The following is a 115,343-nucleotide window of genomic DNA, read 5'->3' as shown; positions in this document are numbered from 1 at the left end:
TGAGCAAGATCGTGAAGCGGTAACGGGCAAGGCAGGTACGGTACGTTCTGCCAGCCCTGGTTACTGCCAATCATGCCCGCCATGATGACCGGGGGCGACGAAGTCTGCCAGCCATCGGTAATGGCATTCAGGATCTCGCGCGGATGCCGCCCCGCCAGACGCGTGATCCCGGCCTCCTGCTGACGGCTATCGACGCAGATACCCTGACTCAAATGCCAGGCGCGTAGCTGCGTCGATCCCCAGTCAATCGCAATAAAATTCTCTGTCATGAGTGCTGACTGCTCCTGATAAAAGGCGTTTCGCGCAGGCAAAAGTAGCGAAACGCCTTTCGGATTTACGGTTTAAAAAACGCCAGCGCGTCGCGGTTGATGTCGATCCCTAATCCTGGCGCAGTCGGAATTTGCACTACGCCGCGATGATGGGTTATCGGGCTTTGTAAAATGGCCTGACGAATTGGGTGCTCGGTCTGGTCAAATTCGAGCAGTGGCTGTGCCGGGGTAAGGGAGACCGGCGTGTGGGTCGGCACCAGCGCCATCCACTGAAGAGAAGCCGCAATCCCGACGCCGCTGCCCCAGACGTGTGGATTGGTGCGAATGCCAAACGCCTGCGCCATGTCAGCGATCTTTTTACATTCGCTCAGTCCGCCAGCGGCGCAAATATCAGGCTGGAGAATATCCATCGCCTGTGCGCTAATTACATTTTTAAACCCGTAGCGGGTAAATTCGCACTCCCCACCGGCGATGGGAATCGAGGTTGCCGCTTTGACTCTGCGATAGCCATCGAGATCTTCCGGCGGCACCGGCTCCTCAAACCACGCAATATCCAGCGGCTCGATTTTGCGCGCCAGAGCGATGGCGGCAACCGCATCGTAGGCGTGATTAGCATCGACCATCAGCGCCACATCATCACCGATAGTCTCGCGAATCAGGCGGGTGATGCGATAATCTTCCTCCACGCCAAAGCCCACCTTCAGCTTCATCGCCCGGAAACCCTGTTCTACGTAGCTGGCCGCCTCTTCAGCAAGATAGTCCGCCGCGTTACCGCCGTCGCGACGGTAAAGGCCGGTTGCATACGCCTGCACTTCGCTACGCAGTTGCCCGCCTAATAAGGTATACGCCGGAACATCAAAATATTTGCCGCGAATATCCCACAGAGCGATATCAATGCCGCTGAGTCCTTCGATGAGCAATCCTTTTTGCCCATGATCGCGCAGGCGGGCATAGAGATCCTGCCAGATAAACTCGCTGTTCAGCGGATCGCTGCCAATAATCATACTGCCCAGCTCATCAACCACCGCTTTGGTGATCCGCGCCGGACCGTAGCATTCTCCCCAACCGCAAATCCCCTCGTCGGTTTCAATTTCGACCAGCATGGCAGTGCGCGTGTCGTATCGGGCGCGTGAGTAAGAAAAGGGTTCCTTTAATTTTGCTGACAGCAGATGTGTCTTTACCGCGGTAATTTTCATGGTGTCCTCATACGCCTGAGTTTGGTGACAAAATCATATCGTGCATGACGCGCCCATCCAGGGTGTCCAGCGGTAAGCCGAGCAGACAGGCAATGGTCGCCGCCGGGGCGGTCATGGTGTGTGGCCCCAGCGTTTTACGGTTGCGGTAATAGCCTTCACGCACGCCTGCGCCGTACATCAGCAGCGCGCCATAATTGTTGGAGAGCGTCGTTTCGGCGGTCGGTTTTTGCGGCCCGTGGTTGGCCCCCGGTACCTCAACCGGACAAATATCTTCTTTGCTCTGGCTGACACCCCAGACAAAGCCGCTGTTATAGGCGAAGACGATATCGCCCGCGCACTCGCCCCAGAAACCAATCCCCACCGCATCGTCTTTCAGCAGCGCCAGGCTCACGGCATTACGCGTGACGCCTTTGTCGTCAACCTGCCAGTTGCCCAGCGCCAGCAAGGTGCGGGCGCATACTGCGTCGTAGTCCTGTTCGCTGACGATGCCTGACGCTTCTCGTCCGGCGAGGTTAACGAAGATCTCCAGACCGCCACGTTCATCTTTCAGATAGACCTGACTTTGCGCCATGTCCGGCAGGCCATGCTCGTTGAGCGTCACCAGCTGATGTTTTTCCAGATAGCGGTAGATGTCACACATATAGCTGTTGGGGACCGCGCCGTGATCGGAGGCCAGCATCAGCACGGTGTCGTCATCCATCTCCTGCATCAGTTTGCCGATCGAGCGGTCCAGCACCTGATAGCATTGACGCATCACGTCATCATAGCTCTCTGCCTGAGCGGGATCGTAGAACGGCGAGGCCGGATCGCACTGACCGAGGCAGTTGTGATGGGATTCATCCACCAGACGGTGAACGGTCGCCCACAGGAAGTAATTCTGCCGCTGGGTCAGCTCCAGCGCACTGTTGACCAGCCACAGCGATTGCTCTTCCGCCTCCTGAAGCGTGGCCTGCAAATACGCCTCCTGCGGCGATGCCTTCACCACCCATTTACTGTAAAACGGCGCAGGGGTATTCAAGAGATCGCCAGCCTGCGAATTTGCCAACAGTCGCTGACGGTGCGTCACCTGGCTTTGCAGGATTTCGACATCATCATTTGCCGGATCGAACGCGCCGATATAAAACCGCACCTGACTGGCCGTACCTGCCGCGTCGAAGGTGATCCATTCACTCCAGGTCTGCGGTTCCAGTGCCAGGGTACGTCCGGCCAGTTGCAGCAACGGTTTGCTATCCTGTGCGGTTAGCGTGGCCGTCAGCGACTCGCCCTGATTACCACTCATCGTAAACTGATAGCCTTCCGCCGTTTTACTCAGCGGTTGCCACGCACCTTTATCGTGATAGGCCAGCGCGGAGTTAGGCGGCCAGCCGAGTTTTTGCTGTTTTACCTGCTTATCGCCGGTGCGTGCCGCGTAATGGGTGGTGTAGCCCATAGGTTTAAAGATTTCCGCCGGCCAGGCTTCACTGCGGCCCCAGTAGGGCGCATAGCTGAAATGCGCTTTATCGGCGTTGACGCTTTCCGGAAAATGCACCAGCGCCGCGCGGAGATCCCGTTTGCTCATCTGATCCAGCAAATTCCCGGTGCGCGCGTTGTCCTGCGGCATCCCCTGCCCGATCCATGAGGTGCCCACAGCCTGCCCGCTCAGAAAGGTCACGAAGTTGATGTCGCCCCAGGCGGAGATAAACGGCAGCAGTTCGGTCGCTGCGCCCTGTTTCAGCATGCGTGCAATATGCGGTAAAGCACCTTCCCCGGCATAACGTTGCAGCAGGGGCATCGATAACCCGTCTACACCGAAAAGAATAACTTTTTTCATTACTGACTCCTTCGTCGTTTTCGCTGTTATTTCAACTGACCTGGCCGTGACTGGTTTATTGCCTTTTGATAGTCAATTTTGTTTTCAATCAAACTCTGTAACAGGCTTTCCAGGCTGCTACGGATATGCTTGCGCATGACATTTTCTGCCAGTTCGCCATCGCGGGCTTTTAGTGCAAAAAATATCTCCCGGTGTTCAATCCACGACTGGTATTTTCGGCCCGGCAGACTGCTGGTGATTAAATGGAACATTTGCAGTCGTTCAAGGTGAATACACATCACTTCATTAATTAAATCATTACCGGAAAATCGGAATATCAGGTTATGAATAGAATCCCCCGGATCGTCGACCGACTCTTCATCTTCCTCCAGCAGGACCTGCAATGAATCAAGGTACTGCTCCATTTTAACCAGTTCGTCGTCGCTAATTCGCTCTGCCGCATGGCGTGCGGAGATCCCCTCCAGCGCTTCACGGATCACATACAGTTCTTTGATATCCGTGAGTTTTATGTCGCTCACAAACCAGCCTTTACGCGGTGCCAGTTCAACAAAATGCTCCTGCTGGAGTCGATACAATGCTTCCCGGATCGGCGTCCTGCTCATTTGTAGCCGCTCAATAAGCCACATTTCTGTAATCGACGCGCCGGGCTTCAGATGCAGATTGAGGATCATCGTTTTAATTTCGTCATACGCGACCAGACTCAACGATCTTTTAGTATCAGGTGTATCTGCTATTACCATAATGGACATCCACCTTTATGCTACCGGGTTTATTTGAGAACCAGACGCTGAATTTTTCCTACCATAAATAAATAGAAGAAAATAACCATCACAGCATGAGAAATGACAAACCAGAGCACCGCATGGAACGATCCGGTGATATCCAGGATGTAGCCAGTAATGATTGGCGTGGTAATACTTGAGGCATTACTAAAGGTATTTAGCATGCTGCCAGATAAGCCAGCGATTTCACGCGGCGCGGTATCGGTATTAATCGTCCAGCCCATACCGCCGATGCCTTTTCCAAGGAAGGACATCGCCATAATCGCGATCACCGCCGTTTCTGAATCGGTGTAATTACACAGCACCATCACACAGCACAGCATCATCCCGCTAATAATGGGGATCTTACGTGCCACGGAAACAGAAACGCCTTTTTTGATCAGAAAATCGGAGAAGAAACCGCCGAGCAATCCCCCCAGGAACCCGCATATCGCCGGAATGGCCGCCACCATGCCCGCCTTCATGATGGACATGTTTTTTTCCTGCACCAGATAGATGGGGAACCAGGTGATAAAGAAGAAGCCAATGGCGTTGAGGCAATACTGCGCCAGGTAGGTCCCGAGCATCATGCGGCTGCTGAGAAGCTGTTTAAGATAGCGTAACTTTGGCCCTTCCGGCGCTTGCTGTGCAGCCTTATTTTCATCCAGCGAAATGAGCGCACCGCCGGCAGAAATATACTCAATTTCCGCGTCGTTCACCTGAGGATGCTCTTTCGGGCTTTTCACGATTTTACGGAACAGCGGCAGGAAGGCGATCCCCAGTAAACCGAGCACCGTAAAGACCGAATGCCAGCCCCAGGTATGGGCCAGCCAGCCCATTAACGGCGCAAAGAACACCGTCGAGCCATACTGCGCCGAGTTAAAAATCGCCGCCGCCGTACCGCGCTCGGAGGCCGGGAACCACGAGGCGACGATGCGACTGTTGGCCGGGAAGGAGGGTGCTTCCGAGGTACCGACCATGAAACGCATGGCGAAAATAAACGCTACCGCCGTCGCGCCAGTCACAAAACCTGCCAGACCGGTCATTAAGGTAAACAGCGACCAGAAGAAAATGCTCAGGCTATAAATAAGTCGCGAGCCGAATTTATCCAGCAGCCAGCCGCCTGGCAACTGGAACATAACGTACGCCCAGCCGAAAGCGGAGAAGATAATACCCATATCCACCGGGCTAAGGCCAAGATCTTTGGCCATTTGCGGACCGGCCAACGAAATGGACGAACGGTCGGCATAGTTGATGAGCGTCATAAAAAACAGCATGGCGACCACCAGCCAGCGCACATTTGTTCTTTTGGTGCGGGTTTCGCTTTGTACAGCAATAGGTTTTGAATTTTCCAGTTGCATTGCAGCTGACCTCGTTAATTATCAGTATAAAGACCATGTTTTTTATATGTATTTACAACGTGATAGATCGGTAATGTGAAACAGTGTTGGCGACTCAAAAAATACACTTACTTTTACAACGTGAATCGGAAAAATAGCTAAAAACGAATTGTATACAATACATATACAATAGGAGGAAATATCCGCAGGCGTCTATCGCGATAAAATGGTTTTATGAGACTGGTCACATTACAGGATTTAAAACAAAATAAGATACCTGCAAATTTAATGCATAACCTTTTGTTTTATATGAAAAGTTAAATTATCATATACAATATGCTTACTTTCTTAAGCAATACCAAAATAATGATTTACCTGTTTTAAGATAAATACCAATTGTTCTGAATTAAGAACAATTCATTCGGCAATAAAGAATATTATTTCAGGATCGTGGCCAACGTTTTTCGACTACTTCTACCTTTAAGTATGTTGTAACTAATTGGGATATTAAAGGCGAAACGACAGACAAGGAAATCGGAGGGAAGAACAGGAATATATTACTCGGGCCATCACGGTAGCGTGATAACCCGAGGACGCGTAACGCCCTTTAATCGCGCAGAACGGATTCGACCAGCACGAACGTTTCGAAGATTAATTCCATCTCTTCGCTGAACGTTCCTTCCCGCGTAAAAAATTCCTGATGTTCTTTGCGCCAGTATTGCAGGCTCTTATCACCCTCGCCTTCTGCGGCGGCATCTTGCGCGGTGACCTCGTTAAAGCGGATCAGTTTCAGGCTGGTGGTTCTGATCACACAGGCCGGATTTTCATTTCCATCCAGCACGATATGATAGTCTCCCGGTGAGACCGTCTCATCTCCCTGCTGCCAGGCGGCTAACGAACCACAGCTGGCTTTTTTGTCGCCGGAAATCACTAATTGTGCCAGTTCGTCCGCCATCTCAGCGGAATCACCAAACGACCAGACGTGCGCGTTTGGGTAGCGGGATTTTAATTTATCAAGCGCTGAAAGCATGGTTTAGCCGTTAATGTCGATATAGAGGTAATGACCTTATCACAGCTTTTCAGCAAGATAATGGCGCTTTGCCTGCCAAATATAGTGGGCATTGATAGCCGGAACTGGCGATATCATCTTAAAAAAATGGGCTTTATTAGTAGTCCCCTCAGGAGAACCTATGATCGCGTTAAGGCCAATCCATAAGGATGAGTTTTCTGCTTTTCTCGACTATTTTATTCAGGATTACGCCGCTGAAATCACGGTAAATTATCGCCTGTCTGAACAGGATGCGCTGGCGCAGGCCAGCCGTGATGCGGAACAGAGTTTCCCGCAGGCCGAACAGACGCCGGACCAGATTGTCCTGTGTATCACCCTTCAGCAGGATGCTACACAACAGCATATTGGTTATTTCTGGTATAAGGCAGACACCGTGCTGAAGTCGGCGTATATCAATGACTTTTGTATTTTTGAGCGCTTCAGACGCCAGGGCTACGGTAGCGCGGCGATGAAAGCACTTGAGCAAAAACTGCGTGAGGAAGGGTTTATCCAGTTGAAACTGCGGGTTGCGGAGGGGAATCAGCAGGCGAGACAGTTGTATACGTCTAGTGGATTTTGCGTTACGGGGATAAATATGAACAAGCTTTTATAAGTGCCTGCCGTTGCGGCTTCAGGGTGCGCTTTCGGGCAAGCTGGGGTATTTTTTTGAGACGAAAGATCAGGAGAAATGGTACGCCCTACAGGATTCGAACCTGTGACCCACAGCTTAGAAGGCTGTTGCTCTATCCAACTGAGCTAAGGGCGCACTGAGAAGCGGGATAGCTTCGCGGTGGGTGAAACGCGTGGAATTATACGGTCAATGCCTGCTGAGTCAATGGCTTTACAACTGGATGCTCGGTAAATAAGCGCCCCGGCTGGCCTCCCACCGCTGAAAAGTGACGAATATCAAAAACGAAGACTGACAGCACGCCGCGCTTCTGACAAAATATAACCATCCCACTTATGTATTGTGACAGATGGAATCCTCTCTCTGATGGCAGCAACGATTATTGATGGTAAAACGATTGCGCAGCAGGTGCGCTCTGAGGTTGCGGAAAAAGTGAAGGCCCGCATCGCAGCCGGAAAACGCGCGCCGGGGCTGGCCGTGGTGCTGGTCGGCAGCAACCCGGCGTCGCAGATTTACGTCGGCAGTAAACGCAAAGCGTGTGAAGAAGTGGGCTTTATCTCCCGCTCATACGATCTTCCTGCGACCACCAGCGAAGCCGAGCTGCTTGAGCTGATCGATAAGCTGAACGACGATACCGCGATTGACGGTATTCTGGTGCAGCTTCCGCTGCCTGCCGGTATCGACAATGTGAAGGTACTGGAACGCATTCGTCCGGATAAAGACGTCGATGGTTTTCACCCTTATAACGTTGGCCGCCTGTGCCAGCGCGCGCCGCGTCTGCGTCCCTGCACGCCGCGCGGGATTGTAACGCTGCTGGAGCGCTATAACATTGATACCTACGGTCTGAACGCGGTGGTCATTGGTGCGTCCAATATCGTCGGCCGCCCGATGAGTATGGAGCTGCTGCTGGCTGGCTGCACCACCACGGTGACCCACCGTTTCACCCGCAATCTGCGTCATCACGTTGAACATGCCGATCTGCTGATCGTGGCCGTCGGCAAACCCGGTTTTATTCCCGGTGAGTGGATCAAAAAAGGCGCTATCGTGATTGATGTCGGTATCAACCGTCTGGAAAACGGCAAAGTGGTCGGCGATGTGGTGTTTGAAGACGCCGTCGAACGCGCCTCATTTATCACGCCAGTTCCGGGCGGCGTGGGTCCGATGACCGTGGCGACATTAATTGAAAATACATTACAGGCTTGCGAAGAGTATCACGACGTGGAGGTCGCGTAAGATGGCTACATTCTCCCTGGGGAAACACCCGCACGTTGAACTGTGCGATCTGCTGAAGTTGGAAGGCTGGAGCGAAAGCGGCGCACAGGCGAAAATTGTCATCGCTGAGGGTCAGGTGACCGTTGATGGCGCGGTTGAAACACGCAAGCGCTGCAAAATAGTGGCCGGTCAGACCGTCGCCTTTGACGGACAAAAAGTGACCGTTACCGCATAAGCCTTTCCTTAAAAGCCCTTAGTCATAAGGGCTTTTTATTCGATCCACTTCAAAGAATTACGATTTCCTCTGACTGGCGGTGAAATTTCTGTTGCCAGTTCTCAATCGATCTCACACGATAAGTAGAACGTTCTACTAAAACGTTATACTCACATAATAAAAGATCGGGCGCGTAAGGTGCCAACACCGGGGGAAGTCAGCATGAGTCTGATATCAGGGTTTGTAAAATCGCTTTCAAAGCTCTCTATGATTGGTCGCGCATTAATGCTGCCAATTTCACTGTTGCCAGCGGCCGGCTTATTGCTGGCGTTCGGAGACAAGTTCCATCTGCCGCTGATGATGAACGCGGGCGGGGTCATTTTTGACAACCTGCCCATGCTGTTCGCTATTGGTTCGGCTGTGGGTCTGGCGTCGGAATCGGGTATCGCAGCGTTATCGGCGGCGGTATCGGTCTTCGTCACTAACATCACCATCAGTACCATGCTGTCCATTACGCCGGAAATGGCGTCGCAGGGCGGCAAATATGCAATGGTTGTCGGCATTCCGACGCTGCAAATGGGCGTCTTCGGCGGGCTGATCTGCGGGATCCTCGCGGCGTGGTGCTATAACAAATTCCACACCATGCAGTTGCCGGAGTTTCTCGGCTTCTTCTCGGGTAAGCGTTTTGTGGCCATCGCTACCGCGTTTCTGTCGTTTATTATGGGCCTGCTGCTGCCTTATGTCTGGCAGCATATTCAGGCGGGGATTGATGCCCTGTCGGTCATTGTGAACGGCGATAATCAGGCAGCATCGACCTTTATTTTTGGACTTGTCGAACGTGCGCTGATCCCGCTGGGTCTGCATCACATCTGGTATCCATCGTTCTGGTACTCCTTCGGCGATTACACGACCCAGGCCGGTCAGGTGATCCACGGCGACCAGACTATCTGGTTCAAAATGCTGGAAGATGGCGTGAAATCCTTTAGCAGCGACTCTTACCAGAACGCCGGTAAATTTATGCAGGGCGAGTTCCCGCTGATGCTGTTTGCCCTGCCCGCCGCCTGTCTGGCAATGTATCAGGAGGCGCATACCCGCAACAAAAAGATCGCGGCGGGTATCCTGTTCTCGGCGGGATTAACCTGCTTCTTAACCGGCATCACCGAACCGGTCGAATTTACCTTTATTTTTGTCGCGCCCGTGTTGTATGTGTTTAACGCCATCATGGCGGGTCTTTCGTATATGTGCATGTATTTACTGCATGCGCACATCGCAAAATCATTCTCTGCCGGGCTTATCGACTACATCTCATTTGGTATACTGCCCTCGTTTAACGGCTATCAGACCAACTTCCTCAATGCGATTATCGTTGGGGTGCCGATGGCGCTGATCTATTACTTCACCTTCCGCTTTGTGATCCGCCGCTTTGATGTTAAAACGCCGGGACGCACGGAAGTCACCGCGGATGCCAGCGCAAAAACAGACGACGAGCTGGCCTCGGAAATTATCGGTCTGATTGGCGGCGAGCAGAACATCAACTCTGTCGGTGCCTGTATTACCCGCCTGCGTCTGGAAGTGGCGAAAGGCGATATGGTCGATAAAGACGGGCTTAACGGCATAGGCGCGCGCGGTGTGGTCTACGTCGGTGATAAGGGCGTGCAGATTATTTTTGGTGCTCGCGCGCAGTTTATCGCACAAACGATGTCGTCGATGATTGGCAAATGATGATAGCCTCGCCTCCTGAGCCGTTTCAGGAGGCCGGGCATCTGATTTCAGGGAGCAGACTTGAAGAAGGTCAGTATTATTGATGTCGCACGAGAAGCGGGGGTCTCGGTTTCTACCGTTTCTCTGGTGCTGCGTCAGAAAGGGAAAATTTCCAGTGCGACGATTGAAAAAGTCCACGTCGCTATCAACAAGCTGGGCTACGTGCATAATGTGGCGGCTGCCAACCTGCGCGCGAATCGCTCGAATCTGATTGGCCTTATTCTGCGTGACTTCAGCGACAGCTACTCGATTAAAGTCATGGCCAGCATCGTACAGGAGCTGGAGAAGCAAGGGTTTATGGTGTTTCTCGGCCAGCCGCTCAATGAGGGCGAGCATCTGGAACGCTGTCTGCTCTCTTTTAAACAACAGGGCGTAGCGGGCGTTATCTATCTCTCCTCTGACACGACCTCAGCGAAATTACCTTCCCAAATCCGTCATTGTCCGCTGCCGCTGGTGGTGGTGTCGCAGTCGCTGATAGAGGAAGAGTGCAATCTGGTGATGCGCGACAACCGTCAGGCGGCCACGCTCGCCACGCGTTATCTGATTGAGCGCGGGCATCGCAGCATCGCGTATGTTGGCGGCAAAGAGAACGATCGCATTCGTCATCAACGGCTGTTAGGTTTTCGTAGCGCATTGACGCAAAGCGGGATGGTCTATCGCGATGAAGCGGTTGCCGCCTGTAGCGAAGATACCCGCGCCGTCAGTAATGCCACCCGACATTTGCTGGAAAATAACAACACCATCACTGCCCTGCTCTGCCACTCGCCGGATGCCATTATCGGCTGTATTAACGGTATTCATCAGGTCGGACGCACGGTGGGTAAAGATGTGTTTCTGACGCAACAGGTGGCGCTACTGGGGTTTGAAGATATGCTGCATGTGAATCTGACTTCGCCATCGTTTACCTATGTCTCCTCCGCCAGCGAAGAATCAGGCCGCCAGGCCGCGACGCTGATGATCCGTAAAATCAACGAGCCGGAACTGCTCAATCAGCGCGTTACGCTCTCCGGGCAACTGGTGGTGCGTGAGTCGGCCTGAGATTTTCAGATTGATACCCGACGCGCCTTCTGTACATCTCCGCCTGACAGACGTATAACGGCCTGACGATCACGCTCCGGATAAGCCGTTATGCCAACCATCATTACTCATGCCGCCGTTCCACTGTGTCTGGGCGCTGGACTGGGGTTACGCATCATCCCGCCACGTCTGCTGTTCGCCGGGGTGGTACTCGCTATGCTGCCGGATGCAGATGTCCTTTCTTTTCACTTCGGCGTTGCTTACGGCAATGTGTTCGGTCACCGCGGCTTTACCCATTCCCTGCTTTTTGCTTTTGTGGTGCCGCTGCTCTGCGTGCTGGCCGGGCGACGATGGTTTAAGGCCGGACTGGTGCGCTGCTGGTTATTTCTCACCGTATCGCTGCTGTCGCATAGCTTGCTGGATTCGGTCACTACCGGCGGTAAAGGCGTCGGCTGGCTATGGCCGTGGTCAGATGAACGCTTTTTCGCGCCGTGGCAGGTGATTAAGGTCGCGCCGTTCGCGCTGTCACGCTATACCACGCCTTACGGACATCAGGTCATTGTGTCAGAGTTGATGTGGGTGTGGTTGCCGGGCGTGGTGCTGGCGGGGATGATGTGGTGGTGGCGCAGACGGTAACAATGGTAGGTGTAAGTTTGCCCTTGCGTCGAAAATGCCGGGTGGCGGCTCCGCCTTACCCGGCCTACAGTATTCGTGCACTGAAGGTAGTGTATTAACTTTAGTAGGCCGGATAAGACGCGTCAGCGTCGCCATCCGGCATTCGTTCTCCGGCCTACAGTATTCGTGCGCTGAAAGTAGAGTATTAACCTTTGTAGGCCGGATAAGACGCGCCAGCGTCGCCATCCGGCATTCGTTCCCCGGACTTACTTACGACGCCAGATGGTTCCCTGGGGGCCGTCTTCCAGCACGATTCCCATCTCGCTTAGACGATCGCGCGCCGCATCTGCCGCCGCCCAGTCCTTCGCTTTACGGGCATCCAGACGCTGCTGAATCAACGCTTCGATTTCCGCTACTTCACCGTCGTCAGCCTGCGCACCGCTTTGCAGGAAGGCTTCCGGATCCTTCTCAAGCAGGCCCAGTACCTTAGCCAACTTACGTAACATGGTCGCTGCGGCGTTCGCTTCCTCATTATTGCCCGTTTGTTTAGCGTTATTAACCTCTTTAGCTAAATCAAAAAGTGCTGAGTACGCTTCTGGAGTATTAAAATCATCATCCATTGCATCTTTAAAGCGGTTCTCGTAATACTCCCCGCGACTAAACGCCACATCAGTATTTGAGGTGCCGCGCAGCGCGATATACAGACGCTCCAGCGCCGAACGCGCCTGCTTGAGGTTCTCTTCGCTGTAGTTAAGCTGGCTACGGTAGTGGCCGGACATCAGGAAGTAACGCACGGTTTCGGCGTCGTAGTACTTCAGCACGTCGCGCACGGTAAAGAAGTTGCCGAGCGATTTCGACATCTTCTCGCGGTCAACCATCACCATCCCGGAGTGCATCCAGTAGTTGACGTATTCGCCGTCATGGGCGCAGGTCGACTGGGCGATTTCATTTTCATGGTGCGGGAACATGAGATCCGAACCGCCGCCGTGAATATCAAAATGCGACCCCAACTGCTTGCAGTTCATCGCCGAGCACTCGATATGCCAGCCCGGACGCCCTTCGCCCCACGGCGAGGTCCAGCTTGGCTCGCCCGGCTTGGACATCTTCCACAGCACGAAGTCCATCGGATTACGCTTCACGTCAGCGATTTCAACGCGTGCGCCCGCCTGGAGCTGGTCCAGATCCTGACGCGATAGCTTGCCGTAATCGGCATCGGTTTCGACGGAGAACATCACGTCGCCGTTATCTGCCACGTAAGCGTGGCCGCGCTGTATCAGCCGTTCAACGATCTCAATGATTTCGTGAATATGCTGGGTGGCGCGCGGTTCGCTGTCCGGGCGCAGGATATTCAGCGCGTCGAAATCCGCGTGCATCTCTTTCACCATCCGGTCAACGAGCGAGACAAAACTCTCGCCGTTTTCATTGGCACGTTTGATGATTTTGTCGTCAATATCGGTGATGTTACGCACGTATTTTAGCCTGAAACCTAAAAAACGCAGGTAGCGCGCCACTACGTCGAAGGCGACAAACGTACGGCCATGGCCGATGTGACAGAGATCGTAAACGGTGATACCACACACGTACATGCCCACTTCCCCGGCATGAATAGGTTTAAATTCCTCTTTTTGGCGCGTCAGAGTATTAAAAATTTTTAACATCGAAGATTCCATGTAGTAGACGTGTGTGGATCGTAAAAGCCGTATAATACCTATAATTTGGCGATGAAGCAGCACACTTTGCGGGATGATCGAACCTCTCGCATATGCTATAACATGCCTCTGGCTGTGACCCGCTGTCGGGTCAACGCACCACTATAACGGAACAGGATGCAAAAATGGTTACATTCCACACTAATCACGGCGATATCGTAATCAAGACCTTTGATGACAAAGCGCCTGAAACAGTTAAAAACTTCCTGGACTACTGCCGCGAAGGTTTCTATAACAACACCATTTTCCACCGTGTGATCAACGGCTTTATGATTCAGGGTGGCGGTTTTGAACCCGGTATGCGTCAGAAAGAAACCAAAGAAGCGATCAAAAACGAGGCCAATAACGGTCTGAAAAATACCCGTGGCACGCTGGCGATGGCCCGTACTCAGGCTCCGCACTCTGCGACGGCCCAGTTCTTCATTAACGTGGCGGATAACGACTTCCTGAACTTCTCCGGCGAAAGCTTGCAGGGTTGGGGCTACTGTGTCTTTGCTGAAGTGGTTGAAGGCATGGACGTGGTTGAGAAAATCAAAGGCGTGTCCACTGGCCGCAGCGGCATGCATCAGGACGTGCCGAAAGAAGACGTGATCATTGAAAGCGTGGACGTTAGCGAGTAATTGGTGGCAACACTTTTTATCGCAGATCTGCACTTATGTACCGAAGAACCGGCGATCACCGCCGGTTTTCTGCGTTTTTTAGCGGGTGATGCCCGCCAGGCCGACGCGCTCTATATTCTCGGCGACCTGTTTGAGGCGTGGATTGGCGATGACGACCCGGTGCCGCTGCACCGCGAAATTGCCGCGGCGATTAAATCACTGGTCGATGCCGGCGTGCCCTGCTATTTCATCCACGGCAACCGCGATTTTCTGCTCGGCAAGCGCTTTGCCCGCGAAAGCGGCATGATCCTGCTGGCGGAAGAAAAAGTCCTCGATCTCTATGGCCGCAGGGTGTTGATCCTGCACGGCGACACGCTGTGTACCGACGACACGGGCTATCTGGCGTTTCGGGCCAAAGTTCACCAGCCCTGGCTGCAAAAATTGTTTCTGGCCCTTCCTCTGTTTGTGCGCCAGCGTATCGCCGCGAAAATGCGCGCCAACAGCAAGGCGGCAAACTCCACCAAATCGCTGGAGATCATGGACGTTAACCCGCAGGCGGTGGTCAATGCGATGGAACGCCATCGCGTACAGTGGCTGATCCACGGTCATACGCATCGCCCCGCTGTTCATCAACTTACAGCGAATGATGAGCCTGCGTGTCGCGTGGTGTTAGGTGCCTGGCACAGTGAAGGATCGATGGTAAAAGTGACGCCGGAGGGCGTTGAGTTAATCCACTTCCCTTTTAGCTAATCTCGCTTTTAAAATCGGCTTATTACGATGCAATAGAAAAAATCGCTCTCTATTATCGCTTTCGCTCGTCGTATGAAAAGCGTATGCTTTTTCTTATTGCATAAGGAGGTGCGATCGTGCGAGAGAATTCAGCGTTTACACTCGGTTATCTTATTTGCGCTATTTTTGTTTTTGTCGTTTTTATTGCCGCCAATTATTATCCTGTTTACGCCTACTATGGCTCATCGTTTTATCTACTTGTCTTGTTCAGCTACCTTTTAAACATTGTTTTTATCACATCGCTCGTTGCGGTAGCAGCGATGCCCCGCTTTCGCAAAACCTCCTTTGTGGTACTCCTGATCGCAGGTATTGTGATGTTGCCTTTTAGCACGCTAATGCTTTACGGACTCATGCGCAGAAACGCGCAGCTGCGTTTCCGTAACCTGACGGAATGGAAAGGTTCATTCAGCAGCCCGGAAGTCGCCGTCCTGTGTCGTTACGCCACGAAAAAACCGTTGATCGTTGGTGGCACCCTTTTCAGTTTTGGCCTGGTCAATTTTTTTACGCCCACCAGTATTCTCGGCCCTTTTGCGGCATCCGTCGGCTTTATTATTTTGATGAATATGATACGTTTGCGTAATAAAATATCGATTGGGTTTTATGCCGGGAAACTCATCATCACTCCCACGTTCTTTTCCGATACCTATATTATACCGCTCGCCGATAGCCTTTACCTTAATGACTCTTTCTCTCTCGAAAACTGTCAATTTCGGGTTTTGCACAATAAACGGCTTGAGATTATCTTTAAAAATGACTCAATAATTATTGAACGGGGAAATGAAATAAATGAAGAAGATTTTCTTTTAGCCATAGCGGCGATGAGTAACAAAGCAGGAATAGCCGATTTAAGCGATACGGTATACCCGCCTGAAGTAGGCTGACATCCATAACGATGCGCCTTGCCATCACGACGCAACCGTTTTCCTTGCCGTTTTTCCATGCTATTCTTTGTGGCCTTAGCAGTCTGTGCAGCACACCCACAGGAGTTTTCAGACGCATGTCTTCCCGCAATAACCCGGCGCGTGTCGCCATCGTGATGGGGTCCAAAAGCGACTGGGCTACCATGCAGTTCGCCGCCGAAATTTTCGAAATGCTGAATGTCCCGCACCATGTTGAAGTCGTCTCCGCTCACCGCACCCCCGATAAGCTGTTCAGCTTTGCCGAAAGCGCAGAGAAGAACGACTATCAGGTGATTATTGCGGGCGCAGGTGGTGCGGCGCATCTACCGGGAATGATCGCGGCAAAAACGCTGGTGCCGGTGCTGGGTGTGCCGGTTCAAAGCGCGGCATTGAGCGGCGTTGATAGCCTTTACTCTATTGTTCAGATGCCGCGTGGCATTCCTGTGGGTACGCTGGCGATTGGTAAAGCGGGCGCGGCGAATGCGGCGCTGCTGGCGGCGCAAATTCTGGCGCAGCATGATGCTGAACTGCATCAGCGTCTGGTCGAGTGGCGTAAGGCGCAGACCGACGAGGTGCTGGATAATCCGGACCCCCGAGGTGCGGCATGAAACAGGTTTGTATTCTGGGCAACGGTCAGCTTGGCCGCATGCTGCGTCAGGCCGGTGAGCCGCTGGGCATCCCGGTATGGCCGGTCGGACTGGATGCCGAACCGGAAGCGGTGCCGTTTGCGCAGAGCGTGATCACCGCTGAAATCGAACGCTGGCCGGAGACGGCTTTGACGCGTGAACTGGCGCGTCATCCGGCGTTTGTGAATCGCGACGTGTTTCCGATTATTGCCGACCGCCTGACGCAAAAGCAGCTGTTCGATAAACTCGGCCTGGCGACCGCCCCGTGGCAGCTACTGGCAAATCGCGAAGAATGGCCGGAGGTTTTTGCCCGTCTCGGCGAGCTGGCAATCGTTAAGCGCCGGGTCGGCGGTTATGATGGTCGCGGGCAGTGGCGTTTACGCGCGGCAGAGACGGCACAGTTACCAGACGATTGCTACGGCGAATGCATCGTTGAGCAGGGCATTAACTTTAGCGGCGAAGTGTCGCTGGTCGGCGCGCGCGGGCATGATGGTGCCACGGTGTTTTATCCGCTGACGCATAACCTGCATCAGGACGGTATTTTGCGCACCAGCGTGGCGTTTCCGCGCGCGAATGCTGAGCAACAGGCGCAGGCGGAAACGATGCTTTCCGCCATCCTGCACGAACTGAATTATGTCGGCGTGATGGCGATGGAGTGTTTTATTACGCCGGGCGGGTTGCTGATCAATGAACTGGCCCCGCGCGTGCACAACAGCGGCCACTGGACGCAGAACGGTGCGTCTATCAGTCAGTTCGAGCTACATTTACGGGCGATTACCGATCTGCCGCTACCACAGCCGGTGATCGACAGTCCGTCGGTAATGGTGAATTTGATCGGCACCGATCTTAATTACGACTGGCTGAAGCTGCCGCTGGTCCATCTGCACTGGTACGATAAAGAAGTGCGTCCGGGCCGCAAGGTGGGGCATCTTAATCTTAACGACAGTGACACGGATCGCCTCAGCGCTACCCTGGAAGCGTTGATGCCGCTGTTACCGCCGGAGTATGCCAGCGGGTTGACCTGGGCACAGGGGAAACTGGCGTAAGGCGGGTTGCGCACCATGCCCGGCGGCGCTGCGCTTGCGCGGGCCTACAATCAACGTAACCAACTGATTACAAAAAAGTTGTAGGCCGGGTAAGGCGAAGCCGCCACCCGGCAGAATGGGTGCAGGGGCGGATATTATAAACGAATACAGGTTCCCGCCTGCCCTGCCAGCGTTTCGTCAATCCGGGTCAGCGAGCCAATCCAGGCGGGTTTTCCCCGGCGCTGGACGTATCCGCTGACGGCGGCCACTTTCGGTCCCATCGAACCGTCCGCTTTTGCAAACGGAGCCAGTTCATCCGGCGTAGCCTGACGAATTGCCCGCTGTTGTGGCGTCCCCCAGTTTTCATATACCGCATCCGTGAGAATAATTAAGCCGTCGGCATTGATTTGTTCTGCCAGCAGCGCCGCCGACGCTGCAAATGACTACGTGCCCTTCTTTAAGCAGCAGTTCAATCGCCTGGCTCTCTTCAATGTGCTTTGTCAGCATCAGCCGGAGATTAGCGGATTTTTGACGACGCTGGATGGCTAAGATGGTTAAAAATCAAATTGCCGCCGCAAGAGGAGCGTAGAATAGCGCGATAATATGTTTGAGGTGTTTGATTCATGATGCAAGAACCCCAGCTGCGCGCCCTTCTCGCCGCGGATACTCCCCTGATTGACGTGCGTGCGCCCGTCGAATTCCAGCGCAGCGCGATGCCTGCCGCGCTTAATTTACCGTTAATGCTTGATGATGAACGTGCCGCGGTCGGCACTACCTATAAACGCGAAGGAGCGGAAGCCGCTCTGAAGCTGGGTCATCGACTGGTCAGTGGCGAAACGCGTGCGCAACGCATTGCAGGCTGGATCGACGCCGCTCAACGTGCGCCGCAGGGCTATCTGTGCTGCGCGCGAGGCGGCCAGCGTTCGCATATCGTGCAGCAGTGGCTGCGCGAAAATGGCGTCGAGTATCCGCTGATCCCCGGCGGCTATAAGGCGCTGCGTCAGGTAGCTATGCAGGCAACGGAAGAGCTTGTACAGCATCCGATAGTGCTGGTTGGCGGCTGTACCGGCAATGGCAAAACGCAGCATGTGCGCGATCATGCCCGTGGGATCGATCTCGAAGGGCTGGCCCACCATCGCGGCTCTTCTTTCGGACGCACCGTGCAGGCACAGCATTTTCAGGCAACGTTTGAAAATCATCTTGCGGTGGCACTGCTGAAAAAAGCGCAGCAGGAACCGGTGCGCTGGGTGCTGGAAGATGAAGGCCAGATGATTGGCGCGAACCATCTGCCGGAGTGCCTGCGACTGCGGATGCAGGTTGCGCCTGTGGTAGTGGTAGAAGATCCGTTTGAACTGCGCCTGGAGCGGCTGCGGGAGGAGTATTTTACCCGTATGTCCCATGACTTCACCCAGGCGTATGGTGAAGAACAGGGCTGGCAGGAATACAGCGACTACCTGCATCACGGACTGTTTGCCATTCGCCGCCGTCTCGGCCTGCAACGCTTTGCCGAACTGACGGCGCTACTGGATCTCGCCCTCGCCAGCCAGCGTGAAAACGGCAGCACCGACGCCCACTTTAGCTGGCTGGTGCCGCTACTTGAGGAGTATTACGACCCGATGTACCGCTATCAGCTGGAGAAAAAGGCGGAAAAGATTGTGTTCAGGGGAAATGGGCCGGAAGTGGCGGCGTGGCTGGCGGCGTGGTGAAACGCCGCTTACTGCGTCGGATGACGGGGATAAGGGCGATGTGAGCCAGGGGATCAGAGGGATGATTGATTGCTTTCGGTGGCTGAGCAGCACGCATGTGAGTATGGGCCTGAAGGATATGGCGGTAATTTATACCGATAAAGATGAACGGGGTGTGTGCGTTTAAAGGGTATTAGTTCAACGTTGATCGGGTGGGTTTATGGCACGGGGCTAGATTTAAGCTGATGAGTAGCCTGGTGCCAGAACCGTACGTTGCTACAACAATAATATTTTAATCAATGGGAGTAGGTCAATCACTCCGGCTGAATATAGTCGTTTCCATCAACCTACCCCTAAAATTTATTTCACAAAGCGTTTTACCGACATGAATGACGTGCATTTCGTTTTTTGGCCGTTGGCCAGGTGTGCAGAACATCGCTGTAAAATGTGTTATAGAAGGCGAAGTCAAGGACAAGGCTACATCCGGATCCCTTGACTGAGTAAATGTGGGTTATGGCGAAATTGCAGGTTTAGCGAAGGTCTTTTAAGCATGTTCAACGGCAGCAACTTTGACTTTTTTTACAAAAATTTTAGATGCATAGTATCAGGAAAAACATCGCGCTAATTTATGATGACATTGCCTGTTTACAGGACGTCGCACCTCATGCGAGCGATTAAATTTTTACTACAAGGAGAATTATTGATGACTTCCCCGTCTGAAAACATAAATGAGCATCTCAACACACGAGGCCTCCCTCAACATCTGGTGAAGCACTTCAATGACAACATCATTTATTTCAGCAAGCTCCTTTTGAAAGATTACAACAATCCCGACGCGGTACTGACCTTACAGGATAGAGAGAGAATAAAAGAAGCATTCGAAAAGACGCACCATATTCGGGAGTATGAGATTAGTCTCTACTGGTCCCGACTCAACTATTTATGGACAATCACGGCTGTCCTGTTCGCAGGCTGGGGAGTGATACTCAATAGCATGATTAATCCAGAAAATGGACATACTGTTAATAATTTGCAGTATTTTACTTTATTTTTGATATCAATGTTTGGCGTAGCTTTAACTATTGTCTCCAGACTTATCACCAAGGCGGGCAAGCACTGGCAACAGGTGTGGGAATATAATTTAACGAGGCTGGAACCTTTTCAATCGGGAAATTTATACGGTCTGAAATTCAAAAACGGAAATAAAATTGCGCCATCAATCAGTCGCTCCGTGAGCATTTTTCACATATTTTTATTATTCATGTGGGGTAGTTCCGCCTTATTTTCGGCCACGATACCTTTTTTCGAGAACAACCATGCCTTCCTTATCGTTGAATTTATTGTCTTGGTACTGATGTACTGGTTATATAGCTGGATCAACCAGTACGTTGTCAAATCAGACAACAATGTTTTGACTTTGCTATAGGCTTTCACACTACAGGGGAATTCCTGTGTCCTTCTGAACAGGATTAAGGTGCCTATTCATGGCTAACCAATGACTGCTAGCCATCAGCGAGTCGTTCTCCTGCAAGGAGTTTCCTCTATTTTTTAGAAAACAAAGATTGAGGCTCACAGTAGCCTCTTAAACCCCAAAACACTAATCACCATGCTGCGTGTCGAACAGTTGATGTCCCCTCCACCACAAGTGGCTCCTCGGGTGCTGGAATTGACAAAATCGCTTTTGTTGTGGATGCGGGAAGCAATTTCACTGAATTAATTCGCACCGCTCTGGCCCTTATAAAGCCCTTGCTATTCTCATATCGTATTTACCTTTGACAGCGTACCCATTTATCAGCGCAATCCGCGTGCTTTCAGCGGCTTGCTCTAGTTGCGCATTCATGAAGTCGAAGGCGTCATACTAGTGGCCCGTAAGAATACCTTGATCAAAGTGAAGTGCGTGACACCGGGCTGAAGTATGTAGCCTGGCCTCCGACATCCCTCACCAGGCAGCCTGTAGACAGGATGATAGGAGTGTCGGAGCCAATGCAGCGCTGTTCATGGGCCGGATGATTCGGCAGGAAAAGCCAAGGTTTTAATTGTGGCCAACTCAACCTACAGCATCCTGGAAGAGCGTGAAATGGGCTTTCGACGCATCATGTGACCAGCTCCCCGTTGATTAAAGCCCACTAATGTCAGTAATTCCTTAATCAACTGAGCGGACAATCGCAAACTTCCGCTTTTTGCCCATAGCAAACCTTCAGCGCCATGTACTGGCCCGCCTGATACTAGAAGCGGCCATTTCAACGACTAAGATGAGTAAAACCCCTCACACCAATTTGAGTATAAAGAAAAAAATTTAATGACCGATAAGTATGTAACCTCAATGATTTTTGATCGGGTATTGAAATGACTGAAAAACTTAATGAAGGCAAAATCATGCAAGCCCTCAATTGGGCCTATGATAAAGCACTGGACGGTAGCATTCCTGGGACAGACTCATCGTATGAAATGGCTGAGAACTATCTGAAAGGAGAGGTTGATTTAACTGATAAGGTTAACTCCCTTATCAGATGGCAAAATACTAAATCTGCCACTACCGGTTTTGTTTCCGGCCTTGGAGGTGTTATTACTATGCCAGTAGCTATCCCTGCAAGTATTGCAACCGTGATTTATGTCCAAATTCGCATGATAACAGCAATAGCTATCATGGGAGGATATGATGTTAAAGATGATCGCGTTAAAGCGCTGGTTTACTCTTGCTTGGCTGGCAATGCTGCAAAAGATATCCTGAAAGGGACAGGGATAGTTATTGGCTCCAGGATGTCCACGCAATTAATTAAGAGCATATCTAAAGAGACGATTTTTGCCATTAATAAAAGGGTTGGTTTTAGACTACTCACTAAATTTGGTGAAAAAGGAGCGATAAATTTAGGGAAAATGATTCCGCTAGTAGGTGGTGTTATCGGTGGGACATTTGATGGTATTTCAACCAACATTGTAGGAAATATTGCTAGAAAAACATTCATCGAAGGTAGCGCTATATCTGAATTGTAAGAATGATTTTGCATGCTTAAGAATTGTTATGTTGGCTCACAAAATACCTTGTTCTAGTTATTTTGGCTATGCGGGCGTTACTGTGGTTCAGCGTCCGCTCTCCGCTCATAGCCGACCTGATAGCTCGGCTAATCCGGGCGCTCGGTGCCAGAAGCAGACGTGAACGTTTTATATGAAAGCCGAAGCCGGTGATTTGCATGAATACCACTTGAAATGACAACCTCCAGAATCCGGCCTCGCCTCTGGCCTGCGCAATGCCAAATCCAACATTGTCGATAGCTATTTAGTTAATGCTGTATCGAAAGCCTTTAATACAGCTTTGCCGATCTGTTCATCTTGCCCCCCGCCTACGCCCAGCCTCCCACAAACTGACCTTTATAAATTAGCGGATAACAGTATGGTGTGAACTGGTTATGGAGACTGATTTTGCTGAATGCGAGGCTGGCTTAGCTAATGGCTGTTAATCAGGTAGAGGCCAAAAGTGATAATTTTAACGAGAATTTCCCACTTTTTAGCGAAGCATAAGTTTATGTTCAATTTTCAGGGCTTGCGCTGTGGACTGACTCCGCCCCGGTAAACGCTCCTGCCCTATAGCTAAAACGGTTTCCCGGTGACCTCGCTCCACGTAAGCCGATCAGCGAAAATACCTCAATAAGACACTGCTCACGATGGCCTGTAGCGCTCTGTAAGCCGTTCTGCAGCAACGTTAATAACAGGTGTTTTTTCCTGGATTATTACTTTTGCTTCTCTTACCTTATGTATTATTACTGCGGCTCAATTATTAACAATAAAAACAAAAGAACCAGAAAAAAACCGAAAATAGTTTATCCACACTATCAGCCATTAATAAAAATTAAAGTCCCCCCCCCGTAAAATTGAGATGTTTTTATTTCTCGTAGACGAAAATTTACATGTTATGATATAATATGGCGGAAAAACATGCAGGTTATTAACCTGTTAATAATGTAAATAAATTATCCAGGAGACTGTTCCAGTGGGACGTAAATGGGCCAATATTGTTGCTAAAAAAACGGCTAAAGACGGTGCAACGTCTAATATATATGCAAAATTCGGTGTAGAAATCTATGCTGCGGCTAAACAAGGTGAACCAGACCCAGAATCAAACTCAGCGTTAAAATTCGTTATTGAACGTGCGAAACAAGCACAAGTTCCAAAGCACGTTATCGATAAAGCCATTGATAAAGCCAAAGGTGGCGGAGATGAAACCTTCGTACAAGGGCGTTATGAAGGCTTTGGACCAAGTGGTTCAATGATTATCGTTGAAACCTTGACTTCAAATGTTAACCGTACCATTGCTAACGTTCGCATGATTTTCAATAAAAAAGGCGGGAATATCGGTGCGGCGGGTGCTGTCAGCTATATGTTTGACAACACCGGGGTGATTGTATTTAAAGGAACAGACCCTGACCATATTTTTGAAATTTTGCTTGAAGCTGAAGTTGATGTTCGTGATGTGACCGAAGAAGAAGGAAACATCGTTATTTATACCGAACCTACAGACCTTCATAAAGGAATTGCAGCTCTGAAAACAGCTGGAATTACTGAATTCTCAACAACCGAATTAGAAATGATCGCTCAATCAGAAATTGAACTTTCACCAGAAGATTTAGAAATCTTTGAAGGACTTGTTGATGCCCTTGAAGATGACGATGATGTCCAAAAAGTATATCATAACGTCGCAAATCTCTAATTATAAATTAAAGAAATCTGTCATTATGGCAGATTTTTTAATTTTATAAATTTGCTATAAAAATAGCAGATCCAGCCAGATATATTGATTATAAAAATATGAAGGGGAAAATGGCGTGCAAGTTTGCGACAGTACCCAGCCCCAGACTGCTGACAAACGTCATACCGAGGAATGATGCCTGGCGGCGCTTCGCTTGCACAGGCCTACGGATTAAGAATAAGCTTTTGATATTAATAGTTTTCACAGGCCGGGTAAGGCGAAGCCGCCACCCGGCATAGCAGTGTATACAGTAGCCAACGGCTTTGTCATCAACCGCAGGCAGTACACTGTCCCTTACTACTCAGCGTCAGTGACAGGAATGGGGTATTTCAGGGCTATCTCCGGCGCATCAGCCAGTCGCCTTCCCGATCTGGCCATAAGATACCCGGCGATTTCTTCAGCTGTCAGATCAACATGCAACATATCAGGGTCCTGGAACCACTCGTCTGGCCAATAGATAAGATCTGACGGGTTGCCATCAAAATTTTTCTCAAGGAGGTCAAGAGCAAAAAGCTGCTCTGATTCCTTTCCTTCCGCCTTACATATAAAGTTGATCATTTGGATAAGCTCCTCCCAGGAAAAATCCTCGTAGAACCTTTCCTGATTGAATGCAATACGGGTAAATTCTTTCGCGTTGGTCCAGGAAGAGAAATCCCTGAAAGATGAAAAACTATAGGGACATACAACCTGACTGTTCCATTCAGCCATCATCGCCTGTAATGTCTCGTCCTCTTCTTTTACACCTTGATCAATTTTTGAAAGAATATCCTCAGCTTTTTGTGCCAGTTCTTTTATCTTTTGTGAGCTCACTTTCGCAGGTCTCATACGTTCCGGAAGGGGCATTCCTGACTCCTTGTTAAAAAACAAATGCTATTAAAAAATAGCTGGCCGGATCACCCTTTTGGCCAGCTAATTTCTTTAACGTCGTTCCCGTTTATCCGCCCGCTGCGCCAGCCAGTCGCCGAGCATCTGGACGATCTGCACCAGAATAATCAGTGCCACCACGGTGACAATCATGACTTCGGTTTCATAGCGGTAGTAGCCGTAGCGGATCGCCAGGTCGCCCACGCCGCCGCCGCCGACAATCCCGGCCATCGCCGAGTAGCCGATCAGGCTCACCAGGGTGATGGTCAGGCCGCGCAACAGCCCGGCGCTGGCTTCCGGCAGTAGCACGGTGCAGATGATGCGCATCGGGCTGGCGCCAAACGCTTCCGCCGCTTCAATAATCCCTTTATCCACTTCACGCAGTGCGCTGTCCACCAGACGGGCGTAAAAGGCAATCGCGGCCACCGACAGGGGAACGGAGGCGGCAATCGGTCCGATGGTATTGCCCAGCAGAAACTGGGTAAGCGGCAACAGGAGGACCAGCAGGATCACAAACGGTACCGAGCGAATAATATTCACCAGCACCGAACTGAGCAGATAAACAAACCGATTTTGCCAGAACAGATGACGATCGGTGACGAAAATTAAAAAGCCGAGCGGCAGGCCGCCGATAATTGCCAGTACCGTCGAAATGCTGAGCATCTGGAAGGTTTCATTAAATGCCAGGGTTAAATCAGGCAACATGTCATCCACGGATCACCTCCACTTGCGCGGTACGTTGACGAATATGCTCCACCGCCGCGTTCACGGCCGCGGGGTCATTCGGGGCGGTAAGCTGTACCACCAGAATGCCCAGCGCCCGTTCGGCGATATATTCAATTTTGCCGTGCAGAATATTCACCGCCACGCCGAATTTGACCGCCACCTCAGAAAGTACCGGCTGTTCGGCAGAATCCCCGATAAACAGAATTTTCAGCAATTGCCCCGGCAAATGCTGACGCAGTCGCTCCGGCAGGTCCAGGTTGAGGGTATGCGAGACCAGTTGCTGCGTAAACGGATGCTGCGGATGCGCAAATACATCAAAGACCTCGCCCTCCTCCACCACTTTTCCGCCAGACATCACCGCCACGCGGTCACAGATCGTCTTGATCACGTCCATTTCATGCGTGATCAGCACGATGGTAATACCCATTTGCTGACTGATCTGCTTTAACAGCGCGAGGATCGTGGCAGAGGTTTCCAGATCCAGTGCCGAGGTAGGTTCGTCGCAAAGCAGCACGTCCGGGTGATTGGCTATCGCCCGGGCAATCCCGACGCGCTGTTTTTGCCCGCCGCTGAGCTGCACCGGAAAGCGGTTCGCTTTATCTGCCAGGCCGACCAGCGCGAGGATCTCCGCCACGCGGGGCGCAATTTTGCTGCGCTCCCAGCCCGCGGCTTTCAGGCTGAAGGCGACGTTTTGCGCCACGGTACGGGTGTGCATTAAGTTAAAATGCTGGAAAATCATCCCGATGCGTTGACGTGCCTTACGCAAAGCCTGACCTTCCAGCGCCGAAATCTCTACGCCATTGATCTTAACATGGCCCTGACTGGGACGGGTCAATGCGTTCAGCGTGCGCAGCAACGTGCTTTTTCCCGCACCGCTGGTGCCGACGATGCCAAAGATCTCACCGGGCGCGATGCGTAAACTGACCTCATCCACCGCGCGGGTGGAGGGGCCGCGGCCTGCGGTAAAATCGACGCAGACCTTTTCTATTTCAATCATGCCAAACCTCAGAAATACTCGCCGTTACTGTTTTTCCGCCGTCATCCATTCAGGCTTCTGGAACGCACTGTAGATATTTTTCGGATCGTCGATCGCTGCACGGTAAGCCGGTGATTTGACCACGGTGACAATATCTTTCGCGAACGGTTTATCCGCATCTTCAGTGCGCACGGCGATGATATTTTTCAGGTTCTCATCAAGGTGTTCCTGCTTGATGGCGCTGGAGAGATCCAGCCCCGCGGCGACGGCAAAGTTACCATTCACCAGCGAGGCAGTCACACCGTCCAGGGTACGCGGCAGTTGCGCGGCTTCCAGTGGCTTGAATACCAGCCCTTTGGGGTTAGTGGCGATATCGCGCTCGGAGGCTTTGGTCGGATCAATATTCGGTTTGATGGTGATCAGATCCAGCGATTGCAGGAAGCGCAGGCCGCGTGCAAGGTTGGTCGGATCGTTAGACAGCGTGATCACGTCGCCTTTTTTTAGCTCGTCGAGGCTTTTAATTTTGCGTGAGTAAAAGCCCATTCCGGCGGTCGGTACACTGATAAGATTGCTTAACTTCAGCCCTTTATCAGCGGTAAATTTGTCGAAATAGAGCGAGTGCTGGAAAAGGTTGGCATCAATGCTGCCGTTGGACAGCGCCATATTCGGCTGCACGTAGTCGCTGAACTCGCGCACCACGACTTTATAGCCTTTCTCTTTTAAAGAAGGCGCAATCGCCTGTTTTACCATGTCGCCATACGGTCCCGGTGCGACGCCAAAGACGATAGTGTGCGGATCGCTGTTGGCGTGGGCAAACTGTAAGCCGCAGGCCAGCAATAATGTTCCAGCCGCGATGCGGAGGCTGTGACGCAGTCCCATAATTTCTCCTGGATAAAAATGTGGTGTTGTCTTGCATGCGCCGTGCAATGCGGCGCTGTTGTTTTTCACCCGCAAAACGCAGGGAGATTCTAAGATGTCACACTCCGCCAGCCGGTGTAATTGAAATTATTTCATGATGTTTTGAAGTGTGTCACTGAATGACGAAGAATGATGCAGTATGCGCCGATCTTGCGATCGGCGCATAGCGAGGGCTAACCGCTAAACTGGCGGAACAGCGCTCGGCCTTTGAGCAACCGCACGCCAAGCCAGCCGCCGCACAGGGAGAGCAACAGCGCACCGCTAAACGGCAGGACAACCCACAAGCGCCAGTCCGGCTCCCACGGGAAGTCAAAGACGCGGGTTTGCAGTACGGCCAGCGCGGTTTCTGCGCCGATGGCTGCAACCACTCCCGCCACCAGACCCAGCAGGGCAAATTCACACCATAGCGTTGTCCGCAGCAGGCGTTTACCCGCGCCCAGCGTGCGATACACCACCAGCTCCTGATGACGCTGACGCATGCCGACCTGAATTTGCGCCATTAGCAACAGCACGCCGCACAACGTTACCAGCACCACCATCACTTCCAGCGCCCGGCTGACCTGCTCCAATACCTGCCCGACCTGTTTTAAGATCGCACCGATATCCAGCAAACTGACCGTCGGAAACGCGCGGTTAAGTTCCGTCAGCAGGCTGCTGCCATTATCCCAGCGGAAGCTGGTCAGCCAGCTTTGCGGCTGTCCGTCCAGCGCCCCGGTCGGGAAAATAAAGTAGAAGTTGGGGCGCAGGCTCTCCCAGTCCACCTTACGCAGGCTGGTCACTTTGGCGGTGAAGTCCTGAGTGTCCCCGGTAAAGGTCACGCTATCGCCCAGGGAAATATCCAGCCTTTTCGCCAGCTCCTGCTCCATAGAGACCTCCCCTGCGACAGGCGGCCAGTGGCCTGCGGTAATCGGGTTATGGTCCGGTTTCTGACTCAGCCAGGTGAGGTTAAGCTCGCGATTAAGCGCCTCGTCCTTATTACCCTCCGTCGGCTGGCCGTTGATTTGCGTCAGACGCGCGCGAACGATGGGGTAAAACGTCGAGGGGCGCACCTGATGCTCAGCCAGAAACTGCTTAACTGGCTCGACCTGCTCCGGGGCAATGTTGATCAGAAAATAGTTCGGACTCTCCGGCGGCAACTGCTGCTGCCAGCGATCCAGTAAATCCCCACGCAGCACCAGCAACAGCGCCAGCAGCATAAAGGAGAGAGAGAACGCCGCCAGCTGGCTGAGCGTCGACCATGGCTGGCGCAGCAGACGGTTCACCGCAAGCCGCAGTGGCAGCGCATTGATGGTCAGGCGCTTCAGGACGTTGAGCAGCATCCAGCCAAGTACGCCACACAGCAATGCCAGTACCAGCGCCCCCGCCAGTACCGCCCATAACAGCGTACTGCCGCCCATCAGCCATGCCAGCAGGGCGACCACCACCACGGTAATGATCGGGAGATAGATTTTCAGCGGCCAGACATTAGCCACCACATCCCGGCGCAGTACGCGCAACGGCTGCGTCGCCAGCAGCAGCCGATAAGGGCGTAACCCCACCAGCAGGGAAATCGTCGTCATTGCGCCGGCGGACCACAGCCACGGCCACAGGCTCGCGGCGGGAAGCGCCACCGGCAGCACCGGTTTAAGCAGGATAATCAGCACCTGTTCAAACGCCAGCCCCAGCGCGCCTCCGGTCACGATGGAGAGCAGCATTAATAGCAGCCACTGACCGATAATCAGCTTGCGCAGCTGCTTTCCTCCGGCACCGAGGGTTTTCAGGATTGCCACCAGATCGTAGCGGCTGCGGCAATAATGGCTCATCGCCACCGCCACGGCGGCCACCGCCAGCAGCAGTGTTAGCAGCGCTGAGAGTAAAAGGAATTGCTGCGAGCGTTCGAGCGATTTCCCCAGCGCGCCCTCATCCTGCTCAAGGCCGTACCAGCGATGCTCTGGTTTTAACTGCGGCAGCAGCCATTTTTCATAGGCGGCAAGCTGGGACGGCGTGCCGCCGAATTTATAGCGCCAGCTCACGCGACTGCCCGGCCCTGTCGCGCCCGTTTTTGCCACGTCGGCAACGTTCATCAGCAGGCGCGGGGCCATCTGAAACGGATTAAACCCGGCATCCGGCTCCTGCACCACTTCGCCCGCGATGCGCAGCGTGGTGTCGCCAACGTCAATAGAATCACCCGGTTTCAGGTTGAGCAGCGCCATTAATCGCGGGGCCAGCAGCGCGGTGCCTGCGACAGGTTTCAGCCCCGGCGGATCGGTTTGCAGATCACCGTACATCGGATAGAGCTCGCCCACCGCCTTGACGTTCGCCAGTTGCGGCGTATCGCGGGCAAAAGTCATGGTGGTAAAGGTGATTTGCTCATCCACCTTCAGCCCCAATTTGCGCGCTTCAGCAATCCATTCCGGCGGCACCACGCGCGAACTGCGCAGCGCCCGGTCGCCAGCCATAAACTCCCGGCTCTGCTGGCTTAGCCCCTTTTCCATCCGGTCGCTGATATTGCCCAGCGCCAGCACACAGGCCACCGCAAGGCTTAACGCCAGCCAGACAATCAGCAGCGACGGCGAGCGCCATTCGCGCCAGAACCAGCGGGCAATCATGCTTCCTCCTGCAACTGACCGTTCACCAGCCGCAGACGGCGGTCGCAGCGCGCGGCCAACTGCGCATCGTGCGTCACCAGGATCAGGGTCGTGCCGTATTCGCGGTTGAGGGAAAACAGCAGATCGGCAATTTTATCGCCGGTCTGACGGTCGAGGTTGCCGGTCGGTTCGTCGGCAAACAGCAGGCCCGGTCGACCGTTGAAGGCTCTGGCTAATGCCACCCGCTGCTGCTCGCCGCCGGAAAGCTGTGCAGGCAGATGATCGAGCCGTTTGCCCAGCCCGAGTTGTTCCAGCAGCGCCCTCGCCTGGGTGCGGCTTTCGCGGCTATTTTCACCGCGCAGCAGCGCAGGTAGCTCCACGTTTTCCAGCGCATTGAGCGTGGGGATCAGCATGAAGGACTGAAAGACAAAGCCGACATGCTGCGCACGCAGCGCGGCGCGGGCCTCTTCATCCATAGTGTGCAACGGTTGCCCAAGCAGTGAGACTTCGCCGCTGCTGCCGTCGTCCAGCCCGGCGAGGATCGCCAGCAGGGTTGACTTACCGGAACCCGACTCGCCGATAAGCGCAATGGTCTGGGATGGTTTGACAAGCAGCTCAACTCCGGTAAGGATGGAGAGTTCATGCTCCCCCTGACCGACGGACTTCTTAAGACGATGAACTTCAACAATGTTTTCCGCTGGCATTTGCCGTTCCTGTTTTTGGCTCTGTTAAGCTTTCGCGCTGCCGCAGCAGACACGCTATTGATCCTGGGCGACAGTCTTAGCGCCGGTTATCGTATGGCGGCCACCAGCGCCTGGCCTGCGCTGCTGAATAAGAAATGGCAGCCGCAGACGACGGTGGTTAACGCCAGTATTAGCGGCGATACGTCACAGCAGGGGCTGTCGCGTTTGCCCGCGCTTCTTACCCAGCATAAACCACGCTGGGTGCTGGTGGAACTGGGTGGCAACGACGGCCTGCGCGGTTTTCAGCCACAGCAGACCGAAGCGACGCTGCGTAAAATTTTGCAGGGCGTTAAAGATGCCGGTGCGCAGCCGCTACTGATGCAAATTCGCCTGCCCGCTAACTACGGTCGTCGGTATAATGAGTCCTTTAGCGCGATCTATCCGGCGCTCGCCAAAGAATTCGATATTCCTCTGGTTCCGTTTTTTATGGAAGAGGTTTATCAGAAGCCTCAGTGGATGCAGGACGACGGTATTCACCCTAACCCCGACGCGCAGCCGTTTATTGCCGACTGGATGGCGACGCGGCTGGCACCTTTAGTAAACCATGAGTCTTAATCTTGCAGGGGCGCACTCAGGTAAAGTTATGCAAAAATCAGTCTTAATAACAGGATGTTCCAGCGGTATCGGTCTGGAAAGCGCGCTTGAACTTCAGCGTCAGGGCTTTCGGGTGCTGGCGGCCTGCCGTAAAACAGAAGATGTGGCGCGAATGAATAGCCTGGGGCTGACGGGAATTTTACTCGATCTCGATAAGCCGGAGAGCGTTGATGGTGCCGCCGACGAGGTCATTGCCCTGACGGGAAATCGCCTGTACGGCATTTTCAATAACGCGGGGTACGGCGTGTATGGTCAACTGCCGACCATCAGCCGTACCCAGCTGGAGCAGCAATTTTCCGCCAACTTTTTTGGCGCACATCAGCTCACCATGCGGCTGCTGCCCGCCATGATCCCCCACGGTGAAGGGCGGATTGTCATGACGTCATCGGTAATGGGCCTGATCTCCACGCCAGGCCGCGGTGCCTATGCCGCCAGTAAATACGCGCTGGAAGCGTGGTCGGACGCGCTGCGCATGGAGCTGCGCCATAGCGGCATCCACGTCAGCCTGATCGAACCCGGCCCCATTCGCACCCGCTTTACGCAAAACGTTAATCAGACCCAAAGCGATAAGCCGGTCGAAAATCCCGGCATTGCCGCACGTTTTACCCTCGGACCAGAGGCGGTCGTGGCGAAAGTGCGCCATGCTTTTACCAGCGAACGGCCGAAAATGCGCTATCCCGTGACCTTAGTGACCCATGCGGTAAACGTGCTAAAACGCCTGCTGCCGGGCCGCCTGATGGATAAAATTTTGCAGGGGTGAGTTGAAGCTAACGCGCTGACCCCCATGTATTACAAAAATAGCTTAAGAGAGTGCACTATGTCCGTACAGAACATCGTCAATATTAACGAAACGAACCTGCAACAGACGCTGGAACAGTCGATGACCGTCCCGGTGCTGTTCTATTTCTGGTCCGAACGCAGCCAGCACTGTGAACAATTGACGCCGGTGCTGGAAAGTCTTGCCGCCCAATATAACGGGCAATTCATTCTGGCAAAGCTGGACTGCGACGCTGAGCAGATGATTGCTTCTCAGTTTGGTCTGCGTGCCATCCCAACCGTGTATCTGTTCCAGAACGGACAGCCGGTCGATGGCTTCCAGGGTCCCCAGCCGGAAGAGGCGATCCGTGCGCTGCTGGAAAAAGTGCTGCCGCGTGAAGAAGAACTGAAAGCGCAGCAGGCGATCCAGCTTATTGAAGAAGGCAACCACACGGACGCACTGCCGCTGCTTAAAGAGGCCTGGCAGCTCTCCGGGCAGAATAGCGAAATCGGCCTGCTGCTGGCAGAAACGCAAATCGCCCTGAATCGTTCAGAGGACGCGGAAGCGGTGCTGAAAACGATCCCGCTTCAGGATCAGGATACCCGCTATCAGGGTCTGGTCGCCCAAATTGAATTGCTGAAACAGGCGGCTGATACGCCTGAGATCCAGCAGCTTCAGCAACAGGTCACGGCGAGTCCGGAAGACGCGGCGCTGGCCTCACAGCTTGCACTCCAGCTACATCAGGTAGGTCGTAATGAAGAGGCGTTGGCGTTACTCTTTAGCCATCTGCAAAAAGACCTGGGTGCGGCAGACGGTCAGGCACGCAAAATGTTGCAGGAAATTCTCGCAGCGCTCGGCACTGGCGACGCCCTTGCCAGCCAGTATCGTCGCAAGCTTTATTCGCTGCTGTACTAAGTCTGTTCCCGGACCTGAGCCGACGGCGGATAAAGGATATAGTGAGTCAGTCATAACAGGAGGTTTGCTTAATGTTGATTGTGATCCCCGTCGTCATTCTCGTGGCGCTCATCGTGGTTTTTGCCGGGGTGAAAATTGTTCCCCAGGGCTATCAGTGGACGGTGGAGCGCTTTGGTCGTTATACCACCACCCTTCAACCGGGCCTGAGTCTGGTCGTGCCGTTTATGGATCGTATTGGTCGTAAGATCAACATGATGGAACAGGTGCTGGATATTCCTTCCCAGGAAGTCATCTCCAAAGATAACGCCAACGTTGCTATCGACGCCGTGTGTTTTATTCAGGTGATTGATGCGCCGAAAGCGGCCTATGAGGTCAGTAATCTGGAACTGGCGATCATCAACCTGACGATGACTAACATCCGTACCGTGCTTGGCTCGATGGAACTGGATGAAATGCTTTCTCAGCGCGATAACATCAATACGCGCCTGCTGCATATCGTTGATGAAGCGACTAACCCGTGGGGTATTAAAATCACCCGTATCGAGATCCGCGACGTCCGTCCCCCTGCCGAACTTATCGATGCAATGAACGCCCAGATGAAAGCGGAACGAACTAAACGCGCCTATATTCTTGAGGCCGAAGGTATTCGCCAGGCACAGATCGTAAAAGCGGAAGGGGAAAAGCAGTCGAAGATCCTCACCGCAGAAGGCGAACGCCAGTCGGCGTTTTTGCAGGCGGAAGCGCGTGAACGTTCGGCGGAAGCAGAAGCCCGCGCGACCCAGATGGTGTCCGAAGCTATCGCTGCCGGGGATATTCAGGCGGTGAACTACTTTGTGGCGCAGAAATACACCGAAGCGCTGCAAAAAATTGGTTCGGCAACTAACAGTAAAGTGGTGATGATGCCGCTGGATGCCAGCAGCCTGATGGGCTCGATTGCCGGGATCAGTGAACTCATCAAGGACAGTGCCAGCGAGCGGAAACGCCTATGATGGAACTGATCCTGACGCATCCACATGTCTTCTGGCTCAGTCTCGGCGGGCTGCTGCTCGCCGCAGAAATGCTCGGTGGCAACGGCTATCTGCTGTGGAGCGGTGTTGCGGCGGTGATCGTCGGGCTGGTGGTCTGGCTGCTGCCGCTGGGCTGGGAGTGGCAGGGGCTGATGTTCGCCCTGCTGACGCTGCTGGCCGCGTGGCTATGGTGGCGCTGGCTGGCACAGCGTGTGCGCGAACAAAAACCCGCCGACAGTCAGCTTAACCAGCGCGGACAGCAGCTTATTGGCCGCCGTTTTACCCTGGATAACACGCTTATCAACGGGCGCGGGCATATGCGCGTCGGCGACAGTTCGTGGATGGTTAGTGCGGACACCGATCTTCCGGCGGGAACCCCGGTAGATGTGGTGGCGGTCGAGGGAATTGTGCTGATCGTCAGAGCGTCTTCTCCTGTCGCCTGAGATAAAGCTGACGCTTTCCTGTGCCAGCTTTTGTCATGACTATTTTTGCCAACGCTAACGGTGACAGCAGCCCGCAAGATTGTTAATAATCGGACAGTCTGCTCCCTCATCACCGGGGCAGCTTTCCGCCAGCGTCAAAAGCTGCTGGCGCATCTCCTGAAGCTGAACGATATGCTGCTCAATCTCAGCCACTTTCTCCAGGGTACGTTTTTTTACGTCGGCGCTGTGGCGGGCAGGATCGTTGAACAACTCCACCAGCTCGCCGCACTCTTCGAGATTAAACCCCACCAGCCGCGCCTGGCGTAACAGGGTCAGCTCGTCGAGATGCTGTTGCGTGTAGCTGCGATAGCCGTTTTCACTGCGCAGCGGCGGCGTCACCAGCCCCTTCTCTTCATAAAAGCGAATCGCCTTACTGGTTAAGCCCGTCTTTTTCGCTACGTCGCTAATATTCATCGTTCCCCCTTGACCTTGCCCTTGCGGGAAGGTTTAACCTTAGTAAGAGTTAGCGAAAGTGCTTGCTAAGATCAATATTTTTACGATCTATGATACAGGAGTTAGAACATGTCTCACATTATTGACCTGACGCTGGACGGCCTCTCCTGCGGCCACTGCGTTAAACGCGTGAAAGAAAGCCTTGAGCAGCGTCCTGACGTTGAGCAGGCAGATGTCACCATTACCGAGGCGCATGTGACCGGCAGCGCCAGCGCCGATGCGCTGATCGAAACCATCAAACAAGCCGGGTACGACGCAGAGTTAAGCCACCCAAAGGCTAAACCGCTGGCGGAGTCATCAATCCCGTCGGAAGCGCTGACAGCGGTTACCCCTGAGCTTCCGGCAGCGCAAACCGATGACGACAGCCAGCAGCTGTTGTTAAGTGGAATGAGCTGCGCCAGCTGTGTGTCACGCGTCCAGAAGGCGCTGCAAAGCGTACCGGGCGTCACGCAGGCACGGGTGAATCTGGCGGAGCGCACCGCGCTGGTAATGGGCAGCGCCTCCGCCACGGAATTAGTGCAGGCGGTAGAAAACGCGGGCTACGGCGCGGAGGCGATCGAAGATGACCTCAAACGCCGCGAGCGCCAGCAGGAAACGGCCGTCGCCACCATGAAACGCTTCCGCTGGCAGGCGATTGTCGCGCTGGCGGTGGGCATTCCGGTAATGGTCTGGGGAATGCTCGGTGACAACATGATGGTCACGGAGGACAACCGCAGTCTGTGGCTGGTCATCGGCATAATCACCCTCGGCGTGATGGTGTTTGCCGGCGGTCACTTCTACCGCAGCGCCTGGAAAAGCCTGCTCAACCGAACCGCGACCATGGATACGCTGGTGGCGCTGGGAACCGGCGTGGCCTGGCTTTACTCGATGAGCGTTAATCTCTGGCCGCAGTGGTTTCCGATGGAAGCGCGGCACCTCTACTATGAAGCCAGCGCGATGATTATTGGCCTGATTAATCTCGGTCATATGCTTGAAGCGCGGGCGCGTCAGCGTTCGTCCCGGGCGCTGGAAAAACTGCTTGATCTGACCCCTCCCACTGCGCGCGTGGTGACGGATGAGGGCGAAAAAAATCTGCCGCTGGCGGAAGTCACCGCAGGCATGACGCTGCGCCTGACCACCGGCGATCGCGTGCCGGTAGACGGCAAAATTACCCAGGGTGAAGCCTGGCTGGATGAAGCCATGCTGACCGGTGAGCCGGTGCCGCAACAAAAAGGACCCGATGACGAGGTACATGCGGGTACGGTGGTTCAGGACGGCAGCGTCCTGTTTCAGGCCAGCGCGGTAGGTAGCCAGACCACCCTGTCGCGCATTATTCGTATGGTGCGCCAGGCGCAAAGCAGCAAGCCGCAAATCGGTCAGCTGGCTGATAAAATATCCGCTATTTTTGTGCCGGTGGTGGTCGCCATTGCGCTGTTCAGCGCCGCGATCTGGTACTTCTTCGGTCCCGCGCCGCAAATCGTTTATACGCTGGTGATTGCCACCACCGTGCTGATCATCGCCTGCCCGTGTGCGCTCGGTCTCGCCACCCCGATGTCGATTATCTCCGGCGTCGGCCGCGCCGCCGAATTTGGCGTGCTGGTCCGCGATGCCGATGCCCTGCAACGCGCCAGTACGCTGGACACGCTGGTGTTCGATAAAACCGGCACCCTGACCGAAGGTAAACCGCAGGTGGTGGCGGTGAAAACCGCAGGCGGCATGGAAGAGGTGCAGGCATTACGGCTGGCCGCGGCGCTTGAGCAGGGTTCCAGTCATCCGCTGGCACGCGCGATCCTCGACAAAGCGCAGGAACACACGCTGCCGCAGGTTAACGGTTTTCGTACCCTGCGCGGGCTGGGCGTGAGCGGTGAGGCGGAAGGTCATACGGTATTGCTGGGCAACCTGGCATTGCTTAAAGAGAACGGTATTGCCGCTGGAGAGCTGGAAAGCGAGATTAACGCGCAGGCTTCTCAGGGCGCAACGCCGGTGCTGCTGGCAATTGACGGTAAAGCCGCTGCGCTTTTCGCCATCCGCGATCCGCTGCGGGCAGACAGCGTGGCGGCGCTCCAGCGTTTACATCAGGCAGGATACCGGCTGATCATGCTGACCGGCGATAACGAGATCACCGCCAACGCCATCGCCAGAGAAGCGGGCATTGACGATGTCATCGCCGGCGTCCTGCCGGATGGCAAAGCCGATGCCATTCAGCAACTGCAACGCGAAGGTCGGCAGGTAGCCATGATCGGCGACGGCATTAACGACGCGCCAGCGCTGGCGCAGGCAGAGGTTGGCATCGCGATGGGGGGCGGCAGCGATGTGGCAATTGAAACAGCGGCCATCACCCTGATGCGCCACAGTTTGATGGGCGTCGCAGATGCGCTGGCGATTTCCCGCGCCACGCTGCGGAATATGAAACAAAACCTGCTGGGCGCGTTTATTTATAATTCGCTGGGCATTCCGATTGCCGCCGGGATCCTCTGGCCGCTAACCGGTACGCTGCTCAATCCAGTGGTGGCAGGCGCGGCGATGGCGCTGTCGTCAATTACGGTGGTCAGTAACGCCAATCGGCTGTTGCGTTTTAAACCGAAAGCATAGCGATCGCTTCCTGTTTGCGCGCCAGGCCGCTGCACGTTAGCATAGGCTTTTATGCCAGCGGAGTGCGTATGAGTCTGTTTAATCGTTTAAAAACGTGGTGGCATACGCTGCGCGGCAACGCTTACCCCTGGCCTGCCATTGACATTTCGCTCCCCGGCGGGCGCGAGTTTCATCTGGTTGGCAGCATTCATATGGGGACGCAGAATATGTCCCCGCTTCCCCCGCAACTGCGGCAAAAAATCCAGCAGGCCGATGCGCTGATTGTTGAAGCCAATATCGCTGGCGATGAAACGCCCTTTCACGATCTGCCGGTGTTTCCGCCGCTGGAAGAACGTCTGAGTGAACCGCAGTTAGCTCAACTGAATAATAAGGCCGGGGAACTGGGTCTGTCGCTTTCGCTGTTTAGCACGCAGCCGCTGTGGCAAATTGCCATGGCGCTACAGGCAACGCAGGCACAGCAACTGGGATTGCGGCCGGAATACGGTATCGATCTTCAGCTCATTCAGGCGGCGCAGGCAGAACAGATCCGCATCGTCGAGCTGGAAGGTGCCGCCCGGCAAATTGCCCTGCTCTGCGAGTTGCCCGATAACGGCATGGCACTACTGGACGATACCCTCACCCACTGGCATACCAACGCGCGGCTGTTACAGATGATGATCAGCTGGTGGCTGGAACATCCGCCTGCGGCTCATGACGTTAAGTTGCCAAATACCTTCAGTGAAGGGTTGTATGATGTATTGATGCATCAGCGCAACCGCGCCTGGCGCGATGTGCTCTGCGCATTACCCGCGGGACGCTATGTGGTGGCGGTGGGCGCGTTGCATCTGTATGGTGAAGGTAGCCTGGCGGAGATCATGCGATAAAAAAGTGGCCAATATTGCTATTGGCCCGTCAAAGAGGAATTTCATCTTTATTATTATGCCAGAGCGAACTCTGGTTGATGAATTGTCGCTCAAAGCATCGTTACTGCCAATACTAATAAGCAAGATTATACTATTTTTTCCTGCGGCTTCAGGCGTAAGCTTGAAGCATTGTTGGCTTGCAGGTAAGGATTATCATGACGCCCGCCGTTAAGTTACTTGAGAAACAAAAGATTTCTTTCCAGATCCATACTTACGATCACGATCCCAGCGAAACCAATTTTGGTGATGAAGTGGTGCGCAAGCTCGGTCTGAATGCGGAACAGGTTTATAAAACCTTGCTGGTCGCCGTCAACGGCGAGGCCAAAAACCTGGCGGTGGCGGTGACGCCGGTGGCGACCCAGCTGGACCTGAAGAAAGTGGCAAAGGCACTGGGCGCGAAGAAAGTTGAGATGGCCGATCCGCAGCTTGCACAGCGCACCACCGGATATCTGGTTGGCGGTATCAGCCCCCTGGGGCAGAAAAAACGGCTGCCGACGCTGATTGACGCTCCCGCCCAGCAATTTGCCACCATCTTTGTTTCCGGCGGCAAGCGCGGGTTAGATATTGAACTGGCGGCTAACGATCTGGCGAAGACGCTTGGTGCCACATTCGCTGATATTGCACGGCGCGAGTAATCCTGAGGTTACGGGAGAGAACGTTTATTGTGGATCGGTGACCATTCGCCAGCCCGCTGAAAATTGGTTATGATCCGCTTCCACTTTCCCGCCGGGCAGCCTGATGTCGACTATTTTTGATACCTTTATTGCCCCGCCGTGCCATGAAGAGATAGAGATCCTCTATCAGGACGAGCACCTGGTGCTGATCAATAAACCCACCGGGCTGCTCAGTCTGTCGGGAAAAAATCCGCAAAATCTCGACTCGGTGCATCACCGGCTGGTACAGCTATTCCCCGGCTGCACGCTGGTTCACCGCCTTGATTTCGGGACGTCCGGACTGATGGTGGTTGCCCGCACTAAGGCGATCAATGCCGCCCTCTGCCAGCAGTTCAGTCAGCGCGCTGTTACCAAAGGATACAGCGCCCTGCTTTGCGGGCATCTGCAGGACGATGAAGGGGTGATAGACGCAGCAATTGCCAAAGATCCGGCGCGGTTTCCGCTGATGTCGATTTGTTCACGCCACGGTAAGCCTGCTCGCTCGCGTTATCGGGTCATCGAGCGCTTTTATCATCATCAGGGAGGCAGAATGCCAGTAACGCGAGTTCAGCTTACGCCGGTGACGGGTCGTACCCACCAGCTACGTATTCACTGTCAGCTGCTGGGCCACCCTATTCTGGGATGCGATCTGTACGGGGGTCGCCTGCTGCCGGGCACCGAACTGACGCCGCGCCTGATGCTGCATGCCAGCGAATTGCATTTTGTTCATCCCGTCAGCAATGCTGCGATCAAAATGCATAACACCTCGCCGTTCTGACAGCGGCTGATGCGTAACAGCTATGGTCTGTTACCACATCAAATCGTCGGGCACTTTAAAGTCGGCATACGGATCGTCTTCGTCCTGCTCTTCCTGACTCAGCACACTGTTTAATACAATGCTGCTCGCATCCCGCTGTGCGATTTTATCGGCTACGCTGGCAGGAATAATAGCGTATTCATACTCATTTTTGTTATCGACTACCAAACGTGCAATGGCGAGACGACCATTTATCAGTTGCGCCTGAGTTGGCTTATCCACAGCGACCTTTTTGATGAGGTTATTATCCGTGAAATTAAAATCAATATCGCCTCTTGCAATACTAATGCGGTTCATTTCAATAAGCTGCTTCACCTGGGCTTTATATTCTTTAGCGATGGCAGCCTGTTTTTGTTGTTCACTTAGCTGCTTATCGCGCTCAAGCTGCGCTTTTTTATTTTCTTCCACCGCCTCTTTTGCTTCGCGAGCCTGAACCCGCGATTTTTTAGCCGTTCTTTGCACTTTAGCCATTTTTTTACTGGTCACTAAGCCAGCTTTTAGCATCTGCTCTTGTAAAGTAAGTTTTGTCATTGTCGTTTCTAATCCGGTCAAAAGTGTGGGGTTAATCTCAAACCTTAAGCAGTTTCACCGTGGCATCGATATCAATCTCATCTTCCGAGAAAATTAACGTCGTTCCCTGGAAAGTGGTGATCGCCAGTTTTTTCAGCGTGCGCATTTCGCCAGGTTTTGCGGCTGATTTGGGTCTGATACTTCCCATCAGGACGCCTACGGACAGTACCGCGTTTTCTTTATCGATGCGGGTCTCGGCAGGCACTTCCTCACTGTAGACCAGGTAAGACTTGATCGAGGTAAGCTTAAGGCGTTCGCCCGCGATGTAGATGTATTTGCTTTCCGGTACGACTTTCACCGCATACGCCGATAATCCTTTGTTATTGGTTGTGGGTTCGAAAGTGACCGCGGCATCTTTCTTAATCAGATCAGGGTTGGCGACCTTAATCACATGAAAATAGCGGTTATCACCGTTTTCATCTTTGATAAAACCAAAACCTTTATCTTTAAACCATGTTGTGATCGTTCCGTTCATCGCCATTACCGCCTGATTAATCGTTTATCTGCCCTATTTTTGCAGCGCGCAGTGTAAAGCACAATGCCTGCGCAGACTATGCTTTGGGTTAAGTCTGGACGATAAATTTCCGCAGTGCGAGCAGATCGGGCACGCGAAGGCGTGAAAGCGGTTCGATTTCAATCACGCCTGCCATTCACAACATCAGCCAGGCCCTTCGCTCCCTGCCGCCAGCAGCGGTACCAGCACATCGCTAATCGGTGTTGGGATCCCCTGCGATCGTCCATAACGTTGTATCACGCCGTTACGGATATCCCACTCCAGTGGGAGATTAGCCTGGCGGTCAGCAAGGATCGACGTGCCTAAATCTGCCGGGGCACGATGAAAACCGTCAACGATTTCCTGGGGTACGGAATCGTTTAATACCGCTCCTTGCGCACGCGCCACCGTCAGACATTCACGCAGATAGCGCAGAGCCAGCGCAGTGATATCCTCGCGGGCAAACATCCCGGCGCGGCGATTAGCAAGCACCATCAGGCCAGCGACCGCATTCTGCAACAGTTTGCGCCAGGCGATAGAGATAAAATCCGCTTCCCGTTCCACGGTACAGCGTGTGCCATTGAGCGCATCAGCGACGCGTCTGGCCTGCGGGACATCCGGTAGCGTCAGGCGCGGTTTCGCCCGTAGCCAGACCGATGCATCCGCCTCGCGCTGTGCCGGGAACCACACAACCGAAGGCAGCACCGTTGCGCCGTTGACATAAGGTTCCAGCAGGTCTTTCTGCTCAACCCCATTTTGCAACGCACAGACGACGGTATTTTCATCGCATAGCGTGGCCAGCCAGGCGGCACTGTCTGCAATCTGAGTGGTTTTTACCGCGACAAACAGCAGATCGACCGGGTGATGAATAGTCGCCGGATCGCTTAATACCGGACCTGGCACCACAATTTCACCCTCATCGTGACGCAGAATTAACTGTGGATGCGCAGTGCGCCCGCAAAGCACCGGCGTGCGATCAACCTCATGCAGTACGGCAGCAATCGTCGTTCCGATAGCCCCCGGACCGAGTAGAGCGATCTCAGGATGGTCAGACATCGTATTTTCTCCTGGCTGGAATAATCTTCAGTAGGCCAGTTGCAATCATCGTGTACGCGAGCACTTTCCTCAACGTTATTATTTCACCCAACAGAGAAAATTCACCGACGAGGGGAAATATCCCCTCGTCGATTTTCGCCACTATTAACGCTCTTATTCCGTGTCATTAATAAGAGAAGGGGGAGTGATGCTGTGCTTCTTTTAGCCAGATGTCGGCATCCTCACCCGCAGCAGTGTAAAGCGGAGCGTTTTGATTATTCGCAACTGCAAAAATGGCATTGGCGACATCATTAGCGTAAGTCACTGGCGAGTCGGTCTCCCCAGCCATCTGAATAAACGCCTTCACCATGGTTCCATAAGCGGGATCGTCAATCCCGCCAAAATAGGCTCGTGCATTTTCTCCAAACTTCGTTTCTGGTGAACGCCCCGGTAATACGATATGGACGCGAATACCAAAAGGACTGACTTCCATTGATAATGACTCGCTCCATGCATTCAGAGCGGCTTTACTTGCGCGATAAAGCCCAATCAACGGCAGTGCCCGGGTTGTCACTGATGAAGAGACATTAATGATCGTCCCTGATTTTTTTTCTCTCATCGCTGGCAGAAACGCCTGAGTTAATGACAATGTCCCTAAGACATTCGTATTCATTAATTGCTGCGCTGTGGCTAACGGCGTGAGTTCAACCGGGACAGGTGCACCAAAGGCAGCATTGTTCACCAGCACATCAATCGCCCCCGTCGCATTCACCACATTATCGATACTCTCAGCAGAAGTAATATCCAGCGGTAAAATGGTCAGTTTGTCGCTATCAGGTAATAGTGTCGGGTCAGGCGTTCTCATCGTTGCAATCACCTCCCACCCTTTTTCTAAAAAAAGTTTGGCGGTGGCGAGTCCAAAACCTGATGAGCATCCGGTAATAAGCACAGTAGACATATTTAATTCTCTTTGTTGGCAGGAGCAGTGATCATAGCCGCTACCATCAGGACAATATATAATCAAAAATCCAGATAAATTTAGAGATCGTCCAATGTCAGATCCGTTGACCGATATCGTTGCATTACTCAATCCCAAACCTTCGCATTCAAAACTTGTTGAAGGGGCCGGGCAGTGGCGTGTTGCTCGGGAATCGGGCGGAGAAGCATTTTACTGCGCGGTGTTAGAAGGTGAATGCCTGATTAATGTTAACGGGCAAGGTCCAAAATTACTCGTTGCTGGTGACTTTATTCTGATACCCGCGGCGTATTCTTTTGTTAACACCAACGCGGGAGCCTCCCGTCCGGTTGAAATTACACCGCCGAAAATTATTAGCAAAGGACACGTGAGGATCGGCTCCATCACCGGGCCGGCTAATTTTGTTATGAATGTCGGCCACTGTGAATTCGACACGCCGGACAAACAACTTATCGTCTCTTTATTACCAAACGAAATTCTTATTAAAGGACAACGTCGTTTCGTCACGCTCCTTGAATTGCTTTTAGAGGAAAGCCGGGCCAGCCGACCAGGGCGTGAAGTCGTCTTGATGCGTCTTTTACAACTGCTGTTGGTTGAGTCGTTACGTAGTAATCATGAACTGTCGAAAACGGCAGGTATCTTACAAGGATTACAACACGAAAAGATCGCCATCGCCCTGCATCTTATTCATGAAAATCCCGGTTTTGCCTGGCAAACAGCACAGCTCGCCAGTCATTCCGCGCTGTCTCGCTCCTCTTTTTTTGCTACGTTCAATGAGACCGTCGGCATGCCTCCAATGCAATATCTCCTCTTCTGGCGAATGTCCTTAGCCAAAAAAGCACTGCTGAGCAGCAACGATAAAATCGAACAGATTGCATTCAAAACGGGATACCAGTCAGCCAGTGCATTCAACGTGGCATTCAATAAATACGTTGGCGTTCCACCGGGTGTGTTTAGACGCCAGAAGCTGACTTAAGAGGGCAACCTGAACCAGGGTACCTTTTCAGATTAAAAGTTACCGATCCTGACTTTATTAACCGTATTTGCATTTACTAGTTTAACGTGTTTGCCGTCTTTATCGATTTGGCAGCTAAAATATATACCACCAGCGAAACTAATCGACCAGCCTTTAACCTTCTCTCTTTTACCTGTGATTTTTAATACACCTACTTTTGCATGATTAGCAACGTTTAGTATACCCATCCACTTCATGCTTTTTCTATCGGTATGGTCACTGTATAACTCCAGTATTTCTCTTTCATGACTAAACGAAAGATTGGAAAATAGCAGGCAAAACTTCAGCCTGAACTTTCTGTCTTTAAGCGAAAATTCACAATCGTTATAGGAAATAGCTTGCCAAATCCCACGACTCGCTTTGTGCGCGAAATTTTTTTCTTGATTTAAATATTTTACTTCGATACCAAACGGTGCAGGCTCGAAACCCTGTTCAATCAGATGCGCCCGGGGGTACAAAACATAATCAATTCTGACCCTTACGCCCTCAGTAGCATGAATACCGGTAACTTCCTGATAAACATAAAAATCATTCTTCATAAAGTCAAACATCCATGCTTTAAGCTCTGTTTCTGATGAAAAAAGAGACGGTGATTTTTCGTCATTCTCTCGTTTTTCTTTTTTAATTCTTCTCTCTTGCTGAGACAAGGCAAACAGTGTTTTATCTAATGTGAAGGATTCCATAAACGCATCCAGATGCGCAGATAATTTTTGAAAGGCTTCGCGATATTTTTGCTCTTGCTCTATATACAGGGGATCGGTTCCCCCATTTAAACTTGAAAGCAACTGAATTTTTTCCCGTGAAAGCTGGGATAATTTTCTATTGCGTATTGTTAATTCACTATTGTATTTTTCTTCAATAGCAGGATCAAATGTGCGTGGAGTCTGTCCGTGGAGTTCATCTAAAGCATCGATTGCTTTAAGGGCACCTCCTTTCTGTCTGCCACACTGATTGCACTGGCGAACATAGTGCTCCCCCCCACCAAAATGCCGAATTTTTACTTCCAGATAACGCCCACACTGGCATGGCTCATACCTGAGAAGAGCCATTTGCCTGTCAATTTCATCTATTCTTGAAATACTAAAATCCGTGCTCATCAGTGATGCCACCCAAATCTACACGCGGTCCGGCGCCCACCCTCGTTCACCGGACCGGTCTCAGCAATACAGTCTTATTCCCAGCTCACTTCGCCTTTCGGCTCATACGCATTCGCATCCAGCGGGGAGTTCTGCTGGATAAACTGCTTCAGCACTTCAGCGTCAATAAAGCCGGTATTTACGTAACCGGGTTTATCGTCAAGACGCGGATAACCGTCGCCGCCCGTGGCGTTAAAGCTTAATGTCGCTATGCGATATTTTTTCGCCGGATCGACCGCTTCGCCTTTAATTTTCAGATCGTTCAGTTTGCCCTCTTTAGCGGTAAAACTGACGTTGGCAAATTGCGGATACGCGCCGGAGTCCGGTTTCATCTGCGCGACGGCGGTCAGATAGTCGATCACTTCTTGCCCGCTCAGATCGGCATACACCACCACGTTGCCAAACGGCTGTACCTTAAGCACATTTTTATAGGTGATATCGCCACCTTCAATGGAGTCGCGAATACCGCCACCGCTCATCACTGCCAAATCCGCATTAGTACGCGCCATTTGCGCCGCGAGGATCAAATGTCCCAGATTGGTTTGCACAAAACGCACCTTACTGCGGTCGCCTTCCAGCCTGCCGTTCACGTTACCTATTTTGACGTCCAGTTGCGCTTTACCTTTGTTCTGGAACGGGGTCAGCATGGAAAGTACCTGTGGGTTCTCGGCAATTTCTGGCGTGTAGAGCACGCGCTCGCTCTCGCCGTTATCCCAGGTGACTTTTTTCTTCAGGTTAACCGGGATGAGCTGATAGTTGACCAGTTTCATCTCACCGTTGCGGAATTCAAAATCCGCACGCCCGACGTACTTACCCCACTCGTGTGCCTGCACGATCCAGATGCCGTTCTGACGATCTGGCGCACACGGCGTTCCCGGCACGTAATCAACCTGTTTTTTATTCTCAGAGGCCATGCAGACCGGATCCTGAGAGTGTCCGCCGACAATCATCGCCAGCGATCCGGCAGGCAGGCTACGCGCCATTTCGACATCACCCGGCGCATTGGAACCGTGCTCGCCGTTATCATAATGGCCCATATGGGTGGCGGCGATAATAAAGTCCGGCTTTTCGGTCTCATTCAATTCCTGAATCACCAGCTTTGCTTCATCTGCCGGTTTACGAAATTCAATGTCGGTAAAATATTCCGGATTACCTATTTTCGCCGTATCGTCGGTAGTTAATCCAATCACGGCAATTTTCAGATCCTGACGCTTGAACAGCGCCCACGGCTTGAACAACCGCTCGCCGGTGCTTTTTTGATAAATATTGGCAGAGAGGAACGGAAATTTTGCCCACTTCTCCTGCTGGCGCAGGACGCTCAGCGGGTTATCAAATTCGTGGTTGCCGACCGCCATCGCATCATAACCAATCAGGTTCATGCCGCGAAAATCCGGCTCGGCATCCTGAAGATCGGATTCCGGCACGCCAGTGTTGATATCGCCACCGGAAAGCAGCAGGACGCTGCCACCTTCTGCGGCCACCTCTTTACGAATGCCATCCACCAGCGTTTTTTGCGCTGCCAGGCCGTATTCACCGTATTCGCTGCGCCAGAAGTGACCATGATGATCGTTGGTATGAAGGATGGTGATTTTATACGTTTTATCTTTCTCATACGCCTGAGCTGACAGGCTCGCGAGGGTACAGGCTGTCAGCACTGCCAGCGCGATGCCCCGTTTTAAAAACATCATATTTCTCTCCCTGACTCAATGTGTAGTGGCGAAATTACCGCGTAATCAAATAGTAGACAACTTTGTTTGCAGAATGCGACTTCCTTCAGTGCTTTCAGACAGGTATCTTAGCGGCATAATAATTTCTAACCTGCTTTTTTCCCTGCATCGTAAAACCATTAAAAGTGAAATTTATGGCAATCAGTGAAACCCGCAACACCGTTCCGCCGCCAAAAGCACGTACTGCGTTTGGTATCCTTGGCGCCATCAGCCTTTCCCATTTATTAAACGACATGATCCAGTCGTTGATACTGGCCATTTATCCGCTTCTGCAATCTGAGTTCTCGCTCACGTTCGTGCAGATCGGCTTAATTACCCTGACCTTCCAGCTCGCTTCGTCGTTGTTTCAGCCGATAGTGGGCTACTGGACCGACAAACATCCGATGCCCTGGTCGTTGCCGATCGGCATGTGCTTTACGTTAAGCGGTCTGGTGCTGCTGGCGCTGGCAGGAAGTTTTGGTACGGTTCTGCTGGCGGCAGCGCTGGTAGGCACGGGTTCGTCGGTATTTCACCCGGAATCGTCCCGTGTTGCGCGTATGGCCTCGGGCGGGCGTCATGGGCTGGCGCAGTCCATTTTCCAGGTGGGCGGCAACTTCGGCAGTTCACTGGGGCCATTGCTGGCAGCGGTGATTATCGCGCCTTATGGCAAAGGAAACGTGGCATGGTTTGTACTGGCCGCGCTGCTGGCGATCGTTGTCCTGGCGCAGGTCAGCCGCTGGTATGCCGCGCAGCATCGGGTGAACAAGGGCAAAACATCTGCGCCGGTGAGGAGTCCGTTACCGCGTAATAAAGTGATCCTGGCCGTCAGCGTGCTGCTGATCCTGATTTTCTCAAAATATTTCTATATGGCGAGTATCAGCAGCTATTACACCTTTTATCTGATGCATAAGTTCGATCTTTCGGTGCAAAACGCCCAGTTGCATTTGTTTGCGTTTTTGTTCGCTGTTGCAGCGGGAACGGTAATTGGCGGACCTGTCGGCGATAAAATTGGTCGCAAATATGTGATTTGGGGTTCTATCCTTGGCGTGGCGCCGTTTACCCTGCTTTTGCCCTACGCCACTCTCTACTGGACCGGCATTTTAACCGTGATTATCGGTTTTATCCTTGCCTCTGCCTTTTCGGCCATCCTGGTGTATGCCCAGGAGTTATTGCCGGGACGTATCGGGATGGTCTCTGGCCTGTTCTTTGGCTTTGCTTTTGGCATGGGCGGGCTTGGGGCAGCCGTGCTGGGGCTGCTCGCCGATCATCACGGTATTGATTTGGTTTATAAAATCTGTGCTTTCCTGCCACTTCTGGGGATCCTCACCATATTCCTGCCTGATAACCGGCATAAGGCGTAGTTTCCAGCGGCCAAAAGCGTTTTTTGGCCGCTGCTTTCCCGCGTAGTTACTGCTCTTTCCCGTACTTATCCCGCTCATTTTTCCGTTCTGTGCTTTTTTTGCGGCAAATCCCAATTTTCATCAAAATTCAACAATAATTCATCAACATGATGATTAATTTTGTCATAAACTATTACTCGGGTTTTTGGTTTTCTGCCAAAAATGGATCCACACCTACGCGAAAGGAGACGGAATGCATCACGCCACCCCGCTTATCACCACCATTGTCGGCGGCCTTGTGCTCGCTTTTATCCTTGGCATGCTTGCCAATAAACTGCGTATTTCTCCACTGGTGGGATATTTGTTAGCGGGCGTTCTGGCCGGACCGTTTACGCCAGGCTTTGTGGCTGATACCAAACTGGCTCCTGAGCTGGCGGAGCTGGGCGTGATCCTGCTGATGTTTGGCGTCGGACTGCATTTCTCTTTGAAGGATTTGATGGCGGTAAAGTCTATCGCCATTCCCGGTGCGATTGCGCAGATAGCGGTCGCCACGCTACTGGGAATGGGGCTTGCCGCACTGATGGACTGGTCGCTGATGACCGGTATCGTTTTTGGTCTGTGTCTTTCTACCGCCAGTACGGTGGTGCTGCTACGCGCGCTTGAAGAGCGACAGCTTATTGATAGTCAGCGCGGGCAAATCGCTATTGGCTGGCTGATTGTCGAAGATCTGGTGATGGTATTAACGCTGGTTCTGCTGCCAGCGGTGGCCGGAATGCTTGAAAAAGGCAACGTCGGTCTGGCGTCGCTGTCGCTGGATATGGGCATCACCATCGGCAAAGTGGTCGCGTTCATCGCGATTATGATGGTGGTAGGCCGCCGCCTGGTGCCGTGGATTATGGCCCGCAGCGCAGCCACCGGTTCACGCGAACTTTTTACCCTCTCCGTTCTGGCACTGGCGCTGGGCATTGCTTTTGGCGCTGTGGAACTGTTTGACGTCTCCTTTGCGCTGGGCGCGTTCTTCGCCGGGATGGTGTTAAACGAATCTGAACTGAGCCATCGGGCGGCGCACGATACCCTGCCGCTGCGTGACGCGTTTGCAGTGCTGTTCTTTGTCTCGGTGGGGATGCTGTTTGATCCGATGATCCTACTTGAACAGCCGCTGGCGGTGCTGGGCACGCTGGCGATTATTATTTTTGGTAAGTCGGTGGCGGCGCTCCTGCTGGTACGCATGTTCGGACACTCACAGCGTACCGCGCTCACTATCGCCACCAGTCTGGCGCAGATTGGTGAATTTGCGTTTATCCTTGCCGGACTGGGGATGGCACTCAACCTGCTGCCGCAGGCAGGACAAAATCTGGTGCTGGCGGGCGCGATGCTGTCGATTATGCTTAACCCGGTGCTGTTTGTCCTCCTTGAGCGTTATCTTGATAAAACCGAAACGCTGGAAGAACAGACGCTGGAAGAAGTGACTGAAGAGGAAAAGCAAATTCCGGTCGATATCTGCAATCATGCCCTGCTGGTCGGTTACGGTCGTGTTGGCAGTCTGCTGGGTGAAAAACTGATGGCCCAGGGCATTCCGCTGGTGGTGGTGGAAACGTCGCGTACCCGCGTGGATGAACTGCGCGAGCGCGGCATCCGCGCGGTGCTGGGGAATGCCGCTAATGAAGAGATCCTTAACCTGGCGCATCTGGACTGCGCCCGCTGGCTGCTGCTCACCATTCCAAACGGTTATGAAGCGGGTGAAATCGTGACGACCGCACGTGAGAAGTGCCCGACAATCGAGATTATTGCCCGTGCGCATTATGATGATGAAGTGGATTACATCACCGAGCGCGGGGCCAATCAAGTGGTGATGGGCGAACGGGAAATTGCGAATACGATGATGACGCTGCTGACTAAACCGCCAATGGAAGAGGCGGTGACGGGTTAAGCGGAATTAACTCAAGGCAGCGGCTATGCCGCGTTTCATGCCGGGTGGCCCTGCGCTTACCCGGCCTACAAAACCACAAAAGCACAAAACCACAAAACCAATAATATCAAGCTATTGCAGGCAATCAGAACCACGCCGTTGCACTCACCGTAGGCCCGCGCAAGCGCAGCGCCGCCGGGCAGGTTTATGCAACCCGCCCCCCCTGAATCGCTGTCTTATCGCTCCCAGTACGACTCTTCCAGACTATCCTCCCGCTCCGGCAGGCCGCGCGTCAGGCGTGGGGAGTGCTGGTTGAGGACCTGATAACTCACGCGGTTAGCGTATTTACAGACCTGCGCCAGCGAGGAATAGGTCAGCCAGGTGTATTTATGCTTGCTGGAGTTCGGCACGTTATTACGGTGATAATTATTGGCGGTGATATCGTGCAGCAGTGCGGCCAGCGCGCCGTCCCCTGCCCCGTTGGTGTTCATGATTTTCTCCGGACCACCCATATACGGGGCGATATGCGAGAAAATGCGCAGCGGGTGAATACAATCCTTATGGCGCATCGCCCGGCTGAATTCGTACTGGTTAAATTCGGCAATCGCCCCCGGCAGCAGCGGATGCTGGGTTTTGCGTTTGGCTTCATCTTCGGTAAAACCTGCCATATACAGACCAACCGGACCAGCGGTACACAGCACTAAATCAACCCAGTCCAGCGCCTTATCTGAGGCCAGTAGCGGATCGCTGAGACCAGTCAGCGCCTCGGCCTCTTCTTCGTTCATAGCAAGGATCGAGACGTGCTCTTTAAGGAACGCTTGCCACCACTCCGGGTTATCGGCAATCACAAATTTGGTGCCCAGCGTCAGCACCACCGGAACGTTATGTTTTTTGGCGTATTCGATGGCTTTCATGGTTGCTTCAGGCATCGGCTCGCCTGGCTTGCAGCGCACCAGATAGGAGGTCAGCACCAGTGCGGACGCGCCGGCAATCACCGATTCCGGTACGCTGTCGGCGCGGAACTGGTTCATATGACCGGGGCTAATGGCAAAGGTACGCTCGCCGCTGTCGCTAATCAGGGTGAAGCAGCGGCCAATCGGCCCATCAACGCCCTGCAGATAGTTGAGGTCGGTGCGGCTGGAGGTATTGCACAGATAGCGGTAAGCATAGCCGCCGATCTCAATATTGCTGCACATCACGCCCAGCAGTACCGAACGGTCATCGGCCAGCACCGAATAGTTGTGCATGGTGTTGCCAATCGTCCCGCCGGCAAACTGGTGGGTAATCAGGTTGTCACGCATCAGCTCCTGATAAACTGCCTCGGCGACCTCATCGTCAATCACCAGTGAATGCCCGGCACTAAGGCCGTAACGGGTCACAAACGCATCGTCGACTTTGGCTTCGATATCCACCAGCGTCTGATCAATACCGACAATCCACGAGGTACCGGTTTCGCTTTCCGGCTGAATTTGTTGCAGGAGAGGATCGCGCGCATTGACGGGGAAATAGTGTTTGGACTTGCGTTTACCGGGAAATTTCATGAACGGGGTTCTGATGGCAGTTAACAGGCGGAGAATAGTAGCATATTCCCCGCCTGCGGCGCGATTAACGATAAGGGCGAGTGATCTCGTCCATCATCAGAATATGGTCTGCTGAATCATTGAGTGCCGGAATATATTCATATTTTTCCCCGCCCGCTTCGAGGAAAAACTCACGGTTCTGCACCGCAATTTCCTCCAGCGTCTCAAGACAGTCAGCCGCAAAGCCGGGGCAGATCACCTGAATATGCTTAACGCCCTTCTCACCCAGCATTTTCAGCGTTTCATCCGTATACGGCGTCAGCCAGGGTTCACGTCCGAAGCGGGATTGAAAGGTCATCATCACTTTTTCCGGCGGCAGCTCCAGCGCGGAGACCAGCTCGCGAGTGGTATCGCGACAGCGCTGCGGATAGTCATCCCCTTCATTAGCATAACGCTGGGGAATGCCGTGATAGGAGAGCAACAGCAAGTCTGGTTCACCATGGGTAGCAAAAGAGGCGCGCACGCTGTTCGCCAGCGCCTGAATGTAGGCCGAATCATCAGCATAGTCGCGGATCAGGGTGATGCCGGGCACGCGACGGTTTTTCGCCAGCAGACGTCCCAGTTCATCCCACACCGCCGCCACCGTTGAGCAGGAGTATTGCGGATAGAGTGGCAGCACCACGATATGATCGACATCACTGGCGAGCAATTCATCAACGGCGCTGGCAAGTGAAGGCTTGCCATAGCTCATTCCCAGCGCAACAGGGACGTCGGGCAGATGTTCAGCCAGCGCGCGCTGCTGCCGACGGCTGTAAACCATCAGCGGGGAGCCTTCTTCCATCCATACCGACTGGTAAAGTTTCGCTACCCGCGGCGAACGAATGGGCAGGATAACCCCGCGCAGCAGCGGCCACCACAGAATGCGAGGCGTATCGACCACGCGTTTATCGCTCAAAAATTGTCGCAAATAGCGTTGAACCGCACCGGCGGTCGGTGCATCGGGAGTGCCGAGGTTAGCCAGCAGGATACCAGTTTTCGTCTGACGCATTACCGCCTCTTATCCATTAAAACGGCTGATAATTGTAGCTGAAAAGCGCGGGCGAGGAACTAATCGCTGTGAAAGGTGAGACTCACCCGGCGTGAACCGGGTGAGAAATACGTTAGCCGAGAATTTTTTCCAGTTCAGCGCGCACCTCGCTGACGGCTTTGGTGCCGTCAACTTTCGCGTATTGGGTATTACCCGCCTGCGCTTCTTTCTGGTAGTAGCCGATCAGCGGCGCGGTCATCTGATGGTATTCCACCAGGCGTTTACGCACGGTTTCTTCCTGATCGTCTTTACGGGTGGTCAACTCTTCGCCGGTGACGTCATCTTTACCTTCAACCTTCGGCGGGTTGAATTTGATGTGGTATACGCGGCCTGATGCGGCATGGACGCGACGGCCAATGATACGATCGACGATCAGCTCGTCCGGTACGTCGAATTCCAGTACGTAGTCCACCGCGATACCGGCATCTTTCATGGCGTCAGCCTGCGGAATAGTGCGCGGGAAGCCGTCGAGCAGAAAACCGTTGCGGCAGTCTTCCTGAGAAATACGCTCTTTGACCAGCGCGATCACCAGTTCGTCCGTCACCAGCTTACCCGCGTCCATGATGTCCTTCGCCTGTTTACCCAGCTCGCTGCCGGATTTTACGGCGGCGCGCAGCATGTCACCGGTGGAGATTTGCGGAATGCCATATTTCTCCATGATGAACTGTGCCTGAGTTCCTTTACCTGCGCCCGGAGCGCCAAGCAGAATGATACGCATTACGAAAATCCCCTCAAAGGTTGTCATTTTTAAACAAAGCGCTAAACGATACCACCATCACGCTATTGTCTCAAGGAAGGGGCCGGGGCTGAAACGGTTAATAGGAAAGAATAAAGAGAAAAGTAGCGGTATGGAGCCGGAATGCCCGGTGGCGCTGTGCTTACCGGGCCTACGAATGGCAGGCTAATGCGCCAGTAAAACCGTAAACCAGACCATCACATTACGAAGTCGTAGGCCCGGTAAGGCGAAGCCGCCACCGGGCATCACAACGCTACTATCAGGAAACCAGAAGCTGGTTCATGCGGCGGATAAACTGGTTAGGATCTTCCAGCGTACCGCGCTCGGCGAACAGCGCCTGATCGAGCAGCAGTTCAACCCACTCTTTAAACTGCTCTTCATCCTGGGTATCCGCGGTGCGTTTCACCAGCACGTGATCCGGGTTCAGTTCAAAGATGTATTTCACTTCCGGCACTGCCTGACCCGCTGCGGCAAACAGTTTCGCCATCTGGGTGCTCATTTCGTCGTTGTCGGTGGTGACAATCGCTGGCGTATCGGTCAGACGATGCGTCAAACGCACCTCTTTCACACGCTCTCCCAGCAGGGTTTTTACACGCTCAACAAACGGCGTCAGCGCTTTTTCCGCTTCTTTCGTGCTTTCGTCAACGTCATCCGCCAGTTTATCCAGCGATTCGTCAGCTTTTGAAATGGACTGGAACGACTTACCGTCGAACTCGGTCAGGTAGTTCATCATCCACTCATCGATACGATCGGAAAGCAGCAGCACTTCGATGCCTTTCTTACGCAGCAGTTCCAGATGCGGGCTGCTCTTCGCGGCCGCATAGCTGTCGGCGGTGATATAGTAGATCTTCTCCTGGCCCTCTTTCATGCGGGAGACATAATCCGCCAGCGCCACGGTCTGCTCGGAAGAGTCGTTATGCGTGGAGGCAAAACGCAGCAGTTTAGCAATCGCTTCCTGGTTGGCCGTATCTTCCGCCGGGCCTTCTTTCAGCACCAGGCCGAACTGTTTCCAGAAGGTCTGGTATTTTTCTGCATCGTCCTTCGCCAGTTTTTCCAGCATTTGCAGAACGCGTTTGCTCAGCGCGCTGCGCAGGTTACGGGTGACGGTGCTGTCCTGCAAAATCTCACGGGAAACGTTGAGCGGCAGGTCGCTGGAGTCTATCAGACCACGCACGAAGCGCAGGTAGTTCGGCATAAACTGCTCGGCGTCATCCATAATAAAGACGCGCTGAACGTACAGTTTCAGGCCGTGCTTATGATCGCGATTCCACATATCCCACGGTGCCTGCGACGGAATGTACAGCAGGCTGGTGTACTCCTGCTTCCCTTCCACGCGGTTGTGGCTCCAGGTCAGCGGATCGGTAAAGTCATGGGCAATGTGTTTGTAAAACTCGGTGTATTCTTCGTCTTTTATTTCCGCGCGGTTACGGGTCCACAGCGCCTGCGCTTTGTTGATTTTTTCCCAGGAAACGATGGTTTCGCCGTCTTTTTCTTCCTGTTTCTCAATCTCGACCGGCAGCGCGATATGATCGGAATATTTGCTGATGATCGAGCGCACACGCCAGTCGTCGAGGAACTCGTCTTCCCCTTCGCGCAGATGCAGGGTGATTTCGGTGCCGCGATCGTCTTTCGTGATATCGCCAACGGTATATTCGCCTTCGCCAGCAGATTCCCAGAACACGCCGTTCTCAGCGCTGTCGCCCGCCGCGCGGGTACGCACGGTGACTTTATCCGCCACGATAAACGCCGAGTAGAAGCCAACGCCGAACTGGCCGATTAGCTGGCTGTCTTTCGCCTGGTCGGACCCCATTGATTCGAGGAAAGATTTAGTCCCTGATTTGGCGATGGTACCCAGATGATCAACCACATCGTCACGGTTCATCCCCACGCCGTTATCGGCAATGGTCAGGGTACGCTGTTCTTTATCGAACGAGACGCGAACGCGCAGTTCACCGTCGCCTTCATACAGATCCGGGTTAGACAGCGCGCGAAAACGCAGCTTGTCCGCCGCATCCGACGCGTTCGAGATAAGCTCACGCAGGAAGATCTCTTTATTGGAGTAGAGAGAGTGGATCATCAGGTGCAGAAGCTGTTTTACTTCTGACTGAAAGCCGCGAGTTTCTTGTCCTTTCATCGTGTTCAACCTCAACAATACCGTTTATCAGGTAAAAAAAGTGATGAGGGTGAGATGGGGTTACGGCAGGAAAATTTCAAGCGGGAGCAAAAATTTCTGCTCCCGTTTGGTTAAAAACGAATCTTGTGGCGACCGGCGAGGGAGTGTGACAGCGTGGTGCCATCGACCATTTCCAGCTCGCCGCCCACCGGCACGCCGTGGGCAATGCGGCTGGCTTCCACGCCGTACTGCGCGCAGAGTTCAGCGATATAGTTAGCCGTCGCCTCCCCTTCCACCGTGGGGTTGGTGGCGAGGATCACTTCCTTCAGCGTTTCCGTCTCCAGCCGCTGTTCCAGCCGGTCGAGACCGATATCCTGCGGGCCGATACCGTCCAGCGGCGACAGGTGCCCCATCAGCACAAAATAGCGCCCGGAAAACTGGCCGGTCTGTTCAATGGCATAGATGTCCGCCGGACTCTCTACCACACAGATTTGACCGTTTTCCTGACGGCGCGGGTTCGCACAGATGTTACAGACTTCCTGCTCGGTGAAGGTCCGGCAATCCGCGCAGTGACCGATTTCTGACATCGCCTTCGTCAGCGACTGCGCCAGACGCATTCCGCCGCTGCGATCCCGCTGCAATAGCGTAAACGCCATGCGCTGCGCCGACTTCGGGCCGACGCCCGGCAGACAGCGCAGGGCTTCCATCAACTGAGTTAACAGCGGACTGGTTTGCATCAGAACGGCATCTTGAAGCCAGGCGGCAGTTGCATGCCAGAGGAAACGGAAGCCATTTTCTCTTTCTGGGTTTCTTCAATACGACGAGCAGCGTCGTTAAATGCCGCCGCGACCAGATCTTCCAGCATCTCTTTGTCGTCTTCCAGCAGGCTCGGATCGATTTCCACGCGGCGGCAGTTATGCGCACCGTTGATGGTCACTTTCACCAGACCGGCACCGGATTCACCAGTGACTTCCAGCTGAGCGATTTCTTCCTGCATTTTCTGCATTTTGTCTTGCATCTGCTGGGCCTGTTTCATCAGATTACCCAGACCGCCTTTACCACCAAACATAGGCTTCTCTCTCATTAACGGTTGACGATCCTGCGCATAGCGTAAGATCAAATGGGGCGGATACTCTCTTCATCCAGATCCGCATCGAAGAAACGACGCAGCGTCTGGATGTTGTTATCCGCAATAATTGCCTCGCGCGCCTGCGCGAGTTTTTCTTCGTAAATCGCCTGACGCCACTCCAGCGGCGTGCGAATTGCCGGATTATCATCTTCAATGATAGTCAGTTCAACCGACTTACCATATAACGTGCTCATCGCCTCAGTCAGTTTCTGCTGCGCGCCGGAGGAATTTAAATGGCGCTGGGCAGGACGCAGATGCAGGCAAATGGCATCGCCGTTCTGCTCTTTCCAGGCGTTAAGCGCCACCTGTTCGACCAGTTTCGGCAGTTGCAGCTGTTTGACCTCTGCCGCCCACGGGTCTCGCACCATCGCTTCTTCCGCCAGTTTCTCGGCCAGCTCTGGCGTTTTCTCGTGCTCCAGCGCTTTTTTTAACGCTTTTGGCGTGGCGATGATGTCTTTAGCCGTCTCGCTTACCGGCGTCGTCGCTTTCCAGCGGTAGGCTTCTTTTTTCGCCGGAGCCGCTTCCTGAGTCGCTTGCGCCGGACGCGTCTGCAACCGTTCGGAAACGGAAGCCAGTCTTTCCAGCGCAGCGTTGTTCACCGGCCGCGCGCGGGAAGCGGCTGCCGGTTCACTCTTTTTTGGTTTGGTTGCTCCCTGAGCGCGTTGCAGCTGGCTGCGGGCCGCCAGCACGTTGCTGGTAGCCTCATTTTGCACAACCGGCGCAGGCGCAGGCGAGGACTGTTGCGGCACCTGCGTTGGCGTCAGCACCGCCGTCGGCGCAACTGGTGCAAACGACTGCTGGACACCTTCCGGTTCCGGCAGCGGCATCTGCGGATGAAACGCCAGGGCACGCAGGAGCGTCATCTCAACGCCCATCCGCCGGTCAGGTGCATAAGGAAGTTCTTTGCGACCCATTAATAAGGTCTGGTAATAAAGCTGGATATCGGTCGGCGGCACGGTGCGGGCTAATTCACGCATCCGCTGTTCAATGGCTGCCATATCCGCTCCCAGCGCCGAAGGCGAAAGCTGAACCATCGCAATGCGATGTAGCAGGCTTTGCATTTCAACCAGCAGGGCTTCCCACTCAATTCCGCGTAGCGCAGCCTCATTGACCAGCGTCATCACGCTCTCGCCGTTCGCCGCGACCAGCGCTTCGATTAGCGACAGCGCCTGATCGTCGTCAAGCGTCCCCAGCATCGTGCTGACAGCAGCGGCGGTAAGCTGCCCGTCTCCGCTGGCAATCGCCTGATCGGTCAGGCTGAGCGCATCGCGCAGGCTGCCGTCCGCGGCACGCGACAGGAGCTGAAGCGCACGCGGTTCGTGGACAATCTTTTCTTCATCAAGAATGTGCTCAAGCTGATGGCCGATCTGCTCAACGTCAAGCGCCTTAAGGTGAAATTGCAGGCAGCGCGACAGGATAGTCACCGGCAGCTTCTGCGGATCGGTGGTCGCCAGCAGGAATTTCACGTGCGACGGCGGCTCTTCCAGCGTTTTCAACAGGGCGTTGAAGCTGTGGCGCGACAGCATGTGCACTTCATCGATCAGGTAGACCTTGAAGCGACCGCGTGCAGGCGCGTACTGGACGTTATCCAGCAGGTCGCGGGTGTCTTCGACTTTGGTGCGTGAGGCGGCATCGATTTCAATTAAATCGACGAAGCGCCCCTGCTCAATTTCGCGGCAGTTATCACACACGCCGCACGGCGTGGCGGTGATACCGGTTTCGCAGTTAAGCCCCTTCGCCAGCAAACGGGCGATAGAGGTTTTACCGACGCCCCGGGTGCCGGAAAAAAGGTATGCGTGATGAATACGCCCTAACGATAAGCCGTTTGCCAGGGCGGTCAGCACGTGTTCCTGGCCGACGACGTCAGCAAAGGTTTGTGGACGCCATTTGCGGGCTAAGACCTGATAACTCATTGGCTGGCTCTGACGCTGGAAGGTGGATTCATGAAGGGGTAATGCTATCACAACCTCACCCATTGAGCGAGGTTGTGCATCAGGGGATTAATGCCCCGGGAAGGAGACCAGGCTGTAGCTGGTAATACCCTGTTTTTCCAGACGTTGCTCGCCGCCCAGATCGAACAGGTTAATGATAAATGCCGCATCAGTAACGTTGCCACCCAGGCGGCGGATCAGCTTAACCGTGGCTTCGATGGTGCCGCCGGTAGCGAGGAGATCGTCGACCACCAGCACGTTGTCGCCCGGCTGGATCGCATCAACGTGGATTTCCAGTTGATCGGTACCGTATTCCAGCTCATAGCTTTCAGCGATGGTTTCACGCGGCAGTTTACGCGGCTTACGCACCGGTACAAAACCGACGTTCAGACCCAGCGCAACCGGTGCACCGAACAGGAAACCGCGCGCTTCAGTCCCAACGACTTTGGTGATCCCGGCGTTTTTATAACGCTCAACCAGCAATTCAATACTGAGCGCATACGCTTTGGGGTCTTCCATCAAGCTGGTGACATCACGGAAAAGGATGCCAGGCTTTGGATAATCCTGGATACTTTTAATGCTGTTTTTCAGAAATTCAAGCTGCTGTGCAGTTGCGGTCATAGATATATGCCTGATTGATACGGTGTTACTCACCGCGCAGCCGAAAGAGATCAAAAGAAACATTTGTTTAACCTTTGACCAGGCGCGCGCGTGCTCGAAAACGGTCGAATTTACTGGCTGTGCCGGACAATTGCAACAGCGATTATTGCCCTTCAGTGCTTTTGTTGTTTTGCATCAACCACCGGGATCCGCCACATAAAAATCAGCAGGCAGCTTAAAATCACCAGCAGCAGGATGCGCACCCATAGCATCTTCACCAGCCACAGTGAGAGCGCGAAGGTCAGCAGGATCATAATAATCGCCCGCGGTTTCGCCCCCGGCGGCATCGCACGATACGTTTGCCAGTGGCGCAAATAGCCGCCAAACCACGAGCGGTACACAAGCCAGTGGTGAAAGCGTGGCGAAGAGCGCGCAAAGCACCAGGCCGCGAGTAAAATAAATGGCGTGGTCGGCAACAGCGGCAAAAACACGCCGAGCGTACCGAGGACTACCGCCAGCCAGCCAATGATGAGTAGAATAGTGCGTCGCATAGTACGAATCGTTACGTAACTGAACGGCTAATGTAACATAGCTGTTGTAATTTACAGGAGAGAATGCGGTGAAAACCACCCGGCTACTGCATATTCTGCATCAACAGCTCGAAGAACTCCGCACCCGCGTTGCGCCGCTGGCGCACTATGCCACGCTGAGCGCCCGCTTCGATCGTCATCTGTTCAAAACCCGCAGCACCTTATTACAGGCTTGTGTTGATGAAGCGCAGGCGCACTATGATGAACTGTGCCAGGCGGTTGAGCGGCGACAGCTCCCGCAGGTCGCCTGGCTGGCGGAGCATCTGAGTGCACAGATTGAGGCCATTACGCGGGAAACCGCAAGCTGGACGCTACGCGGCTGGGATAACGGCGCTGCCGGTATTACAAAATGGCAGCGTAAGCGACTCCAGCACCAGGAGTTTGAACGCCGTCTGATTGAGATGAAGGCGCAGCGCGTTCAGCAGCATGCACAGGCGACGTCCCTCACCGATCAGCAGCGTCTGGCACGCGAGATTGACGCGTTTACCGGCCGGATAGAACGCTGCCACCGCGCGCTGGCCGATATCGAAGGTGTGCTGGCACGTCTGACCCGCTAATTACAGGAGAGAGAATGTCACTGGAAAACGCCCCTGACGACGTAAAACTGGCCGTCGATTTAATTATGCTGCTGGAAGAACACGCGATAGCGCCGGAAACGGTGTTAAAGGCGCTGGCGATTGTGCAGCGCGACTTTGAAAATAAATTAACGTCCCTGAAGGAGGGCCACAAGTCATCGCGTAACGAGTAAAACAGCGCCTGCGCCCTGCCTCATCATGCCGGGTGGCGACTTCGCCTTACCCGGCCTTGTATTATCCTTTCTGAGCAGAGAGAGCCGGCCAGTTCTCACTGCCATGCAGTCCGCATGCCGGACCCGGCCTCAGGCTCAAAGCCTGTTTTGTAGATCTATGCAGCGGACTGCCCTTCTCCACAGGTGACAAACCGGACAGTATCATGGACCGGTTTTCCCGGTAATCCGCATTCACAAGGTTGGTCTCACTATGGAACAGGAACTGCATTTTATTGGTATCGATGTCTCTAAAGCGAAGCTGGATGTTGATGTGCTGCGGCCCGATGGCCGTCACCGCAGTAAAAAGTTTGCCAACACCCCGAAGGGCCACGATGAGCTGGTCCGCTGGCTGAACAGCCATCAGGCTGCGCCTGCACATATCTGTATGGAAGCCACCAGTACGTACATGGAAGACGCCGCCGCGCATCTCAGCGATGCGGGGTTCACGGTATCGATCATCAATCCCGCCCGCGGTAAAGCCTTCGCACAGAGCGAGGGACTGCGCAGCAAAACGGACGCCGTCGACGCCCGGATGCTGGCAGAGTTCTGCCGCCAGAAGCGGCCTGCTGCATGGCAGGCGCCTCATCCGGTTGAACGGGCGCTGCGGGCACTGGTGCTGCGCCATCAGTCGCTGACGGACATGCACACCCAGGAGCTTAACCGGCTGGAGACAGCGCGGGACGTTCAGATGCCGAGTATTGACGCGCATCTTCTGTGGCTTGATGCCGAACTGAAACGTCTTGAAAAACAGATAAAGGACCTGACGGATGATGACCCGGATATGAAGCACCGCAGGAAGCTGCTGGAAAGTATCCCGGGTATCGGGGAAAAGACGTCAGCGGTGCTGCTGGCGTACATCGGTCTGGAAAACCGGTTCGGCGGAGCGAGACAGTTCGCGGCCTTCGCGGGACTGACGCCCCGCCATCATGAATCAGGGAGCAGCGTGCGCGGCGCAGGGCGGATGAGTAAGGCGGGCCATGTGTCGCTTCGCAGGGCGCTGTACATGCCGGCGATGGTGGCAGTAAGCAAAACGACCTGGGGGCGGGCGTTCCGTGACCGTCTGGCAGCTAACGGCAAACGGGGAAAAGTCATCATCGGGGCGATGATGCGTAAACTGGCGCAGGTGGCATACGGTGTGCTGAAATCGGGCGAGTCGTTCGACGCGTCCAGGCATGTACCGGTAGCGGCTTAACCGGGTCGTGAAAGGAAAAAACAGCGCCTGACGGCGCTGTGGTTGTCATGCCTGTAATCCGGGAAACCGGAAGATAAAAAAAACTTGCGGGCTATAACAGTATCTACAAAATTCTAAAATATCAATAATTTGCACGAATATGTAGGCCTGTTAAGCGCAGCGCCATCAGGCATTGGGTGGTATGGCGCTAATCGCTCAGCGCCGCCGGGCATTACCAGTAAATCGGCCGTCAACGTTTAACGCGGCGCCGGCGTCGGATCGTCGCCCTGTACCTCACGCTTCACTTCCAGAAAATGTAGGCCTGATAAGCGCAGCGCCATCAGGCATTGGGTGGTATGGCGCTAACCTGTGCGCGGTGTAATGCCGGGTGGCGGCTTCGCCTTACCCGGCCTTGTATTATCCTTTCTGAGCAGAGAGAGCCGGCCAGTTCTCCCTGCCATGCAGTCCGCATGCCGGACCCGGCCTCAGGCTCAAAGCCTGTTTTGTAGATCTATGCAGCGGACTGCCCTTCTCCACAGGTGACAAACCGGACAGTATCATGGACCGGTTTTCCCGGTAATCCGCATTCACAAGGTTGGTCTCACTATGGAACAGGAACTGCATTTTATTGGTATCGACGTCTCTAAAGCGAAGCTGGATGTTGATGTGCTGCGGCCCGATGGCCGTCACCGCAGTAAAAAGTTTGCCAACACCCCGAAGGGCCACGATGAGCTGGTCCGCTGGCTGAACAGCCATCAGGCTGCGCCTGCACATATCTGTATGGAAGCCACCAGTACGTACATGGAAGACGCCGCCGCGCATCTCAGCGATGCGGGGTTCACGGTATCGGTCATCAATCCCGCCCGCGGTAAAGCCTTCGCACAGAGCGAGGGACTGCGCAGCAAAACGGACGCCGTCGACGCCCGGATGCTGGCAGAGTTCTGCCGCCAGAAGCGGCCTGCTGCATGGCAGGCGCCTCATCCGGTTGAACGGGCGCTGCGGGCACTGGTGCTGCGCCATCAGTCGCTGACGGACATGCACACCCAGGAGCTTAACCGGCTGGAGACAGCGCGGGACGTTCAGATGCCGAGTATTGACGCGCATCTTCTGTGGCTTGATGCCGAACTGAAACGTCTTGAAAAACAGATAAAGGACCTGACGGATGATGACCCGGATATGAAGCACCGCAGGAAGCTGCTGGAAAGTATCCCGGGTATCGGGGAAAAGACGTCAGCGGTGCTGCTGGCGTACATCGGTCTGGAAAACCGGTTCGGCGGAGCGAGACAGTTCGCGGCCTTCGCGGGACTGACGCCCCGCCATCATGAATCAGGGAGCAGCGTGCGCGGCGCAGGGCGGATGAGTAAGGCGGGCCATGTGTCGCTTCGCAGGGCGCTGTACATGCCGGCGATGGTGGCAGTAAGCAAAACGACCTGGGGGCGGGCGTTCCGTGACCGTCTGGCAGCTAACGGCAAACGGGGAAAAGTCATCATCGGGGCGATGATGCGTAAACTGGCGCAGGTGGCATACGGTGTGCTGAAATCGGGCGAGTCGTTCGACGCGTCCAGGCATGTACCGGTAGCGGCTTAACCGGGTCGTGAAAGGAAAAAACAGCGCCTGACGGCGCTGTGGTTGTCATGCCTGTAATCCGGGAAACCGGAAGATAAAAAAAACTTGCGGGCTATAACAGTATCTACAAAATTCTAAAATATCAATAATTTGCACGAATATGTAGGCCTGTTAAGCGCAGCGCCATCAGGCATTGGGTGGTATGGCGCTAATCGCTCAGCGCCGCCGGGCATTACCAGTAAATCGGCCGTCAACGTTTAACGCGGCGCCGGCGTCGGATCGTCGCCCTGCACCTCACGCTTCACTTCCAGATGCTCATCACCCTTCTCGTTGCGCAGGTGCACTTCGAGTTGATTAAAGGCGATGTTGATATCGTTCTCGCGGCACAGTTTGTCGATTGAGCGGTTGATTTCATCGACGGTGTAGCTGCGATCGCGCAGTTCACGGACGTAGAGGCGCAGTTCGTGATCGAGAGTACTGGCCCCAAATGTGGTAAAGAAAACCGACGGCTCAGGATCGTGCATCACTTTCGGATGATCTTTTGCCGCTTTGAGCAGCACCTCTTTAACTTTGTCCAGATCCGAACCATACGCCACGCCAAGTTTTATAACCACGCGGGTCACGGTATCGGAGAGTGACCAGTTGATGAGCCGCTCCGTCACGAACGCTTTATTAGGAATGATCACCTCTTTACGATCGAAGTCGGTGATCGTGGTGGCACGAATACGAATTTTACTGACCGATCCGGAAAAGGTACCAATAGTAACCGTATCGCCAATCCTTACCGGACGCTCGAACAGAATGATCAGACCCGAGACAAAGTTACCGAAAATTTCCTGTAAGCCAAAGCCGAGACCGACCGACAACGCCGCCGCCAGCCATTGTAGTTTGTCCCACGAGACGCCGAGCGCCCCGAAGACCGTCATCGTGCCGACCACCAGAATGGCGTAGTTCAGCACCGTGGTGATAGCGTAAGAGGCCCCCTGACGCATATTCAGCCGCGAGAGCACCAGCACTTCCAGCAGACCCGGCAGGTTGCGGATTAGCGCCCAGGCGACCATCGCGGCGACCAGCGCAAACAGCAGGCTGCCCATCGTGACGTTTTTAATCACGCTGACGCCCGCCTCGCTGACGTTGTAATGCCACAGCGTGATACTGTCCAGATAGGTGAACACAGTGATGAGATCTGACCAGATGGTCCAGAACACCACCGCAAACAGCGCGAGCATGAGCAGCATGGTGATACGCAACGTTTGCTGGCTCACCTGTTCCAGCGCCATCGCAGGGGCATCCTGCGGCTCGGCGCCTTCGGCACCTTCTTTAATAATATGCTGGCGGCGGGCCAGCGCGCGCCGCCAGGCAATACGCCGTGCTGCCACGCTCAGCCCGCGCAATACGGTCTGATAAAGGAGGTTCCAGATAATGACCAGATAAACCGTTTCAATCCAGCGACCAGCAAGGCGCAGCGTGGTGTAGAAGTATCCCGTTACCGTCAGCACAATCAGCGCGACAGGCACAATAGAGAGTACGGTAATCGTCACCAGGCGAATACCGCGCGACTCTTTATCCCGCCAGCTGTCGACAAAAACCGGCCAGGTCAGAATGATGATCACCACCAGATTGAGGAAAATCACCAGTTGCCCCAGCACGTCATCCATCAGGTGCAGCGGTGAGAGTTCGGAAACCACCGACCAGAAATGCAGTGGCAATAATGCCAGGCTAATACGCACAATTTGTCGACGCCAGTGGCCGGTGAGCTGGGCAGGCATCGTAAAGTGGCGAATGGCCACGCCGTCTTTTTCCAGCACTTTCCAGCACAGTCCGAAGATCAGCCAGAACATAGCGAGTTTCTTGCTGAACGCCCACAGAATATCGCTGATACTGAGCTGCATCGTCAGCAGGATCAGCCCCAGCGCGAGGATGATCAGGCAGACGGGCAAGGCGCGGATCAGGTCAATCAGGATCGCTTTTGGTGTATGCAGTTGGCTGTCATGACGCAATTGCCCCACTTCGGAGGCCAGTTTTGCCTGCCGCGCCTTTAGCCATTGCAGACGCCAGCGAATAAGCCCTGCCATCAGCAATAAAGGCAGCCCCGCCAGAAAAGCGATAAATACCGCAGGCCAGGCTTTTTCCCAGTTGACGGTGATGTTCATGGAAGAAAACTGATCCTGGACTGCTTTGGGAAACGCTTTCAGCCATTCCCAGTCCATCGGCTTATTACTGTTGACCCAAAAAATCTGCTGGGTGAGGATGCCTTTCAAATTCTTCGACACGCTCATTAACTGCTGCTGATTAATTTGCAGGTTAATCGCCATCATCAGATGGTTGCCGAGCTGTTTATTCAGTTGATCCAGCAGTTCACGACGCATATCCACGACCTGCAGCAGGGCGTCATGCACATCCGCATTAACGTCATTTTCGTGCCCTTCTTCCAGTTTTGCCACGAAGGCATCGCTCTGGAAAAGCGCATCGCGCTGCTGGTTGACGGCAAACTGTTCGAGGCGCAGATCCGCGATGCGGTTGGTCATATCCTCCAGTTCGTCGGCCGAAGGCAACGTTTGCTGCTGCTGATACAAAATACGCGACAACAGCAGGCTGCCTTTCAGCACGGCAATCTGCTCTTTAATATTGCGTTCAGATTGAAGCGCGCGATCCAGCCAGTTCTTCACTTTAATATTTTGTTGAACCAGATCGTTGCCATTTTGCGTGGCCTGGATTAACCGCTCGCTGAGCTGATGATTAACCTCCAGTTCCTGTTTCACCAGCGGATTGGCCTGGATACGCGCGGTTTCATCCGGTGAAATGGCCTCCTGCGCAGTCTTTTCGGTCAGGCTTAAACGCTTGCTGTTGACCGCTTCCTGCAATAGCTGCAACTGGTGCTCCAGCCGGTTACTGTTGGCGGTGACATAATCGCGCTGCTTTTGCAGGGTATCCTGAAGAACCGTATTGCCCTCGAGGCTTTTACGTTGCTGATCGATTTGCGCGTTAAGCAGCGCCTGCTGTGCCGTCAACAGGGTTTGCTGGGAGGGACGCAACGCCGCTTCGCCGGACGCATTCAGGCGATTACGGATTTGCTGAAGCTGCTGCGACGCGTTAAACATCGCGTTCTGCACGCGCTCCGGCTGCGTTTGTAGCGATACCAGCTGACTGTTATAGCTGGCCAGATCGTTTTGCGAGGTCTGCAAATCATCCAGCGTTTGCGCCACCCTCGCTTCAAGCTGGCGCAACGAGAGTGCCGCCAGGGTCTTACGCGTCTCGTCATCACTGTCTTTATCACCGAGGGCGTTCAGGCCCTCTGTCGCCTGGCGCATTTTTTCAGGCGCTTGCGCAACCCGCTGGCGAAACTGGGCCGTATCGGCTTTGATCCGTTCAATTTTATCAAGGGCATCCAGCGTGTCCGTGAGATCTTGTTGAACGAGTTTATCCTGCGCGGAGAGATCTTTTTGCTTATTAAGGGCCGTTAACTGCGACTGAAGTTCAGCACGGTCATTGATATCGCCTGTCGCCGGGGCGCGAGCCTGAACCTGTGAAAAACTGCCGAGAAAAAGCATCCAGGCCAGCAAAAACAGGCCGACAGCTTTCCGTAAATTTGCGTTGCGTAGCATAGTATTAGCGTGAGTGATTAGTAGACCGGTTCCACCGGGGATGGTTGCGGGCGAAGAATATCACGGCTCAGGAAAGCAGAGTAGTATCCCCTGGGAAAATCATGGTTTTCAGGAATGGCGCGCACACAGGCTGGGGCAGCGCTGATACATTTCCAACAAAATAGCCACGAAATCACGGGCTTCATTTTTTAGATCAAAAGACTCCGGCGCAAATAGCCAGTTCTCCATAATGCCGGAGATATAACAGCGCATCAGAATCGCGGCGCGGCGGGTAAGCAGATCCTCGGGCAGCATTTTAGACTCAATACAGCGGGTTAGCGCTTGCTCTATCCGGTCGTAGCTCTCGAGGCAAAGGCTGCGTTGCGCTTGCTGGACGACCGCCATCTCCCCCACAAACTCACATTTGTGGAAGATAATCTCCATCATCAAGCGCCGCCGCTCTACCATGACCGTCGCTTCAAGGACATAAATTAATATTTCTCGTAACACTGACAGTGGATCGTCCGGGAATTTTGCCTGATACTCAATCTCGAGGTCGGCAATGCTGGACTCTGATAGCTCCCATATTTCACTGAAAAGTTCTGACTTGTTTTTGAAATGCCAGTAGATAGCGCCGCGCGTCACCCCGGCTGATTTGGCAATATCAGCCAGCGAGGTTGCTGACACCCCCTGCTGAGAAAACAGACGCATCGCCACATCCAGAATATGCTGGCGCGTTGCAAGTGCTTGTTGTTTGGTTTTTCGTGCCATAAGCAGGTGAATTTACAGAGGTCAGATTTACATACATTTATGAATGTATGTACCATAGCACGACGATAATAGAAACGCAGCAATGGGTTGATGAGCGATAGCGCCATTGATCAATTTGAAATCGGACACTTGAGGTTTACTTATGAACAAAAACAGAGGGTTTACGCCTCTGGCGGTCGTTCTGATGCTTTCAGGCAGCTTAGCGCTAACAGGATGTGACGACAAACAGGAACAACAAGGAGCACAGCAGATGCCGGAAGTCGGTATCGTCACGCTCAAATCTGAACCTCTACAAATGACAACCGAGTTGCCCGGCCGCACCAGCGCTTTTCGCATTGCGGAAGTTCGTCCTCAGGTCAGCGGTATTATCCTGAAACGTAACTTTACAGAAGGCAGCGACGTTAAAGCAGGTGTCTCGCTTTATCAGATTGATCCGGCCACCTATCAGGCTTCTTATGAAAGTGCAAAAGGCGATTTAGCGAAGGCAGAAGCCGCCGCGAAAATTGCCCAGGTAACGGTAAGCCGTTATCAGAAACTGATTGGGACGCAATATATCAGCAAGCAGGACTTTGACACGGCGCAGGCGGATTACCAGCAGGCGAACGCCGCCGCTATTGCCGCGAAAGCCGCAGTCGAAACGGCGCGTATTAATCTCGCCTATACCAAAGTGACCTCGCCTATCAGCGGTCGGATCGGTAAATCGTCCGTGACCGAAGGTGCGCTGGTGCAGAGCGGGCAAACCAATGCGCTGGCTACCGTTCAGCAACTGGACCCCATTTACGTCGATGTGACCCAGTCGAGCGATGATTTCCTGCGTTTACGTCAGGAAATGGCCAACGGCACGCTGAAGCAGGAAAACGGCAAAGCGAAGGTTGAAGTCATCGGCAACGACGGCAAGACCTATGCTCAGAGCGGTACGCTGGAATTCTCTGATGTGACGGTCGATCAGACGACCGGATCTATCACTCTGCGTGCGGTGATCCCTAACCCTGACAATGCGTTACTGCCGGGCATGTTTGTCCGCGCGCGTCTGGAAGAAGGCACTAACCCGAATGCATTGCTGGTTCCTCAGCAGGGTGTGACCCGCACCCCGCGCGGGGAAGCTACTGCCATGGTGGTTGGTGAAGGCGACAAAGTTGAAGTCCGCCAGATCAAAACCTCTCAGGCGATTGGCGATAAATGGCTGGTGACTGACGGTTTGAAGACCGGCGACCGCGTGATTGTGACAGGACTGCAAAAAGTGCGTCCGGGCGCTCAGGTTAAAGCCCAGGAAGTCACTTCTGACAAAAAAGAGCAAGCGCCTGCCGCTGGCCAGTCAGAACAAACTCAGTCTTAACTTAAACAGGAGCCGTTAAGTCATGGCTAAGTTTTTTATCGATCGCCCCATTTTTGCCTGGGTCATCGCGATCATCATCATGCTGGCAGGGGGGCTTGCGATCCTCAAATTGCCGGTGGCGCAATATCCAACGATTGCCCCACCAGCCATTTCGATCTCAGCCACCTATCCTGGCGCAGATGCAAAAACGGTTCAGGATACCGTAACCCAGGTTGTCGAACAGAACATGAACGGTATCGACAACCTGATGTACATGTCCTCCAACAGTGACTCCACCGGTACGGTGCAGATCACCCTGACCTTTGAGTCCGGAACCGACGCGGATATCGCGCAGGTTCAGGTGCAGAACAAATTGCAGCTGGCGATGCCGTTACTGCCGCAGGAAGTTCAGCAGCAGGGCGTGAGCGTTGAGAAGTCGTCAAGTAGCTTCCTGATGGTTGTCGGTGTTATCAACACCAACGGCACCATGACCCAGGAAGATATTTCCGACTACGTTGCGGCCAACATGAAAGATGTGATCAGCCGTACTTCCGGCGTGGGTGACGTTCAGCTGTTTGGTTCGCAGTACGCCATGCGTATCTGGATGGACCCGAACAAGCTGAATAATTACCAGCTCACTCCGGTTGACGTGATCAGCGCGATTAACGCGCAGAACGCCCAGGTCGCGGCCGGGCAGTTGGGCGGTACGCCGCCGGTGAAAGGCCAGCAGTTGAACGCCTCGATCATTGCGCAGACTCGTCTGACCTCAACCGATGAGTTCGGCAAAATCCTGCTGAAAGTGAACCCGGATGGGTCTCAGGTTCGCCTGAAAGACGTAGCGCAAATTGAGCTGGGCGGCGAAAACTACGATGTGGTAGCGAAATTTAACGGCCAGCCGGCGTCGGGTCTGGGGATTAAGCTGGCAACCGGTGCAAACGCGCTGGATACCGCCACCGCGATCCGCGCCGAACTGCAAAAAATGGAGCCGTTCTTCCCGTCGGGCCTGAAAATCGTTTACCCGTATGACACCACGCCGTTCGTGCAGATCTCCATTCACGAAGTGGTGAAAACGCTGGTCGAAGCGATCATCCTGGTCTTCCTGGTAATGTATCTGTTCCTGCAAAACTTCCGCGCCACGCTGATCCCAACGATTGCGGTGCCGGTGGTTCTGCTCGGCACGTTTGCGGTGCTGTCTGCGTTTGGCTATTCCATCAACACCCTGACGATGTTCGGGATGGTGCTGGCGATAGGCCTGTTAGTGGATGACGCCATCGTGGTGGTCGAAAACGTCGAGCGTGTGATGGCCGAAGAGGGACTACCGCCCAAAGAGGCCACGCGTAAGTCGATGGGACAGATTCAGGGCGCGCTGGTCGGTATTGCGATGGTCCTGTCGGCAGTATTTATCCCGATGGCGTTCTTCGGCGGTTCGACCGGGGCCATTTATCGTCAGTTCTCTATTACTATCGTGTCGGCAATGGCGCTCTCCGTGCTGGTGGCGTTGATCCTGACCCCTGCCCTGTGCGCCACCATGCTGAAACCGATTCAGAAAGGGGGCCACGGTGAGCATAAAGGTCTGTTTGGCTGGTTTAACCGCATCTTTGATAAGAGCACACATCACTACACCGACAGCGTAGGTAACATTCTGCGCAGCACCGGTCGTTATCTGCTGCTCTATATCATCATCGTAGCGGGCATGGCCTTCCTGTTCGTTCGTCTGCCAAGCTCCTTCCTGCCGGATGAAGACCAGGGCGTGTTTCTAACGATGGCGCAGCTTCCGGCGGGTGCGACGCAGGAACGTACCCAGAAGGTGCTGGATGAGGTGACGGATTACTACCTCAATAAAGAGAAAGCCAACGTTCAGTCGGTGTTTGCGGTAAACGGTTTTGGTTTCGCAGGTCGTGGGCAGAACACCGGTATCGCCTTCGTTTCACTGAAAGACTGGGCCGATCGTCCGGGTGATGAAAACAAAGTCGGGGCGATCACCGGTCGTGCGATGGGCACCTTCTCGCAGATTAAAGATGCGATGGTGTTCGCGTTTAACCTGCCAGCGATTGTGGAACTGGGGACGGCTACCGGCTTCGACTTCCAGCTTATCGATCAGGGCGGTCTGGGCCACGAAAAACTGACTCAGGCGCGTAATCAGCTGCTGGGCGAAGTGGCGAAACATCCTGATATGCTGGCGGGCGTGCGTCCGAACGGTCTGGAAGATACGCCGCAGTTTAAAATCGACATCGATCAGGAAAAAGCGCAGGCGCTGGGTGTCTCTATCAGCGATATCAACACCACGCTGGGCGCAGCCTGGGGCGGCAGCTACGTCAACGACTTCATCGACCGCGGTCGTGTGAAGAAGGTGTATGTAATGTCGCAGGCGAAATTCCGTATGCTGCCGAGCGATATCGATAACTGGTACGTTCGCGGTAGCGATGGTCAGATGGTGCCGTTCTCGGCCTTCTCGACGACCCACTGGGAGTATGGTTCTCCGCGTCTGGAACGTTACAACGGTCTGCCGTCGATGGAAATCCTCGGTGAAGCGTCAGCCGGCAAGAGTACCGGTGAAGCGATGGATCTGATGGAGCAACTGGCGAGCAAACTGCCTACCGGGATCGGCTACGACTGGACGGGGATGTCTTATCAGGAACGGTTGTCTGGCAACCAGGCCCCTGCCCTGTACGCTATCTCGCTGATTGTGGTCTTCCTCTGTCTGGCGGCGTTGTATGAGAGTTGGTCCATTCCGTTCTCCGTTATGCTGGTGGTGCCGCTCGGGGTTATCGGTGCGCTGCTGGCAGCAACGTTCCGTGGACTGACCAACGACGTTTACTTCCAGGTAGGGTTGCTGACCACCATCGGCTTGTCAGCGAAGAACGCAATACTGATTGTGGAATTCGCCAAAGACCTGATGGAGAAAGAAGGCAAAGGATTGATAGAAGCAACGCTGGATGCCGTGCGTATGCGTCTGCGTCCTATCCTGATGACCTCGCTGGCGTTTATCCTTGGCGTCATGCCGCTGGTGCTCAGCACTGGTGCCGGCTCCGGTGCGCAAAACGCCGTCGGTACTGGCGTCATGGGTGGGATGGTGACCGCCACCATTCTGGCTATCTTCTTTGTTCCGGTGTTCTTCGTGGTGGTCCGCCGCCGCTTTAGCCGCAAGAATGAAGATGTTGAGCACAGTCATTCGGTTAAGCATCCATAATTCTGCTACTTATCAAGGGCCGCGCAAGCGGCCTTTTTTATGCGTGTTGAGCGGCATGCGATAAAACACTTATTATTTATGTGTGACAAATAAGTCAGAGGAATAATCACATAATATTAAGAAATTTCCTGGCGGCTATCATCACCATAATAGAAACACGGGTCGTATTCCTTATGAGCACGCTATCAATGGTTGCGCAAGAATGTTTAAAATCATTTCTGTTACGCTGTGACGTTCAGAAAAGTATTAAAACGTCAGAATTGTAATTTTTCGTTCCAGAGCGGTGAAATCTGTTTGAGAGTAGATTATAGTTAGAGCATCAGGAATGAGCGTAAGCTTCAGGTTAGTGAGTTGTATCCATCCCACACAGTGTTCGCAGCAGTTGTCTAAAACATTTATAAGGGGATGCGCTATGGACGAATACTCGCCAAAAAGACACGATATCGCACAGCTTAAATTTCTTTGTGAAAACCTGTATCATGACTGTATTGCCAACCTCGATGAGAGCAACCATGGCTGGGTAAACGATCCCACCTCGGCGATCAACCTTCAGTTAAATGATCTTATCGAACACATTGCTACCTTCGCGCTTAATTATAAAATTAAGTACAACGAAGATAATAATCTGGTTATGCAGATTGATGAATATCTGGACGACACTTTTATGTTGTTCAGCAACTATGGCATTAGTACACAGGATTTGCAGAAGTGGCGTAAATCCGGTAATAACCTGTTTCACTGCTTTGTTAATGTGAGCCAGGCTAATCCGGCCAGACTCTCCTGCTAATACGATAACAATCAACAAGGTACATCTATGACTGACAAGGCATTAACCAAGAATGATTATTTGATGCGTTTGAGGCGCTGTCAGACAATCGACACCCTCGAACGTGTCATTGAAAAGAACAAATATGAATTATCAGATAATGAGCTGGTTGTATTTTACTCAGCCGCCGATCATCGTCTTGCAGAACTGACCATGAATAAGCTTTACGATAAAATCCCGCCTTCCGTATGGCAATTTATTCGCTAATACCTTGTTTACTATTCAGGATATGAATTACGTTACGATTCCTCCGCTTTTCCATTTATCTCAGGCGTAAAATGGGATTCGCATCACACTGTATGATGGGGAACGTTCCCTGCGGCATGAATACCCTTTAAGGTAGCCTCCAGTAAACAGGAGCGCCGTATGAATGAAGAAAAACGCAAAATGATCGCCGGTGAACGCTACCGCCCTGAAGATGAAACGCTCAGGGCAGAACGTCTGCGCGCCAGGCATTTAGTCCATCGTTATAATCATACCGACCCTGATGAGCGTGCTGTACGTAAAGCGCTGTTAGGCGATCTGCTGGGCAAAAGTGAGGGCGCGTATATCGAGCCGAGTTTTCGCTGCGACTATGGTTACAATATCCATCTCGGCGCTAATTTTTACGCCAATTTCGATTGTGTGATACTGGACGTATGTCCTGTCCACATCGGTGATAACTGCATGCTGGCTCCCGGCGTGCATATTTACACTGCAACGCATCCGCTGGATCCTGCCGAACGTAATAGCGGCATTGAACTGGGCAAACCGGTAACGATTGGCAATAACGTCTGGATCGGCGGACGCGCGATTATCAATCCGGGCGTCACCATCGGGAATAACGTGGTGGTTGCCTCCGGCGCGGTGGTGGTCAAAGATGTTCCTGACAATGTTGTGGTCGGCGGCAATCCGGCACGGGTGATTAAAACCATCCTCGTGTAACTGTTATGCTTTTTCGCAACCAATCTGTTACTTTTTGTTGGCTTTATTACAACTTAAAATGGGATGTTTCCCTGCGTTTGTAGAAGAATAAAGGCCCAACATGACAGAAATACAGCGACTGCTGACGACAACCATTGACGAACTTAATGCCCGCGAAAAGCGCGACAATCGCCCGCGCTTTAGCATCAGCTTCATTCGCAATCATCCCGGCCTGTTTGTCGGTATGTATATCGCCTGGTTTGCCACGCTGGTCGTGATGCTGCGCTCCGAAACGCTGGCAGATTCCGTCTGGCTACTGGTGGTGCTGTTTATTCTGTTCAACGCTTTCTTCTTTTTTGACGTCAATCCCCGCTACCGTTATGAAGATATCGACGTCCTGGATTTCCGCGTCTGTTTTAACGGTGAATGGTATAACACCCGTTTTGCGCCTGAACAGTTGATTAACAATATTCTGCAATCGCCGCGCGTTGAAGCACCTTATAAAGCGCAGTTGCAAAAGATGATTGCTACCAAAGGCGACCTCTCTTTTTATGACATCTTTACCCTTGCCCGCGCTGAGGCTGCGCAATCAATCGGTTAAGCGTGCGTACTGCGGTAAGGTAGTGTGAAGCCGACGTATTGCCATAGCCGAGGATCAATCCGCACTGCGCGGCGGTGGAGTCAAGATATAAACGGCTGAGCGCGCCCGGCGCTAACTGATAACGCCGCGCCTGCTCTGCCAGCGCAACATCGTTCACCTGGTCCATAATCACCGTCAGATGCAGCCCCCCGTCTCCGCCACGAACCTGATGCGGATGTAGTAACTCACTCACCAGCGCCTCACGCAGCGCGCCCTGCCGTTTACGGTACAGGCGGCGCATAGCCGCTAAATGGCGGGCATAATGTCCCTCTTCGATAAAGTGCGCCAGCGCCAGTTGCTCCACGCGATGTCCACCACGCAATAACGCGGCAACAATCGGTTTTACCGCTTCCGCCAGCGCAGGCGGCATCACCATAAAACCAATGCGCAGCGCGGGAAACAGCGTTTTGCTGAACGTGCCCAGATAGACCACCGGCGCATTCTCCCGCATCCCCAGCATTGCCGGGATCGGCTCACCGCTATAACGAAACTCGCTGTCGTAGTCATCTTCAATAATCCACGCGCCCTGCCGCTGCGCATACTCCAGCAGTGCCAGACGGCGCGATGCGCTCATCACCTGGCCGAGCGGATACTGATGCGACGGCGAGGTAAAAATCAGCGAAGGTGTCGCCGACGTTTTATCTAACGCCAGACCTTCTTCATCAATCGGTATGCCGATAACCCGCAGGCCCGCCGTCATAAAGACGCTTTTCGCCCCCGGATAACCGGGATCTTCTACCCACGCCACATCACCCGCCTGGCTAAGAATGTGGGTACACAGACTCATCCCCTCCAGAGAACCTTCGGTGATCACTATCTGACTGGCATCGCAATGAATGCCGCGCGACAGCGCGAGGTGGCGGGCAATCGCCACTCTTAAGCGCGGTTCTCCCGCCGGATCGCCATAGCCCAGCAGCAAGCTGCCTTCACTGCGCAGCACGTTATCCAGCAGGCGACGCCAGAGGGAGAGCGGGAAATAATTGGTCGCAGGCAAACCGGGGGTCAGCCAGAGCGCGGGAGAATCGCGACGAGTGCCGCCAGGCAAATGCTGTAAACGGGCGGCCAGCGTGACGGGCGGAGCAGACGACACGGCGGCACCTGGCGAAGAAGGTAAAGGTGAAACGGTAGTGCCCTGCCGGTTGCGCGTGAGGTAACCTTCGATAGCGAGCTGTTCCAGCGCGGCGTTTATCGTATTGCGCGAGACCGTCAGCGCCTCTGCCAGTATGCGCGAGCCTGGCAGACGACTACGCGGCTGCAATTTGCCAGCAAGAATAGCTTCCCGCAGCACATGGTACAGCGCGCGCTGGCGCGTATCAGTCGCGCGCGTTTCCAGTGCCTTCCGCAGTAGCCTGTATAACGCTTCATCCGGAATATTCACCCTGCCCTCTCTTGCGTGGTACTACTGAAAACCGATTATCTGGCACTTTCTATAGAGCCACACTGAGCATACGCTGACCTTCCCAGCTACTGAAGGAGTTTATGATGAGTGAACTGAATCAATTTGGTCAGTCCGTAGGAGATGCCCTGCCAGACTGGCAGCCGCGTCCCCATCCACAGCGCGTTACGCTTGAAGGGCACTATTGCCGACTGGAGCCGCTGGAAAGCCGTCACGCCAGCGCCCTGTTTTCAGCGTATGCCACCGCCGACGATACCCGGAGCTGGACCTGGCTATTACGCGAACCGGACGCCAGTGAAGAGGCTTATCGCCAGTGGATTGAGAGCGTGTCTGAGCTGAGCGATCCGATCCATTTTGCAGTTATCGACCGGCGAACCGGTTTACCTGCAGGCACGCTGGCGCTGATGCGGATTGATGCCAACAATGGCGTAGTGGAGGTGGGACATGTTCACTTTTCACCGCGGCTCAGCCAGACGCCGATGTCAACCGAAGCCCAGTGGTTGTTGATGCGCTACGCTTTTGACACCCTCGGGTATCGACGCTACGAATGGAAATGCAACAGTCTGAATGAACCTTCACGCCGGGCGGCGCAGCGGCTGGGTTTTCAGTATGAAGGACGTTTTCGTCAGGCACTGGTGATTAAGGGGCATAATCGCGATACCGACTGGTTTTCGATTATCGACAGTGAATGGCCAGTCGTGGATCGGGCGCTGCGAGCCTGGCTTGCCGCCGACAATTTTACTGCCGACGGCAGACAGAAACGCTCGCTGCAAAGCCTGCGTGCTTAACGTCTTTTCTTACGTCCCTGCACCGCTTTAAAGCGCGGATTTGATTTGCAGATGACGTACAGACGTCCCTTGCGCTTCACAATCTGGCAATCGGGATGGCGCTGTTTAGCGCTGCGTAAGGAGTTGAGTACCTGCATGATTTAGCTCCTTTTCGCACCAATAAAACGACCGTAGCGCTGCTGAAAACGCGCGGCGCTGCCCTCATTGCTCAGGGTTTTCTGTTTCCCGGTGTAATAAGGGTGAGAAGCAGACGAGACATCCAGCGTGACGTAAGGATACGTCACCCCTTCCAGCTCAATTTCACGATCGGTCCTGATGGTAGAGCCGACCTTAAAATATTCGTCCACGCTGGTGTCGTGAAACACGACGGTACGGTAATGCGGATGGATATCCGGTTTCATAACAGCCTCAATTTATATGTTATAACATAACAATAAAATAGCCTGGCCGTAATGAAAGATCAAGAGGGGCTACGGTAAAAGACACTACTCTGCGCCCCGGGCGCAGAGTGATAAAAGATTATTGTTCTCTGCCAACCAGTACGGTGGTCAGCACAAACGAGAGGATTAGCGCCATCGCCACGCCGGAAATCGCAAAGACAAAATAGGGTCCGATATAGGCTGGCAGGCTAAAAATGCTCGATAAAATATAGCCGTACAGCCGCACGCCGAAGAACGCAATAAATGCCGAGGCCAGCGAGCTGGCAACCGTTGCCGCGATAAACGCTTTCTTGTAACGCGTCAGTACGCCAAACAGTGCGGGTTCGGTGATCCCCAGCAACGCCGAGATAGCCGCCGACAGCGTCACCGTTTTTTCCTGACGATCGCGACTCATACGCCAGATAGCAAAGGTGGCACCGGCAATCGCCATATTCGCCATAAACATCATCGGCATCAGCATGTCATAGCCGCGATCGCTGAAGTTTTGCAGCGCAATGGGCGTCATCGCGTGATGCATACCGGTCAAAATCGCCACCGGACGAATGGCCCCGACGATTAGCCCCGCGAAACTCGCCGATATGCTAAACAGTCCTTCGATAAACCAGGCCAGCGCTTTACCCAGCCAGATACCGGTCGGCCCGATGATCACCAGCGCCGCTAATGCCGCCAGAAACAGGGTAAGCGTTGGCGTAAAGACCGTTTTCAGGATGTCCGGCATAAAACGATCCACCCAACGATGGATGTAACTCAATGCCAGAATGGAGAAGATCACCGGGATCACGCTGGAGGCGTAATTAAATACCGGGACCGGCACCGCGTCGAGCAGCCAGAACGTGCTGGCCGCCCCTTCCTGATGCGCCGCCAGGGCTTTGGCGGCCTCAATCAGCGAAGGATACATCAGGCAGGCTGCTACGGCGGCGGCGAGGTATTCATTGGTTTTGAAAATCTTCGCCGCCGATACCGCGAGGAAAAACGGCAGGAAGTAGAACACGCCGCTGGCAATCAGATCGATGATAATTACCGTATCGCTTTTGGCGGGCACTACCTGTAGCGCAACCAGTCCGGCCAGCAAGCCTTTGATCATCCCGGCCCCTGCAATGGCCGGTACGATAGGACCAAACACGCCGGATACGGTATCCATAAACAGCGACACCAGGCTTTTACGCTCTTGCTTGCCGCGCGGGGTCGCCGGCGCTTTTTGCCCCAGTGCCGTCAGCAGTTGCTCGTACCAGCCGTTAACCTTTGGACCGATAATAATCTGAAACTGATCGCTCTGGATTTGCGCGCCCAGTACGCCTGGCAATTTCTTAATCTCACTCTGGTCGACTTTATTATCATCCAATAAATCAAAACGCAGACGGGTCATGCAATGCCAGACGTTATTGATATTCTCCTGCCCGCCCACCAGCCGAATAATACTGGTAATCGCTTCTTCCGTTCCCATAACCACCCCTGCCCGCTACCCTGATAGTGTTTAGTGCTGTTACAGAGGGTAGAGAAACCAGGGTAACAAAACAAACCAATAAAATATGAACGCGCTCACACTTTACTTACTACAAAGAGGATAAAGGGAATAAAACCTGTAATTGGTACGTTTTTTAATTAAAAAAATAAAAAATAACTGACCAAAATAAATAATAAAAAAAGCGTTTACCTGTCCGTAAATTTTAGAGGATGATAATCAGCAAATTGCATTCAGTGAATGAGTTCACCGCAGCACAGGAGTAATTGCCGTGACCCCAACCATCATCAAAAACATCGAGTGTTTCGTCACCCGTCCCGACCGTCATAACCTCGTGACCGTTCGCGTGACCACGGATAAAGGCGTTACCGGCCACGGCTGCGCGACGTTCCAGCAGCGTCCACTGGCTGTAAAAACGGTGGTCGAGGAGTATCTGACGCCTTTGCTCACGGGCCGTGATGCCAATCATATTGAAGACCTGTGGCAGATGATGAACGTTAACGCATACTGGCGTAATGGTCCGGTGATGAATAACGCCATCTCTGGCGTTGATATGGCGCTGTGGGATATTAAATCGCAGCTGGCCGACATGCCGCTCTACCAGTTGCTTGGGGGAAAATCGCGCGACGCGATTGCTGCCTATACGCACGCCAGCGGCGAAACGCTGGAAGAACTGTTCATGGCTGTCGATGGGTTACTGGCGCAGGGATATCAGCACATTCGTTGCCAGCTCGGCTTTTATGGCGGCACGCCTGAACAGCTACGAACGCCGGATAATCCCACTACCGGAGCGTATTATTCCCAGCAAGAGTACCTGCATAACACCGTCGCCATGTTCCGGGCGCTGCGGGAGAAGTACGGCGAAAAACTGAATATTTTGCACGATGTGCATGAGCGGCTGTTTCCGCAGCAAGCGGTACAACTGGCAAAACAGCTCGAGCCTTACTGTCCGTGGTTTATCGAAGATATCCTGCCGCCCCAGCAGAGCGCCTGGCTGGAGCAGGTCCGTCAGCACAGCAGCGTGCCGCTGGCGATGGGTGAGTTGTTTAATAATCCTGCCGAATGGCACGATTTGATCGTGAACCGGCGCATTGATTTTATTCGCTGCCATATTTCGCAGATCGGCGGGATCACGCCTGCGCTTAAACTGGCCGTGCTGTGTCAGGCATTTGGCGTTCGCCTCGCGTGGCACGGGCCGGGTGATATGAGTCCGATTGGCGTCGCGGTGAATACCCATCTGAATATTCATCTGCACAACGCGGCGATTCAGGAATTTATTCCTCGTTCTGCCACCACCGACGCCGTTTTTCCCGGTGCGCCGCAGGTTAAAGAGGGATTTATTTATCCACCGGAGCAGTCAGGTATTGGGGTGGCATTTGATGAAACGCTGGCGAAGCAGTATCCGGTGGTGTACCGCCCGCACGACTGGACGCAAAGCCGCCTCGCCGACGGCGCGATTCACACGCCCTGACGCCAGGCGAGATTATCGCGATTATGGGGAATGACATAAGTACAGGTGTAGTTGATATCAATAATATCGCTGATTTCATACACCTGACCGCCGTTTAACATCCCACGATTATTAATATGCATCGCCGGGCTGCCTTTTTTACAGCCCAACAGCGCTGCCTGCTCACGGCTGACGCTGACCGCCCGATAACTGGTCAGCAAATGTGAAATCTGATAGCCCTTACTCAGCACATATTGCTGTAGCGATTGCTCAATGACCTGCTGGTTAAGATCGGTAAACAGCGTGACCGGCATACGCGAGATTTCAATTTGCACGGCTATCTCATCGACATAGCGCAGCCGGCAAAACTGCCAGATAAACGTCTCTTCGCTGATACCAAAGATCTGCTGCTCATCGCGGTCAGGGCGTTTTTTATGCAGGCTAATCATTCGAAAACGGATCTGATCGAAGCGTTTTTCGGTAATGGAGTTATAGACCAGCGGATTGCTATGCGCCGACGCGTTGATCCAGATCCCGGAGCCATGCACAATCCGCACGACGCCAATCCGTACCAGCTTTTCCAGCGCCTGCCGGATGGTGAAGCGCGACACGCCATACTCTTCAGCAAGCTGGCGCTCCGGCGGAAGTTTACGCGAACCAGAGGGATCGTTCTGATAGATTTTACTAAGCAGATCCTGCGTAACAAATTCGCTTTTTTTCATTGCGCTCTCGCTAAATTAGATCAAGGTATAATAGCGGATCCAGCGCTATTATTTGCAGAGACTTTCTTTAGTAGCGCGCCATTCGTCACCAGACAGGAAGATCAACCATGCGAACCCGGCGTCTGATCGTGTTGATCTCCGCTGTACTGATTATTACCGCGCTACTGCCGGTCAGCCTGAGCGTCTGGATGGCGCATCAAAACGCCACCCGGCTTTTTACCGGTGAACTGGAAAGCTTTTCCGCCAGAGTGATGTTACGCACTACCAAAGTCGCTAACCAGGCCGAAGACGCATTGCAACGGCTGGAGGAGATTAACCTCACGTCGTGCAGTCGTGAGCATTTACAGGAAATGCGTCGCGTCTCTTACAGCCACCGTTATATTCAGGAAATCCTTTATTTCAGGGGGCTACAGCCCGTTTGTTCGTCGCTGGAAGGCATGAAAAAAAGCGCCGCTTTTCCGCAGCCACTGGCGATGACGCCCAAAGGCTATCGCTTCTGGTATACCGCAAAAAGCGATCTGGGTATTGAGCATGATATGGTCGCGCTCGGCAGTGCGCACTATGTTGTGATGATCGACCCCGAATCATTGATTGATGTTCTGCCCTATGGAACCAGGCCGATCAATGTCGCCCTGATCGGTATAAAAAGAAACCTGGTGATTGCCAGCAGCGCGCCACTGGCAGACAACGGTTGGGTACAGGCGATACACACGCATCAGATGCAGTTCCAACATCACGATATTATGTACTACATCACGCGCTATCCGGCGCTCAACGTGGCCACGCTGACCTGGACCTCTACTACCCCGCTGGATCAGGACTGGCGACGCCAGTTGTTGTACTGGCTTCCTTTTGGCGGCGCCATAAGTCTGCTGGCAGCCTGGTATATTCTGCGCATCCTGCGCCGCCTTCAGTCGCCACACCAGCGCCTGCTGGAGGCGATCCGCGCCAGGGAGATTGTTGTTCATTATCAGCCGATCCTTGTGCTCGAAGATGGACGACTGGCGGGCGCGGAAGCGCTGGCTCGCTGGCCGCAGCCCGACGGCACTTTTCTCGCGCCGGATATTTTTATCTCTCTGGCGGAACAAACCGGGCTTATAACGCCGCTTACAGAATTGATTGTGGAGAGCGTTTTCGCCGATTTGGGGCAGTGGCTGCAACAGCATCCGGACCTGCATATTTCCATTAATATTTCGGCAACCGATCTGGCCAATCCAGCCCTCCCGATGCTGCTGGAGCAGCAGATCGCGTACTGGCATCTTGATGCCGGACAAATTGCTCTGGAGCTGACCGAACGCAGCTTTGCCGATCCTGAAACGAGTGCGCCGGTTATCGCAGGTTATCGAAAAATGGGCCATGCTATTTATATTGATGATTTTGGCACCGGCTTTTCCAGTCTTAGCTATCTGCACGGAATTAAAGCCGACCGGCTTAAAATCGATAAGTCTTTCGTTGAGGCGCTGGACTATAACAACGTCACGCCGCACATTATTACGCTGGCAAAAACGCTTCATCTTAAAATGGTGGCGGAAGGTATTGAAACCCCACAGCAGGAAACCTGGCTACGCGAGCATGGCGTCGAGTTTGGGCAAGGCTGGCTTTACAGTAAAGCTCTTGATAAACAGGCATTTATTGCCTGGACCGAAAGGAGGTAACGTCGATGAAAAAGCACAACTGGCCGGTGGAAGATGTTCGTCACTGGCTGGAACCCGGCCCTGTCGTCCTTATCAGCAGTCGCTGGCAGGAACAGGATAATATTATGACGCTTGGCTGGCATACCATCCTTGAATTTTCCCCTTCACTGGTGGGCTGCATGATTTCAGCAGGCAATGCCAGCTTTGAGCGTATTCGACAGAGCGGTGAATGCGTGATTAATTTGCCCGATGTCACGATGGCTGACACGGTGGCAAAAATCGGCAATTGCAGCGCGGAGACCACCAATAAGTTTGACGCTTTCTCCCTGACGGCGGAAAAAAGCCAGCAGGTCAGCGCGCCATCCATTGCAGAATGCCATGCGAATTTCGAATGCCGTCTGTACGATGACGCAATGATTGAACGCTACAACTTTTTCATTTTTGAAGTCGTTGCCGCTCGAGTTAAACCTGAGCCGGAATGGCCGCAAACCCTGCACTACACGGGTGACGGGATATTTCGTACCGATGGCGACGTCATCGATCGCAAGAAATGGTTTACCAAAGTATCCTGAATAGCATGCGGAAAAGAAAATAGCGGCGGGTAACATCCCCGCCGTAAACGTCATCCCTGAACAAAATGAGGTGGTAAAACGACTTTCTCATTTTCGTCATCATGACTTTTTGCTATTTCACTTTAGTGATACAGGCATGACAGTAATATTATTGTTGAGGAGGTATCGGAAATCCTTTCAGCGAAATGATAAAACTTCCGCCCTCTTTTTTAATTTTCGCCCCGGTATCGCACCAGTCTGACGCGATACGAAAAAACTCATCGCTGCCAACATTCCAGTTAAGGCGAACCTGTTTAACATAGCCTGAACGCAACAGCTCACAGGCTTCGGTATAACTACGCGCTACTGAGGTTTGTGGTTTCATTTTCTCTTCTTCAGAATTTTTCGTAATGCTTTGATTTCTTTAGGAGTAAAAGGAGTAACTTCCTCTTCAGTATGCTGACTATCAATGTCATCTTCCGAAACATCCACGTCATCGGCCAGTTCAAACGCCGACAGCAATAATTTCTCCGTTGCGGTACTCAAATTCTCATTATTTACTTCTGCATACTGACGAAGCTTATCTTTCAGCGTCTCTTCAATTTTGACATTCAAGACTACAGTAGTCATGGTTAACGCTTCCCTTGTAGGTAATATACAACGTCGATTTATTGTGCGTTCCACAGATAATTCTTATCCCGAAACTAATCCCATTGTTATTCTGCCTGTGATTTATGACAGAAGAATGAAGGAATTTTTTCAGGATGATGACAGGCAGCAGGTGAGCGGGGGTAAACATAAGTACAATAATATTGCTGAGGACGATAATAAGAAATGCTCGAGCGGTGTGGCTCAGACAACATCAGGGACAAGAAAGAATGAACACCAGAATGGGTGGAGGCCCTGCCAGCTACATCCCGGCACACACGTCATCTGCTCTGGCTGCTTCCTTCCGGATCTGACCTGGTAAACAGAGTAGCGTTGCGGGAGAACCAACAGAGCCTCCATTGAGAGCGTTGTAACCAACGCGCAGGCGCATTATCACTGCTGCGCCCGGCAATTGCAAGCCAGGGAGAACCGTATGCTGGTTTATTGCACAAGCGCTTTTTCGGGCTTCACACCCCCTCTCCATACGCTTATGCTGGCTACCATCCCCATTCAGGAGCAGAACATGGATCCAGAAGACTCATTTCCCCAGCGCGTGTGGCAAATTGTGGCGGCAATCCCGGAGGGATATGTGACGACCTATGGTGACGTTGCGCGTCTGGCGGGATCGCCCCGGGCGGCGCGTCAGGTGGGAGGCGTGTTAAAGCGTCTGCCCGAAGGATCTACCCTTCCCTGGCACAGGGTGGTAAATCGACACGGGATTATCTCTTTGACCGGGCCAGATCTTCAGCGTCAACGGCAGGCGCTGCTTGCGGAAGGTGTGCAGGTCTCGGGGAGCGGGAAAATCGATCTCCAGCATTACCGCTGGGTATTTTAAAACGCCCTCATCCTGGAGATGAGGGCATTGTCATTAGTACACGGTCGGCGCAGGAACAGCAGAAGACGGGGTGATTTGCGTTGGCGACGTTGACGGAACCGTCGTCGCTGCACCACCGCTTGACTGAATTGGCACGGCCGTCTGCGGAACCGGGACCAGCGTCAGGTCGACTTTGGTGCCGCCCTGGTTGATAACCGGTTTCACGCCATCGGTAATAAACACCAGCTTATCTTTAACCGTAATCGCTGCACTGAGCAGGATCCGTGCGTTCGGCTGGATATCCGCTGGGTTAAAGGGCAGCACGTAGCTATAAGGCGGCTGTTTGCCCTCGGTACGAACGGCTTTCTGCGCAATGACTTTTGACGGCGCGTCTGACTGAGAAGCATCAGAAACCGTCACGGTGAGAACCGCGTCAGGCGGTAATGCAACTTTCTGACGGATCCATACCGTCCCTGAAACATTTGGCTGCTTAATAACAGACTGAGAAGCCACACCAGAAGTATTAGGGTTGAGTGCTGGGGTCTGAATATCTGCACTTTTATCAGCACAGGCTGCCAGAGCAACTACTACGGCAATACCACTTAACATGTGCACGACTTTCATTACGTTCTCCTTATACGCTATGCACTGCGAGATTGATTCCCACCAGATGAGTGGTCAACTGAAAGACAACGTGATTAAGTGTGGCACAAGTCACTTATTTTTGCCTGGAATCAGCCCGTTAATCAGATTTTTGAACCCATCGGACCACTTGCTTTTCTGGGTTATAATGAACTGCACAGCCCGCTATTTACTTGAGGAAAGCTATGAGTCAGGCGTTAAGCAATTTGCTGACATTATTAAATCTGGAAAAAATCGAAGAAGGATTATTTCGCGGCCAGAGCGAAGATTTAGGCCTGCGTCAGGTCTTTGGCGGTCAGGTAGTGGGTCAGGCACTCTATGCGGCAAAAGAGACCGTGCCGGAAGAACGGCTGGTCCATTCTTTTCACAGCTATTTTCTGCGCCCCGGCGACAGCCAAAAACCGATCGTTTATGACGTTGAGGTCTTACGCGATGGTAACAGTTTCAGCGCTCGCCGCGTGGCCGCCGTGCAAAACGGCAAGCCGATTTTTTATATGACGGCCTCATTTCAGGCTCCGGAATCGGGTTATGAACATCAGAAAACGATGCCGCCCGCCCCCGCCCCTGATTCGCTGAAATCAGAAACCGATATCGCCCGCTCGCTGGCGCATTTGTTACCGCCACAGGTAAAAGATAAGTTTCTCAGCGATAAGCCGCTGGAAATTCGTCCGGTCGAGTTTCATAACCCGATGAAAGGTCACGTTGCCGAACCTGCCCGTCAGGTGTGGATGCGCGCCAATGGTCCGATGCCGGAAGATTTACGCGTCCATCAGTATTTGCTGGGCTACGCCTCAGATTTCAACTTTTTACCGGTAGCGCTTCAGCCACACGGCGTGGGGTTTCTGGAAAAAGGGATGCAGGTCGCGACTATCGACCACTCTATGTGGTTCCATCGTCCATTTAATATGAACGACTGGCTACTCTATAGCGTGGAAAGCACCTCCGCTTCCAGCGCACGTGGGTTTGTGCGCGGCGAGTTTTATACTCAGGATGGTGTGCTGGTTGCCTCTACCGTGCAGGAAGGGGTGATGCGTAACCGGGGATAACAGAAATAAAAGCCCGGCGATGGTCATCTGCCGGGCCAGTACATCGGCTAATAGCGGGCAGGAAGTTCTGCCCGGTTTAACATTTACGCGTTATACGCATTCTCGCCGTGGCTGTTGACGTCCAGACCTTCGCGCTCCTGCTCTTCCGGCACGCGCAATCCAACCGTCATATCGGCCAGCTTATAGCCGATGAAAGCAACTACCGCCGACCAGACAATCGTGATGCCAATGCTTTCCAGCTGTACCAGCACCTGATGCCCCATGGTCACGCCTTCTGCATAGCCAACGCCACCCAGCGACGTTGCCGCAAAGATCCCGGTCAGGATACAGCCGACAATACCACACACGCCGTGGACGCCAAAAACATCACACGGATCGTCAACGCGCAGTACCCGTTTGAGCATGGTGACGCCCCACAGTCCCGCCAGACCCGCCGCGATACCGACGATCAGTGCGCCGCCGACGCCGATGTAACCGCAGGCAGGCGTGACGCCAACCAGTCCGGCAATGGCACCGGAACAGGCGCCCAGCAGAGAAGGTTTACCGCGGGTGATCCACTCGCCAAATACCCACGCCAGGATAGCGGCCGCCGTGGCGACGACGGTATTCACAAAGGCCAGCGCCGCGATTTCGTTAGCCGCACTGGCTGAGCCAGCGTTAAAGCCAAACCAGCCGACATAAAGGATAGCGGTGCCGGTGAAGACCATCGGCAGGTTGTGCGGTTTGAACGCTTCCTTGCCAAAGCCTACGCGTTTACCAATCAGATACGCGCCCACCAGCCCGGCAATGGCAGCGTTAATGTGAACCACGGTGCCGCCCGCGAAATCCAGCGCGCCGTGGGTCGCCAGCAAACCGCCGCCCCAGACCATGTGCGCAATCGGGATGTAGGAGAGCGTCAGCCAGACCACGACAAAAATCAGCACCGCAGAGAAGCGGATACGCTCTGCCAGCGCACCGACAATCAGGCCAACGGTAATGCAGGCAAAAGAACCCTGGAAGGCAACGTGGATATACTGATAGAAACTACCCATCACTGCCGTCAGCTCGATGTTTTTCAGCATTACCCAGTTGAAGTTACCAAAGAAGCTGTTGCCCTCGCCGAAGGCCAGCGAGTAGCCGTAAATCACCCACAGCACACAAACCAGCGCGAACGTCACCGTTACCTGCGTGAGCATGGAAAGCACGTTTTTCCCGCGGATCAAACCGCCGTAAAACAGCGCAATGCCGGGGATGGTCATAAACAGCACCAGCGCCGTACAAATCATCATAAAGGCGTTGTCGGCTTTATCCGCCACCGCCGGTGCTGCCATGGCGAGACCTGGTAATAGCGCCACCGTCCCCAGAGCCGTTTTGATCGTTGCTATCTTCATTGTCTTGTTCCCTATCACTGTGTGCCAGGAGTTAAAGTGCCGCTTCGTCGGCTTCGCCGGTACGAATGCGAATAACGCGTTGCAGCTCGGCGACAAAAATCTTGCCATCGCCAATTTTTCCGGTGTAGGCCGCTTTGCTGATGACGTCGATCACTTCATCCAGCTGATCGTCAGCGATAGCCACATCAATCTTCACTTTCGGCAGAAAGTTCACGCTGTACTCTGCGCCACGATAAAGTTCGGCATGCCCCTTTTGACGTCCGAAGCCTTTTACTTCGGTCACTGTAAGCCCCTGAATACCAATAGAAGAGAGCGCTTCACGCACGTCCTCGAGTTTAAATGGCTTAATTACCACTGTTACCAGCTTCATAGATCCCCTCCAGTCAGAATTCAGTTTTGGCCGCAGCTCACACGGATGAAGTAAAGCAAGCGGCGTGCCAGAAATGATTTTGTGTGGCGGAGCGCGGAGAATATGCAGGCAGAAAGTGTGACCGGAGTTCAGATTAGGGCTGGTCAAAAAAAACGCACCATGCTGGTGCATGATGCGTTGTGTTATTGCACCAGAAAATCCCGTCGCGAGCGAGATGCCTGAAAGTGGTGCGTCAGGCGCTCAGGGATTCGTTCTGGTTGTCGGACTGTAGTTCTTCTCCGGCAAGCTGGAGTTGATACATCTGCCAGTAACGTCCTTGCGCCGCCAGAAGCTGCTGATGTGTCCCACGCTCCACCGCCAGTCCACGATGCAGGACCATGATGGTGTCCGCGTCAACAATTGTCGACAGGCGGTGAGCAATAACAATCAGCGTGGTCTGCTTACGCACCGCCGCCAGCGCCAGCTGGATTGCCCGTTCCGTGCCGGAGTCGATATTGGCCGTGGCTTCGTCAAGGATCAGGATCTGCGGGGTATCAATCAGCACCCGCGCCAGCGCCAGAAGCTGTTTTTGCCCGACCGACAGATTATTCCCCTGCTCGCCTAGCGGCGTGTGGATACCGTCACTCATTCCGCGCGCCAGCTCCGCAAGCTGGACCGTCTCCAGCGCCTGCCACACCTGTTCTTCACTGATGGCCCGGCCAAGGGTGACGTTGGTGAGGAATGAATCCGCCAGCACCACCGGATCCTGCTGGACCATCGCTACGCCGTGGCGCAACGTCGAGTGACTCAGCGAGGCTAACGGCCGCCCGTCGAGACGGATCTCGCCTTGCGTGAGCGGATAGTTACCCATCAACAGGCTGGCAAGGGTGCTTTTGCCGCTGCCGGTATGCCCGACCAGCGCAATAAAACTGCGCGAAGGGATGTGCAGGTTAATATCCTGCAAAACCAGTCGGTCCTGATGATAGGCAAAAGAGACATTCTCAATATCAATGGTTCCGCTACGCAATGGCTGGTCATCACCGCCGTAATCCTGGCGAGGACGGTCCATCAATTCGAAAACGCGCTCGCCAGCAACTACCGCCTGCTGAAGCATTGACTGCTGGGTCGTCAGCTCAATCAGCGGTTCGTTGAGCCGTCCCAGATAGCTAATGAACGCATACAGCACCCCGACCTCAATAGTGCCGACGGAGGTAAAGCCGAACAGCATCAGTAATCCGCACAGGACCAGCGCGGAGAACAGGCTGAGCAGCGGACGTAATAAAAAGCCGTCCAGCTTCAGGGTTTGCATGCGCGCCTGATAGTGCGCATAGCTGGCTTCACGCATCCGTTCGCCGAAACGCGCCTGCTGGCGGAACTGCTGGATCACGCTCATGCCATTGATGACTTCGTTAAAACCATCGTTGATTTCAGCAAGCCAGGCGCGTACCCGTCTGACAATCGGCGTGCTGTAGCGCTGATAAATCAGCATCACAATGATCACCGCCGGGAAGATGGTGATGGCGACCAGCGCCATCCGCCAGTCAAGGCTGAACATAGCGACCAGCATCGCCCCGACCAGCGCCGCACTGCGCAGTACCGTGGCGACGACGGTGACGTAGAGATCGCGGATCACTTCAGTATCATTCGTGACGCGTGAAATCAGCTCCCCGACAGGCTGGGTATCAAAGGCGCTGAGCGGCTGGCGCAGCGCGGCATCCATCACATCCGTGCGTAATTGCTGAACCACGCCCACCGCGGCCCGATTGAACAATAGCGACTGGGCATAGTGCAGTCCGGCGGCCAGCAACTGAAGGCCAATATAGGCCGCTGCCAGGCCGCAAATCGGCCCCAGCGGTAGCGTGCGTTTTGCGACCATATTATCGATAAAATAGCTGATCAGCAGCGGACCGCTGACTTCCGCAATGGCCGCGACCCATAGCATTCCGACTGCCAGCGCCAGCGGTTTACGCCAGGGCGAGCCATATTTCAGCAGACGTTTGAGCGTGGGCCATAACTGTCCAAAACTACGCATTGCTGGCCTCCTCCGGCTCGTCGTCCAGCGCCGCTTCAAGCTGCTGATAGCGGTACATATCGCGATACCAGCCTGGCTGGGCGGCAAGCGTTTCATGCTCGCCGCGCTGGCTGATGTGTCCGTGCTGCATAACGACAATTTCATCCGCCTCGGTCAGGGCAGAGAGGCGATGCGCGCTGATAATCACAGTACGCCCCTCGCCCCACTGGCGAAGGTTATGCAAAATTTGATGTTCGGTGCGACCATCGACCGCTGAAAGCGCATCGTCGAGGATCAGGATCTCCGCATTGACCAGCAGCGCCCGCGCGATGGAAAGACGCTGTTTTTGCCCGCCGGAAAGCATCACTCCACGTTCGCCCACTTCCGTCTCATAGCCCTGCGGCAGACGCAGGATATCCTCATGGACACTGGCAAGGCGCGCCACATGCTCAATTTCCTGCTGGGTGGCACCCGGTTTGCCCAGCGCAATATTGCTGGCAACGGTATCGGAAAACAGGAACGGCGTCTGATTAACGATAGCCAGGCGGCTACGCCAGTTATCGATTTTCAGGTGGGGAAGCGGAATATCGTGGAAACGAATCTCTCCGCTATCGACATCGAAATGCCGCTGGATCAGCGCCAGCACCGTACTTTTACCCGCGCCGGTCGGCCCACAAATTCCCAGCATTTTCCCTGGTTTTAGCGTGAAGTTGACATTGTTAAGCGTAGGATGCGCCGCATGCGGCCAGCGAAACTCCGCGACAGCCACCTCCAGCGTGCCGCGCTCTGGCGGCAGGGTTTCGGTGCCGTCGTTGACCACTGGCGCTTCAGAGAGCATGGCGCGAATACGACTGTAGGCGGCGCTGCCGCGCTCAACGATGTTAAACATCCACGCCAGCGCCAGCATTGGCCAAATCATTAGCCCGAGATACATAACGAAGCTGGTCAACTCGCCAAGGGTTAAGGTGTTGTTGATCACCATCCAGCTCCCGCCGCCAATCGCCAGCAGGTTCGCCGTGCCAATCGCAATGTAGATAGTGGGATCGAAACGCGCATCGATACGGGCAACGCGCAGGTTCTTCGCCCCGGTATCGGCAGCGTCGGCGGCAAACAGCGCCGACTGGCGATCTTCCAGACCAAAGGCTTTGATCATGCGGATGCTGGTCATGCTTTCCTGGGTGCGGTCGTTCAGCGATGAAAACGCCGCCTGCGCCAGTTTGAAACGTTCATGCAGTTGATCGCCGTTGCGCTTGATCATCATCGCCATCACCGGCATCGGCACCAGCGCCAGCAACGTCAGTTGCCAGCTAATTTGCGTAGACATGACGATCAGTACCGCGCAGCCCATCACCAGTGAATCGACCAGCGTTAATACTCCTTCCCCGGCAGCAAAAACCACGCGATCGACATCATTAGTCGCACGGGCAATTAAGTCGCCGGTACGGTGACGCAGGTAAAACTCCGGATGCTGGCGGCTGAGCTGGCGGTAATAATCTTCGCGCAGTTCGATAGCAAGCTGGTAGGACGCACCGAACAGCAGCACACGCCAGACATAGCGCAGCAGATACACCACCACCGCAATCAGCGCCATCAGCCCTAGCCACTGAAGCACCTGCGAGGCGCTATAGTGCCGCTGGGTAACGCCGTCGACGATGATGCCCACCACTTTGGGCGGGATCAGTTGCAGAATAGCAATAATGATAAGCAAAGCCACTGCCCCGAGATAGCGTCGCCACTCCCGGCGGAAGTACCAGCTTAGTTGAGCAAATAATCGCACGCGATAAAATCCTGAATTCCCGATTGGCCCGACGACAACGTCGGGAAATTACTCGATGGGGAGCGCCGTCGTATGTTTGATTTGCTCCATCGCAAAGCTTGACGTGACGTCAGATAAGCCTGGCACGCGGCTCACCAGCCGTTTATAAAAATCATCGTAGCGTTTCATGTCGGCGACCTGCACCTGCATCAGATAGTCATACTCCCCCGCCATGCGCCAGACACCCAGCACCTCCGGCAGTTCGGTGACCACCTTCACCAGTTGGTTATACCACTCACTGCTGTGATGCTGCGTTTTAATAAGGACGAACGCGGTCAGTCCGAGGCCGAGTTTTTCCGCATCCAGCAGCGCCACTTTGCTGAGCAGCACTTTGTCATCTTCCAGCTTTTTCAGCCGCTTCCAGCACGGGGTGGTGGTCAGATTAACGGCATCGGCCAGCGCCTGCAAAGACAGGGTACAGTCCTGCTGAAGCAGTGAAAGCAGTTTACGGTCAATTTTATCTAACACTGTCCTCTCCCGGAGAATAAATTTCTCTTTCAATTGTAATTTAAAGGTTAAATAGCAACAATTTTTTCCGTGCGATTCGCTAATCTGGGCACAAAATGACAAACGGAAAACCATCATGAACCGCACCTGGGTAAATCATGCCATCAGCGAAATTAATGCTGACTATCAGCGCTCCGCCGACACACATCTTATTCGGCTGACGCTGCCGGGATTTACCGGCATCCCACTCTATCTGAAAGATGAGAGCACCCATCCGACCGGCAGCCTGAAGCACCGTCTGGCGCGATCGCTGTTTCTTTACGGCTTGTGCAACGGCTGGATCCAGCAGGGGACGCCAATTATCGAAGCATCTTCGGGTTCAACGGCGGTATCAGAAGCCTATTTTGCCCGCCTGCTGGGGCTGCCGTTTATCGCCGTAATGCCCGCCTGCACCGCCAGACGCAAGATTGAACAAATCGAATTTTATGGCGGCCGCTGTCACTTTGTGGAAAGCGCCTGCGAGATTTACGCCGCCTCTGAAACGCTGGCCCGCGAATTGAACGGTCATTATATGGATCAATTCACCTTTGCCGAACGCGCAACGGACTGGCGTGGCAATAATAATATTGCCGACAGTATCTTCCGCCAGATGCAGAACGAGCCGCATCCGGTGCCGTCGTTTATCGTGATGAGCGCCGGCACCGGCGGCACGTCCGCCACTATTGGCCGCTATATTCGCTGTCAGAGTTATGACACCCGCCTGGCGGTCGTCGACCCGCAAAACTCAGTGTTTATGGACTACTGGCAGACCCGCGATGCCAGCCTGCGCAGCACGGTCGGCAGCAAGATTGAAGGTATTGGTCGTCCGCGCGTGGAGCCGTCGTTCATCCCGGACGTGGTGGATGAGATGCTGCGCGTACCGGATGCCGCCAGCGTCGCCACCGTGCAGTGGCTGGAAACGCAGCTTGGCCGTAAAGTCGGGGCCTCCACCGGCACCAATATGTGGGGGGCGTTACAACTGGCTGCCAGAATGCGCGAGGAGGGACGCCAGGGGGCTATCGTCACGCTGCTCTGTGACAGTGGCGAGCGCTATCTGGAGACCTATTACAATCCGCAGTGGGTCACGGAGAATATTGGCGACGTGACGCCGTGGAAAGCGGAAATCGCGCGGATAATTAAATAAAAAAAGCCAGACGCAGGGCCTGGCTTGCTGGAAAAATCTTGCTATTCGGGGGAATAAGGAAGATGTGGAGTATCCAGCCAGTGAGCCAAAAAATGGGATACCGCCTGCGTCTGGCAGTGTCCTATAACCGTTAAATGGGGCAGACCATCGATAAGCTGGGGCATGGCGTTGCCCATAATCAACCCGCGCCCGACGCTGGAGAGCATTTCGCTGTCGTTCATCGCGTCGCCAAATGCCATACACTCCTGCATTGAAATGCCGAGATGCCGGGTTAGCGAGGTAAGCGCCGCGCCTTTATTACATCCCACCGGCAAAACTTCCAGGCAGTAAAGCGCAGAGAAACAGAGATGAGCGCGGTCGCCCAGCACCTCCTGAAGCTGAACTTGCAGACGGCAAAGATCGTCATGCTCGCCGCAAAAACAGATTTTCGTCACCTCATCACTCGCCACGCGCTGTAAATCACGGATCTGATAACGGAACCCGCTGAAGGCGTGCGCCTGGAGCAGAAGCGGAACCTCTTTGTCTGTAAACCAGCCGTCGTCATTGAAGATGTGCATACTGGCAGCGGTCTGCCACTTTCCGTGCAGCACAATCTCCACCACATCGGGAGCCAGATCCTGCTGGTGAAGCAGATCTCCTTCAAGAGAGTGGATCCGCGTTCCGTTACCGGTGATCAGAAAGGCATCCAGCGCCAGTTCGCCAATCACATGGCGCATTTCCAGCGCGTGACGACCGGTGGCAAACGTCAGCGTAATATCGCGATCGCGCAGGCGTTTCAGGGTCGTCAGCGTTTGATCCCCTAAACGATGGTCCGGCATCAATAGTGTGCCGTCCATATCAAATGCAGCCAGTTTGACCATCAATTTCTCCACTAAGTGATGCCATTCTCTTGCTCTGAAGTATCCACTGAGATATACGGAAGTAATAGTGAATAGTTGATGAATATTGTTCCGGGTTTTTTATGCGACTGCTTAATCGACTGAATCAGTACCAGCGCCTCTGGCAACCTTCTGATGGCGCACCGCAGGAAACGACTATTGCCGTGCTCGCTGCCCGCTGTTTTTGCAGCGATCGGCACATGCGCACGCTCTTGCGGCAGGCGCAGGAGGCGGGCTGGCTGCGTTGGGAAGCCCGGTCGGGACGGGGGAAGCGCGGCATGCTGACGTTTTTGATTTCTCCGGTGACGCTGCGCAATGAGATGATGGAGCAGGCACTCAATAAAGGCCAGCAGCACAACGCGCTTGAACTGGCCCAACTGGCACCGGTTGAACTGCGGGCGCTGTTACACCCTTTTCTCGGCGGTCAGTGGCAAAACAATACGCCTACCCTGCGCATTCCTTATTACCGGCCGCTTGAGCCGCTGCATCCGGGCTTTTTATCCGGTCGCGCAGAACAGCATCTGGCGGAGCAGGTGTTCTCCGGGCTGACCCGCTTTTCACAGGATTCGACGCAGCCACAGGGCGATCTCGCCCATCACTGGGAGGTGTCAGACGACGGGCTGTGCTGGCAATTTTATATCCGCTCTACGCTCTACTGGCACAATGGCGACGCGGTTACCACCGGGCAACTTCAGGCGCGTTTGCAGATGCTGTTAACGCTGCCCGCCCTGCGCAGGCTATTTGCCAGCGTCAGCCGTATTGAGATGACTCACGCGCAATGCCTGACCTTCATTCTTGATCGTCCGGATTACTGGCTGGCGCACCGGCTTGCCAGCTATTGCAGCGTGCTGGCTCATCCGGAACATCCGGCGGTAGGCACCGGGCCGTTTTGCCTGAAAATCTTCGAGCCAGAACTGGTGCGGCTGGAAAACCACGAGCGCTACCATCTTCCGCATCCTCTACTGAAGGCCATCGAATACTGGATCACACCGCAGCTTTTTGAGCAGGATCTGGGGACCAGCTGTCGTCATCCGGTGCAAATCGCCATCGGGGATCCTGAAGAGTTGAGCCAGCTCAGGCTGGTCAGCAATAGTATCAGCCTCGGCTTTTGCTACCTTGCCCTGCGCCAGAGTGAGCGATTAACCCGGCCACAGGCGCAGCGGGTGATCGACCTGATCCACCGCACCGCCCTGCTCCAGACGCTGCCGCTGGATGAGGGGCTGATTACCCCCAGTCATGAGCTTTTGCCCGGCTGGGCGATTCCGCAAGGTTCAGCTCATAACGACACGCCGCTGCCATCAACCTTAACGCTGCTTTACCATCTTCCCGTTGAACTGCATACCATGGCGCAACAGCTTAAAGCCGCGATGGCAGCACTGGGCTGTGAGTTGACGCTGATTTTTTATGATGCGAAAAACTGGGAGGGATGCACCGACCTGACGCGTGTAGACATCATTATGGGCGACAGGCTAATTGGCGAGTCGGCGGAATACACGCTTGAACAGTGGCTGCGCTGCGATCCGCTGTGGCCTGCGCTGCTCAGTGACGAACACTTCAGCCAGTTGAAAGCGACACTGGATCAGGTGCAGCGGCATCCAGACGCACCGCAGCGATCTGCCGCACTGGAGCGGGTTTTCGCCACCCTGATGTCGCAGGCTATTTTGACGCCGCTGTTTAATTATCACTATCGGGTCAGCGCGCCGCCGGGCGTAAACGGCATTCGCCTCAACACCCGCGGCTGGTTTGATTTTTGTTCGGCATGGCTTCCGGCTTCAATACGGTGAAGAAGCTGGTCGTCGTGGTCCGCAGACGTTACCATAGCTTTTTTATGTTATGAGCGGAAAAAGTAATGAAACGCGCCGTTGTGGTTTTTAGCGGAGGACAGGATTCCACCACCTGCCTGATTCAGGCTTTGCATCAGTATGACGAGGTTCACTGCGTCACGTTTGATTATGGTCAGCGCCATCGGGCAGAGATTGATGTGGCACGCGAACTGGCGCTGAAACTGGGGGCGCGGGCGCATAAGGTGCTGGATGTGACCTTGCTGAATGAACTGGCGGTCAGCAGCCTGACCCGCGACAGCATTCCGGTGCCGGATTATGAACCCGACGCCGACGGCATTCCCAATACCTTCGTGCCGGGACGTAATATTTTGTTTTTAACGCTGGCAGCAATTTACGCTTACCAGGTGAAAGCGGAAGCGGTGATCACCGGCGTGTGTGAAACCGACTTCTCCGGCTACCCGGACTGCCGTGATGAATTTGTAAAGGCGCTTAATCACGCGGTCAGTCTGGGGATGGCGAAAGATATTCGCTTTGAGACGCCGCTGATGTGGCTGGATAAAGCCGAGACCTGGGCGCTGGCCGATTATTGGGGCAAGCTGGATCTGGTGCGCAGTGAAACGTTGACCTGTTATAACGGTATTAAAGGCGACGGCTGTGGTCAGTGTGCCGCCTGTAATCTGCGCGCCAACGGGCTGAAACACTATCTGGCGGACTCGACGGCGGTGAAAGCGGCGATGCAGGAAAAAACCGGGCTGGCGTGAGTTATGCCGGGTGTGGTTATGCAGATTGCGGGGAGTCACCGCGTCGTAATGCCGGGTGGCGCTGCGCTTACCCGGCCTACAGGTTGATACCGCCTTCTGAATCAATCCCTTACGCCAGATCGTAGGCCCGGTAAGGCGAAGCCGCCACCGGGCATGGCATCGCCGTCGTGATGCCGGGTGGCGCTGCGCTTAACCGGCCTACAGGTTGATACCATCTTCTGAATCAATAACTTACGATAGATCGTAGGCCCGGTAAGGCGAAGCCGCCACCGGGCATGGCATCGCCGTCGTAATGCCGGGTGGCGCTGCGCTTAACCGGCCTACAGGTTGATACCACCTTCTGAATCAATTGCTTACGCCAGATCGTAGACCCAGTAAGGCGAAGCCGCCACCGGGCATTTCCGGCATGGTGACGGCGTTAGGCCGCTTTCCCTTCCCCCGGCATCATCGCTTCAAGTTTCTCCCGCAGTTCTCCCTCCAGCGCCAGCGCTTTCTGGGTTTTCAGGTCGATACAGACAAAAGTGATTAACGCGTCGGCAACGACCTGCCCTTCTGGCTCAAGTGTTACCACCTGACTTAGCACGCCACTCTTGCTGTTAAGCTGCTGTAACTGGCTGGTGACGGTGAGCAGATCGCTCAACACCGCCGGACGGCGGTAGTTGATATTAATATTAACCACCACAAAAGCGATGTTGTGCGCGGTCATCCACTGAAAACTATCACTGTTTTCCAGCCCATCCCAGCGAGCCTCTTCCAGAAACTCCAGATAGCGGGCGTTGTTCACGTGCTGATAGACGTCGAGGTGAAAGCCCCGAACTTTGATTTGAGTCTGCATAGCGCGATAACCTTTATTGTTGTAATAAGAGACAGAGGCCACACCACTGGTATGACCTCTTTAGTCTGGCAAAAATTTGCCGCCATGCAACTCTTCAGATGAAATTTATAGCGTCAGGTGAGTGAGGTTACGCTCCACCAGCGAGCTGCCCATTCCGGGAACCTGCTGCAAATCGTCGAGCGACTTAAAAGGACCATACTCTTCACGGTAGCTGACAATCGCCTGCGCTTTCTTCAGCCCTACCCCGTTCATCGCCTGGGCCAGTTCTTCAGCCGAGGCCGTGTTGACGTTTACCCTGGTGCCTTCATCATCGCTGGCCTTCGCCGCATCAACCGCTTTAGCGTGCGCGGCTGGCTTTGCCTCAGATGCGTTTTGCGTTGCCAGGGCTTTTGCTGCAGGTTGTGCAGCCAGCCCCTGAAAGCTGATCCCGGCACAGGTCAGCGCGACGGTGATGAGAGCCATTTTGATTCCACGTTTCATGCTGTTATCTCCTTGTTTGTTGACAGCGAAGCCACGATAGCGGGATGCAAAACAGGAAACAAATGGCGAATTCCAAAAATGGAAAAGGCCGCGAAAGCGGCCTTTGGTTATTGCAACGAGTTGCAAAATTGTGGAAGCAAGCTCGTTATTGTTGCTGCTCGACGATATCACCGTATTTGATTTTGGCCTGTTTACGCAGATTGCTCATCAGCGCTTCAAAGGCGATTTGCGCATTGTTACGGGTGATCCCCTGTACCATCGCTTTTTTCTGCTCATCTGGCATGGTTCCGGCTTTAATTTCGTCCAGTGCCAGCAGCACGACATTACCCTGCATGTCGTTGGCAATGCCGTAAGACGGTTTGCCCTCTGCTGGCAGCGCCAGCGTGAAGGCGGCCTGGCTTACCGGATCCTGGCCCGTGCGGGCCAGCGTTTTCGCGTCACCGAAGCTCAGACCCGCGGTTTTCATCGCCTCATCGCCTTTACCCGTTTGCAGGGCTGACAGCAGTTTCTCGGCATCCAGTTTCGCCTGCTGCGTCGCTTTCTCACGTTTGACGTTCGCAGCCACCAGCTCTTTCACCTCTGCCAGCGGCTTAACGGCTTCAGCTTTGTGTTCGCTCACGCGGATCACAAAGGCACGATCGCCATCAACGGTGATGATGTCAGAGTTGCTACCCGGCGTGCCGTTCTGGCCGACCAGCGCACCGCTGAAAATCGCGTCGGAGACAGGCTTGAAGTTCAGTTCTTCCGGCAGGCTGTTACGGTCAAACCAGCCGGTTTCAACCGCTTTTACGCCTGCCGCCTGCTCTGCACCCGCTAATGACTCGTTGTCATTGCTGGCGGCTTCGCTGACTTTCTGTTGCAGGGCAAAATAAGCATCCAGCGCTTTTTCCTGTTTCACTTTCGCGGCGATGTCATCACGCGCTTCCGCCAGCGGTTTCACTTTCGCAGGCTGCGTGTCATCGAGACGAGCCACGAGGAAACCTACGGAAGATTTAATAACCCCGGAAAGCTGGCCTTTTTCTTTCAGGCCCGCGTCTTTCAGTTCCGGCAGGGTACCCGCATCGTCCATCCAGCCGATATCACCGCCGTTGCGGGCAGAGATGATGTCGGTGGATTTTTCTTTCGCCACGGTCGCAAAATCCGCCCCGTTGTTCAGCTCATCCAGTACCGCCTTCGCATCAGCTTCGGTTTTGGTCTGGATCACGCTGTAGCGGTTACGCGCGGACTGGGTAAACAGATCCTGATGCTGATCGTAGTACGCCTGTATTTCTTCATCAGACGCGTTCTGCTGCATCGATGCCGCGTCCATTTTGATGTAGCTTACGCGGAACTGCTCAGGCGAGACAAACTGACCTTTATTCTGCTCGTAGGCAGCCTGAATCTCAGCATCACTGGCCTGCTGTTTCGCCGCCAGCGCATTCACATCAATAGTGGCTTCACGCACCACACGCTGCTGAGAGACCAGCGACGCCAGTTCATCCGTTTCACCTGGCAGCATAAAATCGGTGCCGACCACGGCGTTAATCAATTGCTGAGTGAGCAGTTGATTACGTAGCGCCTGCGCGTATTGATCGGCCGTCATCCCCATACGGTTCACCAGCTCGTTATAGCGGGTGTTATCGAACTTGCCGTTGTTCTGGAAAGCCTGGGTTGAGAAAATGGCCTTTTTGACCTGATCGTCACTGATGCCGAGGCCCAGTTCGCGGGCATACTGGTCGAGCAACGCTTCATCAATCAAACGGGTCAGCACCTGCTGGCGCATCGCTTTGATGTAATTTTCGTTAGCGGCCAGCTCAGAGTACTGATCGCCCATCTGTTGCTGCATCCGGTTACGCTCGCTGGCAACAGCGTTTTCAAACTGCTGACGACCAATCTCCTGGCCATTCACTTTTGCGGCGTAATTATTGTTACCGCCAATCAGGTAGCTGCTCACGCCGGTCAAAATGAACGACACGATAATGATACCGAAAATAATCTTGAGTACGAGGCTGTTAGCCGCCGTACGTAAGTTGTCCATCATGGTGTAACAACGCTCCGCTGTAGATGACTTTATACGTCGCGCAGCATAGCACGAACCCTGCGCGTAAGGGGGTATTGTGACAAGAAAACGGGGCGGTTGTCAGCAGCAAAAGCAGAAATCCCTCATCACAAATAAAAAAGGCACATCAAATGATGCGCCCTCATACTGTGTCACATCCCTTACGGGAGACGATCAGTTAACTGCGTCTTTCAGTGCTTTACCCGCACGAAAACCCGGGACTTTAGCGGCAGCGATGGTGATCTCTTTACCTGTTTGCGGGTTGCGACCAGTACGGGCAGCACGCTCTTTCACAGCAAAAGTACCAAAACCCACCAGTGCAACGTCATCTCCGGCCTGCAGAGATTCAGTAACAGAAGCAATTAGAGCATCTAACGCACGTCCAGCCGCAGCTTTAGAGATATCAGCCCCTGCAGCAATTTTATCTATCAGTTGAGATTTATTCACTGTTCTCTTCCTCTCTTTATAATTTATATCGTACATGAATCCTTCAAAGTACGACCGCGCAGCAGTTATAACAGGACTGACATGCCCTTACAACACTCGTTACCTATGGCATGTCCGCCCAGCAATCTAAATTAGCTATACAAAAAAAGGCTGGCAAGTCCGAAATGGCCTGCCAGCCCTATTTTTATTAGCGCTCTTTGCGCAAGGTCACTATTTTGCGCTTACGACCTGCATTCCCGACGGTTCATTTTGCAATGCGAGACTCAGAACTTCCTCAATCCGCTTCACAGGATGAATCTCCAGGTCGGCAATCACGTTGTCCGGGATCTCTTCCAGATCGCGTTTATTCTCGTAAGGAATAAGAACTGTTTTGATCCCGCCGCGATGTGCTGCCAGCAGTTTCTCTTTCAGCCCGCCGATCGGCAGGACCAGACCACGCAGCGTAATTTCACCGGTCATAGCGACATCGGCGCGTACCGGGTTGCCGGTTAGGCAAGACACCAGCGCGGTACACATAGCGATACCGGCGCTCGGACCGTCCTTCGGCGTCGCCCCTTCCGGAACGTGCACGTGAATATCCCGTTTTTCGTGGAAGTCGCCGTTGATGCCCAGCTTCTCCGCACGCGCACGGACCACGGTCAGCGCAGCCTGGATGGATTCCTGCATGACTTCGCCCAGCGAGCCGGTGTAAGTCAGTTTTCCTTTACCAGGTACACAGGCGGTCTCAATGGTCAGCAGATCGCCGCCCACTTCGGTCCACGCCAGACCGGTTACCTGACCTACGCGGTTTTCGTTATCCGCACGGCCGTAGTCAAAGCGTTGTACGCCAAGGAAATCTTTCAGGTTATCGCCCGTGATTTCGATGTGTTTGAGCGTTTTGTCGAGCAGCAGTTGTTTCACCGCTTTACGGCACAGTTTGGAGATTTCACGCTCAAGGTTACGCACGCCAGCTTCGCGGGTGTAATAACGGATGATGCCGGTGATCGCGCTATCATCAACGGTAATCTCACTTCTTTTCAGCGCGTTACGCTCAATTTGCTTCGGCAACAGGTGCTGTTTAGCAATGTTCAGCTTTTCATCTTCGGTATAACCAGACAGACGGATCACTTCCATACGATCCAGCAGCGGAGCCGGAATATTCATGGAGTTAGAGGTCGCCACGAACATGACATCGCTGAGATCGTAATCTACTTCCAGATAGTGATCGCTAAACGCCACATTCTGCTCAGGATCCAGTACCTCAAGCAGCGCAGAGGCCGGATCGCCGCGCATGTCGGAGGACATTTTGTCGATCTCATCAAGCAGGAACAGCGGGTTCTTGACCCCGACTTTCGCCATTTTCTGAATCAGCTTGCCCGGCATCGAACCGATATAGGTACGACGGTGACCGCGAATTTCCGCTTCGTCACGCACGCCGCCCAGCGCCATACGGATGTATTTACGCCCGGTGGCTCTGGCAATGGACTGCCCCAGCGAGGTTTTACCCACCCCTGGCGGCCCCACCAGACACAGGATCGGCCCTTTCAGCTTGTTCATCCGGCTTTGTACCGCGAGGTACTCAAGGATACGGTCTTTGACGCGCTCCAGGCCGTAATGGTCGGTATCAAGGATTTCCTGCGCCTGACGCAGGTCTTTTTTGACCTTGCTACGCGCGTTCCACGGCACCTGCACCATCCAGTCGATATAACCGCGAACCACGGTCGCTTCGGCTGACATCGGCGACATCATCTTCAGCTTTTGCAGTTCAGCTTCGGTTTTTTCTTTTGCCTCTTTCGGCATTTTCGCGGCATCGATTTTACGTTTCAGCGCTTCGTTTTCGTCTGGGGCATCATCCATCTCGCCGAGTTCTTTCTGAATGGCTTTCATTTGCTCATTCAGATAATACTCACGCTGCGATTTTTCCATCTGCTTTTTGACACGGTTGCGAATACGTTTCTCAACCTGAAGCAGATCGATTTCGGACTCCATCATCGCCATCAGATATTCAAGACGCTCGTTGATGTCGGCCATCTCAAGTACGGATTGTTTGTCTGCCAGTTTTAATGGCATATGCGCGGCGATGGTGTCCGCCAGGCGCGCCGGATCGTCAATACTGTTTAACGAGGTCAGCACTTCCGGAGGGATTTTTTTATTCAGTTTGATATAGCCTTCAAACTGACCAATCGCGGTGCGTACCAGCACTTCCTGCTCGCGCTCGTCCATCGCTGGCGACTCCAGATACTCCGCTTTCGCAGAGAAATGTTCGCCATCGTCAGACAACGCGCTAATACGCGCACGCTGCAACCCTTCTACCAGCACTTTTACGGTGCCGTCAGGGAGTTTCAGCATCTGCAAAATAGAGGCCACGGTCCCGACGGTGAAAAGATCGTTTACACCCGGCTCATCCGTTGACGCTTCTTTCTGCGCCACCAGCATGATTTTTTTGTCATGATCCATAGCGGCTTCAAGGCAACGGATAGATTTTTCCCGCCCTACAAATAAGGGTATGACCATGTGCGGATAAACCACCACATCGCGCAACGGCAATACGGGGATTTCAATGCGTTCAGAACGCTCAGGATTCATAGAGCTCTCTCTTAGTTTAGTGTCCGCCAGGTAAACAGATAGCACTGTACTTCATGCATCTTTAACATGTGATTCAGTATATGGGGATGATTCCCATACATTCAACGCTATGTTTAAAGGAAAAATAAAAGGGGAGATAAAATCCCCCCTTTTTGATTAACTGATTGTATGAACTGGCTAATTATTCGCCAGATGCCTGCTGTGCTTCCGAGGTGCCGTAGATCAGCAGCGGTTTAGTTTGCTCGGTGATGACCGACTCGTCGATGACCACTTTTTCGACTTCTTCCTGGGACGGAAGGTCGTACATGGTATCCAGCAGCGCGGCTTCAACGATGGAACGCAGACCACGGGCGCCGGTTTTACGCGCCATCGCTTTTTTGGCGATCGCATCCAGCGCCTCGTCGCGGAATTCGAGTTCCACGCCTTCCAGATTAAACAGCGCCTGGTATTGCTTGGTCAGGGCGTTTTTCGGCTCTTTCAGGATCTGAATCAGCGCTTCTTCGCTCAGTTCGCTCAGGGTGGCAACCACCGGCAGACGACCGATGAACTCAGGGATCAGACCAAATTTGATCAAATCTTCCGGCTCCACCTGGGCCAGCAATTCGCCTTCGCTCGCTTTATCAGACAGCGCTTTTACCGTGGCACCAAAACCAATGCCGGAACCGGTTTCTACGCGGTGAGCAATGACTTTATCCAGACCGGCAAAGGCACCACCACAGATAAACAGGATCTTAGAGGTATCAACCTGCAAAAATTCCTGCTGCGGATGTTTACGTCCGCCCTGCGGCGGAACGGCTGCTACCGTACCTTCGATCAGTTTCAGCAGTGCCTGCTGTACCCCTTCCCCCGACACGTCGCGGGTGATAGACGGGTTATCAGACTTACGGGAGATTTTATCAATCTCATCAATATAGACGATACCGCGCTGGGCTTTCTGTACGTCGTAATCGCACTTCTGCAGCAGTTTCTGAATAATGTTTTCGACGTCTTCACCCACATAACCCGCTTCGGTCAGGGTGGTAGCATCGGCCATGGTGAACGGAACGTCCAGCAGACGCGCCAGCGTTTCTGCCAGCAGGGTTTTACCGGAGCCTGTCGGGCCAATCAGCAAAATGTTACTTTTGCCCAGCTCAACGCCGTTGCTGGTATCGCCATTGCGCAGGCGCTTGTAGTGGTTATAAACCGCAACCGCCAGGACTTTTTTCGCCTGCTCCTGACCGATAACATAGTCGTCCAGATGATGACGGATTTCGTGCGGCGACGGCAGTGCGCTACGTTCGCGGTGCGGTGCCACTTCTTTGATCTCTTCGCGAATGATGTCATTACATAAGTCGACACATTCGTCGCAGATATACACGGACGGTCCGGCAATCAGTTTACGCACTTCATGCTGGCTTTTGCCGCAAAAAGAGCAGTACAACAGTTTGCCCGATCCATCTTTGCGTTTATCTGTCATGAGTAAAAACCTCTTTTTAAGTTCTTTGTGCCGCACATCACGACGCAAATGCCATTCTTAAGCGCAAGCCGCTTCGCAAGCGTTGTGCCGCCATACCTATAGTATAGCGGCACACTTACTGCCTGGGCATCAATTACGTTGGGTCAGGATAGAGTCTACCAGACCATATTCTACGGATTCTGTAGCTGACAGGAAACGATCGCGCTCAGTGTCGCGTTCGATCTGCTCAAGAGATTGACCCGTGTGCTGTGCCATAAGTTCATTCATACGACCTTTCACTTTCAGGATCTCGCGGGCATGAATTTCGATATCCGTCGCCTGCCCCTGATAGCCGCCCAGCGGCTGATGGATCATCACGCGTGAGTTAGGCAGGCAGAAACGCTTGCCTTTCGCCCCTGCGGTCAGCAGGAAAGCGCCCATTGAGGCGGCCTGTCCCATACAGATGGTGCTGACGTCCGGCTTGATGAACTGCATGGTGTCATAGATTGACATCCCGGCAGTGATTACCCCACCTGGTGAGTTAATGTACAGATAAATATCTTTTTCCGGGTTTTCCGCTTCCAGAAAGAGCATCTGCGCCACAATCAGGTTAGCCATATGGTCTTCGACCTGGCCGGTCATGAAAATGACGCGTTCCTTGAGCAGACGGGAGTAAATATCAAAAGAACGCTCACCACGTGAGGTCTGCTCAATGACCATGGGCACCAGAGCCATGTGCGGTGCAAAATTGTCTCGTTCGCCACTGTATGACATTTCCGTCTCCTGGATAATAATTGAAAAAAGCGCTGTACTGATGGTTACCACGTAGACGGATTATACACTTCTTCATCCTTCAGGCTGCCCTTCGTTGGCCGCCTCTTACTAAACGCATTAACGCTATTTCGGTATATCAGTCAGAAACTTTACGACCGTCTCCCCGTTATGGGTACGACATCACTCTATTTCAAGCATAACAATCTTTTGCTGTTACGCTAACACTGAAATAGCGTTTTGGCACTCTTTCAGAGCATTAACGGCAGCAAAAAAAACCCGCCACCGGAAGGTGACGGGTTTTTGTACAAACATCGAACAAAAGACGCTGTAAATTACGCCTGCTGGTTCATCAGTTCGCTAAAGTTGGTGGCTTTTTCAGTCACGTTGGCTTTTGCCAGAACGGTTTCCACAGCCTGCTCTTCCAGAGCAACATTACGCATGTTGTCCATCAGTTCTTTGTTTTTGCTGTAGAATTCGATCACTTCTGACGGATCTTCGTAGGCTGAAGCCATCTCTTCGATCAGACCTTTAACGCGGTCTTCGTCAGCTTTCAGCTCGTTGGTACGAATCACTTCGCCCAGCAGTAAGCCAACAACCACGCGACGTTTAGCCTGCTCTTCGAACAGTTCACGTGGCAGTTCCAGCGCCTGTTTTTCGTTACCGCCGAAGCGCTGTGCAGCCTGGCGGCGCAGCACGTCGATTTCGCTGTCAATCAGGGCAGAAGGAACATCGATTTCGTTCGCTTTAACCAGACCTTCGATAGCCTGCGTTTTAACACGGTTACGTACCGCGCCTTTCAGCTCGCGTTCCATGTTTTTGCGTACTTCAGCACGCAGACCGTCGATAGAACCATCTTCAACGCCGAAACGTTTGATGAATTCTTCGGTCAGTTCCGGCAGCTCACGCTGTTCAACTTTTTTCAGGTTGATAACGAATTTAGCCGCTTTACCTTTCAGGTTTTCTGCGTGGTATTCTTCCGGGAAGGTCACGTCGATGGTGAACTCTTCACCGGCTTTGTGGCCCTTGATACCGTCTTCGAAGCCTGGGATCATACGACCCTGGCCCAGCGCCAGTACGAAATCAGAAGCTTTGCCGCCTTCGAACTCTTCGCCGTCTACAGAACCGGTAAAGTCGATAGTAACGCGATCGTCTTCTTCCACTGCGCCGTCTTTATCAGACCAGGTCGCCTGCTGCTTACGCAGGGTGTCGAGCATGGTATCAACGTCAGCGTCGGTCACTTCAACAACCGGTTTTTCTACGTCGATAGTTTCCAGACCTTTCAGCTCAACTTCCGGGTAAACTTCAAACTCTACGGAGTAGGTGAAGTCTTCGCCCAGTTTGTATTCGCCCGGAACATAGTTCGGCGCACCCGCCGGATTAATTTTTTCCTGGATGATCGCATCAACAAAGTTGCGGCTCATCAGATCGCCCAGAACGTCCTGGCGAACAGAAGCACCGTAACGCTGAGCAACAACGGTCATCGGTACTTTACCCTTACGGAAGCCGTCAATACGTACTTTCTTCGCGACGTTGACCAGCTCGCTTTTTACAGCGGTCTCGATGCTGTCAGCAGCGATTGTAATAGTCAGGCGGCGGCCAAGGCCCTGAGTGGTTTCAACTGAAACTTGCATCTTGTTACCTCAAAAAATCACAGTGCTCGGTCAACTCTACCTGGAAACGTGTCTGTGTTTCACAGTACCGGGATGTTCTCTCTAATCAGAAACCCATTCCCTGCGTCAGAATCATCCCGAAGACATTCCGAAAAATAAGACGCAGCATTATAGCGGCATCACTTTTATGAGTCGAGAACGGTTATTGCGCGTGCGGCTGCACTTTTCACAATTCACGGCTAATTTTGTCTGAACGCTGTACATTTTGCGCAAAATTCAGACAAAACAAAACGGCCCGCAGGCCGTTTTCACATAATCTGTAGCAACATACTGGAAAAGTTCTTATTGATGCAACCAGGATTGCCTATGCGATGCTGCCAGCGCCCCGACACGGAGGCGAAGCGAAAATCGTATCCTGTAATCCTTCCCACTCTTTATGCGTGTAGGTATGCAACGCCAGAGCGTGCACAGTGGAAGCCAGTTCGCTGCTCAGGGTGCTGTAAATCATCCGATGGCGGCTAAGAAAACGTTCGCCGGTAAAACAATCGCTGACCAGAACCACTTTAAAATGGCTTTCTGAACCAGCCGGTACGTTGTGGCGGTAGCTTTCATCCACAACTTCGAGGAATACGGGGTCAAACGCTGCCCTTAATTTATCTTCGATTTGTTCGCGTATCATCATGAATTTACTCCTCCGACAACGTTGAGATGTCGCCCATCCCTTTAAATCGTAGCCGCTTTTACCGTTTCCATTACATTTAGACAACAAAAATTTAGCTTTCAACTGATTTTATCTGCCAGACGAGTAAAGTTAACGGCCTGATGCCCCTGATTTGCCACAGATATCCTCCCTTAAGATGTCAACAGGTCAGAAAACGGACAACATGGTGAATTTACCTGCGCCAGGCACTTCCCCTAATTGTTAGCGATGTTATGATGGCGGGAATTTTCTTCTAATAAGTACACATTGCGCTGAGAACCCGAAAATGTTTAAAAAATTACTCTTTCCGTTAATGGCTATGTTTATGCTGGCTGGCTGTGCCACGCCCCCCACGACCATTGATGTTTCACCAAAAATCACCCTGCCACAGCAGGATCCGAGCCTGATGGGCGTAACGGTGAGCATTAACGGCGCGGATCAGCGTCCGGATCAGGCGCTGGCGAAGGTCACCCGCGACAACCAGCAGGTTACTCTGACTGCCTCCCGCGATCTGCGTTTCCTGTTGCAGGAAGTGCTGGAGAAACAGATGTCTGCGCGCGGCTATATGATCGGACCAAACGGTGCGGTGGATCTGCAGATTATTGTTAATCAGCTGTATGCCGACGTTTCACAGGGTAACGTGCGTTACAACATTGCCACCAAAGCGGATATCGCGATTATCGCCACCGCAGCGAACGGCAGTAAAATGACCAAAAACTACCGCGCTAATTACTCTATTGAAGGTGCGTTCCAGGCATCGAACCAGAACATCGCCAATGCGGTTAACAACGTCCTGACGGATACCATCGCCGATATGGCGCAGGACACCAGCATTCACGACTTCATCAAACAGAACGCGCATTAATTCTGTTTACTGACCCGGCGCAGGCCGGGTCAGTGCTTATCATTATGTCCAGCCACTATTTGCAACGCTTTCGGCAGCCTAAATCTGCCATTCTGCTGATCCTGGGTTTTGCCTCAGGCTTACCGCTCGCGCTCACCTCCGGCACGCTTCAGGCGTGGATGACCGTCGAAAATATCGATCTTAAAACCATCGGCTTCTTTTCGCTGGTCGGTCAGGCGTATGTCTTTAAATTTCTGTGGTCGCCGCTGATGGATCGCTATACGCCGCCGCTGTTTGGCCGCCGACGCGGCTGGCTGCTGGCAACCCAGCTCCTTTTGCTGCTGTCGATTGCCGGAATGGGCTTTCTCGACCCCGGCAGCCAGCTACGCTGGATGGCGGCGCTGGCGGTGGTGATCGCCTTCTGTTCGGCATCGCAGGATATCGTTTTTGATGCGTGGAAAACGGACGTGTTGCCCGCCGAAGAACGCGGTTCCGGAGCGGCGATTAGCGTCCTGGGCTACCGTCTTGGGATGCTGGTTTCCGGTGGACTGGCGTTATGGCTGGCGGACCGCTGGCTCGGCTGGCAGGGAATGTACTGGTTGATGGCGGCGCTGCTCATTCCGTGCATTATCGCCACGCTTCTGGCTCCGGAACCCGCAGACACCATCCCGGTGCCCAAAACGCTGGAGCAGGCCGTTGCGGCTCCACTGCGTGATTTTTTCGGTCGTAACAATGCCTGGCTTATTCTGCTGCTGATCGTGCTCTATAAACTCGGCGATGCCTTTGCCATGAGTTTAACCACCACCTTTTTGATCCGCGGCGTGGGCTTTGATGCCGGTGACGTCGGCGTGGTGAATAAAACCCTGGGACTGCTGGCCACCATTATCGGCGCGCTATACGGCGGCATACTGATGCAGCGCCTGTCTCTGTTTCGCGCTCTGCTGATTTTTGGCGTTCTGCAAGGGGCGTCAAACGCCGGTTACTGGCTGCTGTCGGTGACGGATAAAAACATGATCAGTATGGGTGCGGCAGTATTCTTTGAGAATCTGTGCGGCGGAATGGGGACGGCGGCGTTTGTCGCATTACTGATGACGCTGTGTAACCGTTCCTTCTCCGCCACCCAGTTTGCCCTGCTGTCTGCGCTTTCAGCCGTGGGACGCGTGTATGTTGGTCCGATTGCCGGCTGGTTTGTCGAAGCGCACGGCTGGTCTGTGTTCTACCTGTTCAGCGTGGTCGCTGCCGTACCGGGATTAATGCTGCTGCTGGTGTGCCGGCAGACGCTGGAATATACCCGGCAACATGCCGGCTTCCTGCCGCGTACCCGCTTCCCCCGCGCCTATCGCCTGGCGCTACGGCTGCTGATGCTGGGTTGCCTGGTACTTGGACTGTGGCTGATAGTCGTCATCATTAACGCGACTGGCGCAATCAACCTTCGCTTTGCGCCACTGCTGCTGGAGGCCGGGGCGCTAATCGCCATAGCCGGTATCGTATGCGGCGCGATGCTGGATTACCTCGCCTTGCGCCAGGTGGCGGGCGCACACAGATAAGAAAATGTTATTTGCCGTTGTAATCACCGCAGGTAATTATAACGGCGACCCCTCATTTTTTATTTTTTTAAAATATTTGTTGTTTTGTGCGTTATAGAATTCTGGAAATTATTAGCAATTTTCCAAAAAAATATTTCTTCCTAAACCGATTCAGCTGCTAGCAATTTAATTTTCATGTCGGCAAATGTCTTTTATTTGATATGCATTTGTTAATTATTTGTATATTTTAAGCAATGGTTATACCAATTGCCCTGCCCACCCTTCTTTTGCGTCCGGTTTCGTTATAACACCCGCGCCACGCCTGCACTGGTTGAAAAATAGACATAATGCGCAACATGTGTGACATAGACGGCAGAAGACAGTAACACTTAACTGACACTGCTCCATTCATGTTTACAGTAATGTAACCTTCCCTTAAAATGACCATACTCTTTAAACGCCACCAGATCCCGTGGAATTGAGGTCGTTACATGAGACTCAGGAAATACAATAAAAGTTTGGGATGGTTGTCATTATTCGCAGGCGCTTTTTTACTCAGTGGCTGTGATTCTGCACTCCTTGACCCCAAAGGACAGATTGGACTGGAGCAACGCTCACTGATACTGACGGCTTTTGGCCTGATGATGATTGTCGTTATTCCCGCCATCTTGATGGCTGTAGGTTTTGCCTGGAAGTACCGAGCGAGCAATAAAGATGCGAAGTATAGCCCCAACTGGTCACACTCCAATAAAGTGGAAGCTGTGGTCTGGACGGTGCCGATTTTGATCATCCTGTTCCTTGCCGTACTGACATGGAAAACCACGCACTCGCTTGAACCCAGCAAGCCGCTGGCTCACGACGAGAAACCCATCACCATCGAAGTAGTTTCGATGGACTGGAAATGGTTCTTCATCTATCCGGAACAGGGCATTGCTACCGTCAACGAAATCGCCTTCCCGGCGAATACGCCGGTCGCGTTCAAAGTGACCTCTAACTCCGTGATGAACTCGTTCTTTATCCCGCGTCTGGGCAGCCAGATTTATGCGATGGCAGGTATGCAGACCAACCTGCACCTGATCGCTAATGAAGCGGGCACATATGACGGTATCTCCGCCAGCTATAGCGGTCCAGGTTTCTCTGGCATGAAGTTCAAAGCTATCGCGACACCGGACCGTGCGGCATTCGATCAGTGGGTAGCGAAGGCGAAACAGTCTCCGAACGCCATGAGCGATATGGCGACGTTCGATAAGCTCGCTGCGCCCAGCGAATATAACAAAGTGGAGTACTTCTCCAGCGTGAAACCTGATTTGTTTAAAGATGTTGTTAACAAATTTATGGGCCACGGGAAGAGCATGGACATGACCCAACCGGAAGGCGAGCACGCTTCGCACGACGGTATGGAAGGCATGGACATGAGCCACGCGGAATCCTCTCACTAAGGGGCCGAGGAAGAAAACGATGTTCGGAAAACTTACACTGGATGCAGTGCCGTACCATGAACCCATTATCATGGTTACGATCGCCGCCATTATCGTCGGGGGTCTGGCGGTATTAGCGGCGATCACTTACTTCGGTAAGTGGTCCTGGTTATGGAAAGAGTGGCTCACGTCTGTGGACCACAAACGACTTGGTATCATGTATGTCATCGTAGCGATTGTTATGCTGCTGCGTGGCTTTGCGGATGCCATCATGATGCGTAGCCAGCAGGCGCTGGCCTCGGCGGGCGAAGCAGGCTTCCTTCCGCCTCACCACTACGATCAAGTCTTCACCGCCCACGGCGTGATCATGATCTTCTTCGTGGCGATGCCGTTCGTTATCGGTCTGATGAACCTGGTGGTTCCGCTACAGATCGGCGCGCGTGATGTTGCGTTCCCGTTCCTGAACAACCTGAGCTTCTGGTTCACGGTGGTTGGGGTGATTCTGGTGAACCTGTCGCTGGGCCTGGGCGAATTCGCGCAGACCGGCTGGCTGGCATATCCGCCACTCTCGGGAATAGAGTACAGTCCAAGCGTGGGGGTCGATTACTGGATCTGGAGCCTGCAGCTCTCAGGTATCGGGACGACGCTGACCGGGATTAACTTCTTCGTCACCATCCTGCGCATGCGTGCGCCAGGCATGACGATGTTCAAAATGCCGGTATTCACCTGGGCGTCGCTGTGTGCGAACATCCTGATTATCGTCTCGTTCCCGATCCTGACCGTCACCGTCGCGTTGCTGACCCTTGACCGCTATATCGGTACCCATTTCTTTACCAACGATATGGGCGGCAACATGATGATGTACATCAACCTGATCTGGGCCTGGGGCCATCCGGAAGTGTACATTCTGGTTCTGCCGGTGTTCGGGGTATTCTCCGAAATCGCTGCAACCTTCTCGCGTAAACGTCTGTTCGGCTACACCTCACTGGTGTGGGCAACCGTCTGTATTACCATTCTGTCGTTCATCGTCTGGCTGCACCACTTCTTCACCATGGGTGCGGGCGCGAACGTAAACGCCTTCTTTGGTATTACGACCATGATTATCGCCATCCCGACCGGGGTGAAGATCTTCAACTGGCTGTTCACCATGTATCAGGGCCGTATCCAGTTCAATACCGCGATGATGTGGACCATCGGCTTTATCGTCACCTTCTCGGTGGGCGGTATGACCGGCGTTCTGCTGGCGGTGCCGGGCGCGGACTTTGTTCTGCATAACAGCCTGTTCCTGATCGCCCACTTCCATAACGTGATTATCGGTGGTGTGGTATTTGGTTGCTTCGCCGGTCTGACCTACTGGTGGCCGAAAGCCTTTGGTTTCACCCTGAACGAAACCTGGGGTAAACGCGCGTTCTGGTTCTGGATTATCGGTTTCTTCGTGGCCTTTATGCCGCTGTACGTGCTGGGCTTCATGGGGATGACCCGTCGTCTGAGCCAGCAGATCGATCCACAGTTCCACTCAATGCTGATGATTGCCGCAGGCGGCGCAGCACTGATTGCCTGCGGTATCCTCTGCCAACTGACGCAGTTCTACGTTTCTATCCGCGACCGCGATTTGAACCGCGACCTGACGGGCGATCCGTGGGGTGGCCGTACCCTGGAGTGGTCTACCTCCTCTCCGCCGCCGTTCTATAACTTTGCCGTAGTGCCGCACGTTCATGAGCGTGATGCCTTCTGGGAAATGAAAGACAAAGGCGACGCGTACCAAAAGCCGCAGCACTATGAAGAGATTCATATGCCGAAAAACACGGGCGCGGGCATCATTATTGCTGCTTTCACCACGCTGTTTGGTTTCGCTATGATCTGGCATATCTGGTGGCTGGCTATCGCAAGCTTCGCAGGCATGATCATCACCTGGATTGTGAAAAGCTTTGACGAAGACGTGGATTATTACGTGCCGGTAGCGGAAGTCGAAAAACTGGAAAACCAGCATTTCGATGAAATCACTAAGGCAGGGCTGAAATAATGGCAACGAGCACTTTTAATCAAACCACAGCCCATGCGCATGACCATGGGCACCACGATGCAGGATCGAACAAAGTGTTCGGTTTCTGGATCTACCTGATGAGCGACTGCATTCTGTTCTCATGCCTGTTCGCGACCTATGCGGTGCTGGTTAACGGCACCGCGGGCGGCCCGACCGGCAAGGACATTTTTGAACTGCCGTTCGTACTGGTAGAGACCTTTCTGCTGCTGTTCAGCTCCATCACCTACGGCATGGCGGCTATCGCCATGCACAAAAACAACAAAAGCCAGGTCATCACCTGGCTTGCCCTCACCTTCCTGTTTGGTGCCGGGTTCGTGGGAATGGAAATCTATGAATTCCATCACCTGATTGCTGAAGGTTTTGGTCCTGATCGCAGCGGCTTCCTGTCGGCGTTCTTTGCGCTGGTAGGGACTCACGGTCTGCACGTGACCTCTGGTCTGGTATGGATGGCGATCCTGATGATTCAGGTTTCCCGTCGCGGCCTGACCAGCACGAACCGCACGCGTATTATGTGCCTGAGCCTGTTCTGGCACTTCCTCGACGTGGTGTGGATCTGTGTGTTCTCTGTAGTTTATCTGATGGGGGCGATGTAATGAGTCATTCAACCGATCACAACGGCGCGTCCCACGGTAGCGTAAAAACCTACATGACCGGTTTTATCCTGTCGATCATCCTGACGGTGATCCCGTTCTGGCTGGTAATGACAGGAGCGATATCGCACGGCGCTATTCTCGGGACCATTCTGGTTACCGCGGTGGTACAGATTCTGGTGCATCTGGTCTGCTTCCTGCACATGAACACCTCTTCTGAGGAGCGCTGGAACCTGACAGCCTTTGTCTTTACCGTGATTATCATCGCTATCCTGGTAGTGGGTTCGATCTGGATTATGTGGAACCTCAACTACAACATGATGCTTCACTAAGAGCGGCGAGTATGTTTAAGCAATACCTGCAAGTAACAAAACCAGGCATCATTTTTGGCAACCTGATCTCGGTGATAGGCGGATTCCTGCTGGCCTCAAAGGGCAGCATCAACTACCCGCTATTCATCTATACGCTGCTTGGCGTATCTCTGGTGGTCGCCTCTGGTTGTGTTTTCAACAACTATATCGACCGCGACATCGATCGTAAGATGGAGCGGACGAAAAACCGGGTGCTGGTCAAGGGGCTGATCTCGCCAAAAGTCTCGCTGGTGTATGCCACCTTGTTGGGTATTGCTGGCTTTATGCTGCTGTGGTTCGGTGCCAACCCGCTGGCCTGCTGGCTGGGGGTGATGGGTTTCGTGGTGTATGTGGGCGTTTATAGCCTGTATATGAAGCGTCACTCGGTCTACGGCACGCTGATTGGCTCTCTCTCCGGCGCTGCGCCGCCGGTGATTGGCTACTGCGCGGTCGCGAATCAGTTCGACAGCGGTGCGGCAATCCTGTTGGCTATTTTCAGCCTGTGGCAGATGCCCCACTCTTACGCCATTGCGATTTTCCGCTTTAAGGATTATCAGGCGGCGAACATTCCGGTCCTGCCGGTCGTGAAAGGCATTTCAGTGGCGAAAAACCATATTACGCTGTATATCATCGCCTTTGCCGTGGCAACGCTGATGCTGACGCTGGGCGGCTACGCCGGATATAAATATCTGATCGTCGCCGCTGCGGTAAGCGTCTGGTGGCTCGGCATGGCGCTGCGCGGTTATAAAGTGGAAGATGATAAGGTCTGGGCGCGCAAGCTGTTCGGCTTTTCCATCATCGCCATTACCGCGCTGAGCGTGATGATGTCCGTGGACTTTATGGTGCCGGATTCACACAGTTTGCTGGCTTACGTCTGGTAAGGTTTGATGAATGTGAAAAAACCCGCTACGGCGGGTTTTTTATTGCCTGTTATCAGCATACGGTTATTAACCGTATCTGTTGA

At 53.6% G+C, this 115,343-nt stretch carries 107 protein-coding genes, 1 tRNA gene, 1 other RNA gene, 1 pseudogene and 1 other annotated feature (1 of these 111 cut by a window edge); of the genes and pseudogenes, 53 read left to right on the top strand and 57 right to left on the bottom strand.

What is annotated here, in order from left to right; translation table 11 throughout:
* The 6 genes from ACMGGS_RS13255 to ACMGGS_RS13230 all read right to left on the bottom strand — a co-directional run.
* Positions 1-269 carry the 5' end (the start) of a 2-dehydro-3-deoxygalactonokinase gene (locus ACMGGS_RS13255; protein WP_414163042.1) on the bottom strand. Its footprint begins 616 nt before the window's first position, so the window shows 269 of its 885 coding nt (coding positions 1-269); it begins with the start codon at positions 267-269; its stop codon lies off the left edge, out of view.
* A 65-nt stretch (positions 270-334) separates the two neighbouring features.
* Complete coding sequence (locus ACMGGS_RS13250) at positions 335-1,465, bottom strand: mandelate racemase/muconate lactonizing enzyme family protein (protein ID WP_414163041.1); 1,131 nt, start codon at positions 1,463-1,465, stop codon at positions 335-337.
* Between the two features lie 7 nt (positions 1,466-1,472).
* A complete protein-coding gene (locus ACMGGS_RS13245; protein ID WP_414163040.1) occupies positions 1,473-3,275 on the bottom strand; it encodes an alkaline phosphatase family protein in 1,803 nt (600 codons plus the stop codon).
* Positions 3,276-3,301: 26 nt separating this feature from the next.
* Positions 3,302-4,015, bottom strand: coding sequence for an FCD domain-containing protein (locus ACMGGS_RS13240; RefSeq protein WP_176917514.1), 714 nt, complete (start codon positions 4,013-4,015; stop codon positions 3,302-3,304).
* Positions 4,016-4,044: 29 nt separating this feature from the next.
* Positions 4,045-5,397: an MFS transporter gene (locus ACMGGS_RS13235; protein WP_414163039.1), complete on the bottom strand. Its 1,353-nt coding sequence runs from the start codon at positions 5,395-5,397 to the stop codon at positions 4,045-4,047.
* 586 nt (positions 5,398-5,983) lie between these two features.
* Complete coding sequence (locus ACMGGS_RS13230; RefSeq protein WP_414163038.1) at positions 5,984-6,406, bottom strand: ASCH domain-containing protein; 423 nt, start codon at positions 6,404-6,406, stop codon at positions 5,984-5,986.
* Positions 6,407-6,566: 160 nt separating this feature from the next.
* On the opposite strand from ACMGGS_RS13230, the gene ACMGGS_RS13225 reads away from it, so the two are divergent.
* A complete protein-coding gene (locus ACMGGS_RS13225; RefSeq protein WP_414163037.1) occupies positions 6,567-7,037 on the top strand; it encodes a GNAT family N-acetyltransferase in 471 nt (156 codons plus the stop codon).
* A 76-nt stretch (positions 7,038-7,113) separates the two neighbouring features.
* Here ACMGGS_RS13225 and ACMGGS_RS13220 read toward each other — a convergent pair.
* Positions 7,114-7,190: transfer RNA gene (locus ACMGGS_RS13220), tRNA-Arg, on the bottom strand.
* 228 nt (positions 7,191-7,418) lie between these two features.
* Here ACMGGS_RS13220 and folD point away from each other — a divergent pair.
* The 5 genes from folD (at position 7,419) to ACMGGS_RS13195 (ending at position 11,892) form a co-directional block, all read left to right on the top strand.
* Positions 7,419-8,285: a bifunctional methylenetetrahydrofolate dehydrogenase/methenyltetrahydrofolate cyclohydrolase FolD gene (folD, locus tag ACMGGS_RS13215; RefSeq protein ID WP_414163036.1), complete on the top strand. Its 867-nt coding sequence runs from the start codon at positions 7,419-7,421 to the stop codon at positions 8,283-8,285.
* A gap of 1 nt (position 8,286) precedes the next feature.
* Positions 8,287-8,499, top strand: a complete 213-nt coding sequence (gene ybcJ, locus ACMGGS_RS13210) for a ribosome-associated protein YbcJ (RefSeq protein WP_176917509.1) — start codon at positions 8,287-8,289, stop codon at positions 8,497-8,499.
* Positions 8,500-8,700: 201 nt separating this feature from the next.
* On the top strand, positions 8,701-10,200 hold the full coding sequence (locus ACMGGS_RS13205) for a PTS transporter subunit EIIC (RefSeq protein WP_414163035.1): 1,500 nt from the start codon (positions 8,701-8,703) through the stop codon (positions 10,198-10,200).
* Positions 10,201-10,260: 60 nt separating this feature from the next.
* On the top strand, positions 10,261-11,277 hold the full coding sequence (gene malI / locus ACMGGS_RS13200) for a Mal regulon transcriptional regulator MalI (protein WP_414163034.1): 1,017 nt from the start codon (positions 10,261-10,263) through the stop codon (positions 11,275-11,277).
* 90 nt (positions 11,278-11,367) lie between these two features.
* A complete protein-coding gene (locus tag ACMGGS_RS13195; RefSeq protein WP_414163033.1) occupies positions 11,368-11,892 on the top strand; it encodes a metal-dependent hydrolase in 525 nt (174 codons plus the stop codon).
* Positions 11,893-12,137: 245 nt separating this feature from the next.
* Here ACMGGS_RS13195 and cysS read toward each other — a convergent pair whose 3' ends face one another.
* Complete coding sequence (gene cysS, locus ACMGGS_RS13190; RefSeq protein WP_414163032.1) at positions 12,138-13,529, bottom strand: cysteine--tRNA ligase; 1,392 nt, start codon at positions 13,527-13,529, stop codon at positions 12,138-12,140.
* A gap of 176 nt (positions 13,530-13,705) precedes the next feature.
* Between cysS and ppiB the strand changes: the two genes are divergently transcribed.
* The 5 genes from ppiB (at position 13,706) to purK (ending at position 17,539) form a co-directional block, all read left to right on the top strand.
* The gene (gene ppiB, locus ACMGGS_RS13185; RefSeq protein ID WP_176917503.1) at positions 13,706-14,200 is read left to right on the top strand and encodes a peptidylprolyl isomerase B; all 495 of its coding nucleotides are present in this window, start codon (positions 13,706-13,708) and stop codon (positions 14,198-14,200) included.
* 3 nt (positions 14,201-14,203) lie between these two features.
* Positions 14,204-14,929, top strand: a complete 726-nt coding sequence (gene lpxH / locus ACMGGS_RS13180) for a UDP-2,3-diacylglucosamine diphosphatase (protein WP_414163031.1) — start codon at positions 14,204-14,206, stop codon at positions 14,927-14,929.
* A 116-nt stretch (positions 14,930-15,045) separates the two neighbouring features.
* Positions 15,046-15,849: a hypothetical protein gene (locus ACMGGS_RS13175; protein WP_414163030.1), complete on the top strand. Its 804-nt coding sequence runs from the start codon at positions 15,046-15,048 to the stop codon at positions 15,847-15,849.
* Between the two features lie 116 nt (positions 15,850-15,965).
* Entirely contained in the window at positions 15,966-16,475 is a 510-nt protein-coding gene (gene purE / locus ACMGGS_RS13170) for a 5-(carboxyamino)imidazole ribonucleotide mutase (protein ID WP_414163029.1), read from the top strand.
* Entirely contained in the window at positions 16,472-17,539 is a 1,068-nt protein-coding gene (gene purK / locus ACMGGS_RS13165; RefSeq protein WP_414163028.1) for a 5-(carboxyamino)imidazole ribonucleotide synthase, read from the top strand. The genes purE and purK overlap by 4 nt, the downstream gene beginning before the upstream one ends.
* Positions 17,540-17,673: 134 nt before the next feature.
* Here the strand turns inward: purK and ACMGGS_RS13160 are convergent.
* Positions 17,674-18,016: pseudogene (locus ACMGGS_RS13160) on the bottom strand (carbamate kinase); the annotation flags it as partial.
* Positions 18,017-18,141: 125 nt separating this feature from the next.
* On the opposite strand from ACMGGS_RS13160, the gene mnmH reads away from it, so the two are divergent.
* From mnmH to ACMGGS_RS13140, 4 genes are all read left to right on the top strand, one after another.
* Positions 18,142-19,224, top strand: a complete 1,083-nt coding sequence (gene mnmH / locus ACMGGS_RS13155; RefSeq protein ID WP_414163027.1) for a tRNA 2-selenouridine(34) synthase MnmH — start codon at positions 18,142-18,144, stop codon at positions 19,222-19,224.
* Between the two features lie 643 nt (positions 19,225-19,867).
* Positions 19,868-20,629: a hypothetical protein gene (locus ACMGGS_RS13150; protein ID WP_414163026.1), complete on the top strand. Its 762-nt coding sequence runs from the start codon at positions 19,868-19,870 to the stop codon at positions 20,627-20,629.
* Positions 20,630-21,549: 920 nt separating this feature from the next.
* Positions 21,550-22,197, top strand: coding sequence for an EcsC family protein (locus tag ACMGGS_RS13145; protein ID WP_414163025.1), 648 nt, complete (start codon positions 21,550-21,552; stop codon positions 22,195-22,197).
* Positions 22,198-23,191: 994 nt separating this feature from the next.
* Positions 23,192-23,908, top strand: a complete 717-nt coding sequence (locus tag ACMGGS_RS13140; RefSeq protein WP_414163024.1) for a YebC/PmpR family DNA-binding transcriptional regulator — start codon at positions 23,192-23,194, stop codon at positions 23,906-23,908.
* A gap of 336 nt (positions 23,909-24,244) precedes the next feature.
* On the opposite strand, the gene ACMGGS_RS13135 is transcribed toward ACMGGS_RS13140, so the two are convergent.
* The 6 genes from ACMGGS_RS13135 to ybbA form a co-directional block, all read right to left on the bottom strand.
* A complete protein-coding gene (locus ACMGGS_RS13135; protein WP_414163023.1) occupies positions 24,245-24,790 on the bottom strand; it encodes a hypothetical protein in 546 nt (181 codons plus the stop codon).
* Positions 24,791-24,865: 75 nt separating this feature from the next.
* Entirely contained in the window at positions 24,866-25,525 is a 660-nt protein-coding gene (locus ACMGGS_RS13130) for an ABC transporter permease subunit (RefSeq protein WP_176917493.1), read from the bottom strand.
* Positions 25,518-26,534: a virulence-associated ABC transporter ATP-binding protein SfbB gene (gene sfbB, locus ACMGGS_RS13125; RefSeq protein WP_414163022.1), complete on the bottom strand. Its 1,017-nt coding sequence runs from the start codon at positions 26,532-26,534 to the stop codon at positions 25,518-25,520. The genes ACMGGS_RS13130 and sfbB overlap by 8 nt, the downstream gene beginning before the upstream one ends.
* A 24-nt stretch (positions 26,535-26,558) precedes the next feature.
* Positions 26,559-27,392: a MetQ/NlpA family ABC transporter substrate-binding protein gene (locus ACMGGS_RS13120; RefSeq protein ID WP_176917491.1), complete on the bottom strand. Its 834-nt coding sequence runs from the start codon at positions 27,390-27,392 to the stop codon at positions 26,559-26,561.
* A gap of 212 nt (positions 27,393-27,604) precedes the next feature.
* Complete coding sequence (gene ybbP / locus ACMGGS_RS13115) at positions 27,605-30,019, bottom strand: putative ABC transporter permease subunit YbbP (protein WP_414163021.1); 2,415 nt, start codon at positions 30,017-30,019, stop codon at positions 27,605-27,607.
* A complete protein-coding gene (ybbA, locus tag ACMGGS_RS13110; protein ID WP_176917489.1) occupies positions 30,016-30,702 on the bottom strand; it encodes a putative ABC transporter ATP-binding protein YbbA in 687 nt (228 codons plus the stop codon). Before ybbA ends, ybbP begins: the two co-directional genes overlap by 4 nt.
* Here ybbA and tesA point away from each other — a divergent pair.
* The 5 genes from tesA (at position 30,673) to ACMGGS_RS13085 (ending at position 34,457) form a co-directional block, all read left to right on the top strand.
* Positions 30,673-31,296 (top strand): multifunctional acyl-CoA thioesterase I/protease I/lysophospholipase L1, encoded by a 624-nt coding sequence (tesA, locus tag ACMGGS_RS13105; protein ID WP_414163020.1) that lies wholly within the window; start codon positions 30,673-30,675, stop codon positions 31,294-31,296. The two genes, ybbA and tesA, sit on opposite strands and share 30 nt — an antisense overlap.
* On the top strand, positions 31,286-32,095 hold the full coding sequence (locus tag ACMGGS_RS13100; protein WP_414163019.1) for an SDR family oxidoreductase: 810 nt from the start codon (positions 31,286-31,288) through the stop codon (positions 32,093-32,095). The genes tesA and ACMGGS_RS13100 overlap by 11 nt, the downstream gene beginning before the upstream one ends.
* A 57-nt stretch (positions 32,096-32,152) precedes the next feature.
* Positions 32,153-33,007, top strand: coding sequence for a co-chaperone YbbN (locus ACMGGS_RS13095; RefSeq protein ID WP_414163018.1), 855 nt, complete (start codon positions 32,153-32,155; stop codon positions 33,005-33,007).
* Positions 33,008-33,078: 71 nt separating this feature from the next.
* Positions 33,079-33,996 (top strand): SPFH domain-containing protein, encoded by a 918-nt coding sequence (locus ACMGGS_RS13090; protein WP_414163017.1) that lies wholly within the window; start codon positions 33,079-33,081, stop codon positions 33,994-33,996.
* Entirely contained in the window at positions 33,993-34,457 is a 465-nt protein-coding gene (locus ACMGGS_RS13085) for an NfeD family protein (protein WP_414163016.1), read from the top strand. Before ACMGGS_RS13090 ends, ACMGGS_RS13085 begins: the two co-directional genes overlap by 4 nt.
* Before the next feature lie 54 nt (positions 34,458-34,511).
* Here the strand turns inward: ACMGGS_RS13085 and cueR are convergent, their stop codons facing one another.
* Positions 34,512-34,910, bottom strand: coding sequence for a Cu(I)-responsive transcriptional regulator (gene cueR / locus ACMGGS_RS13080; protein ID WP_276164086.1), 399 nt, complete (start codon positions 34,908-34,910; stop codon positions 34,512-34,514).
* A gap of 108 nt (positions 34,911-35,018) precedes the next feature.
* Between cueR and copA the strand changes: the two genes are divergently transcribed.
* From copA to ACMGGS_RS13060, 4 genes are all read left to right on the top strand, one after another.
* Positions 35,019-37,520: a copper-exporting P-type ATPase CopA gene (gene copA, locus ACMGGS_RS13075; protein ID WP_414163015.1), complete on the top strand. Its 2,502-nt coding sequence runs from the start codon at positions 35,019-35,021 to the stop codon at positions 37,518-37,520.
* Between the two features lie 68 nt (positions 37,521-37,588).
* A complete protein-coding gene (locus ACMGGS_RS13070) occupies positions 37,589-38,383 on the top strand; it encodes a TraB/GumN family protein (RefSeq protein WP_414163014.1) in 795 nt (264 codons plus the stop codon).
* 194 nt (positions 38,384-38,577) lie between these two features.
* Complete coding sequence (ybaK, locus tag ACMGGS_RS13065) at positions 38,578-39,057, top strand: Cys-tRNA(Pro)/Cys-tRNA(Cys) deacylase YbaK (protein ID WP_414163013.1); 480 nt, start codon at positions 38,578-38,580, stop codon at positions 39,055-39,057.
* Positions 39,058-39,160: 103 nt separating this feature from the next.
* The gene (locus tag ACMGGS_RS13060; protein ID WP_414163012.1) at positions 39,161-39,853 is read left to right on the top strand and encodes an RluA family pseudouridine synthase; all 693 of its coding nucleotides are present in this window, start codon (positions 39,161-39,163) and stop codon (positions 39,851-39,853) included.
* A gap of 30 nt (positions 39,854-39,883) precedes the next feature.
* Here ACMGGS_RS13060 and ACMGGS_RS13055 read toward each other — a convergent pair whose 3' ends face one another.
* The 4 genes from ACMGGS_RS13055 to ACMGGS_RS13040 all read right to left on the bottom strand — a co-directional run bounded on the left by ACMGGS_RS13055 (position 39,884) and on the right by ACMGGS_RS13040 (position 42,948).
* Positions 39,884-40,423 carry a DUF2058 domain-containing protein gene (locus tag ACMGGS_RS13055; RefSeq protein ID WP_414163011.1) on the bottom strand — a complete coding sequence of 180 codons (540 nt, stop codon included), beginning with the start codon at positions 40,421-40,423 and terminating at the stop codon, positions 39,884-39,886.
* Positions 40,424-40,460: 37 nt separating this feature from the next.
* Complete coding sequence (locus tag ACMGGS_RS13050) at positions 40,461-40,943, bottom strand: cold-shock protein (RefSeq protein WP_414163010.1); 483 nt, start codon at positions 40,941-40,943, stop codon at positions 40,461-40,463.
* A 177-nt stretch (positions 40,944-41,120) separates the two neighbouring features.
* Positions 41,121-42,011 (bottom strand): oxidoreductase, encoded by an 891-nt coding sequence (locus tag ACMGGS_RS13045; RefSeq protein WP_414163009.1) that lies wholly within the window; start codon positions 42,009-42,011, stop codon positions 41,121-41,123.
* A 166-nt stretch (positions 42,012-42,177) separates the two neighbouring features.
* Entirely contained in the window at positions 42,178-42,948 is a 771-nt protein-coding gene (locus ACMGGS_RS13040) for an SDR family oxidoreductase (RefSeq protein WP_414163008.1), read from the bottom strand.
* Positions 42,949-43,042: 94 nt separating this feature from the next.
* Between ACMGGS_RS13040 and ACMGGS_RS13035 the strand changes: the two genes are divergently transcribed.
* On the top strand, positions 43,043-43,942 hold the full coding sequence (locus ACMGGS_RS13035) for an AraC family transcriptional regulator (protein WP_414163007.1): 900 nt from the start codon (positions 43,043-43,045) through the stop codon (positions 43,940-43,942).
* Positions 43,943-43,974: 32 nt separating this feature from the next.
* Here ACMGGS_RS13035 and ACMGGS_RS13030 read toward each other — a convergent pair whose 3' ends face one another.
* Together ACMGGS_RS13030 and ushA are read right to left on the bottom strand one after the other, a co-directional pair.
* Positions 43,975-45,078 (bottom strand): hypothetical protein, encoded by a 1,104-nt coding sequence (locus ACMGGS_RS13030; RefSeq protein WP_414163006.1) that lies wholly within the window; start codon positions 45,076-45,078, stop codon positions 43,975-43,977.
* A 74-nt stretch (positions 45,079-45,152) separates the two neighbouring features.
* On the bottom strand, positions 45,153-46,805 hold the full coding sequence (ushA, locus tag ACMGGS_RS13025) for a bifunctional UDP-sugar hydrolase/5'-nucleotidase UshA (RefSeq protein ID WP_414163005.1): 1,653 nt from the start codon (positions 46,803-46,805) through the stop codon (positions 45,153-45,155).
* Positions 46,806-46,978: 173 nt separating this feature from the next.
* On the opposite strand from ushA, the gene ACMGGS_RS13020 reads away from it, so the two are divergent.
* Together ACMGGS_RS13020 and ybaL are read left to right on the top strand one after the other, a co-directional pair.
* Positions 46,979-48,184 carry an MFS transporter gene (locus ACMGGS_RS13020; protein ID WP_414163004.1) on the top strand — a complete coding sequence of 402 codons (1,206 nt, stop codon included), beginning with the start codon at positions 46,979-46,981 and terminating at the stop codon, positions 48,182-48,184.
* Positions 48,185-48,416: 232 nt separating this feature from the next.
* Complete coding sequence (gene ybaL / locus ACMGGS_RS13015; RefSeq protein ID WP_414163003.1) at positions 48,417-50,093, top strand: YbaL family putative K(+) efflux transporter; 1,677 nt, start codon at positions 48,417-48,419, stop codon at positions 50,091-50,093.
* Positions 50,094-50,308: 215 nt separating this feature from the next.
* Here the strand turns inward: ybaL and ACMGGS_RS13010 are convergent, their stop codons facing one another.
* From ACMGGS_RS13010 to ACMGGS_RS12970, 9 genes are all read right to left on the bottom strand, one after another.
* The gene (locus ACMGGS_RS13010) at positions 50,309-51,613 is read right to left on the bottom strand and encodes an inosine/guanosine kinase (RefSeq protein WP_414163002.1); all 1,305 of its coding nucleotides are present in this window, start codon (positions 51,611-51,613) and stop codon (positions 50,309-50,311) included.
* A 64-nt stretch (positions 51,614-51,677) separates the two neighbouring features.
* Positions 51,678-52,640 carry a ferrochelatase gene (gene hemH, locus ACMGGS_RS13005; RefSeq protein WP_176917470.1) on the bottom strand — a complete coding sequence of 321 codons (963 nt, stop codon included), beginning with the start codon at positions 52,638-52,640 and terminating at the stop codon, positions 51,678-51,680.
* A 112-nt stretch (positions 52,641-52,752) separates the two neighbouring features.
* Positions 52,753-53,397 (bottom strand): adenylate kinase, encoded by a 645-nt coding sequence (adk, locus tag ACMGGS_RS13000; RefSeq protein ID WP_194205277.1) that lies wholly within the window; start codon positions 53,395-53,397, stop codon positions 52,753-52,755.
* A gap of 277 nt (positions 53,398-53,674) precedes the next feature.
* Positions 53,675-55,549, bottom strand: a complete 1,875-nt coding sequence (gene htpG / locus ACMGGS_RS12995; protein WP_176917468.1) for a molecular chaperone HtpG — start codon at positions 55,547-55,549, stop codon at positions 53,675-53,677.
* A gap of 110 nt (positions 55,550-55,659) precedes the next feature.
* Positions 55,660-56,265 carry a recombination mediator RecR gene (gene recR, locus ACMGGS_RS12990; RefSeq protein ID WP_176917467.1) on the bottom strand — a complete coding sequence of 202 codons (606 nt, stop codon included), beginning with the start codon at positions 56,263-56,265 and terminating at the stop codon, positions 55,660-55,662.
* Complete coding sequence (locus tag ACMGGS_RS12985) at positions 56,265-56,597, bottom strand: YbaB/EbfC family nucleoid-associated protein (protein WP_176917575.1); 333 nt, start codon at positions 56,595-56,597, stop codon at positions 56,265-56,267. The genes recR and ACMGGS_RS12985 overlap by 1 nt, the downstream gene beginning before the upstream one ends.
* A gap of 47 nt (positions 56,598-56,644) precedes the next feature.
* Entirely contained in the window at positions 56,645-58,570 is a 1,926-nt protein-coding gene (gene dnaX, locus ACMGGS_RS12980; protein ID WP_414166268.1) for a DNA polymerase III subunit gamma/tau, read from the bottom strand.
* Positions 57,251-57,315 (bottom strand) — a sequence feature (DnaX frameshifting element). Its footprint overlaps the gene before it by 65 nt.
* Before the next feature lie 87 nt (positions 58,571-58,657).
* Positions 58,658-59,209 (bottom strand): adenine phosphoribosyltransferase, encoded by a 552-nt coding sequence (gene apt, locus ACMGGS_RS12975; RefSeq protein ID WP_414163001.1) that lies wholly within the window; start codon positions 59,207-59,209, stop codon positions 58,658-58,660.
* A 152-nt stretch (positions 59,210-59,361) separates the two neighbouring features.
* Positions 59,362-59,739, bottom strand: coding sequence for a DUF454 family protein (locus ACMGGS_RS12970; RefSeq protein WP_176917465.1), 378 nt, complete (start codon positions 59,737-59,739; stop codon positions 59,362-59,364).
* Between the two features lie 68 nt (positions 59,740-59,807).
* Between ACMGGS_RS12970 and priC the strand changes: the two genes are divergently transcribed.
* The 4 genes from priC to ACMGGS_RS12950 all read left to right on the top strand — a co-directional run bounded on the left by priC (position 59,808) and on the right by ACMGGS_RS12950 (position 63,323).
* Positions 59,808-60,335 (top strand): primosomal replication protein N'', encoded by a 528-nt coding sequence (priC, locus tag ACMGGS_RS12965; protein WP_414163000.1) that lies wholly within the window; start codon positions 59,808-59,810, stop codon positions 60,333-60,335.
* Between the two features lie 14 nt (positions 60,336-60,349).
* The gene (gene rsmS / locus ACMGGS_RS12960; protein ID WP_414162999.1) at positions 60,350-60,526 is read left to right on the top strand and encodes a pleiotropic regulatory protein RsmS; all 177 of its coding nucleotides are present in this window, start codon (positions 60,350-60,352) and stop codon (positions 60,524-60,526) included.
* A gap of 250 nt (positions 60,527-60,776) precedes the next feature.
* Positions 60,777-61,757: an IS110 family transposase gene (locus ACMGGS_RS12955; RefSeq protein WP_414162998.1), complete on the top strand. Its 981-nt coding sequence runs from the start codon at positions 60,777-60,779 to the stop codon at positions 61,755-61,757.
* A 585-nt stretch (positions 61,758-62,342) separates the two neighbouring features.
* Positions 62,343-63,323, top strand: coding sequence for an IS110 family transposase (locus tag ACMGGS_RS12950; protein WP_414162997.1), 981 nt, complete (start codon positions 62,343-62,345; stop codon positions 63,321-63,323).
* 236 nt (positions 63,324-63,559) lie between these two features.
* Here ACMGGS_RS12950 and mscK read toward each other — a convergent pair whose 3' ends face one another.
* Both mscK and acrR read right to left on the bottom strand, forming a co-directional pair.
* Positions 63,560-66,907, bottom strand: a complete 3,348-nt coding sequence (gene mscK, locus ACMGGS_RS12945; protein ID WP_414162996.1) for a mechanosensitive channel MscK — start codon at positions 66,905-66,907, stop codon at positions 63,560-63,562.
* A 108-nt stretch (positions 66,908-67,015) separates the two neighbouring features.
* Positions 67,016-67,657: a multidrug efflux transporter transcriptional repressor AcrR gene (gene acrR, locus ACMGGS_RS12940; protein WP_414162995.1), complete on the bottom strand. Its 642-nt coding sequence runs from the start codon at positions 67,655-67,657 to the stop codon at positions 67,016-67,018.
* A 142-nt stretch (positions 67,658-67,799) separates the two neighbouring features.
* Here acrR and acrA point away from each other — a divergent pair, with 142 nt between their 5' ends.
* From acrA to ACMGGS_RS12910, 6 genes are all read left to right on the top strand, one after another.
* Positions 67,800-68,993, top strand: coding sequence for a multidrug efflux RND transporter periplasmic adaptor subunit AcrA (gene acrA, locus ACMGGS_RS12935; RefSeq protein ID WP_414162994.1), 1,194 nt, complete (start codon positions 67,800-67,802; stop codon positions 68,991-68,993).
* 22 nt (positions 68,994-69,015) lie between these two features.
* Complete coding sequence (gene acrB, locus ACMGGS_RS12930; RefSeq protein WP_414162993.1) at positions 69,016-72,162, top strand: multidrug efflux RND transporter permease subunit AcrB; 3,147 nt, start codon at positions 69,016-69,018, stop codon at positions 72,160-72,162.
* Positions 72,163-72,574: 412 nt separating this feature from the next.
* A complete protein-coding gene (tomB, locus tag ACMGGS_RS12925) occupies positions 72,575-72,949 on the top strand; it encodes an Hha toxicity modulator TomB (RefSeq protein WP_176917458.1) in 375 nt (124 codons plus the stop codon).
* Positions 72,950-72,976: 27 nt separating this feature from the next.
* Positions 72,977-73,195: an HHA domain-containing protein gene (locus ACMGGS_RS12920; RefSeq protein WP_414162992.1), complete on the top strand. Its 219-nt coding sequence runs from the start codon at positions 72,977-72,979 to the stop codon at positions 73,193-73,195.
* 159 nt (positions 73,196-73,354) lie between these two features.
* Positions 73,355-73,912: a maltose O-acetyltransferase gene (maa, locus tag ACMGGS_RS12915; protein WP_414162991.1), complete on the top strand. Its 558-nt coding sequence runs from the start codon at positions 73,355-73,357 to the stop codon at positions 73,910-73,912.
* A 100-nt stretch (positions 73,913-74,012) separates the two neighbouring features.
* Complete coding sequence (locus ACMGGS_RS12910; RefSeq protein WP_414162990.1) at positions 74,013-74,492, top strand: YlaC family protein; 480 nt, start codon at positions 74,013-74,015, stop codon at positions 74,490-74,492.
* Here the strand turns inward: ACMGGS_RS12910 and ACMGGS_RS12905 are convergent.
* On the bottom strand, positions 74,452-75,909 hold the full coding sequence (locus ACMGGS_RS12905; protein ID WP_414162989.1) for a PLP-dependent aminotransferase family protein: 1,458 nt from the start codon (positions 75,907-75,909) through the stop codon (positions 74,452-74,454). The two genes, ACMGGS_RS12910 and ACMGGS_RS12905, sit on opposite strands and share 41 nt — an antisense overlap.
* A 104-nt stretch (positions 75,910-76,013) precedes the next feature.
* Between ACMGGS_RS12905 and ACMGGS_RS12900 the strand changes: the two genes are divergently transcribed.
* Positions 76,014-76,715: a GNAT family N-acetyltransferase gene (locus ACMGGS_RS12900; protein WP_414166267.1), complete on the top strand. Its 702-nt coding sequence runs from the start codon at positions 76,014-76,016 to the stop codon at positions 76,713-76,715.
* Here the strand turns inward: ACMGGS_RS12900 and ykgO are convergent.
* The 3 genes from ykgO to ACMGGS_RS12885 form a co-directional block, all read right to left on the bottom strand.
* Positions 76,712-76,852 carry a type B 50S ribosomal protein L36 gene (gene ykgO / locus ACMGGS_RS12895; RefSeq protein ID WP_003859006.1) on the bottom strand — a complete coding sequence of 47 codons (141 nt, stop codon included), beginning with the start codon at positions 76,850-76,852 and terminating at the stop codon, positions 76,712-76,714. The genes ACMGGS_RS12900 and ykgO overlap by 4 nt on opposite strands.
* A gap of 3 nt (positions 76,853-76,855) precedes the next feature.
* Entirely contained in the window at positions 76,856-77,116 is a 261-nt protein-coding gene (locus ACMGGS_RS12890; RefSeq protein ID WP_103674942.1) for a type B 50S ribosomal protein L31, read from the bottom strand.
* Between the two features lie 118 nt (positions 77,117-77,234).
* Positions 77,235-78,599 (bottom strand): PTS transporter subunit EIIC, encoded by a 1,365-nt coding sequence (locus ACMGGS_RS12885; RefSeq protein ID WP_414162988.1) that lies wholly within the window; start codon positions 78,597-78,599, stop codon positions 77,235-77,237.
* A 289-nt stretch (positions 78,600-78,888) separates the two neighbouring features.
* Between ACMGGS_RS12885 and ACMGGS_RS12880 the strand changes: the two genes are divergently transcribed.
* Positions 78,889-80,088 carry an enolase C-terminal domain-like protein gene (locus tag ACMGGS_RS12880; protein WP_414162987.1) on the top strand — a complete coding sequence of 400 codons (1,200 nt, stop codon included), beginning with the start codon at positions 78,889-78,891 and terminating at the stop codon, positions 80,086-80,088.
* Here the strand turns inward: ACMGGS_RS12880 and ACMGGS_RS12875 are convergent.
* On the bottom strand, positions 80,076-80,789 hold the full coding sequence (locus ACMGGS_RS12875; RefSeq protein WP_414162986.1) for a GntR family transcriptional regulator: 714 nt from the start codon (positions 80,787-80,789) through the stop codon (positions 80,076-80,078). The genes ACMGGS_RS12880 and ACMGGS_RS12875 overlap by 13 nt on opposite strands.
* Positions 80,790-80,896: 107 nt before the next feature.
* Between ACMGGS_RS12875 and ACMGGS_RS12870 the strand changes: the two genes are divergently transcribed.
* Both ACMGGS_RS12870 and ACMGGS_RS12865 read left to right on the top strand, forming a co-directional pair.
* Positions 80,897-82,444 (top strand): EAL domain-containing protein, encoded by a 1,548-nt coding sequence (locus tag ACMGGS_RS12870; protein WP_414162985.1) that lies wholly within the window; start codon positions 80,897-80,899, stop codon positions 82,442-82,444.
* 5 nt (positions 82,445-82,449) lie between these two features.
* Positions 82,450-82,995 carry a flavin reductase family protein gene (locus ACMGGS_RS12865; RefSeq protein ID WP_414162984.1) on the top strand — a complete coding sequence of 182 codons (546 nt, stop codon included), beginning with the start codon at positions 82,450-82,452 and terminating at the stop codon, positions 82,993-82,995.
* Positions 82,996-83,143: 148 nt separating this feature from the next.
* On the opposite strand, the gene ACMGGS_RS12860 is transcribed toward ACMGGS_RS12865, so the two are convergent.
* The 3 genes from ACMGGS_RS12860 to ffs all read right to left on the bottom strand — a co-directional run bounded on the left by ACMGGS_RS12860 (position 83,144) and on the right by ffs (position 83,972).
* Complete coding sequence (locus ACMGGS_RS12860; RefSeq protein ID WP_176917447.1) at positions 83,144-83,359, bottom strand: hypothetical protein; 216 nt, start codon at positions 83,357-83,359, stop codon at positions 83,144-83,146.
* Positions 83,356-83,604 carry a hypothetical protein gene (locus tag ACMGGS_RS12855; protein WP_414162983.1) on the bottom strand — a complete coding sequence of 83 codons (249 nt, stop codon included), beginning with the start codon at positions 83,602-83,604 and terminating at the stop codon, positions 83,356-83,358. Before ACMGGS_RS12855 ends, ACMGGS_RS12860 begins: the two co-directional genes overlap by 4 nt.
* A gap of 271 nt (positions 83,605-83,875) precedes the next feature.
* Positions 83,876-83,972: signal recognition particle sRNA small type (gene ffs, locus ACMGGS_RS12850), an RNA gene on the bottom strand.
* A 140-nt stretch (positions 83,973-84,112) separates the two neighbouring features.
* On the opposite strand from ffs, the gene ACMGGS_RS12845 reads away from it, so the two are divergent.
* Complete coding sequence (locus ACMGGS_RS12845; RefSeq protein WP_176917445.1) at positions 84,113-84,457, top strand: methylated-DNA--[protein]-cysteine S-methyltransferase; 345 nt, start codon at positions 84,113-84,115, stop codon at positions 84,455-84,457.
* A 33-nt stretch (positions 84,458-84,490) separates the two neighbouring features.
* On the opposite strand, the gene ACMGGS_RS12840 is transcribed toward ACMGGS_RS12845, so the two are convergent.
* Positions 84,491-85,060: a YbaY family lipoprotein gene (locus tag ACMGGS_RS12840; protein ID WP_414162982.1), complete on the bottom strand. Its 570-nt coding sequence runs from the start codon at positions 85,058-85,060 to the stop codon at positions 84,491-84,493.
* Between the two features lie 203 nt (positions 85,061-85,263).
* On the opposite strand from ACMGGS_RS12840, the gene tesB reads away from it, so the two are divergent.
* Positions 85,264-86,124, top strand: coding sequence for an acyl-CoA thioesterase II (gene tesB, locus ACMGGS_RS12835; protein WP_414162981.1), 861 nt, complete (start codon positions 85,264-85,266; stop codon positions 86,122-86,124).
* Between the two features lie 83 nt (positions 86,125-86,207).
* On the opposite strand, the gene amtB is transcribed toward tesB, so the two are convergent.
* The 5 genes from amtB to ACMGGS_RS12810 form a co-directional block, all read right to left on the bottom strand.
* A complete protein-coding gene (gene amtB / locus ACMGGS_RS12830; protein WP_276164038.1) occupies positions 86,208-87,494 on the bottom strand; it encodes an ammonium transporter AmtB in 1,287 nt (428 codons plus the stop codon).
* Between the two features lie 31 nt (positions 87,495-87,525).
* On the bottom strand, positions 87,526-87,864 hold the full coding sequence (gene glnK, locus ACMGGS_RS12825; protein ID WP_002891893.1) for a P-II family nitrogen regulator: 339 nt from the start codon (positions 87,862-87,864) through the stop codon (positions 87,526-87,528).
* Positions 87,865-88,096: 232 nt separating this feature from the next.
* Entirely contained in the window at positions 88,097-89,875 is a 1,779-nt protein-coding gene (locus tag ACMGGS_RS12820; RefSeq protein WP_414162980.1) for a SmdB family multidrug efflux ABC transporter permease/ATP-binding protein, read from the bottom strand.
* Positions 89,868-91,631, bottom strand: a complete 1,764-nt coding sequence (locus ACMGGS_RS12815; RefSeq protein WP_414162979.1) for a SmdA family multidrug ABC transporter permease/ATP-binding protein — start codon at positions 91,629-91,631, stop codon at positions 89,868-89,870. Before ACMGGS_RS12815 ends, ACMGGS_RS12820 begins: the two co-directional genes overlap by 8 nt.
* Positions 91,632-91,679: 48 nt before the next feature.
* Positions 91,680-92,138: an Lrp/AsnC family transcriptional regulator gene (locus ACMGGS_RS12810; RefSeq protein WP_414162978.1), complete on the bottom strand. Its 459-nt coding sequence runs from the start codon at positions 92,136-92,138 to the stop codon at positions 91,680-91,682.
* 115 nt (positions 92,139-92,253) lie between these two features.
* Here ACMGGS_RS12810 and ACMGGS_RS12805 point away from each other — a divergent pair, with 115 nt between their 5' ends.
* Entirely contained in the window at positions 92,254-93,300 is a 1,047-nt protein-coding gene (locus ACMGGS_RS12805; protein WP_414162977.1) for a PLP-dependent cysteine synthase family protein, read from the top strand.
* A gap of 41 nt (positions 93,301-93,341) precedes the next feature.
* On the opposite strand, the gene cof is transcribed toward ACMGGS_RS12805, so the two are convergent.
* Entirely contained in the window at positions 93,342-94,160 is an 819-nt protein-coding gene (gene cof, locus ACMGGS_RS12800; protein ID WP_414162976.1) for an HMP-PP phosphatase, read from the bottom strand.
* Positions 94,161-94,261: 101 nt separating this feature from the next.
* Between cof and ACMGGS_RS12795 the strand changes: the two genes are divergently transcribed.
* Together ACMGGS_RS12795 and queC are read left to right on the top strand one after the other, a co-directional pair.
* The gene (locus ACMGGS_RS12795) at positions 94,262-95,962 is read left to right on the top strand and encodes an SgrR family transcriptional regulator (RefSeq protein WP_414162975.1); all 1,701 of its coding nucleotides are present in this window, start codon (positions 94,262-94,264) and stop codon (positions 95,960-95,962) included.
* A 65-nt stretch (positions 95,963-96,027) separates the two neighbouring features.
* On the top strand, positions 96,028-96,723 hold the full coding sequence (gene queC, locus ACMGGS_RS12790; RefSeq protein WP_176917435.1) for a 7-cyano-7-deazaguanine synthase QueC: 696 nt from the start codon (positions 96,028-96,030) through the stop codon (positions 96,721-96,723).
* A gap of 418 nt (positions 96,724-97,141) precedes the next feature.
* On the opposite strand, the gene fadM is transcribed toward queC, so the two are convergent.
* The 9 genes from fadM to bolA all read right to left on the bottom strand — a co-directional run bounded on the left by fadM (position 97,142) and on the right by bolA (position 107,589).
* Positions 97,142-97,558 (bottom strand): long-chain acyl-CoA thioesterase FadM, encoded by a 417-nt coding sequence (fadM, locus tag ACMGGS_RS12785; protein WP_414162974.1) that lies wholly within the window; start codon positions 97,556-97,558, stop codon positions 97,142-97,144.
* Between the two features lie 105 nt (positions 97,559-97,663).
* On the bottom strand, positions 97,664-98,038 hold the full coding sequence (locus ACMGGS_RS12780; protein ID WP_414162973.1) for a helix-hairpin-helix domain-containing protein: 375 nt from the start codon (positions 98,036-98,038) through the stop codon (positions 97,664-97,666).
* Positions 98,039-98,183: 145 nt separating this feature from the next.
* Complete coding sequence (gene ppiD, locus ACMGGS_RS12775; protein ID WP_414162972.1) at positions 98,184-100,058, bottom strand: peptidylprolyl isomerase; 1,875 nt, start codon at positions 100,056-100,058, stop codon at positions 98,184-98,186.
* Between the two features lie 192 nt (positions 100,059-100,250).
* Positions 100,251-100,523 (bottom strand): nucleoid-associated protein HU-beta, encoded by a 273-nt coding sequence (gene hupB, locus ACMGGS_RS12770; protein ID WP_002444653.1) that lies wholly within the window; start codon positions 100,521-100,523, stop codon positions 100,251-100,253.
* A 210-nt stretch (positions 100,524-100,733) separates the two neighbouring features.
* Positions 100,734-103,088 carry an endopeptidase La gene (gene lon / locus ACMGGS_RS12765; protein ID WP_414162971.1) on the bottom strand — a complete coding sequence of 785 codons (2,355 nt, stop codon included), beginning with the start codon at positions 103,086-103,088 and terminating at the stop codon, positions 100,734-100,736.
* Between the two features lie 181 nt (positions 103,089-103,269).
* Entirely contained in the window at positions 103,270-104,544 is a 1,275-nt protein-coding gene (gene clpX / locus ACMGGS_RS12760; protein ID WP_176916771.1) for an ATP-dependent protease ATP-binding subunit ClpX, read from the bottom strand.
* A 129-nt stretch (positions 104,545-104,673) separates the two neighbouring features.
* Entirely contained in the window at positions 104,674-105,297 is a 624-nt protein-coding gene (gene clpP / locus ACMGGS_RS12755; protein ID WP_414162970.1) for an ATP-dependent Clp endopeptidase proteolytic subunit ClpP, read from the bottom strand.
* Positions 105,298-105,629: 332 nt separating this feature from the next.
* Positions 105,630-106,928, bottom strand: coding sequence for a trigger factor (gene tig / locus ACMGGS_RS12750; protein WP_414162969.1), 1,299 nt, complete (start codon positions 106,926-106,928; stop codon positions 105,630-105,632).
* A gap of 343 nt (positions 106,929-107,271) precedes the next feature.
* Positions 107,272-107,589 carry a transcriptional regulator BolA gene (bolA, locus tag ACMGGS_RS12745; RefSeq protein ID WP_414162968.1) on the bottom strand — a complete coding sequence of 106 codons (318 nt, stop codon included), beginning with the start codon at positions 107,587-107,589 and terminating at the stop codon, positions 107,272-107,274.
* 304 nt (positions 107,590-107,893) lie between these two features.
* Here bolA and ACMGGS_RS12740 point away from each other — a divergent pair, with 304 nt between their 5' ends.
* The 7 genes from ACMGGS_RS12740 (at position 107,894) to cyoE (ending at position 115,260) form a co-directional block, all read left to right on the top strand.
* Complete coding sequence (locus ACMGGS_RS12740; protein ID WP_194205247.1) at positions 107,894-108,472, top strand: lipoprotein; 579 nt, start codon at positions 107,894-107,896, stop codon at positions 108,470-108,472.
* Between the two features lie 44 nt (positions 108,473-108,516).
* Positions 108,517-109,998: a muropeptide MFS transporter AmpG gene (gene ampG / locus ACMGGS_RS12735; RefSeq protein WP_414166266.1), complete on the top strand. Its 1,482-nt coding sequence runs from the start codon at positions 108,517-108,519 to the stop codon at positions 109,996-109,998.
* A gap of 470 nt (positions 109,999-110,468) precedes the next feature.
* Positions 110,469-111,416, top strand: coding sequence for a cytochrome o ubiquinol oxidase subunit II (gene cyoA / locus ACMGGS_RS12730; RefSeq protein ID WP_414162967.1), 948 nt, complete (start codon positions 110,469-110,471; stop codon positions 111,414-111,416).
* 19 nt (positions 111,417-111,435) lie between these two features.
* Positions 111,436-113,418 (top strand): cytochrome o ubiquinol oxidase subunit I, encoded by a 1,983-nt coding sequence (gene cyoB, locus ACMGGS_RS12725; protein ID WP_414162966.1) that lies wholly within the window; start codon positions 111,436-111,438, stop codon positions 113,416-113,418.
* Positions 113,418-114,032: a cytochrome o ubiquinol oxidase subunit III gene (locus ACMGGS_RS12720; RefSeq protein ID WP_176916779.1), complete on the top strand. Its 615-nt coding sequence runs from the start codon at positions 113,418-113,420 to the stop codon at positions 114,030-114,032. Before cyoB ends, ACMGGS_RS12720 begins: the two co-directional genes overlap by 1 nt.
* Complete coding sequence (locus ACMGGS_RS12715) at positions 114,032-114,361, top strand: cytochrome o ubiquinol oxidase subunit IV (RefSeq protein WP_176916780.1); 330 nt, start codon at positions 114,032-114,034, stop codon at positions 114,359-114,361. The genes ACMGGS_RS12720 and ACMGGS_RS12715 overlap by 1 nt, the downstream gene beginning before the upstream one ends.
* An 11-nt stretch (positions 114,362-114,372) precedes the next feature.
* The gene (gene cyoE / locus ACMGGS_RS12710; protein WP_103674909.1) at positions 114,373-115,260 is read left to right on the top strand and encodes a heme o synthase; all 888 of its coding nucleotides are present in this window, start codon (positions 114,373-114,375) and stop codon (positions 115,258-115,260) included.
* Positions 115,261-115,343: the final 83 nt, after the last annotated feature.

Origin of the sequence: Superficieibacter sp. BNK-5, from assembly GCF_047456055.1 — a bacterium.
In the GTDB taxonomy this organism is placed as follows: Bacteria; Pseudomonadota; Gammaproteobacteria; order Enterobacterales; family Enterobacteriaceae; genus Superficieibacter.
The sequence above is the reverse complement of the archived record's forward strand: the minus strand, read 5'-3'. Positions and strand labels throughout refer to the sequence as shown.

Excerpts from the sequence above, each read along its gene's own strand:
- ACMGGS_RS13120 (WP_176917491.1), bottom strand. The coding sequence starts at position 27,392 with ATGGGACTGCGTCACAGCCTCCGCATCGCGGCTGGAACATTATTGCTG.
- adk (WP_194205277.1), bottom strand. The coding sequence starts at position 53,397 with ATGCGTATCATTCTGCTTGGCGCTCCGGGCGCAGGTAAAGGAACTCAG.
- ampG (WP_414166266.1), top strand. The coding sequence starts at position 108,517 with ATGTCCAGCCACTATTTGCAACGCTTTCGGCAGCCTAAATCTGCCATT.
- ybcJ (WP_176917509.1), top strand. The coding sequence starts at position 8,287 with ATGGCTACATTCTCCCTGGGGAAACACCCGCACGTTGAACTGTGCGAT.
- dnaX (WP_414166268.1), bottom strand. The coding sequence starts at position 58,570 with ATGAGTTATCAGGTCTTAGCCCGCAAATGGCGTCCACAAACCTTTGCT.
- ACMGGS_RS13250 (WP_414163041.1), bottom strand. The coding sequence starts at position 1,465 with ATGAAAATTACCGCGGTAAAGACACATCTGCTGTCAGCAAAATTAAAG.
- ACMGGS_RS13050 (WP_414163010.1), bottom strand. The coding sequence starts at position 40,943 with ATGGCGATGAACGGAACGATCACAACATGGTTTAAAGATAAAGGTTTT.
- cyoA (WP_414162967.1), top strand. The coding sequence starts at position 110,469 with ATGAGACTCAGGAAATACAATAAAAGTTTGGGATGGTTGTCATTATTC.
- ACMGGS_RS13020 (WP_414163004.1), top strand. The coding sequence starts at position 46,979 with ATGGCAATCAGTGAAACCCGCAACACCGTTCCGCCGCCAAAAGCACGT.
- ACMGGS_RS13195 (WP_414163033.1), top strand. The coding sequence starts at position 11,368 with ATGCCAACCATCATTACTCATGCCGCCGTTCCACTGTGTCTGGGCGCT.
- ybbP (WP_414163021.1), bottom strand. The coding sequence starts at position 30,019 with ATGATTGCCCGCTGGTTCTGGCGCGAATGGCGCTCGCCGTCGCTGCTG.
- tig (WP_414162969.1), bottom strand. The coding sequence starts at position 106,928 with ATGCAAGTTTCAGTTGAAACCACTCAGGGCCTTGGCCGCCGCCTGACT.
- tesB (WP_414162981.1), top strand. The coding sequence starts at position 85,264 with ATGAGTCAGGCGTTAAGCAATTTGCTGACATTATTAAATCTGGAAAAA.
- clpP (WP_414162970.1), bottom strand. The coding sequence starts at position 105,297 with ATGTCATACAGTGGCGAACGAGACAATTTTGCACCGCACATGGCTCTG.
- mscK (WP_414162996.1), bottom strand. The coding sequence starts at position 66,907 with ATGCTACGCAACGCAAATTTACGGAAAGCTGTCGGCCTGTTTTTGCTG.
- ACMGGS_RS13245 (WP_414163040.1), bottom strand. The coding sequence starts at position 3,275 with ATGAAAAAAGTTATTCTTTTCGGTGTAGACGGGTTATCGATGCCCCTG.
- cyoB (WP_414162966.1), top strand. The coding sequence starts at position 111,436 with ATGTTCGGAAAACTTACACTGGATGCAGTGCCGTACCATGAACCCATT.
- ybbA (WP_176917489.1), bottom strand. The coding sequence starts at position 30,702 with ATGCCAGCGGAAAACATTGTTGAAGTTCATCGTCTTAAGAAGTCCGTC.
- ykgO (WP_003859006.1), bottom strand. The coding sequence starts at position 76,852 with ATGCAGGTACTCAACTCCTTACGCAGCGCTAAACAGCGCCATCCCGAT.
- ACMGGS_RS13225 (WP_414163037.1), top strand. The coding sequence starts at position 6,567 with ATGATCGCGTTAAGGCCAATCCATAAGGATGAGTTTTCTGCTTTTCTC.
- ppiD (WP_414162972.1), bottom strand. The coding sequence starts at position 100,058 with ATGATGGACAACTTACGTACGGCGGCTAACAGCCTCGTACTCAAGATT.
- ACMGGS_RS13060 (WP_414163012.1), top strand. The coding sequence starts at position 39,161 with ATGTCGACTATTTTTGATACCTTTATTGCCCCGCCGTGCCATGAAGAG.
- queC (WP_176917435.1), top strand. The coding sequence starts at position 96,028 with ATGAAACGCGCCGTTGTGGTTTTTAGCGGAGGACAGGATTCCACCACC.
- ACMGGS_RS12855 (WP_414162983.1), bottom strand. The coding sequence starts at position 83,604 with ATGACTACTGTAGTCTTGAATGTCAAAATTGAAGAGACGCTGAAAGAT.
- ACMGGS_RS12885 (WP_414162988.1), bottom strand. The coding sequence starts at position 78,599 with ATGGGAACGGAAGAAGCGATTACCAGTATTATTCGGCTGGTGGGCGGG.
- recR (WP_176917467.1), bottom strand. The coding sequence starts at position 56,265 with ATGCAAACCAGTCCGCTGTTAACTCAGTTGATGGAAGCCCTGCGCTGT.
- ushA (WP_414163005.1), bottom strand. The coding sequence starts at position 46,805 with ATGATGTTTTTAAAACGGGGCATCGCGCTGGCAGTGCTGACAGCCTGT.
- ACMGGS_RS13045 (WP_414163009.1), bottom strand. The coding sequence starts at position 42,011 with ATGTCTGACCATCCTGAGATCGCTCTACTCGGTCCGGGGGCTATCGGA.
- ybaK (WP_414163013.1), top strand. The coding sequence starts at position 38,578 with ATGACGCCCGCCGTTAAGTTACTTGAGAAACAAAAGATTTCTTTCCAG.
- ACMGGS_RS12920 (WP_414162992.1), top strand. The coding sequence starts at position 72,977 with ATGACTGACAAGGCATTAACCAAGAATGATTATTTGATGCGTTTGAGG.
- tesA (WP_414163020.1), top strand. The coding sequence starts at position 30,673 with ATGAACTTCAACAATGTTTTCCGCTGGCATTTGCCGTTCCTGTTTTTG.
- ACMGGS_RS12870 (WP_414162985.1), top strand. The coding sequence starts at position 80,897 with ATGCGAACCCGGCGTCTGATCGTGTTGATCTCCGCTGTACTGATTATT.
- ACMGGS_RS12805 (WP_414162977.1), top strand. The coding sequence starts at position 92,254 with ATGAACCGCACCTGGGTAAATCATGCCATCAGCGAAATTAATGCTGAC.
- ACMGGS_RS12780 (WP_414162973.1), bottom strand. The coding sequence starts at position 98,038 with ATGAAACGTGGAATCAAAATGGCTCTCATCACCGTCGCGCTGACCTGT.
- acrA (WP_414162994.1), top strand. The coding sequence starts at position 67,800 with ATGAACAAAAACAGAGGGTTTACGCCTCTGGCGGTCGTTCTGATGCTT.
- ACMGGS_RS12840 (WP_414162982.1), bottom strand. The coding sequence starts at position 85,060 with ATGAAAGTCGTGCACATGTTAAGTGGTATTGCCGTAGTAGTTGCTCTG.
- fadM (WP_414162974.1), bottom strand. The coding sequence starts at position 97,558 with ATGCAGACTCAAATCAAAGTTCGGGGCTTTCACCTCGACGTCTATCAG.
- lon (WP_414162971.1), bottom strand. The coding sequence starts at position 103,088 with ATGAATCCTGAGCGTTCTGAACGCATTGAAATCCCCGTATTGCCGTTG.
- ACMGGS_RS12820 (WP_414162980.1), bottom strand. The coding sequence starts at position 89,875 with ATGCGTAGTTTTGGACAGTTATGGCCCACGCTCAAACGTCTGCTGAAA.
- ACMGGS_RS12720 (WP_176916779.1), top strand. The coding sequence starts at position 113,418 with ATGGCAACGAGCACTTTTAATCAAACCACAGCCCATGCGCATGACCAT.
- ACMGGS_RS13235 (WP_414163039.1), bottom strand. The coding sequence starts at position 5,397 with ATGCAACTGGAAAATTCAAAACCTATTGCTGTACAAAGCGAAACCCGC.
- rsmS (WP_414162999.1), top strand. The coding sequence starts at position 60,350 with ATGTCACTGGAAAACGCCCCTGACGACGTAAAACTGGCCGTCGATTTA.
- ACMGGS_RS13100 (WP_414163019.1), top strand. The coding sequence starts at position 31,286 with ATGAGTCTTAATCTTGCAGGGGCGCACTCAGGTAAAGTTATGCAAAAA.
- acrR (WP_414162995.1), bottom strand. The coding sequence starts at position 67,657 with ATGGCACGAAAAACCAAACAACAAGCACTTGCAACGCGCCAGCATATT.
- ACMGGS_RS12795 (WP_414162975.1), top strand. The coding sequence starts at position 94,262 with ATGCGACTGCTTAATCGACTGAATCAGTACCAGCGCCTCTGGCAACCT.
- ppiB (WP_176917503.1), top strand. The coding sequence starts at position 13,706 with ATGGTTACATTCCACACTAATCACGGCGATATCGTAATCAAGACCTTT.
- ACMGGS_RS12890 (WP_103674942.1), bottom strand. The coding sequence starts at position 77,116 with ATGAAACCGGATATCCATCCGCATTACCGTACCGTCGTGTTTCACGAC.
- ACMGGS_RS12955 (WP_414162998.1), top strand. The coding sequence starts at position 60,777 with ATGGAACAGGAACTGCATTTTATTGGTATCGATGTCTCTAAAGCGAAG.
- ACMGGS_RS13085 (WP_414163016.1), top strand. The coding sequence starts at position 33,993 with ATGATGGAACTGATCCTGACGCATCCACATGTCTTCTGGCTCAGTCTC.
- ACMGGS_RS12860 (WP_176917447.1), bottom strand. The coding sequence starts at position 83,359 with ATGAAACCACAAACCTCAGTAGCGCGTAGTTATACCGAAGCCTGTGAG.
- purK (WP_414163028.1), top strand. The coding sequence starts at position 16,472 with ATGAAACAGGTTTGTATTCTGGGCAACGGTCAGCTTGGCCGCATGCTG.
- ACMGGS_RS13095 (WP_414163018.1), top strand. The coding sequence starts at position 32,153 with ATGTCCGTACAGAACATCGTCAATATTAACGAAACGAACCTGCAACAG.
- amtB (WP_276164038.1), bottom strand. The coding sequence starts at position 87,494 with ATGAAGATAGCAACGATCAAAACGGCTCTGGGGACGGTGGCGCTATTA.
- hemH (WP_176917470.1), bottom strand. The coding sequence starts at position 52,640 with ATGCGTCAGACGAAAACTGGTATCCTGCTGGCTAACCTCGGCACTCCC.
- folD (WP_414163036.1), top strand. The coding sequence starts at position 7,419 with ATGGCAGCAACGATTATTGATGGTAAAACGATTGCGCAGCAGGTGCGC.
- ybaL (WP_414163003.1), top strand. The coding sequence starts at position 48,417 with ATGCATCACGCCACCCCGCTTATCACCACCATTGTCGGCGGCCTTGTG.
- htpG (WP_176917468.1), bottom strand. The coding sequence starts at position 55,549 with ATGAAAGGACAAGAAACTCGCGGCTTTCAGTCAGAAGTAAAACAGCTT.
- ACMGGS_RS12950 (WP_414162997.1), top strand. The coding sequence starts at position 62,343 with ATGGAACAGGAACTGCATTTTATTGGTATCGACGTCTCTAAAGCGAAG.
- ACMGGS_RS12865 (WP_414162984.1), top strand. The coding sequence starts at position 82,450 with ATGAAAAAGCACAACTGGCCGGTGGAAGATGTTCGTCACTGGCTGGAA.
- bolA (WP_414162968.1), bottom strand. The coding sequence starts at position 107,589 with ATGATGATACGCGAACAAATCGAAGATAAATTAAGGGCAGCGTTTGAC.
- ACMGGS_RS13040 (WP_414163008.1), bottom strand. The coding sequence starts at position 42,948 with ATGTCTACTGTGCTTATTACCGGATGCTCATCAGGTTTTGGACTCGCC.
- ACMGGS_RS12970 (WP_176917465.1), bottom strand. The coding sequence starts at position 59,739 with ATGCGACGCACTATTCTACTCATCATTGGCTGGCTGGCGGTAGTCCTC.
- ACMGGS_RS13145 (WP_414163025.1), top strand. The coding sequence starts at position 21,550 with ATGACTGAAAAACTTAATGAAGGCAAAATCATGCAAGCCCTCAATTGG.
- ACMGGS_RS12985 (WP_176917575.1), bottom strand. The coding sequence starts at position 56,597 with ATGTTTGGTGGTAAAGGCGGTCTGGGTAATCTGATGAAACAGGCCCAG.
- mnmH (WP_414163027.1), top strand. The coding sequence starts at position 18,142 with ATGATGCAAGAACCCCAGCTGCGCGCCCTTCTCGCCGCGGATACTCCC.
- ACMGGS_RS12910 (WP_414162990.1), top strand. The coding sequence starts at position 74,013 with ATGACAGAAATACAGCGACTGCTGACGACAACCATTGACGAACTTAAT.
- ACMGGS_RS12845 (WP_176917445.1), top strand. The coding sequence starts at position 84,113 with ATGCTGGCTACCATCCCCATTCAGGAGCAGAACATGGATCCAGAAGAC.
- ACMGGS_RS13240 (WP_176917514.1), bottom strand. The coding sequence starts at position 4,015 with ATGGTAATAGCAGATACACCTGATACTAAAAGATCGTTGAGTCTGGTC.
- cysS (WP_414163032.1), bottom strand. The coding sequence starts at position 13,529 with ATGTTAAAAATTTTTAATACTCTGACGCGCCAAAAAGAGGAATTTAAA.
- ACMGGS_RS13030 (WP_414163006.1), bottom strand. The coding sequence starts at position 45,078 with ATGAGCACGGATTTTAGTATTTCAAGAATAGATGAAATTGACAGGCAA.
- clpX (WP_176916771.1), bottom strand. The coding sequence starts at position 104,544 with ATGACAGATAAACGCAAAGATGGATCGGGCAAACTGTTGTACTGCTCT.
- ACMGGS_RS13010 (WP_414163002.1), bottom strand. The coding sequence starts at position 51,613 with ATGAAATTTCCCGGTAAACGCAAGTCCAAACACTATTTCCCCGTCAAT.
- cyoE (WP_103674909.1), top strand. The coding sequence starts at position 114,373 with ATGTTTAAGCAATACCTGCAAGTAACAAAACCAGGCATCATTTTTGGC.
- ACMGGS_RS13230 (WP_414163038.1), bottom strand. The coding sequence starts at position 6,406 with ATGCTTTCAGCGCTTGATAAATTAAAATCCCGCTACCCAAACGCGCAC.
- ACMGGS_RS12715 (WP_176916780.1), top strand. The coding sequence starts at position 114,032 with ATGAGTCATTCAACCGATCACAACGGCGCGTCCCACGGTAGCGTAAAA.
- ACMGGS_RS13035 (WP_414163007.1), top strand. The coding sequence starts at position 43,043 with ATGTCAGATCCGTTGACCGATATCGTTGCATTACTCAATCCCAAACCT.
- tomB (WP_176917458.1), top strand. The coding sequence starts at position 72,575 with ATGGACGAATACTCGCCAAAAAGACACGATATCGCACAGCTTAAATTT.
- copA (WP_414163015.1), top strand. The coding sequence starts at position 35,019 with ATGTCTCACATTATTGACCTGACGCTGGACGGCCTCTCCTGCGGCCAC.
- sfbB (WP_414163022.1), bottom strand. The coding sequence starts at position 26,534 with ATGATTGAAATAGAAAAGGTCTGCGTCGATTTTACCGCAGGCCGCGGC.
- ACMGGS_RS13135 (WP_414163023.1), bottom strand. The coding sequence starts at position 24,790 with ATGCCCCTTCCGGAACGTATGAGACCTGCGAAAGTGAGCTCACAAAAG.
- ACMGGS_RS12900 (WP_414166267.1), top strand. The coding sequence starts at position 76,014 with ATGAGTGAACTGAATCAATTTGGTCAGTCCGTAGGAGATGCCCTGCCA.
- ACMGGS_RS12740 (WP_194205247.1), top strand. The coding sequence starts at position 107,894 with ATGTTTAAAAAATTACTCTTTCCGTTAATGGCTATGTTTATGCTGGCT.
- ACMGGS_RS13205 (WP_414163035.1), top strand. The coding sequence starts at position 8,701 with ATGAGTCTGATATCAGGGTTTGTAAAATCGCTTTCAAAGCTCTCTATG.
- ACMGGS_RS13150 (WP_414163026.1), top strand. The coding sequence starts at position 19,868 with ATGCGAGCGATTAAATTTTTACTACAAGGAGAATTATTGATGACTTCC.
- cueR (WP_276164086.1), bottom strand. The coding sequence starts at position 34,910 with ATGAATATTAGCGACGTAGCGAAAAAGACGGGCTTAACCAGTAAGGCG.
- ACMGGS_RS12875 (WP_414162986.1), bottom strand. The coding sequence starts at position 80,789 with ATGAAAAAAAGCGAATTTGTTACGCAGGATCTGCTTAGTAAAATCTAT.
- ACMGGS_RS13090 (WP_414163017.1), top strand. The coding sequence starts at position 33,079 with ATGTTGATTGTGATCCCCGTCGTCATTCTCGTGGCGCTCATCGTGGTT.
- ACMGGS_RS13055 (WP_414163011.1), bottom strand. The coding sequence starts at position 40,423 with ATGACAAAACTTACTTTACAAGAGCAGATGCTAAAAGCTGGCTTAGTG.
- cof (WP_414162976.1), bottom strand. The coding sequence starts at position 94,160 with ATGGTCAAACTGGCTGCATTTGATATGGACGGCACACTATTGATGCCG.
- apt (WP_414163001.1), bottom strand. The coding sequence starts at position 59,209 with ATGACCGCAACTGCACAGCAGCTTGAATTTCTGAAAAACAGCATTAAA.
- ACMGGS_RS13070 (WP_414163014.1), top strand. The coding sequence starts at position 37,589 with ATGAGTCTGTTTAATCGTTTAAAAACGTGGTGGCATACGCTGCGCGGC.
- glnK (WP_002891893.1), bottom strand. The coding sequence starts at position 87,864 with ATGAAGCTGGTAACAGTGGTAATTAAGCCATTTAAACTCGAGGACGTG.
- acrB (WP_414162993.1), top strand. The coding sequence starts at position 69,016 with ATGGCTAAGTTTTTTATCGATCGCCCCATTTTTGCCTGGGTCATCGCG.
- maa (WP_414162991.1), top strand. The coding sequence starts at position 73,355 with ATGAATGAAGAAAAACGCAAAATGATCGCCGGTGAACGCTACCGCCCT.
- purE (WP_414163029.1), top strand. The coding sequence starts at position 15,966 with ATGTCTTCCCGCAATAACCCGGCGCGTGTCGCCATCGTGATGGGGTCC.